This is a genomic window from Escherichia sp. E1V33 (assembly GCF_004211955.1).
GTDB lineage: Bacteria > Pseudomonadota > Gammaproteobacteria > Enterobacterales > Enterobacteriaceae > Escherichia.
This window is the reverse complement of record NZ_RHJI01000010.1, coordinates 339238-454580: the sequence shown is the minus strand read 5'-3', so window position 1 is coordinate 454580 and position 115343 is coordinate 339238. Positions and strand designations below refer to the sequence as shown.

Sequence of the window (115343 nt, the reverse complement as noted above, 5' to 3'; positions counted from 1 at the left end):
ATTGGCGCGGCGCTGATGCGAAGCGGCTGGCTGAAAGGGCAGTATAGCTTGCGACACTATCGGCGTACCGGTTTTGTGCTGGTGGCAATTGGTGTGCTGATTAATCTTCCTGCTATCGCATTGCAATGGCGGCTGGACTGGGCGTATCGCTGGTGTGCCTTCTTACTGCAAATGCCGCGTGAACTTAGCGCGCCGTTTCAGGCAATTGGCTATGCGTCGCTGTTTTATGGCTTTTGGCCGCAATTAAGCCGCTTCAGGATGGTGCTGGCGATCGCCTGCGTCGGACGGATGGCGCTAACCAATTATCTACTGCAAACTCTGATTTGTACCACGCTGTTTTACCACCTCGGTTTGTTTATGCAGTTCGACCGCCTGGAGTTGCTGGCGTTTGTGGTACCGGTATGGCTGGCGAACCTGCTTTTCTCTGTTATCTGGCTGCGTTACTTCCGTCAGGGGCCGGTGGAATGGCTCTGGCGTCAGTTAACCCTGCGCGCTGCTGGTCCTGCATTATCTAAAACATCCAGATAACGATCTGGATCACATTCATTAACAAAACAGCTGTAACCGTTTCCATTGCTGTGACTCGATTCACGAAGTCCTGTATTCAGTGCTGACAAAATAGCCGCCAGCAAGCAGTAATCTACTGCAATCTCATAACAGGTAGTGAATATGATCACCATTCGTGATGTAGCGCGTCAGGCTGGCGTCTCTGTGGCAACGGTTTCCCGGGTGCTGAATAACAGCACGCTGGTCAGTGCCGACACGCGTGAAGCAGTTATGAAAGCGGTGAGTGAGTTGGATTATCGGCCAAACGCCAATGCACAGGCGTTGGCCACACAGGTGAGCGATACCATCGGTGTGGTGGTAATGGATGTTTCAGATGCATTTTTCGGCGCATTGGTTAAAGCTGTCGATCTCGTTGCCCAGCAACATCAGAAGTATGTGTTGATTGGCAACAGCTATCATGAAGCGGAAAAAGAGCGTCATGCCATTGAAGTGCTAATCCGCCAGCGTTGTAACGCGTTGATCGTTCATTCAAAAGCGTTAAGTGACGACGAGCTGGCGCAATTTATGGACAACATTCCCGGTATGGTGCTCATCAATCGGGTTGTGCCGGGCTATGCCCATCGCTGTGTTTGTCTGGATAATATTAGCGGCGCCAGAATGGCGACGCGCATGTTGCTGAACAACGGCCATCAACGTATCGGCTATCTCTCTTCCAGCCACAGCATTGAAGATGACGCAATGCGTAAAGCTGGCTGGATAAGCGCGCTGAAAGAGCAGGATATTGTTCCGTCGGAAAGCTGGATTGGTACGGGAACGCCGGATATGCCTGGCGGCGAGACGGCGATGGTTGAACTACTCGGGCGCAATCTACAACTTACCGCTGTATTTGCCTATAACGACAATATGGCCGCTGGCGCTCTGACGGCATTAAAAGATAATGGCATTGCTATTCCGTTACATCTCTCAATCATCGGTTTCGATGATATCCCCATTGCTCGTTACACCGACCCGCAATTAACGACCGTGCGTTATCCCATTGCGTCGATGGCAAAATTAGCCACGGAACTGGCCTTGCAGGGGGCAGCAGGCAACATTGATCCGCGTTCCAGCCACTGTTTTATGCCAACGTTGGTGCGTCGCCATTCTGTCGCAATACGCCAGAATGCGGCGGCGATCACTAACTGAACAAATCAGAGGATGTAACCGCTTTCAATTTGTGAGTGATTTCACAGTATGTTAACAATGTGGTAGCTATGATTGCACCGTTTTAACGTTGTAACTTGTATGTAACAGTGAATGATCGCTTTTATCGAAGTTATGGCGTCATAACAACAATTAGAGCCGTTTTATGGAGCGTTACCGGGCATGGACGAACGGATTTTTAAAAATGAGCTTCGGCGTTCAGTAACACTTCATTAACCATACTGGCCCGCCGAGCATTTATCTCAAGCACTACCCTGCATAAGAAAAACCGGAGATACCATGAATAAGAAGGTGTTAACCCTGTCTGCTGTGATGGCCAGCATGTTATTCGGCGCCGCTGCACACGCTGCTGATACCCGTATTGGTGTGACGATTTATAAATATGACGATAACTTTATGTCTGTCGTGCGTAAGGCTATCGAACAGGATGCGAAAGCAGCACCAGACGTCCAGTTGCTGATGAATGATTCACAGAATGACCAATCCAAGCAGAACGATCAGATTGACGTGCTGTTGGCGAAAGGGGTGAAGGCGCTGGCAATCAACCTGGTTGACCCGGCAGCTGCGGGTACGGTGATTGAGAAAGCGCGCGGACAAAACGTGCCGGTGGTTTTCTTCAACAAAGAACCTTCCCGTAAGGCGCTGGATAGCTACGACAAAGCCTACTACGTTGGTACTGACTCCAAAGAGTCCGGCATTATCCAGGGCGATCTGATTGCTAAACACTGGGCGGCGAATCAGGGTTGGGATCTGAACAAAGACGGTCAGATTCAGTTCGTACTGCTGAAAGGCGAGCCGGGCCATCCGGACGCAGAAGCACGCACCACTTACGTGATTAAAGAACTGAATGACAAAGGCATCAAAACTGAACAGTTACAGCTAGATACCGCTATGTGGGACACCGCTCAGGCGAAAGATAAGATGGACGCCTGGCTGTCTGGCCCGAACGCCAACAAAATCGAGGTGGTTATTGCTAACAACGATGCGATGGCAATGGGCGCGGTTGAAGCGCTGAAAGCACACAACAAGTCTAGCATTCCGGTATTTGGCGTCGATGCGCTGCCAGAAGCACTGGCACTGGTGAAATCTGGTGCGCTGGCGGGCACCGTACTGAACGATGCTAACAACCAGGCGAAAGCGACTTTTGATCTGGCGAAAAACCTGGCCGATGGCAAGGGCGCCGCTGACGGTACTAACTGGAAAATCGACAACAAAGTGGTCCGTGTACCTTATGTTGGCGTAGACAAAGATAACCTGGCTGAATTCAGCAAGAAATAAGACTGAACGGGCGCAATAGTTTATTGCGCCCTTATTGTATGGCCAACAAGGTAAAATTATATGGTCAGCTCAACGACTCCGTCATCAGGTGAATACTTGTTGGAAATGAGCGGTATCAACAAGTCCTTTCCCGGTGTGAAGGCTCTTGATAATGTCAATTTAAAAGTTCGGCCACATTCCATCCATGCATTAATGGGTGAGAACGGCGCGGGAAAATCGACATTATTAAAATGCCTGTTCGGTATCTATCAAAAAGATTCCGGCACCATTTTATTTCAGGGTAAAGAAATCGATTTTCACTCTGCCAAAGAAGCGCTGGAAAACGGTATTTCGATGGTACATCAGGAATTAAACCTGGTATTGCAACGTTCAGTCATGGACAACATGTGGCTGGGGCGATATCCCACCAAAGGCATGTTTGTCGATCAGGACAAAATGTACCGCGAAACCAAAGCGATTTTTGATGAACTGGATATTGATATCGATCCGCGTGCGCGCGTTGGCACATTATCCGTTTCGCAAATGCAGATGATCGAAATCGCTAAAGCGTTTTCCTATAACGCGAAAATTGTGATTATGGATGAACCGACTTCTTCGTTAACCGAAAAAGAAGTTAATCATCTGTTCACTATTATTCGTAAATTAAAAGAACGCGGCTGCGGTATTGTTTATATCTCGCATAAAATGGAAGAGATTTTCCAGTTATGTGATGAAGTCACCGTATTGCGCGACGGTCAGTGGATCGCCACCGAACCGCTGGCAGGGCTGACGATGGACAAAATTATCGCCATGATGGTTGGTCGTTCTCTTAACCAGCGTTTCCCGGATAAAGAAAACAAGCCAGGCGAAGTCATCCTTGAGGTGCGTAACCTGACGTCATTGCGCCAGCCGTCGATTCGCGATGTCTCGTTTGACCTGCATAAAGGGGAGATCCTCGGTATTGCCGGATTGGTGGGGGCGAAACGTACCGATATTGTTGAGACGTTATTTGGTATTCGCGAGAAATCTGCTGGCACCATTACGTTGCACGGCAAAAAGATCAATAACCATAATGCCAACGAAGCCATAAACCACGGATTTGCACTGGTAACTGAAGAGCGCCGCTCAACGGGAATTTATGCCTATCTGGATATTGGCTTTAACTCGTTAATTTCCAATATTCGCAATTACAAAAACAAAGTTGGTTTGCTGGATAATTCGCGGATGAAAAGTGATACCCAGTGGGTCATTGATTCGATGCGGGTAAAAACACCAGGTCATCGGACGCAAATTGGTTCGCTCTCCGGCGGTAATCAGCAAAAGGTGATTATTGGTCGCTGGTTACTAACGCAACCGGAAATATTAATGCTCGACGAACCAACGCGCGGTATTGATGTTGGGGCGAAGTTTGAAATTTATCAGTTAATTGCCGAACTGGCGAAGAAAGGCAAGGGAATTATTATTATTTCTTCTGAAATGCCAGAGTTGTTAGGGATAACAGACCGTATTCTGGTTATGAGCAATGGCCTCGTTTCCGGAATTGTCGATACAAAAACAACAACGCAAAACGAAATTCTACGTCTTGCGTCTTTGCACCTTTAAGATTAGGGGCTTCCCATGAGTGCGTTAAATAAGAAAAGTTTTCTTACTTACCTGAAAGAGGGCGGAATTTACGTCGTTCTTTTAGTTTTGCTGGCCATTATTATTTTCCAGGATCCTACTTTTTTAAGTTTGTTGAACTTAAGTAATATTCTCACCCAGTCATCGGTGCGTATTATTATCGCGCTCGGCGTGGCAGGGTTAATTGTCACCCAGGGGACTGACCTTTCCGCAGGTCGTCAGGTGGGGCTGGCTGCAGTAGTAGCGGCGACGTTATTGCAGTCGATGGATAACGCCAACAAAGTGTTCCCGGAAATGGCGACGATGCCGATTGCGCTGGTTATTCTGATTGTCTGTGCTATTGGCGCGGTTATCGGTTTGATCAACGGCCTGATTATCGCCTATCTCAACGTGACGCCGTTCATAACCACTCTCGGCACGATGATCATCGTTTACGGCATTAACTCGCTCTATTACGACTTTGTTGGGGCGTCGCCGATTTCTGGTTTCGACAGTGGTTTCTCCACTTTTGCCCAGGGCTTTATTGCGCTGGGGAGCTTCCGTCTCTCTTACATCACCTTCTACGCCCTGATTGCGGTGGCGTTCGTCTGGGTGTTATGGAACAAAACCCGCTTCGGCAAGAACATTTTTGCCATTGGCGGTAACCCGGAAGCGGCGAAAGTTTCTGGTGTCAACGTCGGACTGAACCTGCTGATGATCTATGCGTTGTCTGGCGTGTTCTATGCCTTCGGCGGGATGTTAGAAGCCGGACGTATCGGCTCTGCCACCAACAACCTCGGCTTTATGTATGAGCTGGATGCTATCGCGGCGTGCGTGGTGGGCGGCGTATCGTTCAGCGGCGGTGTAGGAACGGTAATTGGTGTGGTGACCGGTGTAATTATTTTTACGGTCATTAACTATGGTCTGACGTACATCGGCGTAAACCCGTACTGGCAGTACATCATCAAAGGGGCGATTATTATCTTTGCCGTGGCGCTGGATTCACTGAAATACGCACGTAAGAAGTGATGTGAATGTGGACCTTGCCGGATGCAACGCTGGCGCGTTTTATCCGGCCTGGAATGGGGTTTGGTAGGCCGGATAAGGCGTTCACGCCGCATCCGGCGACAGGAACCAAATGCCGGATGCGTCGCTGTTTTTACAACGTTACCGGGTGTTCTTTCTCTCCCTTCTTAAACTTCACTTCCCCAAGATCAATACAACCCACCGGGCAGACGTGGCCACAAAGCAGACAACCAACGCACTTCTCGGTATTACAATGCGGCGTGCGTGTTTTCTCGCTCCATTCCATCGCCTGGTGACCGCCGTCGTAACAGGAAATATAACAGCGTCCACAGCCAACACATTTATCGAGATTGATGTTGGGATAGACAATATAACTGCGGTCTAAATCTTCCGCCGGAACAATATTGTGATTCGCCAGACCTACCATCTCCTGCAACGAATCAAATCCCTGATCGGCAAGGTAATGCGACAGCCCGCTCGTCATATCTTCCACAATGCGATAACCGTACTGCATAATGCCGGTGGTCACCTGTAACGTTGCCGCGCCGAGCAATAAAAACTCCGCCGCATCTTCCCAGGTTTCAATACCGCCGATACCGCTGATCGGGAAATCGCGCAATTCTGGATGGGTGCGCATTTGCTGAATAAAGCGCAGGGCGATCGGTTTCACCGCTTTACCGGAATAACCGGAAATACTCGATTTACCGTTGACAATCGGCATACCGATTTTCTGATTAAGATCGATGTTGGTGATGGATTTGACGGTGTTAATCGCCGCAATGCCGTCTGCGCCGCCGCGTTTTGCCGCCAGCGCCACTTCGCACATATCACCGATATTCGGCGTCATCTTCGCCAGCATTGGCAGTGAAGAACCACGTTTCACCGCCCGACAATATTTTTCTACCAGTTCCGGGCTTTGCCCGACATCGCTACCCATCGCATGGGAGGTCATCTGCGGGCAGGAGAAGTTACACTCGATCATATCCGCGCCAGCTTTTTGCACCAGACGCGCCAGATCTTCCCACTGCTGCTCATTTTCCCCCATGATTGAGGCGATCAGCACTTTGTCCGGATAATCTTCTTTCAGCCGACGCAGGGCAGCCAGATTCTCTTCCAACGGATGCTCGGCAATCTGCTCCATATTTTTGAAGCCAATAAAGCCGGTGTCTTCTTTCACCAGATGATCAAAACGCGGAGAGACTTCATTAGCGATAAAAAAGCCAATCGTTTTGAACACCACGCCGCCCCAGCCAGTGTCGTAGGCTTTGGCGCACATCTCGTAGCAATTGCCAACCGGTGAAGAAGAGAGGCAGAACGGGTTGGGAAACTTCACGCCGCAAAAGGTAATAGAAAGATCTTTCGTTAACATGAGCAAGCTCCCTCTAAATTATGATGAATCGCCTCGGCGGCTTCTTTCCCGGTTTTCACTGCATAAACCACGGTTTTGTCACCCTCAACAATATCGCCAGCGGCAAACAGTTGCGGGTCGCGAGTCTGGTAATTTTGCGTTTCGATGGTGTTATGCTGTGGTTTCAGTGCGGAAAAAGCGGCAAATTCGGCATGTTGACCTACGGCGAGGATAATTTTGTCCGCCGCCATCGTTAGTTCACCCGGTAAACGAACATGCTTAAAGGTGACTTTATTGCCATCTACTGCCACTGGCGTAAAGCCATCAATAATCGATACACCCAATTTCTGAGCGCTGGTGAACTCTTTCTTGCTTGCCGGAAACTCATCTAACTCTTCACGCGCAACGCACGTTACCGCCTGGCAACCGAGAACTTTCAGCGTGCTGGCAACGTCCATCGCGACATCGCCGCCGCCAATAATTAATGCGCTCTGTGGGATGCTGATATCGCCTTGCGCCTGGCGCGCACGTTGCAAGAAATTGACGGCGATCTCAACGTCGCTATGTTCAAACAGCGGCAGGCCAGAACCGCTCGATAACCCCACGGTGACCAGTACCGCTCGGTTTTCCGCTTTCAATTGTTCCAGCGTGAGCGTTTTACCTATCTCGCAATCGCACTTAATGGTCACACCCATTTTTTCGATACGGGCGATTTCTGCATCCAGCACCGATTGCGGCAAACGAAATTGTGGGATGCCATTACGCAGCCAACCACCTGGCTGTGCTTCTTTTTCATAAATCGTGACGTCGTATCCCCGGTTGGTCAGTGTCACACTAGCTTGTAGCCCGGCAGGGCCTGCGCCAATAATCGCCACTTTGCCGAGCGTTTTACTGCCGGGCTGAAAAATCTCCATTCCGGTTTGCTGTTCGAAATCAGTAACAAATCGCTGTAAGCGACCAATATCAATCGGGTCGTCGACACCGGCTCGTGTACAACCGCGCTGGCATAATTTTTCTGTCGGGCATACTCTGGCGCAAACGGCACCGAGTGCGTTATTTTCGCGAATTGTCTCGGCAGCACCTTTAAAATTACGAAAATAAATTGAGCGAATAAATTTTCCCGGGTCGGTTTGCGCTGGGCAAGCCTGACTACAGGGCGCGTCGTGACATAATAAACAGCGAGAGGCTTCTTTAATCGCCAGCAAAGGCGTAAAAGCCGGAGTGAGTTCATCCAGATAATTTTGTTGCGGCATGTGATCTTCCTTAATGCTATAGGTAATTAAGGCGAGCGTTTAGTAAATAATAATGTACTGATATTAAGGCTAAGCGTGCGGGGAAATTTAAACTGTGAAAAGATTCACAAATAGCTGCGGTTAGGAATGTGATATCCGCAGCTTATCAGGTGAAGTAATAATTATTCTCAATAATTAACTGAAGAAGGGAATATTAACGATAGAAAATAAGATAAATAATCATGCCAATAGATAAAATTCCGAAACCGCAATACGCCACCATATAAGCAAAGAAGAGCCCCGGATTTTTTTCGCGCCAGACATACACCGGTTCCGGCGTATTTTTAACCCGTTTATCAATCGCGCCAGCACGCCAGCCTTTCCACGCTTCGCGAAAACAAAATACAGGGATTAGGAAAAAAACGGCAACGACAAAAAACTGCTGTACATCCATAACTACTTTCCTTGTTTCTTTTGTAATTCAAGTAACTGCTCGGGCGTGACGGCAGGATAGCCCTGCGCATCTTCCGGCACTTGATGCATTGCCGGAATAGGGACCAATGGACCTAAAAAGCGCGGCTCACGTTTAAAAATATAAAGGTCAGCCAGCGCGCCGAAACGGGCGGCAAATTCGCGAATACGTACCGACCACATATCTTTTGGCGATGGTACGGCATAACACTGGGCCTGAATCCCCATATGCAAAGCGATAAATAATGCTCGCTCACAGTGAAAACGCTGAGTAATAATAATGAAATCGTTAGTATCGAACACTTTGCGCGTGCGTACGATGGAATCCAGCGTTCGGAAGCCCGCGTAATCGAGAACAATATCAGAGGGGTCCACGCCAGCGGCTATTAAATCTTTGCGCATGGTCATCGGCTCGTTATAACTTTGCAACGCGTTATCGCCGCTAAGTAATAGATAGTTCACCTTGCCGCTGTTATAGGCATTAATTGCCCCCTGAATACGGTAGCGGTAATACTGATTAATGACACCGGTGCGATAATACTTTGCCGTACCAAGCACCACGCCGACCTGACGGTAGGGGAGATCCTGCAACTCGTCGTAGATATAAGGCGCGGTTTTCCAGCTCATCCAGCGATCGAGGCCGAGCACAGTCAACAGCAGTAAGCCGATCATGACTAACAGGCTGTAGAACAGACGCTTTAACATGCAGAAGACTCGATCTCGGGAAATTTTTATCAGGCTACTTTACCCGTTGCTTTTGCGCAAGAAACGGCAAACTGTTTGCCGGGATTTTCGACACCAGCAGAGAGTTGGCAAGCCTGATGCAACGCATAGCTCATCTTATCAGGCCTATAAAACGTGGCTGGATAAGGCGTTTGCGCCTCATCCAGCATCTGGCTTAAGCGAGGAGAACGCGGTCGATGTTGTTACAACCGAGGGCTTTCAGCGTTGCTGAGGTTGCATCCCATTGAATCAACGGCGCGTCGGCTTTTTCTGCCAGAATTGCGCGCTGAATATCCGGGTAATCATAACCTTTGAGATTCAACAGAATTAACGCGGCCTGTAACGGTGGCAGAGTAGGGTTGAACGCCGCGTTTTCCGCATAACTACCACTGAAAATACGACCATCCTTACATTCCAGCGCCACTCCGCTGGGAGACTTGCTATAAGGCATGTGTGAACGGTTCGCTGCGGCAATCGCTGCCTGAGAAAGTGCATCGCCACTTAGCGCAAAGCCGTGATCCTGCTCGTCCATCAGCAGCGTTTTAATCTCCAGATCTTTTGGTCCAAAGGCATCCGGCAGATAGTCACGCAGTGCGTGCGCCTCGCGACCCGGCAGATGAATACGCAGATCCAGACCGCTGTTCAGTTCATTCATAAACTGACGGCAGTGACCACAAGGGGTGTAGTTAACGGTAATTGCCGCGAGAGCTTTCTCACCGCTTAACCAGGCGTGGCTGATAGCACTTTGTTCGGCATGGACGGTTTGCTGCATTGTTGCACCAATAAATTCCATATTGGCACCGAAATACCATGTACCACTCACGCCGCGTGCAATAGCCCCAACGTTAAAATTCGACAATGGCGTACGCGCACAGGCCGCGGCCAGCGGCAGCAGTGCGAAAGCCAGCGCGTCTTCGTCCAGCCCGGTTGCGCTCTTAAGCGAAGAGACTTGCTCCCCGGTCAACAAAGCGGGGAAGTACTTGTCTGCCAGAATAGGTTCCAGCGCAGATTGCAAGTTATCCGCAAGTTGGGCAAAAGCAGTTTGAAAACGTGGATGCATGGCGTTGCCTCATAATCATGTAATGGGATAACAGTTTACGAACCTGGTATGGCTTTATATGTGATCTGAATCTCATTAATTATGCAACGCGTGAAACTTACATCGAAAATGCGCCACGCATCGCAAATTTTAGCTCATTACTGCCAGGATAATCGGGAAAAGAAACGGTGCGATCAGCGAGGTAATAATCCCGCATAACACCAACGCCAGCGAACTAAATGCGCCTTCCTGATAATCCAGTTCGGCACAGCGCGCTGTACCGAGGGCGTGAGAAGCCGTCCCCATCGCCAGGCCACGCGCCGCTTTGGTACGAATACGCATCGCATTAAGCAATGTATGGCCAAACACAGCGCCGAGGATCCCGACGAAAATGACACAAACTGCGCTGATTGCCGGAATACCGCCAATACTACCGCCGACAGCCATCGCAATTGGCGTAGTGACCGATTTCGGTAAGATTGACGCAGCAATTTCCGGTGACGCCCCCATTAACAATGCCACGGAAGTCCCCGTCACCATCGCTACCACGCTGCCGATAAAACAGATGGTGATTATTGATTTCCAGCGGGCGCGGATCTGATGCAACTGTTCATATAAAGGATAGGCCAGCGCGACGACCGCCGGTTGCAGCAGATCGTTTAGCACTTCGCTACCTTTAAAGTAGCTGTCGTAAGAGATGCCGGTCAGCATTAAAAAAGGAATGATCACCACCATTGCTACCAGCAACGGGTTAAGCAAGGGAAACTTATACCGTGCCGCCAGTTTGCGGGCGGCAAAAAAGACAATCAATGTCAGCGGTAATGACCACCAGATATTCGCCATCATTCTTCTGATCCTTTCTGACCTACGACTTTACGTTCACCGTGCACCAGTTGCGAGCTCCAGCTCACCACCAGAAAAACCACCAGCGTACTGACTGCACAGGAAACCACTACCGGGCCAAACTGTGCGCGGAGTAAATCAAAATATTGCATGACGCCTACGCCAATCGGCACAAACAATAGCGCCATATAGCGAATCAGTACGTAGCACCCCGGATTGACCCATTTCGCCGGAAGAATTTGCAAGGCTAGCAGGACAAACAGGATCAGCATCCCGATGATGCTGCCCGGAATGGTTACCGGTAGAAGGGAAGCAATGAAAATGCCTGCATACAGGCAGGCATAAATCAGGACGAAAGCGCGTAAATATTGCCAGATAATGTTCAGTGTCTTACTCATAATCAACACCCCAGATGAGATGGATTCATCATACAATTAATTCGTAAAACGTGCTACCGATCACATTAAGAATTCATCGCTTATTTTTCACGCCTGGGTATGACGATGTGAGTAGCGAACTCAGGCAGATCTGCTTTTTTGCAACAGAAAGCGTGCCTGCCATAGATCAAGCATAGAGAGGGATTGCAGCTTTGCAGCAATCTCACTCGGCAGACCTTTAATCCGCTGACCGGAGGCGCTAACATAGCGCCTCATTTTTTTGCGGGTGATGATATGCGTGTGTTACTGGCGCCAATGGAGGGGGTACTTGACTCTCTGGTGCGCGAATTGCTGACCGAAGTTAACGACTACGATCTGTGCATCACTGAGTTTGTTCGCGTGGTGGATCAACTGCTGCCGGTAAAAGTTTTTCATCGCATTTGCCCTGAGCTACAAAACGCCAGCCGTACTCCTTCAGGTACGTTGGTGCGCGTACAGTTGCTGGGGCAGTTCCCGCAGTGGCTGGCAGAGAACGCCGCCCGTGCGGTGGAGTTAGGTTCCTGGGGCGTGGATCTTAACTGCGGCTGCCCGTCGAAAACGGTCAACGGCAGCGGCGGTGGGGCAACGTTACTGAAAGATCCCGAGCTCATTTACCAGGGCGCGAAAGCGATGCGTGAAGCCGTACCTGCGCATTTGCCCGTCAGCGTGAAAGTGCGTCTGGGCTGGGACAATGGCGAGAAGAAATTTGAAATTGCCGATGCTGTTCAGCAAGCCGGAGCGACGGAACTGGTAGTGCATGGGCGGACAAAAGAACAGGGTTACCGTGCAGAGCATATCGACTGGCGGGCGATTGGCGAGATACGCCAGCGGCTGAATATTCCGGTGATTGCCAACGGTGAAATCTGGGACTGGCAGAGTGCGCAACAGTGCATGGCGATCAGCGGCTGCGACGCAGTGATGATTGGTCGCGGGGCGCTCAATATTCCCAACCTGAGCCGGGTGGTGAAATATAACGAACCGCGAATGCCGTGGCCGGAGGTCGTTGCATTGCTGCAAAAGTATACCCGTCTGGAAAAGCAGGATGATACCGGGTTATATCATGTTGCGCGGATTAAGCAGTGGTTGAGTTATTTGCGTAAAGAATACGATGAAGCAACGAAATTATTTCAGCATGTTCGGGTGTTGAATAATTCCCCTGATATTGCAAGGGCTATTCAGGCAATTGATATCGATAAGCTGCGATAATAGTGGAATCGCAGCTTATCAGAGACAATGAATCGCTTATTCAGCTTCATCGTCTTGTTGCGCTCCTTTCATGAGCTAAGCCACATATTGCTACTGGCGCAAGGAGCGCGCAGGGGGAGGACAATCGCCTCCTCCCCCTGCACCCCCGGGCTCTGGCGAACAAAATCGCCGCTGCGCGGTACCTTCAGCTTATCCCCTTCGGCTACCGGGTCGGGCGCGAGGTAACGTCCCTGTAAGACGCGCCCTCAGCCCACATCCATGTGGGCTGCCCCGGCCTTCGGGGAACGCTTCAGCGATTTTGACGCCACCAACACCAGAGCTGTTTGCAAATCAAGTACACAAAACATCTAATTACTAGCCTGACGACTTATATGCCATATCTGATTTTTAAAATATCATCTTAAATACGCCAGTCACCACCAGTAGCCCAATCAGGAAAATAATCAATACGGCCCAGAGTATAATTTTCATTGGCGTTCCTTTATTTGTGAGTGCTGAGTAAGTATAGGAAAAAATGAAACTCTTTGCCGTCATCCATAAACGATTAAGATAAATCAGAGGATATCATTCACTTACTGTATATTTTTCTGGATATGTCGTTTTATTTCCGCTGATGTATTGCCACGCGAAACTAAAAAATATATCGCCACACACGGTAATCTCCGCGCACCGTTTCTTACCTGATTATTCCCCATGAATCGTGATTCATTTAATGCAGCAAGCGTTTGTTTTCCATTTTTAATTTTGTTGGCTGGATGTGCGCCTGAGCACGAAACTCGCCAGGCGTTAAGCCTGCAAACGCCTGCCACACAAGTGGACACGGCGTTACCTGCGGCATTGAAAAACGGTTGGCCAGACAGCCAGTGGTGGCTGGAATATCAGGATAATCAACTCACTTCCTTAATTAATAATGCAATACAGAACGCGCCGGATATGCAGGTGGCTGAACAGCGCATTCAACTGGCTGAAGCGCAGGCGAAAGCCGTAGCGACCCATGATGGCCCGCAGGTAGATTTTTCTGCTGATATGGAGCGGCAAAAAATGTCGGCTGAAGGGTTAATGGGGCCGTTTGCCCTGAACGATCCTGCTGCCGGTACCACGGGGCCGTGGTACACCAACGGTACATTTGGTTTAACGGCGGGCTGGCATCTTGATATCTGGGGAAAGAATCGGGCGGAAGTTACTGCTCGCCTGGGGACGGTTAAAGCGCGGGCGGCTGAACGTGAGCAGACCCGGCAATTGCTGGCTGGCAGCGTGGCACGCCTGTACTGGGAGTGGCAAACCCAGGCGGCTTTGAACACTGTCTTGCAGCAAATCGATAAAGAACAGAACACCATTATTGCGACCGATCGTCAGCTCTATCAGCGTGGAATTACCTCTTCGGTTGAAGGTGTGGAAACCGATATTAATGCCAGTAAGACCCAGCAACAGCTCAACGATGTTGCGGGTAAGATGAAAATTATTGAGGCGCGATTAAGTGCGCTCACCAACCATCAGAAAAGCGCATTGAAGCTGCATCCGGTCACGTTGCCGAAAGTGGCAAGCCAGCTTCCTGATGAACTGGGATATTCCTTGCTGGCCCGGCGGGCAGATTTGCAGGCGGCACATTGGTATGTCGAGTCGTCGTTAAGTACCATCGACGCAGCAAAAGCGGCATTTTATCCCGACATCAATCTGATGGCCTTCCTGCAACAGGATGCTTTGCATCTAAGCGATCTTTTTCGTAGTTCCGCCCAACAGATGGGCGTCACGGCGGGGCTGACATTGCCAATATTCGACAGTGGCAGACTTAACGCCAATCTTGACATTACGAAAGCCGAAAGCAACTTGTCGATTGCCAACTACAATAAAGCAGTGGTCGAAGCGGTGAATGATGTGGCGCGGGCGGCGAGTCAGGTTCAGACACTGGCAGAGAAAAACCAGCATCAGGCTCAAATTGAGCGCGATGCCTTGCGTGTGGTGGGGCTGGAGCAGGCGCGATTTAACGCGGGCATCATCGCTGGTTCCCGTGTCAGTGAAGCCAGAATTCCGGCGCTTCGCGAACGAGCCAACGGCCTGCTTTTGCAAGGGCAATGGCTGGATGCCTCCATTCAACTCACTAGTGCGCTGGGTGGGGGCTACAAACGCTGATGATAAGCGCCTTCTATACTTAACGTTTAGTCAGCGTCAGGTGGAGAAATCAATGGCACAGGTCGCGATTATTACCGCTTCTGATTCAGGGATAGGTAAAGAGTGCGCGTTATTACTGGCGCAGCAAGGTTTTGATATTGGCATTACCTGGCACTCAGATGAAGCCGGGGCAAAAGATACCGCCCGTGAGGTGGTTAGCCACGGTGTACGTGCGGAGATTGTGCAACTTGATCTCGGCAATTTGCCCGACGGTGCCAGGGCGCTGGAGAAACTCATTCAACGGCTGGGGCGTATTGATGTGTTGGTGAATAACGCGGGCGCGATGGCCAAAGCGCCGTTTCTTGAAATGGCTTTTGATGAGTGGCGAAAGATTTTTACCGTTGATGTCGATGGTGCATTTTTATGCTCGCAAATTGCTGCCCGCCAGATGGTGAAACAAGGGCAGGGCGGTCGAATCATCAACATTACTTCGGTGCATGAACATACGCCGTTGCCGGATGCCAGCGCCTACACCGCCGCTAAACATGCGCTCGGCGGGCTAACTAAAGCGATGGCGCTGGAGCTGGTGCGACACAAGATTCTGGTAAATGCGGTCGCGCCTGGCGCGATTGCTACACCAATGAACGGAATGGATGACGGCGATGTGAAGCCCGATGCGGAGCCTTCGATTCCCCTGCGACGTTTCGGCGCAACGCATGAGATTGCCAGCCTGGTGGCATGGTTATGTTCCGAAGGCGCCAATTACACCACTGGGCAGTCGTTGATTGTCGATGGCGGCTTTATGTTGGCAAATCCGCAGTTTAAGCCGGAGTAGCGGAATGGGGCGTGGCTATTTCAATGGGGAATATTTATGTAGGCATGATAAGACGCGCAAGCGTCGCATCAGGCATGGTGCCCCGGATGTCGGATGCGGCGCGAACGCCTTATCCGACCTACAGGCCGGTCACGTTTGGTAGGCTTGATAAGACGCGCCAGCGTCGCATCAGGCATGGAACACCCGGTGCCGGATGTGGCGTGAATGCTTATCTGTGGCAACTGCTTTACGCCAGATGATCCGGCTTTTTCTTCCCGCGCCGTTTCAGCCACCAGGGAACACCAACCACCAGAGCCACAACCAGAATCAACCAAACCCAGTGCTTCAAATGTTGGTCAAGATCGTGCAACCACGGCGCAATCACCTGGCCACCTGCGTAGCCAATGGTGGTAAAAATCAGCGCCCAGGCAAATGCGCCGAGAATATTCAGCGGTAGAAATATTTTCGGCGGTAGCTGACTGGCGCCAATCAGCGTCGGGCCAATCACCCGAAAGCCATACATAAAACGTGTACCAATAACAAACAGATACGGATGGCGTTGGATCAGCTTTTGTGCATGCTCGATTTTGTCCTGATGTTTTGAGAAACGGTGTAACAGCTTGCCGCCAAACCGCCGTCCGCACAGATAAAGCGCCTGGTCGCCAATCATGCCGCCGAGTGCTACGGAAAGTACCACCAGCGGGAATTTCAGCAGCCCCTGATGCGCCGCGACACCACCGAGCAAGGTGACGGTTTCACCCTCTGCCAGACTGCCGAGTATCAGCGCCGCATAACCATATTGTGAAATAAGTGTATTAATATCCATAGGCCAGTCTGTCTCCCTTTGGTTGCCTGTAAGCATACACCCAGTAAATCATTCACGCAGGAAAAGCCCCGCTGGGTAGTGCACTAATTTAGTGGGTGTGCAAAAAATAATCACAAGCTGGCTTATACTTGAACTGTCAGGTTCATGAACTCACAACAAGGGGGCGGTATGAGCCATGTCTGGGGATTGTTTTCCCATCCCGATCGTGAAATGCAGGTGATTAATCGTGAAAACGAAACGATTTCTCATCACTACACCCACCACGTTTTGCTGATGGCGGCGATTCCGGTGATTTGCGCCTTCATTGGCACCACGCAAATCGGCTGGAATTTTGGCGATGGCACTATCCTGAAGTTATCCTGGTTTACCGGACTGGCGTTGGCTGTCTTGTTTTATGGCGTTATGCTGGCTGGGGTCGCGGTGATGGGGCGGGTCATCTGGTGGATGGCGCGCAATTACCCCCAGCGCCCGTCGCTTGCGCATTGTATGGTCTTCGCGGGATACGTCGCGACGCCGCTGTTTTTGAGCGGTCTGGTAGCGCTTTACCCGCTGGTCTGGCTGTGTGCTCTGGTCGGCACGGTGGCGCTGTTTTACACGGGGTATCTACTTTATCTCGGTATTCCAAGCTTCCTGAATATCAACAAAGAGGAAGGTCTTAGCTTCTCCAGTTCGACACTGGCGATTGGTGTGCTGGTACTGGAAGTCCTGCTCGCCCTTACCGTCATACTTTGGGGTTACGGTTATCGTCTGTTCTAGAAAGTTCATTTGCGTTGCATTGCTGGCGTAAATGTCAGCAATGCAGCATTTCCTCACGATTCTCCTTTGACGACCGCACTTTTTGCTCGTTATGATGGCTTCGCTAGCCTCAGTAAATCCTTACTCCGGCGGTGCGCAACCCGTGCGCGTGAACCACTATTTGAATGCTCATCATGCCGAAATTTCGAGTTTCTTTATTTAGCCTGGCCCTGATGCTGGCTGTGCCTTTTGCACCGCAGGCCGCTGCGAAAACGGCAGCCGCTACCACCGCTTCGCAGCCGGAAATTGCTTCCGGAAGCGCGATGATTGTTGATCTTAATACCAACAAAGTGATCTATTCGAACCACCCGGATCTGGTGCGTCCGATTGCCTCAATCACTAAATTAATGACAGCGATGGTTGTGCTGGATGCGCGACTGCCGCTGGATGAAAAACTAAAAGTAGACATCAGCCAGACGCCAGAGATGAAAGGGGTCTATTCGCGCGTACGACTGAACAGCGAAATCAGCCGTAAAGATATGCTGCTGCTGGCCCTGATGTCCTCTGAAAACCGCGCGGCGGCGAGCCTGGCACATCATTATCCTGGCGGTTATAACGCATTTATTAAAGCAATGAATGCGAAAGCAAAAGCTCTCGGGATGAACAACACGCGCTTTGTCGAACCGACCGGGCTATCAGTGCATAACGTTTCAACTGCCCGTGATCTGACCAAATTGTTGATTGCCACCAAACAATATCCGTTGATCGGTCAGTTAAGTACCACCCGTGAAGATATGGCGACCTTCTCTAACCCGTCGTATACGCTGCCGTTCCGCAATACTAACCATCTGGTGTATCGCGATAACTGGAATATCCAGCTAACCAAAACCGGCTTTACTAATGCCGCAGGGCATTGCCTGGTGATGCGCACGGTTTTCAATAATAAACCAGTGGCACTGGTGGTGATGGATGCGTTTGGCAAATATACCCATTTTGCCGATGCCAGCCGCCTGCGTACATGGATTGAAACCGGCAAAGTGATGCCCGTTCCGGCAGCGGCGTTGAGCTATAAAAAACAAAAAGCCGCCCAGATGGCGGCGGCGGGGCAGACAGCACAGAACGATTAAGTTTGCTTGCCCGTAGCACCATGCCTGATGCGATGCTTGCGCATCAGGCATCCAGCCGTATTTACTCCACTTCCTGCCAGTTTTTCCGTTTACTGGTTTTACCGATCCCCGGATTCATACTGTTGGTCGGATCGTTTTCACGATAAAACTTCTGCAGCGTCTCCGGTGCTTTATACAAATGACCGACGTTATGCTCGGCAGGATATTGCGCGCCGCGCTGGCGTAACAATTCCAGCATCTGTTCCTTCAACGCATGCACATCCACACCTTTCTTAACGATGTAATCCTGGTGAAAGACATAGCACATAAAATGCCCGTAATAGAGCTTATGCACTAACTGGCTGTCGATTTCCGGCGGCAGATGTTCATACCACTCGGTGTCATTACGCCGCAGAGCAATATCCAGTGCCAGAATGTCTTCGACTTCATCGGAATGTACCGCCTGATAACGTATCGCTGCGCCCGCTGCCGCGAAACGGTGTAAAAACGCTTTACTCCCTTCCTCCGGCGTACAGACAAAGAAATCGCCTTCGGCCTGTTTGAAAAAATCTACCAGCCACGATTTGGCTTCGCCCACACCATCGCCCGCCATTTTTAACAGAAGGTGGTGTTCATATTTATCGCGCCAGCTTTTCATGCGCGGTGGCAAATGACTGGGGAACAAATGACTGAATTTCTGCATTGCGAGATCGGTAAAGTGTGGGCGGAAGAACTTCACCTTCTCCAGCATCGCATCGGTACGTCCCTTGATGTTAAAGAATAACGGCATCTTGTCAGTGCCTAGCTTGTCGATCATCAGGAAGGTATCTTTGCCGTATTTTTCCGCAATATCGTAGATATCCCGGTGCATGTATTCCCCGGCAACCGGCAGATTTTCAAAATTGGCCAGAATATGGCGGCGGATCTCGGTCAGTACTTCCGGCTGATTGGTGCCGATATAAAACACCTGCTGGTTTTTTTCCGCTTCAAAGGTATCCAGACGCACTGCGAAAACCGCCAGTTTGCCAGCGCAACCGGAGGATTCAAACAGGCGATCCGGGTCAGCGTTATAACGTGCTGGCGTGTCGGCCTCAATATCTCGTACGCGGTGAACATAGTCATAATCATGGGCGTGACGGCCATCGTGGCGCACATCATCTTCTTTGATGCGATCATCATCCAGCTTGCTGAGGATCTGCTCCGGCGTTTCGCCCAGATCAATCCCCAGGTGGTTAACCAGCGTCAGCTTGCCGTTTTCATCTATGCGTGCGAATAACGACATTTCGGTATACGCCGGGCCACGCTGCACCAGCGAGCCGCCAGAGTTATTACAGATACCGCCGATAACCGATGCGCCAATGCACGACGAACCAATCACCGAGTGCGGTTCGCGACCTAATGGTTTGAGGGCTTTCTCCAGCGAATAGAGGGTGGTGCCAGGATACGCCAGCACCTGTTCGCCCTTACCGAGAACATGCAGCTTGTCGAGGCGCAGGGTGCTGATGATAACGATATCGCGATCATAATCGTTACCATTTGGCGTGGAGCCTTCGGTCAGACCGGTATTCGCGGCCTGCATCAGAATAATTTTGTCGGCGGTGACGCAGGTTTTTAGTACTCGCCATAATTCCAATAGCGAGCCAGGAAGAACAACGGCCAGCGCGTCACCCTGACCGGAGCGGAAGCCCTTGCGATAGCGGGCCGTTTTCGCGGGATCGGTGAGCAGGTGTGAATGACCGACCAGACGGGCAAGTTCATTCAAAAAGGTTTTATTATCAGTTGTTGTCATGGAAGACATTTTCCACTCCTTGTGGTGGCGAAAAAATATCAGAAACTAGAATAGCGCCTTGTATGACAATTCAGCGAGTGAATATTTTGAAAATTCAGACAATAAACTGAGCTTTCTTTTTCTCTCTCCATCAGGGTTATGGCAAACTACCGCTTTTGCACCATTTTCGCTGCCACGTCGGGCAACAGAGGAAGAATAATCCACATGAAATGGCTATGTTCAGTAGGTATCGCGGTGAGTCTGGCCCTACAGCCAGCACTGGCGGATGATTTATTCGGCAACCATCCATTAACGCCCGAAGCGCGGGATGCGTTCGTCACCGAACTGCTCAAAAAAATGACGGTTGATGAGAAAATTGGTCAGCTGCGTTTAATCAGCGTCGGCCCGGATAACCCGAAAGAGGCGATCCGCGAGATGATCAAAGACGGGCAGGTTGGAGCGATTTTTAATACCGTCACACGTCAGGATATCCGTGCCATGCAGGATCAGGTGATGGAACTGAGCCGCCTGAAAATTCCTCTTTTCTTTGCTTACGACGTGCTGCACGGTCAACGAACTGTTTTCCCGATTAGCCTCGGTCTGGCGTCATCTTTTAACCTTGATGCGGTGAAAACCGTAGGCAGCGTTTCTGCTTATGAAGCGGCGGACGATGGCCTGAACATGACCTGGGCGCCGATGGTCGATGTCTCGCGCGATCCGCGCTGGGGTCGCGCTTCTGAAGGTTTTGGTGAAGATACGTACCTCACCTCAATTATGGGTAAAACCATGGTTGAAGCGATGCAGGGCAAAAGTCCGGCGGATCGCTACTCGGTGATGACCAGTGTCAAACACTTCGCGGCTTACGGCGCGGTAGAAGGCGGTAAAGAGTACAACACCGTCGATATGAGTCCGCAGCGCCTGTTTAATGATTATATGCCGCCGTACAAAGCGGGGCTGGATGCAGGTAGCGGCGCGGTGATGGTGGCGCTGAACTCACTCAACGGCACGCCTGCCACTTCTGATTCCTGGCTGCTGAAAGATGTGCTGCGCGACCAGTGGGGCTTTAAAGGCATCACCGTTTCCGATCACGGTGCAATCAAAGAGCTGATTAAACATGGCACGGCGGCAGACCCGGAAGATGCGGTGCGCGTGGCGCTTAAGTCCGGGATCAACATGAGCATGAGTGACGAGTATTACTCGAAGTATCTGCCCGGTTTGATCAAGTCCGGCAAAGTGACGATGGAAGAGCTGGACGACGCCGCCCGCCACGTACTGAACGTCAAATATGATATGGGGCTGTTTAACGATCCGTACAGCCATCTCGGTCCGAAAGAGTCCGACCCGGTGGATACCAATGCCGAAAGCCGCCTGCATCGCAAAGAAGCACGTGAAGTGGCGCGAGAAAGCCTGGTGTTGCTGAAAAACCGTCTCGAAACCCTGCCGCTAAAAAAATCTGCCACCATCGCGGTGGTTGGGCCACTGGCGGACAGCAAACGTGACGTGATGGGCAGCTGGTCCGCGGCCGGTGTTGCCGATCAATCCGTGACCGTGCTGACCGGGATTAAAAATGCCGTCGGTGAAAACGGTAAAGTGCTGTATGCCAAAGGGGCGAACGTTACCAATGACAAAGGCATTATCGACTTCCTGAATCAGTATGAAGAAGCAGTAAAAGTCGATCCTCGTTCTGCCCAAGAGATGATTGATGAAGCGGTGCAGACGGCGAAACAATCTGATGTGGTGGTGGCTGTGGTCGGTGAAGCCCAGGGGATGGCGCACGAAGCCTCCAGCCGTACCGATATCACTATTCCGCAAAGCCAACGTGACTTGATTGCGGCGCTGAAAGCTACCGGTAAACCGCTGGTGCTGGTGCTGATGAACGGGCGTCCGCTGGCGCTGGTGAAAGAAGATCAGCAGACTGATGCGATTCTGGAAACCTGGTTTGCCGGGACTGAAGGCGGTAATGCAATTGCCGATGTGTTGTTTGGCGATTACAACCCGTCCGGTAAGCTGCCGATGTCCTTCCCGCGTTCTGTCGGGCAGATCCCGGTTTACTACAGCCATCTGAATACCGGTCGTCCGTATAATGCCGACAAGCCGAACAAATACACTTCGCGTTATTTTGATGAAGCTAACGGGGCGCTTTATCCGTTCGGCTATGGTCTGAGCTATACCACTTTCACCGTCTCTGATGTGAAACTTTCTGCGCCGACCATGAAGCGTGACGGTAAAGTAACGGCCAGTGTGCAGGTGACTAACACCGGAAAACGCGAAGGGGCGACGGTGATTCAGATGTACTTGCAGGATGTGACGGCTTCCATGAGCCGCCCGGTGAAACAGCTGAAAGGCTTTGAGAAAATCACCCTGAAACCGGGCGAAACTCAGACCGTCAGCTTCCCAATCGACATTGATGCGCTGAAGTTCTGGAATCAGCAGATGAAATATGACGCCGAGCCTGGCAAGTTCAATGTCTTTATCGGCACCGATTCCGCGCGCGTTAAGAAAGGCGAGTTTGAGTTGCTGTAATGCTTTCGTGAGGGCGCGATGTTTGCGCCCTTTGCCTGATGCGCTGCGCTTATCAGGCCTACAGGTAGTTGCAACCTGTTGAATTTTCACTGTTTGTAGGCTGGATAAGGCGTTTACGCCGCATCCGGCGAGAAACGCCGGGTAAAATATGCCCTTTAAGTATTTATCTGATTCTGCAACTGAATCCGCCCTGTCAGGCTAACCCTGCCATTATCAACTATGCTTTTCTCTTAATTCGCTGAAAACAACAGTAAAAGAATGAGGAAAGCATCATGCCACTCTCAAAGCTCTTGGCTGGTTCACTGGTTTTGTTGGCAGCCGTGAGCCTGCCGCTACAGGCGGCTTCCCCCGTTAAAGTCGGTTCGAAAATCGATACCGAAGGTGCGCTGCTCGGCAACATTATTTTGCAAGTGCTGGAAAGCCACGGCGTACCGACGGTCAATAAAGTCCAGTTGGGAACGACACCCGTGGTGCGCGGGGCGATCACTTCTGGCGAGCTGGATATCTATCCGGAATATACCGGCAATGGCGCTTTCTTCTTTAAAGATGAAAACGATGCAGCGTGGAAAAACGCGCAGCAAGGTTACGAGAAAGTCAAAAAGCTCGATGCGGAGCAAAACAAGTTAATCTGGCTGACGCCTGCACCGGCGAATAACACCTGGACCATCGCCGTGCGTCAGGATGTGGCAGAGAAAAACAAACTCACTTCGCTTGCTGACCTGAGTCGTTATCTGAAAGAGGGCGGCACCTTCAAACTGGCAGCCTCGGCAGAGTTTATCGAACGCGCCGATGCCTTACCCGCGTTTGAAAAAGCCTATGACTTTAAACTCGATCAGGATCAGTTGCTGTCACTGGCAGGCGGCGACACGGCGGTAACGATTAAAGCCGCTGCCCAACAAACATCCGGCGTTAATGCGGCGATGGCTTACGGTACCGACGGCCCGGTCGCGGCACTGGGGCTGCAAACCTTAAGCGATCCGCAAGGCGTGCAACCTATCTACGCGCCTGCGCCAGTGGTGCGTGAATCGGTGTTGAAGGAGTATCCGCAAATGGCACAGTGGCTACAGCCAGTCTTCGCCAGCCTCGATGAAAAGACGTTACAGCAACTGAATGCCAGTATTGCCGTTGAAGGACTTGATGCCAAAAAAGTGGCTGCCGACTACCTGAAACAAAAAGGGTGGACGAAGTAATTACCCGTGGCTTATTTCCGTATTAATCCTGTTCTGGCGCTGCTGCTGTTGCTGACGGCAATCGCAGCGGCGCTGCCGTTTATCAGTTACGCGCCTAATCGTTTAGTCTCGGGTGAGGGGCGTCATCTCTGGCAGCTGTGGCCGCAAACGATCTGGATGCTGGTGGGCATCGGTTGCGCCTGGCTGACAGCCTGTTTTATTCCCGCTAAAAAAGGCAGCATTTTTGCACTCATTCTGGCGCAATTCGTCTTCGTATTGCTGGTGTGGGGAGCTGGAAAGGCGGCGACCCAACTGGCGCAAAATGGCAGTGCGCTGGCGCGTACCAGCCTCGGCAGTGGTTTCTGGCTGGCTGCGGCGCTGGCATTGCTGGCCTGTAGCGATGCCATCCGCCGAATCTCCACGCATCCGCTGTGGCGCTGGTTGTTGCATATGCAGATTGCCATTATTCCGCTGTGGTTGCTGTACTCCGGTACGCTTAACGATCTCTCGCTAATGAAAGAATACGCTAACCGTCAGGATGTGTTTGACGACGCGCTGGCACAACATCTGACGTTACTATTTGGTGCGGTGCTGCCTGCGTTAGTGATTGGTGTGCCGTTGGGCATCTGGTGCTACTTTTCCACCGCGCGGCAGGGGGCGATTTTTTCTCTGCTCAATGTCATTCAGACCGTGCCTTCGGTGGCGCTATTTGGCCTGTTGATTGCGCCACTTGCCGCGCTGGTTACGGCCTTTCCGTGGCTCGGGAAGCTCGGCATAGCAGGAACCGGAATGACACCCGCACTGATTGCGCTGGTGCTCTATGCCTTGCTGCCGCTGGTGCGCGGCGTGGTAGTCGGCTTGAACCAGATCCCGCGCGATGTGCTGGAGAGCGCCAGAGCGATGGGCATGAGCGGGGCGCAGCGATTCCTGCATGTTCAGTTACCACTGGCGTTACCGGTATTTCTGCGCAGCCTGCGGGTGGTGATGGTGCAAACCGTCGGTATGGCGGTGATTGCGGCGTTAATCGGCGCAGGCGGGTTTGGTGCGCTGGTTTTCCAGGGGCTGCTAAGCAGTGCCATTGATTTAGTGTTGCTGGGGGTGATCCCGGTAATTGTTCTGGCGGTGCTGATCGACGCGCTGTTCGATTTGCTTATCGCACTGCTGAAGGTGAAACGTAATGATTGAATTTAGCCATGTCAGCAAACTGTTCGGCGCACAAAAAGCCGTTAACGATCTCAATCTCAATTTTCAGGAGGGGAGTTTCTCGGTGCTGATTGGCACATCTGGCTCTGGCAAATCCACCACCCTGAAAATGATTAACCGCCTGGTGGAGCATGACAGCGGCGTGATCCGCTTTGCCGGAGAAGAGATTCGTTCGCTGCCAGTGCTGGAGTTGCGCCGCCGGATGGGCTATGCCATTCAATCTATTGGTCTGTTCCCCCACTGGCGCGTGGCGCAAAACATCGCCACCGTGCCGCAATTACAAAAATGGTCGCGGGCGCGGATTGACGATCGTATCGACGAATTAATGGCGCTACTGGGGCTGGAGGCGAATTTGCGTGAGCGTTATCCGCATCAGCTTTCCGGCGGTCAGCAGCAACGTGTGGGAGTGGCACGCGCACTGGCTGCCGATCCGCAAGTCTTACTGATGGATGAACCCTTTGGCGCGCTGGACCCGGTAACGCGTGGCGCGTTGCAACAAGAGATGACGCGAATTCACCGTTTGCTGGGGCGCACTATTGTACTGGTGACCCATGATATTGACGAAGCACTACGGCTGGCAGAACATCTGGTATTGATGGATCACGGTGAAGTGGTGCAGCAGGGCAATCCGCTGACGATGCTGACTCGTCCGGCGAATGATTTTGTCCGCCAGTTTTTTGGACGTAGTGAACTGGGTGTGCGCCTGCTTTCGTTACGTAGTGTGGCGGATTATGTGCGTCGCGAAGAACGGGCAGAAGGTGAGGCACTGGTAGAAGAGATGACGCTACGCGATGCGCTCTCCCTGTTTGTTGCGCGGGGATGTGAAGTGCTGCCGGTGGTGAACACGCAGGGCCAGCCTAGCGGCACGCTGCATTTTCGGGATCTGCTGGTGGAGGCGTAAGCGTATGAAGATGTTGCGCGATCCGCTGTTCTGGCTCATTGCTCTGTTTGTGGCGCTGATTTTCTGGCTACCCTATAGCCAGTCGCTGTTCGGTGCTTTATTTCCGCAACTGCCGCGGCCTGTTTATCAGCAAGAAAGTTTTGCGGCCCTGGCGCTGGCCCATTTCTGGCTGGTGGGGATCTCAAGTTTGTTTGCTGTAATTATCGGCGTTGGTGCCGGAATTGCCGTTACTCGCCCGTGGGGGGCTGAGTTTCGCCCGCTGGTGGAAACCATTGCCGCCGTTGGGCAGACTTTTCCGCCCGTCGCGGTGCTGGCGATTGCCGTTCCGGTGATTGGGTTTGGTCTGCAACCGGCGATTATCGCCTTGATCCTTTACGGCGTGCTACCCATCCTGCAGGCGACACTTGCCGGGCTGGGAGCGATTGATGCCAGCGTGACCGAAGTTGCCAAAGGCATGGGAATGAGCCGTAGTCAGCGACTGCGCAAAGTCGAGTTACCGCTGGCAGCGCCGGTGATTCTGGCGGGCGTGCGGACTTCCGTGATTATCAACATTGGCACGGCGACGATCGCCTCAACGGTAGGAGCCAGCACGCTGGGTACGCCGATAATCATCGGACTTAGCGGATTTAACACTGCTTATGTGATTCAGGGGGCGTTGCTGGTGGCACTGGCGGCGATCATCGTAGACCGCCTGTTTGAACGGCTGGTGCAGGCGCTTAGCCAGCACGCAAAATAAATGTATAACCTGCGAGCATGACGCCACCGATACCGCCTAACGCCATAAACAGGAACAGGGCGATGACCCCAATTTTAGCTATGCGCATAATGCACTCCTTATGTTAACAAAAGGATTGTACAGTAAAGCGCATTTGTTAACGAATCATTAAATGCCAAGCGGGAAAATATCATGGCCTTGTTCCTGCCAACTGGTGAGTTGTTGCTGTTGGGCGGGAGTCTGATTTTCACCGCACCACACCAATAACGTGCGGCCTTCAAACAGTTCCGGACGGAGCTGGTTGAGGGAATGGGCGAGTACATCAATGCGCCACCCTTGTTGACTGGCGATCCAGCCTTCCAGCCATAGACGGGTGGTATCGTGAATATTCCAGCCAACCACCAGCGCATCTTTGCCCTGTTTTTTACGTGCCGAAGCCAGGCAAATGGCGATGTAGTTGATCAGTACGCCGTCCAGAATCGCCAGCAATGCCTGGAGAGTCGGTTGTTGGCATTGAAGCCGTCGACGCAGAGGAATAAACAGGTGCGTGGTGAGTGTCTGGGCGGGATAATCCTGGCCGCGTTCTTTGATCCACATTCGTAAACTCTGGAGATTACCGCTTTGCAGGTAATTAAGCAGCGTTTCTTGCTGATCGCGCCAGCCGTTCTGTACATCAATATTCTCATTACTGAGCAGCATTTTAACTTTGCTGACCTGCACGCCGTTGTCGATCCAGCGCTTGATCTCTCGGATCCTGTCGATATCCGCATCGTTAAACAGGCGATGTCCGCCGTCTGTCCGCTGCGGTTTCAATAACCCGTAACGCCTCTGCCACGCGCGTAACGTGACAGGATTGATATCACAAAGCAACGCCACTTCACCAATTGTGTAAAGCGCCATCGTTTCACCCTTGCTTGCGAGGTCCCAGCATAACTGTAGACGTTCTTTTATGAACCAGGTAGTTTTGGCCGTTTTTTGATCTCGATTAGGATGATTTTGTTTTTGCCAGGTTGTTTTGAGTGATCGTACTCACGATTTTTCATTTTTCTGCAACAGTTCAAAGAAAGTTAAACGCGAGCAATGTATGTTACGCGTTTTAAAGGGAAGTGTGGTTTGCGGGTATGTACGATTTTAATCTGGTGTTGCTGCTGCTTCAGCAGATGTGCGTTTTTTTAGTCATTGCGTGGTTAATGAGTAAAACGCCATTATTCATACCATTAATGCAGGTCACAGTTCGTCTGCCGCACAAATTTCTCTGCTATATCGTCTTTTCCATCTTCTGCATCATGGGCACCTGGTTCGGGCTGCACATTGACGATTCTATTGCCAATACCCGTGCCATAGGCGCGGTAATGGGCGGTTTACTCGGTGGTCCGGTAGTGGGAGGACTGGTTGGTCTGACCGGCGGGCTACATCGATATTCGATGGGGGGCATGACTGCGCTGAGTTGTATGATCTCGACGATCGTCGAAGGATTGCTCGGCGGGCTGGTCCATAGCATCCTGATCCGTCGCGGGCGTACCGATAAAGTCTTTAACCCCATTACCGCGGGTGCCGTCACGTTCGTCGCGGAAATGGTGCAAATGCTGATAATCCTGGCGATTGCCCGACCTTATGAAGATGCGGTACGTCTGGTGAGTAATATCGCCGCGCCGATGATGGTAACCAACACCGTGGGCGCGGCGCTGTTTATGCGCATTTTGCTTGATAAGCGCGCGATGTTCGAAAAATACACTTCGGCTTTTTCCGCCACCGCGCTGAAAGTTGCGGCCTCGACGGAAGGCATTTTGCGCCAGGGCTTTAACGAAGTGAACAGCATGAAGGTGGCGCAGGTGCTGTATCAGGAGCTGGATATTGGCGCGGTAGCGATTACCGATCGCGAGAAACTGCTGGCTTTTACTGGTATTGGCGACGACCATCATTTACCAGGCAAACCGATTTCTTCGGCTTATACCTTAAAAGCTATTGAAACCGGAGAAGTGGTCTACGCCGATGGCAACGAAGTGCCTTATCGTTGCTCTTTGCATCCGCAGTGCAAGTTAGGCTCAACGCTGGTGATCCCTCTGCGTGGTGAAAATCAGCGGGTGATGGGTACCATCAAATTGTATGAAGCTAAAAATCGGCTGTTCAGCTCGATCAACCGCACGCTGGGTGAGGGGATAGCACAACTACTTTCGGCGCAGATCCTCGCGGGGCAGTATGAGCGGCAAAAAGCAATGCTCACGCAGTCGGAAATTAAACTGCTTCATGCTCAGGTGAACCCACATTTCCTGTTTAACGCGCTTAACACCATTAAAGCGGTGATCCGCCGCGACAGTGAACAGGCCAGCCAACTGGTACAGTATCTTTCCACTTTTTTCCGCAAAAACTTAAAGCGACCTTCGGAGTTTGTTACTCTCGCCGACGAAATTGAACATGTGAATGCTTATCTGCAAATTGAAAAGGCGCGTTTTCAGTCGCGGTTGCAGGTCAACATTTCTATTCCGGAGGCGTTATCTCAGCAGCAGTTACCCGCATTTACCTTGCAACCGATAGTGGAAAACGCCATCAAACATGGGACATCACAACTGCTGGAAACAGGGAGAGTGGCAATTAGCGCCCGACGTGACGGGCAACATTTAATGCTGGAGATCGAAGACAATGCCGGTTTGTATCAACCGGCAACCAATGCCAGCGGGCTGGGGATGAATCTGGTGGATAAGCGTTTACGTGAACGGTTTGGCGATGACTATGGGATAAGCGTCGCCTGTGAGCCTGATAGTTACACCCGAATAACTTTACGACTGCCATGGAGGGACGAGGCATGATTAAAGTCTTAATTGTCGATGATGAACCGTTAGCACGAGAAAACCTGCGTGTGTTTCTGCAGGAGCAGAGTGATATTGAAATTGTCGGTGAGTGTTCAAACGCTGTAGAAGGGATCGGCGCGGTGCATAAACTGCGCCCTGATGTGCTGTTTCTCGATATCCAGATGCCGCGTATCAGCGGTCTGGAAATGGTTGGTATGCTTGACCCGGAACATCGCCCGTATATTGTTTTTCTCACCGCGTTTGACGAATACGCTATAAAAGCCTTTGAAGAACATGCTTTTGATTATTTGCTGAAGCCGATTGATGAAGCGCGGCTGGAGAAAACACTGGTGCGTTTGCGACAGGAGCGCAGCAAGCAGGATGTTTCGCTGTTACCGGAAAATCAGCAGGCGCTGAAATTTATCCCTTGTACAGGTCATAGTCGTATTTATTTGCTGCAAATGAAAGACGTGGCGTTTGTTAGTAGTCGAATGAGCGGTGTTTACGTTATCAGCCAGGAAGGGAAAGAGGGCTTCACGGAATTAACTTTACGCACGCTGGAGAGTCGCACACCGCTACTGCGCTGCCATCGGCAGTATCTGGTTAACCTCGCGCATTTACAGGAGATTCGCCTGGAAGATAACGGTCAGGCTGAGTTGATTTTGCGTAATGGCTTAACCGTCCCTGTAAGCCGCCGTTATCTGAAAAGTTTAAAAGAGGCGATTGGCCTTTAAAAGACTGCTAAAATGGCTTTTTGCCTCATTAACACCCGAAGGCCTCATGCTAAGTAACGATATTCTGCGCAGCGTGCGCTACATTTTGAAAGCCAATAATAATGACCTGGTGCGTATTCTGGCGCTAGGTAATGTCGAAGCCACCGCGGAACAGATTGCCGTCTGGCTACGTAAAGAAGACGAAGAAGGTTTTCAGCGTTGTCCGGACATTGTTTTGTCTTCATTCCTGAATGGCCTTATTTACGAAAAACGCGGCAGGGATGAGTCCGCACCGGCGCTGGAGCCGGAACGTCGCATTAATAACAATATCGTACTGAAGAAATTGCGCATCGCGTTTTCACTGAAAACCGATGACATTCTGGCGATCCTTACCGAACAGCAGTTCCGTGTTTCGATGCCGGAAATTACTGCGATGATGCGCGCACCGGAACATAAAAACTTCCGCGAATGCGGCGATCAATTCTTGCGTTATTTTCTGCGTGGGCTGGCAGCGCGCCAGCATGTGAAGAAAAGCTAAGACGGGTATGGCGGCCATGCGAAGAACATGGCCGCCGACAGATTATTTCACTTCTTTAAAACCAGCCGCAGCCATGACCAGTTCAATCTGCTTCATGCTGACACCTTTGCTGGTATCTTCATCACCAATCTTGATACCGGAAATGCCCTGCAGGGCTTTCAGATCAACTTTTTCCATATCGATATTTACATTTTCCTGCGCGTAAGTATCGGTATAGGTTAATTTTTCTTCAACGCCCGGAATGTTTTTGTATTTGGCGCTTAACGGCTCAAGTGTCTTAGCTGCATCTTCTTTGGTGGCTGCACCAATGGTTGCAAACTGAATTTTGGTTTCTGAAGATTGCTTAATCACTTTGTCGCCTTTGTAGACATAAGTAATGGCAATTTCAGTACCGTTCAGATTAGCGCTAAATTTCTTAGATTCTTCTTTGTCACCGCAGCCTGCGAGAGAGAAAACCAGAACAGATGCAACAACGAGGGAAAACAGCTTGTTGAAAGCCTTCATGTAAAACTCCATTTTATCAAAATCAGGAAACTGGTGACTCTCACCAGGGCGCTATAGGATATGCCTAATATAGCGGCTTGAGCAGTCCGGAAATGGAGTAGCACTCTTAATAAAAAGCATTTCCTCCTCCTTGTTGCTCCAGCATCGGTAATAATTGTTCGCAAAGTAAAACGCAACTATTCAATGTTTCTACCAGTGTCTCGCCTTCCGTATGACGCCATTGATTCAACACATGCGCCAGTCGATAAAACCCCGTCGCGGTTAAATCTATTGCCAGCAACTCAGCCTGGCTAATGATGCTCTGTTCCTGATAACGCCAGCCGTTGTGTAGCAATTGAACGAGCAACGCCTGGCAGCGCATCAGCAACCGATGAGCGGTGGATAGCGCAGGAAGAACGCAGGCTGAAGGCAGCGGTGCCACAGGCGCAGTTTCTGCATCCAGCGCCCAGGCTCTGGTTTGCGTCATCATCACTCGAGGTTCCAGCGTTAACTGTCCTTCAACAAAACTGACGAATCCAGAAACCAGACACACAGGATCATCCTGCTGTTGTAAAAGTGCCGCCATGCGTTCAGTGGCAAAGGGCGCGCAGGCAGAGGCTGGCAGCGATAACGTCAGCACATTATTTTCACCTTCGCCGCTAATCACCTGCGCATCCAGCGTCTGGCGACTGCTGTCCCACCCGAGCGAAATACACTCTGCCACCGGCAGAATAAATAAATTATCCACCTGATTAAGCGGTCGGACGCAGACTGGCGGACGCTGGCGTAAGAATTCCCGCAAAGCCTCAATACCGGGCTGGCGCAACGGCGCACTCAGCATTTGCCAGGCATCGGGCGACAGTGGAACAACGCTGCTCAAGCGATTGCGAGTAGCGAGGAGCAGTTCACCTTCGGCACTGCGACGCGCGGCTTGTGAAACAATTTGTCCACCCGCCAGGGCGCCTGCCTGAAAACTAAATAGCCGACGCGTCGCTGCCGGTGAGTTTTCCTGTTCACTTCGCGGCCAACTGCGCGAAAGGTGCAAAATACTGCCGGTGTCGGGATCGGTGAACCAGATGCGTAAACCATACTGCTCAATATCCTGCCAGCAACGCATACCTAGCGACACAAGCCGCAAATGATCAAGCTTTGCTTCGCCAGCAATGCCTGCGCCAACCACCGTGCGCCACGGCATGGGAGGAACTTCATTGATACTGTCGCGGCGCGCCATCTCTTGTGCGCAATTTAATCGACTGCTTAATACCGCAAGCTGACGTAAGCATTCTCCGGCATGATAGTGACTGGCGCGTGCGTGGAAGGCATCAACGCTTGCCCGTAGCTGTCGTAGTGATTCACTCACCCAGCGCCAGTTGCAGATTTCTGCTGCCTGAAATGCACGACTGAATGCCGCTTCGTAATAGATTAACGGCTGGCTGATGCCGCCCAGCCATAATGCCTGGCTTAATTGCTGAACATATTGACGACACGCGTTGCCTTCATCGCTGGCAAACGGATCGTCGTTAGATGTGACGTGTTCGCTGCGCATCTGCCAGATTAAATGAGTAAATTCCGCCTGCTGAGTTTTGGCCTGGATAAAAGCCTGTACCGCCAGTACGACATGTTCGCACAGCGTTCCTTCAATGCAATCACAGCGTGCGAAGCGAATACTGCTGCGGGAATAAAAACGGACGTCACTCATCGGTAAGCGGGCAGAGGGAATTTCGCCAGGCGCACAGAACAACTCAATGGTGATGCCTTTAGCGACCAGCGCCTGTGCACGTTTGCGGGTGGCATCGGGCAGGGTAGCCAGTTCTTCCAGCCAGATTGCCGGATCCCACTCTTCTTCTTTTTCCGTGGGCTGGGTGGTGGCACAAAGTCGCTGATAACTTAACACCAGCATCACGCGATGGCGGCACATGCCGCTGGCCCCGCAACTGCATTGGGCCTCTTTCAGTGCCTGACCGCTCGCCAGTTGGGTTCGTGTACCGTCGCTGAACGTGGCGATTAAAGCGCCGTTCTCATGGCTGATTTCCGGGACGTTGCCATTTTCCAGTTCCTTAAGACTGCGCTTCACAAAACCGGCATTGCTTAACGCCGTCAGTGCCTGCGGCGTGAGTTCTAATAATTCCGGACGTAGTGAATTCATGACTGCAAATTCTCCGCCAGCCAGGAAGCCAGTTCGCCCGGTGTCATTGCGGCTATTTGTGCGCCGACATTAACCAACGCCTGGGCCATGTCGCGGTCATAGCATGGCGTTGCGGTACTATCGAGCGCCGCCAGCCCCAGCACTTTGATGCCGCTCTGGACACACTTTTTCACCTGATGCGTCAGCATGGATGATGAACCCCCTTCATAGAAATCGCTCACGAGGATAATGACGCTTTTCGCTGGTTGTTCAATAAGTTGCCGACCATACTCTACTGCACTGGCGATATTGGTCCCGCCGCCCAATTGTACTTTCATTAATAGCTCTACCGGATCGGCAATGTCTGCCGTGAGATCGACGACGCTTGTGTCAAACGCCACCAGATGGGTACGAATGCCGGGTAACTGCCATAAACAGGCCGCCATCACCGCTGAGTGGATCACCGAATCGACCATCGATCCGCTTTGATCAACCAGTAAGACCAGTTGCCATTGTTCGCTGTGGCGCTTAATGCGGCTGTTAAAGCGGGGGGATTCGATATACAACTTGCCATGTTGCGGATGCCAGTGTTGCAGGTTGGCGCGCAGAGTACTTTTGAAATCAAAGTTTCTCGCCAGTGGAATATACGAGCGGCGACGGCGATCGCGGACACCAGAAAAAGCCTGGCGAACTTCCTTTGCCAGTCGCGCCATAATCTCTTCCACTACCTGGCGCACTATCCGGCGGGCGGCAGCCAGCACTTCGGGATTCATCAGATGCTTGGTGTGCAAAACAGCACGTAACAGGCCTTCAGAAGGCTGCATGCGTTCCAGCACGTCGAGATTTGTCACTACATCTTCCATTCCGTAGCGCAGTACGGCATCGCTTTCCAGTCGCTCGATCACCCGTTGCGGAAACAGTGTGTGAATACTGTTGATCCACTCAGGTGTGGTGAGATTTGAGCTACCTAATCCACCGGTTCTTTCACCACGCTGTGTCCGTTCAGGATCGCGCCCGTACAGCCACTCCAGCGCGTGGTCTATCTGCCGGGCATTGTCATCCAGCCCACAAAGCGTCGTTTCTGCCGCTTCGCCAAGAATTAATCGCCAGCGTTGAAGCTCACGGGTAGTCAGAAGATCGTTCAGTTCAGACATGGAAAACTCCCCAGTGTTGCAGCGATACCAGTGCCTGCTGTTCGAGTTGTTGATGATGTGCAATGGCTTGCGGTGGACAATGCAACGGCATTTGCAGCGCCGAAAGGGGAAGTTGCGCGAGCTGGTAATGCTCAAGCACCTGATGCGCCAGTGTCCCTCGTTCTCGTGGTGGTAGCCAGGCCATCGCTGCGCGCAAATCGGGCAGGGCGTTGATAAAATCGGCGTCACTCAGTTGATTCAAATGGCTGCTGAAACCGGCGATGAATGCGGGCTGACAGGCCAGTTGATGGCGGGCCAGCGCCAGCAAACCGTGCAGAGCCTCGCCGGATTGTGCCGGGGATAACTGCGCCAGCATCGTCAGCGCCGCTTCGGCACTGGCGTTGGGATGTTCCAGACGCATCAGTGCGCCAAGAGCCGCGCCGCGATCCAGCGCCGGGGCATGAATCGCCTGACTGCGGCGCTCCAGTAAGGCCACCGCCGCAGAAAGAGAAATGCCGGGTAAATTAACGCCGCTATGTAGATCGCGCAGGATATGGCAAAGCGCTTGCCAGCTATGCAGGTGAGCGTGAAACTCCTTCTCATCTGGTCTGCCGTTGGATTCACACAGCCATAGCGTGCGATCGATAGCCGCGCATAACGTCGTTTGTAATATCTGCGCGCCTTGCATACCGCTGATTTCATCCAACTGCCATAAGGCATATAGCACTTCCAGCGCCTGGCCCATTTCGGCAAACTGATTTTCCTGGGCGATTAATAATGTGAGTTGTTCCAGTAATTGCTCACTAAAGCTCGCCAGGCCCGCTAACGCCGCCAGGCAAAGACATGTGGTGATGTTGCCGATTCTTCCTGCGTCCAGCATATCGGCTTCTAATTTATTGCGTGCGGCTTCCTGGAGCGTGGCACCAAAGCAGGCGGCTTCGATTAATGCCGCATGCTGGCTAAGTGGCTGGGTTAATTTCCACTGTTCTTCACCGTTACCCGCCAGCGTCAGTGTACTTCCCTGCTGGCGCACAATGCCGGGAATCTCCAGTATTGCCAACCGATGCAGCACCTGGCTTTGCGCCAGCCCATCGGGGGCAAAACGATTCAACGTCAGGTCGGATGGCAGTGTGATTTTGCTACGTTCTAGTTCGCAAATAACATCTTTTGGTAGAGGCGGTTGCGGCGTGGAGGGGGCAAGTTTACCGAATCCGTCACCCGCTAATGTGTCTATCAACGTTAGCAGAATCGGATCGGTATCGGAATGAATAACTCCGCGATAGCTCCACGGCAACGGCGCGTTCAGGGCTTCTTTAATCAGCGAGCCTGCAATGGCATCCAGCCAGTCAGTGCGTAACGGTAGTGTATGACCGCGCAACTGTGCCAGTGCCATCGCATGCAGATGAGCGGCAGCCATATCAGCGGTAGAAGCGGGCAATTTGTGCTGGCGCAAACGGGTAAGGATAGTTTTTAGCAGTTGTTCACCTGCCTTCTGCAAGCCCCACTGCCAGCACCAGTTTTGCCAGACCGGGGCAGGCATTCCTGAAAGGTATCCTGCCAGCACATCAAGGCGCTTTTCACTGTAGGGTGTGAGATAACAACCTGTAACGGCATCTGCCAGCGAGGGCAATTCTGGCTTGTTAATTTCCTGAGGGCATTCGCGCCACATCTTTGCCAGTGCCGGAGCGTGCCAGCCGCCGCAGACGACTAACACGTCGCCATTGTTTTGCTGCATTGCCCATGCAATCCAGCGAGCCATAAAGGCTTCGCGCTGACGATTGAGCGCATCTCCGGGGGAATCGCCGCGCAGTTGGGCAAAATAGTGCGCCAGCGCAGAGGGTAATGCAGTTTGCTGGCTTTCATCTTCGAATAAATGATCCCACAGGGTATCGCTGTTATCCATGCGGGTGGCACGTAGCAGTAAGGCCTGGCTTTCATCTTGCGTATCGGGCGAATCGTCCTCTTCTTCACTCTGCGCCCAGCAAGGCAAATCGATAAAGTAAGTTTGTGCCTGAATATGACGTGCGGCTTGTAGCGCCTGCCACTCCGGCGAAAATTCGGCAAATGGCGTCCAGGCGCCGCGCCCAGGAGCAGCACCGTCCTGATACTGGCAATAACTGTAAACAGCCACCGGAAGCTGGTGGGCTAAAAACAGTTCGTCTACCCGGTCATTAAAATCAGCCGGGCCTTCAATCAACACGTATCGTGGTCGCTGGCTTTCGATTAACGATTTCACCAGTCGGGCGCAGGCCGGACTATGATGCCGGATGCCGACAATTAACGGCTCGCTCATGCATCTTTCCTCACGGCAGGCGATGGCGAGCTTGATAATAAGCCTGCCAGTGAGCTTCTTTATGTGTGGCGACGCGCTGTTCGAAGTAACGACGCAGACCCGCGCGATCTTCTTCGTTATCTTTGACGATGGTTCCGGCAATACAGTCCACCAGGTCGGCAGGATCCCCCGCGCGATTCGCTAAAAACCAGGCGCGGACGCCCACAGCATGAGCCACGTTCACGGCTTCAGCGGTGGACATAATCGCTGTCAGTGTATCCATTGACGTTTTCTTTTCACCGTTGGCACGCAGATCGCGGAAGGTGCGCACCAGTAACTCCAGTACCGCGTCAGGCACTTTATGCGGAATACCGCTATGGGCCAGCAAACGCGCCGAAGCACTGGCGACAAGCTCCAGCTCCTGGGCGAAATCCATAATCGGAAAGACGGTTTCAAAATCGAATCGACGCTTGAGTGCGGCACTCATTTCATTAACGCCGCGGTCGCGGGTATTGGCAGTGGCAATAATATTAAAGCCTTCCCGCGCATAGAGCTGACTGGCTTCACCAGTGAGTTCCGGCACCGTCATTACCCTGTCAGAAAGCATACCTAACAGACAGTCCTGCACTTCCAGCGGTGTACGCGTTATCTCTTCAAAACGGACGATTTTACCGTCGCGCATTCCCTGATAAAGCGGGGCAGGGACCAGCGCTTCCGTTGACGGACCATGATTGATAAGCAGAGCGTAGTTCCAGCCGTACTTGATTTGATCTTCGGTGGTAGATGCGCCGCCCTGGATGGTTAACCCGGCATCGCCGCTAATAGCGGTTGCCAGTAATTCAGACAGGAGAGATTTTGCGGTGCCAGGTTCCCCTACCAACATCAAACCGCGCCCGGTAGCAAGAGTGACTAACATACGTTCGACAGCGGAGGGACTAATCACGACTTTACGGCTGATATTTTGCGCGTTATCGCCAAGGATAAAAGCACGTGCCGTAGGTAAACTTAACTGCCAACCGGGCGGGCAAGGTGCGTTATCATTTTGCTTTAATTTTGCCAGTTCATCGGCGTATAACACAGCGGCAGGCGGACGCTGCAGATGATTATTCTGCGGTGACATATATTCATCCCTGAAATGTATTAATAAAATAAACGATATTTTACGCGCAATAAATGTTTGGCGCATTAGTTGTTTGAGCGAAAAATATCTGGAAAGCAGATCGCAGAAAATAAAAAAACCTGCTGGTGAGGCAGGTTCTTTTATTTGCTACTTTGACGATAACTTGCTGATTGTGCAACATTTCGTACCAACGAGTAAATTATAACCATATCCACACTCCATTGCAATTCAGTGAGTGAGATTTATAATCTTGCCCGTTGGGAGGTTGTGCCGGATCGGACCAATTTTAAGTCCTGGCTGTCGGACGGGTGGTGCCGCAGGCGGTGCCCTGATCCGGAGAGCAACGTTTCGTACCAACATACGTAAACCAGTATCGACAGGCTGTGTAAGGGTAAGGTGCTGGTGTTGCGCTCCTTAATAAGGAGAGCGGATGGACACGCTGACACAAAAGTTAACCGTGCTCATTGCCGTACTGGAGCTATTAGTGGCTTTATTACGGTTGATTGATTTGTTGAAGTAATGGGCAAATTGAAACGCATCTAAGGGGGAATACCGTTTCCCCCTTTAATAAAGCTATACTCGTCATACTTCAATTTGCATGTGCTGCGACTGCGTTCGTTCACCCCAGTCACTTACTTTAGTAAGCTCCTGGGGATTCACTCGCTTATCGCCTTCCTGCAACTTGAATTATTTAGAGTATATTATTCTATTTCTTGGTTGAATATATTCTGTAGTTCACGATTAAAAATGGCGATTACAGTTTCTGGTGATTCACCTCGTAATTTTCGCGCATCAATAAATTCATCTCTTATATAAATCAACGCATCATTTATTAGCGGGTCGACATCTTCTCGATTACGTTGATGAAATGTTGGACGTAACCGGAATCGCTCCAACCGATAGACGGAACCTGTAAATAATTCAGAGCGTTTATGGATCTCAAGTCTGAAACAAAACGGATCTTCAGGTACAGGGACCTCATAATCATAAGTAGCGACCAGCTCTTTTTGCACGATCATCTCTTTTCCCAGTGGTAAATAGTGTCGATAACGGGCAGTCGAATCACTGCCCGTTATGTGTTAATGGAAAATAACGTCGGGTGCGCTTAATGCTTCGCTGAGATCAAATGCATCGAGTTCGGCAAAAGTGACAGATTTATTATCACGGTACACTCGAAGAGAACGGAAGCCCATTAGCGCTTTGCTATCAACATTGTAGTGGTTAAAACCGGGTGAAAACTTAAGGACCAGCCGGTACTCGCCCAAGTCATAGACAAATGCGTCCTCATAGCCTGACTCCCAGCCTTTGTATCGCATTCCCATAAGTTGCCCTACGGTAGCAGATTTACCTTCCCAGCGAGTCAGGCTGTTACTGGTTGCCTCGTCAGGTGTGAGCAGTACCGTGCGCCGCGCCAACTGGCGAAAAGGCGGCATAATTTCGTAATCGGCAAAAAGCTGTGCAAATTCACTGCGCATTTCTGCTGTCATTTCTAACGGGTGGGCAATGCCAATCAGAGCGTCCGCAGGCAGATCAATGGGCTCATCTTGTGCATTGCAGAATTCCCCCTCCGCGGCCACACGAAAGGCGTTGAGTAAACGTCGCGGCTCATTTGCCAGATAAACGCCCCATATCAGTCGCTGGGTAACCAGGCGAGTAAATGGATGATTAACAAAGAGAGAATGGAAATCTGCCAGCGACCAGCGTCGGGTAGTACGTAGTGCTGTTTCAAGACGTGGGAGCAGGTTTTTGCTCACCTGAGTAGCATCTTTTTTTAGTCCTTTTAGTCGGGCCAGTGCATTGGGTGCTTTAAGTGGGTCGTCATCGGATCGCAACCGGGGAACACTTTTCTGGCGCACGTTTTGCTGGTCATAGATAACCAGGTTGAGGTTTTCATCGAAGCGAACGCTAAACTGCCGTGGACCAAAATCAAAAATCAACGCCTGCAGACCGTCGAGGCCTAGTGTTGGGACTAATCTGTCTGCTAACTCTTCCTGGCTTAGGCCGCGATTTTCCGCAACCAACTGAAGATATTCCGCCGCATTGTCACGTAAAGGGCGGGATTTCGCCCGTAGCGATATATGATGCAGTTGTATCAGCGCCATATCATTATTCATCAGGGTAAGTATGTTCAGACCACTGACAGCACGGGCGGATTTGCCTTCTTGTGGCCAGGCGAGGATCTGTGTCGTCAGATCCCGTGCCGTACTTTCGTTGCCAAAGATACTTAACGCCAGAAAGGCCCAGTTGTCTTTTGCAGGGGCACCAGCTTGTTGCCAGGCGGTGAAGAGATCCCAGGCGAAAGCTGCCAGCGTTTGCGGCTGGCAGAACATTTTTAGTTGTTCCAGCCCGCTATAAAAACGTCCGCCCTGGGTAAAGCGCAGCATTTCGCCGATAATTTCCAGAGCGTCATCGGTAATCGGCTGATTATTAGTGATAAGTCGCGGCCTGGACCACATTTGCGGATGCCAGAAATCAGGGGCTTTTGGCATGCGTGCCGGGTAAATTTCCAGCGAGTTCTGGGTAAGCAATTGTTCCAGGGCTGGCCACACATCAGCGCGATCCCAGCGGTTTGCCACGGTTTGCAGTAATTCACTATGTCCCTGTTCATACAGTAAACGAAGGGCAAGTAATGCCGCTTCGCTGTTGTCGCTGGGTTTAGCAAAGACGTGTGGAATAAGGGCGGTTGCCGTATGTTCCGGCCAATGTAAAATCCACTGGCGAGCGAGATCTCGCTGTGCTGCGAAACGTCGCCAGACGCGAGCAACAGGCAGCGCCAGTTCGGTTGTGCCGAAATTTAAAATTAACGGAAATGTTTCTTTTGGACGATGTGAAAAAGCCAATAACAGGCCGGGTAGCGCATCCAATCCGAGGACACTGAGAAAATAGTCTTCGCCAGCGAACAGGTATTTTTTCTCATTAATACGTAACCAGATCGTCAGTGCCATCTCTCGTGGCAGTTGTGCCAGCAAATATAGATTCCAGACACTCTTTTCCCGACGATAACGCGAGTAGCTGTCATTTTCCCAGGCGTTAATTAATGCTTCAACGTCGCCGCTACGAAGCGCCTGTTCTGCGGATTGTGCTTCCGGAGAATTCCAGCCGTGCAGGATCTCTTCAACCCGCCCCTGATAGTAATGCCACTGAACAATGAGTGAATTGCGTGCGGCATCCAGTTTTCCGGGCAGTATATAATTCAGGAACAGCCATACATCATCCCCAAAACCTAATTCCTGTAATACGACACGACCACTTTTTCGCTCTAAGCGCTCGATAACAGAATCTGTGCTGAAGTAATGAGCAGATTCTGTTGAGTTAATCCTCTCGCGTTCGCCTGGTTGCCAGTGAGCTTGTGGCGTTAATTCGAGTTGCGTTAAATCAAGGCGCGGAAGGGGCATTTTTTTCTTACGACGCCACGGTGGTGAAACAAGGATTTCAGGCTGGTTATTGCTTTCACTACTTTCCATAGCAAGCGTTGTCGGTGCGGATATATAGCTGTTCAACACAGCTTGTGCATTTGTGCTTAACCATGGCCTCACTTCGTCTGGCAATTGTGGCTGCGATGTAATTAACGTTTGTAACAGCATACGCCAGTATTCATCACGTGCTTTTTGCTGTGCAGGCAGCTTTTTGTCTTCGATGATTGGATAACCAGGGCGAGCAGGCGGTTCTTTTAACGCCAGCAGTTCTGCCAGTGCGGCGAGCGTTGCATGGGGGTAATTTTTACTAAATTTAGCAACACGTTGCAGGCTGGGTTTATTTTTATCGGCAACTAACAGCAAAGTGCGGATGACCTGTGGATGGTTAATTTGTACCAGCAGGCTGCCGCAATCCTCTTTATGCGCATACATCGCGAGGCGAGTGATGGCTGCCAGCCCCTGTTCGCGCAAAAGGGCGGCGCAGGCCGCGTAGCCGAAGTGGTTTTCCTGCGACATATAACTTGCTTCGCGATCACTAAATATGTCCAGGACCCAGAAATGCTCAAGTTTCTTTAAGGCTTTAGAGTCAGTCGCTACGGCTTTTAACCATTCCTTAGAGTAAAAATTAGACCACTGGCTTTCAACGCTTATGAGTTCATTAGCAATTTCTGGTTTTTCCGGCAGCACCAGCGCGATAAAAGGACGGCGAACTTTGGGTATTTCTGGCAGTGCGGCAATGAGTTTATCCGCGCAACGTTGCCAGCAGCTTTCTTCCGCCAGGGAAAGGTGTTTACGCAGTCGCAGATCGAAATCGTTGTAGGTTTCTGAGCGATAGCCATAACTGCGGTCATCAGTCACTGTCATTAAATGCACTATTGATGGATCAGTACAATATCCCTGCGCAATACTCTGACGGGCTATCACCACATCCGTCGCATATTCCAGCCCTTCTTTTTGGACGATTTCATCCAGCAACTGCTCACTGTCATTGTTTGCGATACAGATCAGTGCCGCCATTGTAAGGGGAGATATTGATGGCTTATGCTCGCCGAGGAGTGCGATCGCTTGTCTGATGGGGGCGAGCCACTCTGCTGAACAGTGTTCATATTGCCAGCTAATATTTTCTTTGCTGCTTTCACGTAGCAGAAGTTCATCACCCAGAGTCTGAATGATGCTTTCAGTGATAACAGGCACCGGTTCGCCCGGCCAGTTGCGATGGCTGAGTGGTGTTTTGCCTTTTTTATATTTCAGTTCCACTTGGGCGTTATCCGCCAGCCACGGTAATTCCTTGTCCATGCTCTTTCCTTATTCAAACAGAGCTTCAATATCGTTAATCAGCTCGCTGGCGGTGATGTCATCGAGTACGGAGAGTTGCGCTTCCTGTGTTGAATTACTCCCCCAGCCATAGCTTTCCGCTTTGCCTTCCCATAGCCACAGCTTGCTTAAGAGTTGCTCGGCACTCAGTTCGGCGGGCGACATGCCTACCGCAAAACCTTCATCGATTTCCATGATTAACGACCAGCGGCCCAGAGGCTTGATCATCCAGCCGATCCAGCCACCATCCTGCGGTACACCACGCACCCAACCTTTATTCGCCAGTCCCATGACCCGACCGCTCGGGCATTTTCTGCCTGCCCAGCGGGTCAATTCGCTGGTATTGCGCTCGGTTTCTGTCAGGGCGTAACTGTTACGGTCGAGCTGGCGGAACGGCGGTAACAGTTCATAGTCGGCAAAAAGCTGCCCAAAGGCGGCGGCATCCGTCGGTGATATCTCCAGAACGTGAGGAATACCAATAGAGATATCGCCTTCCGGCAAGGTGAAAAGGTCATCGTCAGCGGTGCTGTAGCTGTTATCTTCCGCCACACGGAAGCACGCCAGTAACTTGTTGTCGGCGCTATAAACGCCCCAAATCAGACGGCGGGTTAAGTGGCGAACCAGCGGATGCTCAACCAGGAAGAGCTGGAAGTTTTCCGGCGACCAGCGGCGGCGCAGGCACATGGCGGATTCCAGCCTTGCTACCTGCTGGGCGGCGACGGTACGCGCATCTTTTTTCAGCAATTTGTAGCGGTTAACCGCGTCGTTCGCCTGTGATTCATCATCGCTTTTGTTTGGTTTGGGTAAATCTTTCAGGCGGCTGCCGGAAGCATCTCGCACAAACGGTTTTAGGGTTTCATCAAAGCTGACGGTGAACTGACGTGGCCCGAAATCCAGCAGCAGCGAGCCGTTATCATTCAGCCCCAGATCCGGTGCTAAGCGATCTTCAAGCTCCGCCACAGTGAGATCGCGGCTCTCTGCAATATCGGCAATTTTCTCTTTTGCCCGCTCCTGTAATGCTTTGAATTTCAGTTTCTGAGCAATGCCGTTAAGCTGCATCAGGGCGATATCACTACCGATAGCGGCGAGGATATCAAGCCCAATGGTGGCGCGTTTATGCTGGGACTCGCCAGGCCAGGCGCGGATTAATGGCGTCAGTTTGCGGGCGGTGTCGTCGTTACCGAGAACGCCTAACGCACTGAACGCCCAACTCTCTTTCGACGGCGCGCCAGCGGTCTGCCAGGCGGTAAACAGATCCCAGGCAAATCCAGCCAGTGAGTCGGCGGTACAGGCGTCTTTCACCTGCAATATTCCCGGATACAGAGCCTCTTCCTGAGGGAAGCGGAGCATTTCACCGAGGTGGCGGAGGGCACTATCGGGTAGTACCTTGCTGCTATTTTTGAGTTTCGGGCGTGTCCATAATGAGGGTTGATAAAACAACGGTAAAGTGGGTATTTTTGTCGGGTATTTACCCATAGGACTGTTGTCGTTATTTTTATTTGTCGTTGCCCAGGGCGGCGAGACTAATATCATTGGTAGCATTTCTGAGTTTGCAAAATCTTCATTGCGGCTATTCAGCAATGGCTGGCATTGTTGCACTAAGTCCGCGGCGTGTGGCGATAACCTCATGACTAATTTTTCGTCCAATAAAGGATTTGCATTGAGTAATAAAACCAGCAATGTATGTTTGCGTTTATCATCTTTTTTTACTAATGCTTCGGCTAATGCCGCTATTGTGGCAGAAGGAAAATTTTCGGCACTTTTTATTAGTCGTTCATAACAGCGTTTATTATTATCGGCGGCTTCTATTAGGGCAGAAACAGCCTGGGGATGGTTGACCCATGTAAGTACATCGCCGCAACTGTCATGTTGAGCATAGGGAACCAGGCGAGCTAGTGCCGCTATGCCTTGCTCCCGTAATACTGTAGCTGACCAACTGGTACCATAGGTGTTAAACACATCAATGTGTTGATAGTTTTCAAGTATTTCAAGCGTGATAGGATCTGTCGCTACCAGTTTTAACATTTCCAGTTGTGGAACATCTGCGACCTGGTGCAATCGGTGTACGATCTCATGGGCCACTTCGGGTATTTCTGGCATTAAAATGGCAATTAACGGTTGGCGATAGACTGATATATTTGGTAACGCAACGAGTAATTTTGCAATACAGTTATTCCAGACTTCCTTTTCAGCCAGCGATAAATGTTTGCGTAGACGGAAACTAAATTTGTCTCTATTCCTTCTATAACTGTCCCTGCTGTAATCTGCATGATTAATAAAGAAAGTCAAATGTTCATTTTTATAGTCAAAGTCGAAATCAATTTGCCACCAGAAGATGACAGTTTCAGTTGCGTATTCAATACCGAAGGTGCTTACAATTTCATCCAGCAACTCGGATGAGGTTTCATCATTCCAGCTCTGACAAAAACAAATTTCCAGTAAGGTAAGTACCGCCATAGTACGTGCGGGTATCTCAGTCTTTTGGGCCTTAATTAAGCTGATTGCCTGGCTAATCGCATCAGCCCATTCATCAGAGCATGATCTGTAATCGAAAGTCAGATTTTTATAATAATGATAAGTACGATTCGCCAGCCGGGAAATTAAATTTTGTTTCTCGGGTTTGGTGGTTTTTTTTACTGTCTCTCCCGGCCAAAGGCGGTGGCTGAGGGCATAGCGGGCAATATTTGGCGGAAGAATAATGGGATCGTTGTCTGCCAGCCAGGGGAAACCATTATTTGCTGCCTGATGATTTATTGAGGCTTTTTCCGCTGTGACAATGACTTTCTTTGCTGATGCGTCATGAGAGTTAGCGTTAGAGTCTACTTGCCCCACATACCCCTTCTTCACCTTCTCCGCAATCAGCTTCAGTTCCGCTTTTTCCGCCGCCGCAGTATCTGAAAAGCTTTTTACCTGACTTTGCCCGTTGGTGCCGACTTTACCCCAACTAATATGCAGTTCGTTTCCCTGCTGCTCCACCGCCCAGAATTTATGTGATTTTTCGTCCTGATAAATATAGGTTTTCATTGCTAATTCCTTTTAATCAAACAGTGATTCAATGTCGTTAATCAGCTCGCTGGCGGTGATGTCGTCGAGTACGGAGAAAGTGGATGAAGATTGTTTACCGTAGCGATCATAAGAGGCGGTGATTTTTACGCTTTCGACAGGCAGTAGGTCGCTATACCCTGTTTCGCCATAAATTAATGAAAAAGGTTCTGTTTCAAGTTCGAGAGCGCCATAAGGGGTAGATTTGCGCATCGCATAGACGCTGCCGCTTTCTTCCAGACGTTGCCAGCCTCTGCGTTCCAGACCGACAATGCGTCCGGCCTGGCAGAGACGTCCGTCCCAGCGTGACAATTCATGGACATTACGCTCGTTATCAGCAAGGTGGTAACTACCACGATCGAGCTGTTGGAAAGGGGGAAGTAGTTCGTAATCAACGTAAATTTGCCTGAATGCAGCGGCGGATTCAGGGGGGATTTCCAGCACATGCGGAATACCGATGTTTCCTGCTGGCAGCGTGAATAGCTCATCCTGCGCATCGCTGTAAGTGCTGTCTTCTGCGACTCGGAAGCAGGCAATCAGCGTGTTTTCCTCAGTATATACCCCCCATAACAGCCGTCGGGTTAAGTGACGTACCAGCGGATGCTCCACCAGGAACAGGCGGAACTGCTCTGCCGTCCAGCGTCTGCGCTGGCACATAGCCTGCTCCAGACGCTCAATCTGCTGGCTGGCAATGGCGCGCACATCTTTCTTCAATTGTTTAAAGAGGGTAACGGCGTCAGTTGCCAGTGTTTTATCATCGCAATGGTTTGGTTTGGGTAAATCTTTCAGGACTTTGCCGTTTGCGTCGCGAACCACGGGTTTTAAGGTTTCGTCAAAACCAATGGTGAATTGACGTGGGCCGAAATCAAGTGTCAGAGAGCCGTTGATATCAAGCCCTAAATCTGGAGCCAGGCGGTCTTCCAGTTCAGCCATAGTTAGCCCACGGTTTTCAGCAACTATGTTGATTTTCTCGCGGGCATGTTCCTGTAATGCTTTGAATTTAATTTTTCGCGCGATGCCATTAAGCAACATTAGCGCAATATCGCTGCCAATATCAGCCAATACATCCAGCCCGGAAACCGCCCGTTTATGCTGGGATTCCCCTGGCCAGGCACGGATAAGCGGGGTTAATTTACGCGCGGTGTCGTCATTGCCTAAAATCCCAAGCGAAGTAAATGCCCAGTTTTCTTTTGCGGGCGCGCCAGCTTCTGTCCAGGCGGTATACAGATCCCAGCCAAATTCAGCCAGTGATTCGCGGGGGAAGGTCTCTTTAATGATATCCAGCCCAGCGTAGGGGGTTATGTCGCGTGGAAAGCTCAACATTGTGCCCAGGTGGCGCATAGCGTCATCTGGCAGAGGCAGGTTGGTACTTTTAAGCCGTGGTCTGCGCCATAAGGTGAACTGATAAAAGCCAGGCAGTGGGGCGATTTTTGCGGGATATTCTTCCAGTGGGTCGCTATCGAACAATATTGCCAGCGCAGCTAAAACATCAGGTTGGTTATACCCCCGGGCGATTTCCTCAATCGTTTCTCGCTGGTTTAAATTCACCAGCAGACGAAGCGCCTGGCGGGCACAATCACGATCTTTTCCCTGTTTGCCCAGGGCCACAGGAAGTAACCCGGCGGCAGCATGGCGCGGGTAGTCAGTTAGCCAGTTTCGCGCATCTTCATAAGACATTTTTTTCTGTAGCTGTTGCGCCATCGGTAAGGCCAGTTCACTGACACCGAGGAAGAAGGTGAAGAAGCACAGGCGTCGTGGATCACGTTGCAGACAGGTCATAAATGCAGGTATGGCGGCGCTACCAAAAATTGCCAGAATATTTCCCTCACCAGAGTAGTTATCTTCTTTGACTATCTGGTTAAGAAAAGAAATGGCCTGTTGACCAGGCAGGTAACAGAGGGCCATGAGATCCCAGCTTTTGTATGCATTGTTATGGTATTGCGCAAATTCAGCATTGAGTGCTGGAAAATCGAAGCGTAGCAGGGCATCAACGGCGCTTTGTGGCGCCGGAATTTTTTCGTATATTTTTTCTCCGCTTTCCCGCCATTTTTCAAAACCAAGATACCACAGTATTTGTTGCTCCGGTGTAAGCGGTATTAAGTGTTTCTCCCAGCTTGCTTTTTTCATCGGCGGCAGGTCGGTAAACAATGTTTGTTTTGTCGCCTGCTGTTGGGCTATTTGCTGGAAGCGGGTGACAAGGTAAGTACGGGTTAGTCTTTTGGCAATCTCGGGAGTGACATCAGAAACAGAAGGAACTGGAAGCACAGGAAGATCAAACACTGGCGTATTTTTCTTTTTCTCTTTGGTTATCCAGGGCGGCGAAACAAACAGTTGTGGCAACATATCCGCAGTGGCGTATTCACTTTCTTCAGTGACTGGATGCAGGCGACATTCAGATAAGATGCCAGCGGCTTTGGCGTTAACCCAGGGAATAACGTCAGTGACTAACTCTGGCGTAGCGGTAATCAGTTTGACAAGCGCTTTACGCCACTCTTTATCTTCATGTATTGCCAGCAAAGTAGCATAAGCCGCAATAGCCGCAGCGGGATGCTTTTGACTGGCTTTGCTTAAGTATTCCAGACGTTTTTTCTTGCCATCAACACCGAGGATCAGAATTTGAATCGCATCCGGGTGATTCGTTTTCCATAGCCATTTGACAAGATTTTCAGTCTCGCTGATGCAACTGAAAAGATAAGTGGGATTATCGTAATAGTCCTCTGTTAACTCATGCAGGATCCTGCTTACGCCGCGCATCCCGTGGTTAATGACTAACATTGTAAGATAAGCGTAAAAATTACCGTGGAGCGGAGGAAAACCATATTTGTTCAGAGCGGCATACGCGGCATCATCTGTTACTGCTAATTTTAACCACACCATTGCCGGGATATTTTCATCTGCATAACGCAGCGCCATCGCATTGGCGATATCCGGGCGTTCAGGGATCAATAGCGCTGCAACAGGTTGTCTTGCCAGGGAGAGAGTGGGAATGGCAGTGAGCACTTTATCTACACAACGTTCCCACTCTTCTTGCGGAGCAAGTGAAAGATGGTGGCATAAATGTCGATGCCAATATGGTAGTGATTCTGCTTCAAAATCAGGAGGAATATGAGCAGTAATTACAGAGGCATTGCCAATCTTCGAAGCCAGTTGCAGAGAGAGTAAAGCTATCTCTACCGTCGTTTCCAGACCACGGCGAATAACTAAATCGTCAACAAATTCATCAGCGTGGTAGATTTGCCACAATAATGCGGCGTCGGACTGTAGGCTGCCGTTTTTCTCATTGTGCTCAATTCGCCATTCCAGCTCGCTAAACGCCTGTTGCCAGCTTTCAGGATAAGAACTGTAATTAATGGAGGGTGCATATGCCCTGGGCGTTTTCGCAATGCGCTTCCATATTTCACCATCTTTGTGCAGATAATTGATCTCTCTGGGGCGAGAGCGATGTGGAAAAGCAAATCGATTAATATCGTCAGTTAGCGGAATGACCGCATCATCAGCCAGCCAGGGGCGTTTATTCTTACTTACAGGGGAAGTTTCAACTTCAGGGGGGAGGCTAACTTTGGTGACCGCCGGGAGATTCACATTCGCCGAACCGCCTTCCACATAGCCTTTTTTCGTTTTCTCTGCGATCAGCTTCTGTTCCGCTTTTTCCGCCGCCGCAACATCCGCAAAGTTTTTTACCTGGCTTTGCCCGGTGGTGCCGACTTTACCCCAGCTGATATGCAGCTCGTTTCCCTGTAGCTCAATCGCCCAGAATTTATGTGACTTGTCGTCCTGATAGATAAAGTTCTTCATTATGCATCCCTGTAATTTTATCCAGTTTTCAGAGGATGCTAGCAGCTAATGCCGTAAATAAAGAGCACAGAAAATGCAGGTAAACAACTTTAGGAATTTATAAAGAAAAGGCGCTGTCGATGCAGCGCCTTGAAGGGGGATTATTTCACCTGATGGCCTGGTTTAGCACCAGCATCCGGGCTTAACAGGAAGATATCTTTCCCGCCAGGACCTGCAGCCATTACCATGCCTTCGGAGATACCAAAGCGCATTTTGCGCGGAGCCAGGTTAGCCACCATAATGGTGTGACGACCAATCAGTGCCTGCGGATCAGGGTAAGCAGAACGAATGCCGGAGAAGACATTGCGTTTTTCACCTCCGAGATCCAGCGTCAGGCGCAGCAGTTTGTCAGAACCTTCAACAAACTCTGCGTTTTCAATCAGCGCCACGCGCAGGTCAACTTTAGCGAAGTCGTCAAAGGTGATGGTTTCCTGAATCGGATCGTCTGCCAGCGGGCCAGTAACTGGTGCTGCCGTGGCTTTTACTTCCTCTTTGGATGCTTCCACCAGTGCTTCAACCTGCTTCATATCGATGCGGTTATACAGCGCCTTGAACGGATTCACTTTGTGGCCCAGCAGCGGTTGCTGGATACCATCCCAGGTCAGTTCCGTATTCAGGAATGCTTCAGCACGCTCGGTCAGTTTCGGCAGTACCGGCTTCAGGTAAGTCATCAGCACGCGGAACAGGTTGATGCCCATTGAGCAAATCGCCTGCAGGTCAGCATCGCGGCCTTCCTGTTTTGCGACTACCCACGGAGCCTGTTCATCGACATAGCGGTTAGCCAGGTCAGCCAGCGCCATAATTTCGCGCACTGCTTTACCAAATTCACGGCTTTCCCAAGCTTCGCCAATCACTTCAGCGGCATCGGTAAAGGTCTTGTACAGCTCAGAATCAGCCAGTTCGTTTGCCAGCACGCCGTCAAAACGCTTATTGATAAAGCCTGCGTTGCGGGAGGCCAGGTTAACCACTTTGTTAACGATATCGGCATTCACGCGCTGAACGAAATCTTCCAGGTTCAGGTCAATATCATCAATACGCGAAGACAGTTTTGCGGTGTAGTAGTAGCGCAGGCTGTCGGCGTCAAAGTGATTCAGCCAGGTGCTGGCCTTAATAAAGGTGCCACGAGACTTGGACATCTTCGCGCCGTTCACCGTCACATAGCCGTGAACAAACAGGTTGGTCGGCTTGCGGAAGTTGCTGCCTTCCAACATGGCAGGCCAGAACAGGCTGTGGAAGTAAACGATATCTTTACCGATGAAGTGATACAGCTCGGCGGTGGAATCTTTCTTCCAGTATTCATCGAAGCTTACAGTGTCGCCGCGCTTGTCGCACAGATTCTTGAAAGAACCCATGTAGCCAATCGGTGCGTCCAGCCAGACGTAGAAGTATTTGCCCGGCGCGTTCGGAATTTCGAAACCGAAGTACGGTGCATCTCGGGAGATATCCCACTGTTGCAGGCCGGATTCAAACCATTCCTGCATTTTGTTGGCCACCTGCTCCTGCAACGCGCCGCTGCGGGTCCATGCCTGCAACATTTCGCTGAAAGAGGGCAGATCAAAGAAGAAGTGTTCGGAATCACGCATTACCGGCGTAGCGCCAGAAACCACCGATTTTGGTTCGATCAATTCAGTCGGGCTATATGTTGCGCCGCAGACTTCACAGTTATCGCCGTATTGATCTGGCGATTTACATTTCGGGCAGGTGCCTTTCACAAAACGGTCCGGCAGGAACATGCCTTTTTCCGGATCGTACAGTTGAGAGATGGTGCGGTTTTTAATAAATCCGTTCTCTTTCAGGCGGCTGTATATAAGCTCCGACAGCTGACGGTTCTCTTCGCTGTGCGTAGAGTGGTAATTGTCGTAGCTGATGTTAAAGCCTGCGAAATCAGTCTGATGTTCCTGACTCATTTCGCCAATCATCTGCTCCGGGGTGATACCAAGCTGCTGAGCTTTCAGCATGATTGGCGTACCGTGGGCATCGTCGGCGCAGATGAAGTTGACTTCGTGGCCGCGCATTCGCTGGTAACGGACCCAGACATCAGCCTGGATGTGCTCCAGCATATGGCCGAGGTGGATTGAGCCGTTGGCGTACGGCAGTGCGCACGTTACCAGAATTTTCTTCGCGACTTGAGTCATAGTAGGCATTACTTCTTTGTAGTGAAAAGGGCTTAGATAGTACCAAATGGGGCATGGTTACGTAAGTCCTGTGCAAGCATCTTATGATGCATTATTAGGTAAGTACTTAGCTGTTAACTTCAGGTAAACTAATAGCGATAAGTTATCTTTATAAATAAGGAGTCGGGATGAACGAACAATCCCAGGCCAAATCACCAGAAGCCCTGCGCGCAATGGTCGCCGGGACACTGGCCAATTTTCAGCACCCAACCCTCAAGCATAACCTCACTACGCTAAAAGCGTTGCATCATGTCGCCTGGATGGACGACACGTTGCATGTGGAATTGGTTATGCCGTTTGTCTGGCATAGCGCGTTTGAAGAGTTAAAAGAGCAGTGTAGTGCCGAATTGCTGCGTATCACCGGGGCGAAAGCTATCGACTGGAAACTGTCGCATAACATTGCCACCCTGAAACGCGTGAAGAATCAGCCGGGTATTAACGGCGTGAAGAACATCATTGCGGTCAGTTCCGGCAAAGGCGGAGTGGGTAAATCCTCCACAGCAGTAAACCTGGCGCTGGCGTTGGCGGCGGAAGGGGCGAAAGTGGGTATTCTGGATGCCGATATCTACGGCCCGTCAATTCCCACCATGCTGGGGGCAGAAAATCAGCGTCCGACTTCGCCTGATGGCACTCACATGGCGCCAATTATGTCTCATGGCCTGGCAACCAATTCAATTGGTTATCTGGTCACTGATGACAACGCGATGGTATGGCGTGGTCCGATGGCCAGCAAGGCGCTAATGCAGATGTTGCAAGAAACCTTATGGCCAGATCTCGACTATCTGGTGCTCGACATGCCGCCAGGAACCGGTGACATTCAGCTGACGCTGGCGCAGAACATTCCGGTAACTGGCGCGGTAGTGGTTACTACGCCGCAGGATATCGCGCTGATTGATGCCAAAAAAGGCATCGTGATGTTTGAAAAGGTCGAAGTTCCGGTGCTCGGTATTGTCGAGAACATGAGCGTGCATATTTGCAGTAATTGTGGCCATCACGAACCGATTTTCGGTACTGGTGGCGCGGAGAAACTGGCAGAGAAGTATCATACGCAACTGCTGGGGCAAATGCCGTTACACATCAGCCTGCGTGAAGATCTTGATAAAGGCACCCCAACGGTTATCAGCCGTCCGGAGAGCGAATTTACTGCTATCTACCGCCAGCTGGCGGACCGTGTTGCAGCCCAGCTCTACTGGCAGGGCGAAGTCATTCCTGGCGAAATTGCCTTTCGCGCCGTATAACGTGTATTAACCTTTCTGGTTATTCTTCATTCACCACATCAATGTTAAATTGATGTGGTGAATTTTTACAGCCTTAATAATCACTTTTTTAATGCTGCGAATATTCAGTGGATCTTAGTCCGAAACTGTACAAAGGCGATTGATTGTGCAACCACTGTCTCTTTATCATCCCTCGTGGCTGTGTAGCGGATGTACAGCTATAGTGTGTTATGCACTCAATCTACCCGGCATAACCTTTACTACAGGGATAACGTTCAATGAATAAGTATTGGTTGTCAGGAGTTGTTTTTCTTGCTTATGGACTAGCATCACCCGCGTTCTCTTCTGATACTGCAACATTAACCATCAATGGCAGAATTAGTTCCCCTACATGCAGTATGGATGTTGTTAATAATCATCTTCAGCAACGTTGTGGGCAGTTGTTACAACGAGTTGAAACCAACTATCGTGCTTCTTCTACTGCAAAAGGCGTTACGACAGAAGTGGTAGCTGTGGGTAATAACGACAAACGCAAAATCGTGTTAAATCGCTACGATTAATTTGCCAACACCGTTTTAAGCATATTTAAAAAGCCAAAATCATTCCTATGAATGATTTTGGCTTTTTTATTCACCCCATAAATATTATTTACGGTAATTTACGGTAATTAATCAGTTTCAAAAATGTTTGTTATAGCGAATTATTTGTTGTATTTATATCGCGTTAGTTAATTTGTTTTAAATCAACAAAACAATATGTTTACATTGCGGCAACCTTTTTGATGTGAGAAATTTGTTTCCAAGAGATACAGACTCTTAACAAAACAAAATAAACTTATTAAGGAATGCATCATGAAACATTCAATTATTGCTGTCGCTGTCTTATCTTCTGTATTTATGAGTGCTGGTATTTTCGCTGCTGAAGTAGATACCGGAACTTTAACCATTAAAGGTAATATTGCTGAATCACCATGTACATTTGTCGCTGGCGGTGATTCAGTCAGTATTAATATGCCGACTGTACCCACCACTGTATTTGATGGTAAAGCGAAATATTCAACTTATGATGGCGCGGTTGGTGTAACCAGCAGTATGCTGAAAATTACTTGTCCGAAGACTATTGATGGCGTAAAACTTTCGTTGATCACCAACGAGAAAATTCTTGGTAATGATAAGGCAATATCCAGTAGTAATGACACAGTTGGATACTATCTCTATTTGGGAGATAGCAGTGACGTACTGGATATTTCCGCACCATTTAATATTGAAAGTTATAAAACTGCTGATGGACAATATGCAATACCGTTTAAGGCAAAATATCTGAAGTTGACTGACAGTGGTGTTGCATCTGGTACTGTTAACTCTTCATTGGTTATGCGTGTTGCCCAGGATTAAATATTTAAAATAATCATCTTGTTTTTTCAGTAAGTTAAAATGGCCGCCATATTCATGGCGGCCAGCATAAATATAAGAGGCATTAAGATGAAAGGGTTATTATCTTTACTCATCTCTTCTATGATATTCCCCGTGCATGCCGGAATGGTTATTTTAGGGACCCGTATCATTTACCCGGCAGAGCAGAAAGAGGTCATGGTACAACTGATGAATCAGGGAAACCGCTCTTCGCTGATGCAGGCGTGGATTGATGATGGCGACACGTCTCTGCCGCCAGAAAAGATTCAGGTTCCTTTTATGTTAACGCCACCAGTAGTGAAAGTAGCGGCCAATTCTGGGCAACAAATAAAAATTAAAATCATGCCTAATAAATTACCCAGTAATAAGGAAAGTATTTTTTATCTTAACGTTCTGGATATTCCACCGAATAGCCCAGAAGATGAAGGAAAGAATGCGTTAAAATTTGCCATGCAAAACAGAATCAAGTTGTTTTACCGACCTGCTGGTATTGCTCCGGTAAATAAAACGACTTTTAAAAAATTACGAGTGAGTCGTAGCGGTAATAACGTAGTCATAAAAAATGACTCGCCAAATTGGGTAACGATTTCTGATGTTAAGGCTAATAACGTCAAAGTGAATTATGAAACTATCATGATTGCACCACAAGAAAGTCAGAATGTCAGTGTAAAAAATAATAATGCGAATGGCTGGCAACTGACCATTATCGATGATCACGGCAACTATATTAGTGACAAAATTTAATTGCAGGAGCTGCCTATGTTGAGAATGACCCCGCTTGCATCAGCAATAGTCGCGTTATTGCTCGGCATTGAAGCACATGCAGCAGAAGAAACCTTTGACACCCATTTTATGATGGGAGGAATGAAAGGTGAGCAAGTAACAAATTTGCGTCTTGATGATAATCAGCCTTTACCTGGGCAGTACGACATTGATATTTATGTCAATAAACAATGGCGTGGAAAATATGAGATTATCGTCAAAGATAACCCACATGAAACTTGCCTGACGCGTGAAATTGTAAAGCGGTTAGGTATAAATAGCGATAATTTTGCACGCGAAAATCAGTGTTTAACATTTGAGCAACTTGTTCAGGGCGGAAGCTACTCCTGGGATATTGGGATTTTTCGTTTGGATCTCGCTGTTCCGCAAGCCTGGGTCGAAGAGCTGGAAAATGGTTACGTTCCGCCAGAAAACTGGGAGCGGGGAATCAATGCGTTTTATACGTCTTATTACGTAAGTCAGTATTACAGTGACTATAAAGCCTCGGGCAATAGTAAGAGCACTTATGTGCGTTTTAACAGTGGGCTAAATTTGCTGGGATGGCAGCTGCATTCAGATGCCAGTTTTAGCAAAACGGATAATAATCCTGGTGAGTGGAAAAGCAACACGCTGTATCTGGAGCATGGATTTTCTCAAATTCTCGGTACGCTGCGTATTGGTGATATGTACACCTCAGCCGATATATTTGATTCCGTTCGCTTCACCGGGGTTCGGTTATTTCGTGATATGCAGATGTTGCCAAACTCGAAGCAAAATTTTACCCCACGGGTACAGGGGATTGCCCAGAGTAACGCGTTGGTAACTATTGAACAGAACGGTTTTGTCGTTTATCAGAAAGAGGTTCCACCAGGTCCGTTTTCGATTAGTGATTTGCAGTTAGCGGGCGGAGGGGCGGATCTTGATGTTAGTGTTAAGGAAGCCGATGGTTCTGTGACTACGTATCTGGTGCCTTATGCGGCAGTACCTAATATGCTGCAACCAGGTGTATCAAAATATGATTTTGCGGCAGGCCGTAGTCATATTGAAGGTGCGAGCAAGCAAAGTGATTTTGTCCAGGCCGGTTATCAGTATGGTTTTAATAATTTATTGACGCTGTATGGCGGCACGATGGTTGCTAATAATTACTATGCCTTTACCCTCGGAACAGGTTGGAACACGCGTATTGGCGCAATTTCAGTCGATGCAACTAAATCGCACAGTAAGCAAGACAATGGTGATGTGTTTGACGGACAAAGTTATCAAATTGCCTATAACAAATTTTTGAGCCAAACATCAACACGTTTTGGTCTGGCGGCCTGGCGTTATTCGTCGCGTGATTACCGCACATTTAACGATTATGTGTGGGCAAATAATAAAGATAATTATCGTCGTGATAAAAACGATGTCTATGATATTGCCGATTATTACCAGAATGATTTTGGTCGCAAAAATAGCTTTTCCGCCAATATGAGTCAGTCATTGCCAGAAGGCTGGGGATCTGTGTCATTAAGTACTTTATGGCGTGATTACTGGGGGCGAAGCGGCAGTAGTAAAGATTATCAACTGAGTTATTCCAATAACTGGCGGCGGATAAGCTATACCCTCGCGGCAAGCCAGGCGTATGATGAGAACCACGCCGAAGAGAAACGCTTTAATATTTTTATATCGATTCCCTTTGACTGGGGCGATGACGTTACGACGCCGCGGCGGCAAATATATATGTCTAACTCAACGACCTTTGATGATCAGGGTTTTGCCTCAAACAATACCGGATTATCGGGAACCGTTGGGAACCGCGATCAGTTTAACTATGGTATCAACTTGAGCCATCAACATCAGGGAAATGAAACGACAGCTGGGGCCAATTTGACCTGGACCGCACCGGCCGCAACAGTGAATGGCAGCTATAGTCAGTCGAGTACTTATCGACAGGTCGGAGCCAGTGTTTCAGGGGGACTGGTTGCCTGGTCTGGTGGCGTTAATCTGACGAACCGTCTTTCCGAAACGTTTGCTGTGATGCATGCGCCGGGAATCAAAGATGCTTATGTCAATGGGCAAAAATATCGTACAACAAACCGTAATGGTGTGGTGGTGTACGACGGACTGACACCTTATCGGGAAAATCACCTGATGATCGATGTGTCGCAAAGCGATAGCGAAACAGAATTACGCGGGAACCGTAAAATGACCGCCCCTTATCGCGGCGCGGTCGTTCTGGTTGATTTTGATACCGATCAGCGTAAGCCCTGGTTTATAAAAGCATTAAGATCCGATGGACAGCCATTAACGTTTGGTTATGAAGTCAATGATATGCATGGTCATAACATTGGTGTTGTCGGCCAGGGCAGTCAGATATTTATTCGCACCAATGAAATACCGCCAGCGGTTAATGTGGCAATTGATAAGCAACAAGGGCTTTCATGCACAATCACCTTCGGTAAAGAGATTGATGAAAGTAAAAATTATATCTGTCGGTGAGAGGTGAAATATGATGTTCAGAAATGGAATATTATTAATATTTATATTGTGGGCTAACTTTACCTGGGCTGGATGTCGTACTACTGCATCATTAAATATTACTGATGGTATTAATGTTGGGGAGATTTTAGCGAATGAAACTTCCTTTAGTAAAAGTGTCGTGTTTACTGGGATATCTTGTGATACGAGCACGGATAAAATAGTTTATAAAAATATCCAAAGTGATTGGGTTGAAGTTGGGCCTTTTGGTAATGGCGAAAAATTAAAGGTTAAAATAGAGTCTTTAGGTAAAACCAGCGACACGATTGGGAAATCCAGCAATGCGCAGGCAGTATTACCCTATGTGGTTAAAATAGCCAGAGGTACACCTGATTTTACTGGAGAAAGAAAATCTACCTGGTTTATTTCAGATACCGTGATTGCAAATATTGGCGGTGAGTCATCGTCATCCATCGACTTTTGGTTGGGTATTTGTAAGGCATTGAAGTTTAACTGGTGTGTGAATTATCTCACCAGCAAACTGGCGGGGGATACTTTTACGCTTGGGTTAAGTATTTCCTATTATCCTAAAAATACGACCTGTAAGCCTGAAAACACAGTTATAAAAGTAGATGATATCGCCTTGTCCCAGCTCAGAAATCAGGGAAAGATTGCGGCGAACAGTAAGGAAGGAACAATTACGTTGAAATGTGATAATCTTTTCGGCGACAAAAAACAAGCATCGCGGAATATGGTTGTATATCTTTCTAGCAGTGACTTAGTTAAAGGAAGTAATACTATTTTGCGTGGTAAAACAGATAATGGTGTAGGGTTTGTGTTGGATCTAACAGAACCACCAAAAGGGACTGAGGCTGCCATTAAAATTTCGGCCAACGGCGATCAGGGCGCGGCGACATCATTATGGAAAACAGATAAACCAGGAGTTTCATTAAATAGCAACATTATTAATATACCTGTCATGGCCAGTTACTATGTATATGATGAAAAAAAAGTTAAATCTGGCGCACTGGAGGCAACCGCATTAATCAACGTGAAATACGACTAATAACAAGCAAGACGAGCAAGTGGCTAATAATAAAAAATAACAAGGTGTCTGCATTTCCCCCTCATGATGAGGGGGCTTTTTTTAGCGATGATAAAAAATCTCACCGTCGTAGGCTTTAATGATTTTTCCGTCGGTATTATTGATCAGCACATATGCACCGCCCATATAGGTCCAGTGGGTTCCGGCGTCAGGTGCGGGCAGGTTACGCAACTGCCACTGCTTAATGTTGTACTCATCGGTACGGTACATTTCTGGTACGGTGTCACCTGGTTTGAAATGCTTGAAGTCAGCAATGAAGCTGCTTAACTCATACTTTGAAATTCCCGAGGCATTGGTCGAACCCGCGGTGGCTGGTGCGGCCCATGCTGCGCTGGTTACCAGCAAAAGCGCACCCAGCAACATCTTATTTTTTATGGTCATATACTCTCCACTTTGGGGATCAGTAAAATCAGTCGCATATCTTTCCCGCCATACAATATAACCGACAAGAGATATTTTGTTAGTGATCCCGTGATTTCGTAAAAAGTGTAAATGAAAGGACGCAGCAAAAGCATCCTCATTGAGCGAGAAGTGAGCGGAATAAGCTGATTTAAGAATCATCCTGGGCTAAAAGGATAGCGAAGCCCAGGTGATTGTTTTATCTCATAATACCCATAAAGCCATGCACTCCCATATACAACCCGACTAAACCAATCAACAGACTGGAAAAATAGGGGGCGCGTTTAGCGAGAGTGTTAAATCCGCTCCAGCGTTTTGCAACTTGTTGAACACTGATTGCCGCTCCAACGCCTACTGTAACCAGCGTTAATGCCAGGCCGATGCTGAAACTGACCACCAGCGTTGCTCCCAGCGTGAGGGCTTTCAGTTGAATACAAATCAACAGCACGGTAATTGCTGCCGGGCAGGGGATAAGGCCACCTGTTAAGCCAAATAACAAAATTTGCCAGTTGGTGACCTCTCTACCATCAAAGCGTCGTTTAATGTCATTGGCATGGGCCCGTGCATGGGCATCTTGATACTCGCCATGTTCGTGATGGTGATGATGTCCATGGTCGTGGTGATCTTCGTGATCGTGGTGATGATGCTCATGATCATGCCCGTGCATATTCTCAAGCCAGCTTCGTTCGCCGCGCCAGGTACGCCAGAACATCCAGAACGCGGTGCCAATAATGATCACCGCGGAAATCAACTGGAGCCACGGTTCTGCAGATTGAGCAGTAAAGCGTTTGCTGATCACCATCCCGCCAAAGGCAATCAACCAGACCACCGCGGTATGTGAAATGGTTGCTGCCAGTCCGAGCATCACCGCCTGTTTAATGGTGCCTTTGATGGCGATGATAAACGCCGCCATCATCGTTTTTGAGTGCCCTGGTTCCAGGCCATGAAGCGCACCAAGTAAGATGGCGCTGGGGATGAAGAACCAGGCGTTTCCTTGCTGAAGAAGAGTGGTAAATTCGGTCATGATAATAATTCTTAGTATTAATTCGGCAATCTGATTCTACTCCCCCCCAGTACCTGATACTACCCCCCAGTAGATTAATAGTGCTATGATTTTTCATGTTCTTGTTAACCAGGTGTTGCCATGTCTCATACAATCCGTGATAAACAGAAACTGAAAGCGCGTGCCAGTAAGATTCAGGGCCAGGTCGTGGCGCTCAAGAAAATGCTCGACGAGCCGCACGAATGCGCTGCAGTTTTACAACAGATTGCTGCTATCCGTGGCGCGGTAAACGGCCTGATGCGGGAAGTGATTAAAGGTCATCTGACAGAACACATTGTTCACCAGGGCGATGAACTAAAGCGTGAAGAAGATCTGGATGTCGTTCTGAAGGTGCTGGATTCTTATATCAAATAATTTATTAACGCGATTGTAAAACTGCGGTTTTTCCTCGTTTACAACGCGTGCGCTGGACATTACCATCTTCCTCTGCGATTTATCATCGCAACCAAACGACTCGGGGTGCCCTTCTGCGTGAAGGCTGAGAAATACCCGTACCACCTGATCTGGATAATGCCAGCGTAGGGAAGTCACAGACCATCAGGTCATTGCTTCTTCACGTTATGGCAGGAGCAAACTATGCAAGTCGACCTGCTGAGTTCCGCGCAGTCTGCGTACGCATTACACCTTTTTCACCAACATTCCCCTCTTGTGCACTGTATGACCAATGATGTGGTGCAAACCTTTACTGCCAATACATTGCTGGCGCTCGGTGCATCGCCAGCGATGGTTATCGAAACCGAAGAGGCAAGTCAGTTTGCGGCTATCGCCAGTGCCTTGTTGATTAACGTTGGCACACTGACGCAGCCACGCGCACAGGCGATGCGTGCTGCCGTTGAGCAAACAAAAAGCTCTCAAACACCCTGGACGCTTGATCCAGTAGCGGTTGGTGCGCTCGATTATCGCCGCCATTTTTGTCATGAACTTTTATCTTTTAAACCGGCAGCGATACGTGGTAATGCTTCGGAAATCATGGCATTAGCTGGCATTGCCAATGGTGGTCGTGGTGTGGACTCCACCGACGCCACAGCTAACGCGTTACCCGCCGCACAAACTTTGGCACGGGAAACTGGCGCAATCGTCGTGGTCACTGGCGAGGTGGATTATGTTACCGATGGACATCGTATCATTGGCATTCACGGTGGCGATCCGTTAATGACCAAAGTGGTAGGAACTGGCTGTGCATTATCGGCGGTTGTCGCTGCCTGTTGTGCGTTACCAGGCGATACGCTGGGAAATGTCGCATCTGCCTGTCACTGGATGAAACAAGCCGGAGAACGCGCAGTCGCCAGAAGCGAGGGGCCAGGCAGTTTTGTTCCACATTTTCTTGATGCACTCTGGCAATTGACGCAGGAGGTGCAGGCATGAAACGAATTAACGCTCTGACGATTGCCGGTACTGATCCGAGCGGTGGTGCGGGGATTCAGGCCGATCTTAAAACCTTCTCGGCGCTAGGTGCGTACGGTTGCTCGGTAATCACTGCACTGGTGGCGCAAAATACCCGTGGCGTACAGTCGGTGTATCGCATTGAGCCTGATTTTGTCGCTGCCCAGCTCGATTCGGTGTTCAGCGATGTGCGAATCGACACCACTAAAATCGGTATGTTGGCGGAAACCGATATTGTTGAAGCGGTGGCAGAACGGTTGCAACGTTATCAGATCCAAAACGTGGTACTCGACACCGTTATGCTGGCAAAAAGCGGCGACCCGCTGCTTTCACCTTCGGCGGTTGCTACGTTGCGCAGTCGATTATTGCCACAGGTTTCATTAATAACGCCAAACTTGCCCGAAGCTGCTGCCTTGCTCGACGCGCCACACGCGCGCACCGAACAGGAAATGCTGGAACAAGGGCGATCGCTGTTGGCGATGGGCTGTGGCGCAGTGCTAATGAAAGGTGGTCATCTGGATGATGAGCAAAGCCCGGACTGGCTGTTTACTCGTGAGGGAGAACAACGATTTACTGCACCGCGCATTATGACCAAAAACACCCACGGCACCGGTTGTACGCTCTCTGCGGCGTTGGCTGCACTGCGCCCGCGCCATACAAACTGGGCTGACACTGTTCAGGAGGCTAAAAGCTGGCTTTCTGCGGCGTTAGCGCAGGCAGACACGCTGGAAGTTGGTCACGGTATTGGTCCGGTTCACCACTTCCACGCCTGGTGGTGAGCACCGTACTATAGCTGCTTTGGTTATTGTCAGTCTTTGGCACTGACATTCAGGGATGAAACCAATGCAGCTAAGAATCGCCAGTCGAAAAAAATTCACCGCTTTGATATGCGCTCTGGGACTAATTTCCATTGTTGCGATTCATCCCCGCCAGACGGTGAATTTTTTCTATTCGACAGCAATTCAGATTAAAGACTACATCCACTTCTACGGTTATCGCCCGGTTAAATCTTTCGCTATTAGCATTCCTGCCAGTTACACCATTCACGGAATAGATGTTTCGCGCTGGCAGGAGCGGATCGACTGGCAGCGGGTGGCAAAAATGCGCGATAACGGTATCCGCTTACAATTTGCCTTTATTAAGGCGACGGAAGGTGAAAAGCTGGTGGACCCCTATTTTTCGCGTAACTGGCAACTAAGCCGCGAAAATGGCCTGCTGCGCGGGGCGTATCATTATTTTTCCCCGTCGGTAGCAGCGCCGGTTCAGGCGCGATTATTTCTGCAAACGGTGGATTTTACCCACGGCGATTTCCCTGCCGTGCTGGACGTAGAAGAACGGGGAAAATTATCGGCAAAAGAATTACGCAAGCGGGTAAGTCAGTGGCTAAAAATGGTCGAAAAAAGTACGGGAAAAAAGCCGATTATTTACTCCGGAGCCGTGTTTTATCACACGAATCTGGCGGGGTATTTCAATGAGTATCCATGGTGGGTTGCTCACTACTATCAACGTCGCCCGGACAATGACGGCATGGCATGGCGTTTCTGGCAGCATTCTGACCGTGGGCAGGTGGATGGCATTAACGGCCCGGTGGATTTTAATGTGTTTAATGGCACGGCTGAGGAGTTGCAGGCATTCGTTGATGGGATTAAAGAAACGCCTTAAATAAGAAGCAGTGATATACTCCTACCAGACTCCCGGCAGGAAAAAGACAAATGGAACAAGCGCATACCCAGCTTATCGCCCAACTGAACGAACGTATTTTAGCGGCGGACAACACGCCGCTATATATTAAGTTTGCCGAAACGGTAAAAAATGCCGTGCGTAGCGGGGTGCTGGAGCATGGCAATATTTTACCCGGCGAGCGCGATTTAAGTCAGTTAACTGGCGTTTCGCGTATTACGGTGCGCAAGGCGATGCAGGCGCTGGAAGAAGAGGGCGTAGTGACGCGTTCGCGCGGCTACGGCACGCAGATCAACAACATTTTCGAATACTCGCTGAAAGAAGCGCGAGGTTTTTCTCAGCAGGTGGTATTGCGCGGGAAAAAGCCCGATACGCTGTGGGTTAACAAGCGAGTGGTTAAATGCCCTGAAGAAGTCGCGCAGCAGCTGGCGGTCGAAGTGGGCAGTGATGTCTTTTTGTTGAAGCGTATTCGTTATGTGGATGAAGAAGCGGTATCGATTGAGGAATCATGGGTTCCGGCGCATTTAATTCATGATGTTGATGCCATCGGTATTTCACTTTATGACTACTTCCGCAGCCAGCACATCTACCCACAACGCACCCGTTCCCGCGTTAGCGCCCGGATGCCGGATGCCGAGTTTCAGTCACATATTCAGTTAGATAGCAAAATACCGGTGCTGGTGATCAAGCAAGTGGCGCTTGACCAACAGCAACGGCCTATTGAGTACAGCATTAGCCACTGTCGCAGCGATCTATACGTTTTTGTGTGCGAGGAGTAGTTCCTCGCGCGTTGGCGCACAATCACCGCCCCGATGCCCGACAACCCACGACGCCACTGCATTGCCCAGTAATACGGCATCCGCCAGTGGCAGACCAGAAGCCAGCCCGGCAAGTACGCCACCGGCATGACTGTCGCCCGCCCCAATGGTGTCGACAACTTGCGTTGGAAATGCCGGAATGCAGCCAGAAGCGTCGTTGCTGAAATACCATGCGCCCTCTTTATCGAGACGAATGATCAACGGCGCGGCAAATTTCTCCTGCCATTGCTTGCCAAGTGTTGTTATCTCTGCGGATAAAGCAAAACGTTCGGCGGCAATCTCAGCCTCTTGACGATTGAGTGACACTAAAGGTCGACAGGCCATGATCCGCGCCAGTAATGCATCCGGGATATCGCCAATACGTGGGCCAAAATCGATAAACGGCGTCACGTCTTGCTGCTCTTCCAGCCATTCCACTAACAATTCGCCGCAGGGCGAGGCCAGTTGATAACCGGAAAAATAGAGCAGGCTGCCAGGCGCAACGGTTAATCGCGCCAGCCAATGGCGATTCCACTGATTTTCCACACCGCTGAATGACATAAAAGTACGTTCGCCATCCGGCTCAACCAGCGCCAGACACCAGCCGTTATCACCTTCGGCGTTATCGATCAGGCTGATTAAGCCCTCTTTTGCCATCCGGTTGCGAATAATCTCCGCCCACACCCCCTGGCCGAGCGGCAGGGCATTGCCAGCTTCGATGCCGAGGCGCTTTAACGCCACGGCAATATTCAGTGCGCAGCCGCCAACGTTAACGCTCTGCTGTTTCAGTTCGATATCACACCCGCGCCAGGGCAGGGCGTAGGCGTCGGCGATCACATCAATGACCGCCGCGCCAATCACCATAACCGGCTGACGCGTAGTTAATTCAGGCAGCAGCGTGTGTAATCGAGCGCCGCTCATACCGCCTCCCGTTGTTGACGATATTTCGCCAGCGCTGTGGCATAGCGGTTGAAATCAAGCTGATTTACCGCATCCAGTTCCGCCTTTAACGCAGGATCGATAGCGTTAACGCCATGCAACGCGCCACAAATTGCCGTCGCCATGGCACCGATTGTGTCTGTGTCACCGCCAAGATTGGCGCACAGGACGGCGCAACGGTTCGGATCGGTTTGTGCCAGTTCAACCAGCGCAATGGCGCACGGAACGGACTCAATAGTGCTGGTACCTGCGCCAACGACCTGGTAAAGCTGTTCGCTGGCGGATTCGGTGCCGTCGGCATTGCGCACAATTTTCAGCGCAATCTCCAGACGCGCCGCCAGTGAAGCGCTGAAGGTGGTGATGCGTTTTTGCTGGGCATGTCGCGCAATTGAAGGCAGTGAATCTACAATCGCTGACCAGCTTTCTCCGTCAATGGCACGAGAAATCGCCCATGCGATGACTACCGCGCCCGCAACCGCCAGATCGGATTTATGGGTCGGGCTGGACGCCAGCGCCACATCATCAATAAAGGAATCAACATCACGCGCCGGAAGCAAACAACCTAATGGCGAGACGCGCATTGCCGCGCCGTTGGTCACGCCATTGTTTTCCAGTTCAGCAACAGGTTTACCGTCGCGAATGGCGTTGAGAGCAATCTTCGAGGTCGGACCTAGTACGTTTTTGTTAAAGGCGTCGAAACGCAGCGCCCAGTCGAGAATATTACGCCCAATCAGATCCGGGTCGATCTTGCCTTCACGTTCCAGTAACGCATCCGCCAGACACAGCGCCATCGAGGTGTCGTCGGTAAATTCGCCGCGGTTAAAATAACAGGCCGCGTTATTCTCCTTTGGTCCAGGCAGAAAACGGTCAATCCAGCCAAAGTGTGCTTTAACGCGGCTGCGTGGCCAAAGCTCGGAGGGCATCCCCATCGCATCCCCTAACGCCTGCCCATAAAGAGCACCGAGAATACGTTCTGTTTTCATTTAACTTCCCCTTGTGTCAACGCAATATCGCGATCATCGACCTTGATAGCCGTAATTTCGTTGTCGGATTCGCGGAAAAAAATCATGAACAGCACGGCGATAATGGCAATTATCACCGCGCCGAAAGTCCACATCCCGGCCCAGTTGAAGGTCAGCCCGTTTACCGGTTCCTGATAAGCGAACATCTTCTCCATCATCACGCCACCAAGCCGATAGCCGAGCAAACTGCCGAAGCCCTGGCAGCAGAGCGTGATCAGCCCCTGCGCGGCGGTACGCATATGCACCGGTGCTTTTTTATCGACATAGATGTAGGCGGTAACGTAGTAAAAATCGTAACTTACACCATGCAGCAAAATGCCGAGGAACAGTAACGCGTAGGTAAAATATTCATCCGCGCTGCCATAAATAAAGAAGCCATAGCGGATCGCGGCGGTGACCAGACCAAGCAATAATACCTTTTTGATACCAAAGCGTTTGGTGAAAAACGGCAATGCCAGCATAAAGAAGATTTCAGAGAACTGGCCTAGCGTCATCCAGCCGGTGGCATTTTTCATGCCTACTTCGGTCAGATAACCGTTGGCAAAGATGTAATAGAACGCCAGCGGCATCGCAAACAGGAATGAACAGAAGAAAAAGACGAGGAAGTTTTTATCGCGCAGCAGTATCAGCGCATCCAGGCCGAGCATGACTTTAATGTCCATTTTGCCGGTGCTTTTTGGCGGCGTGTCTGGCAGGAACAAGGCAAACGCACCGAGCAATGCGGAGCTTCCGGCGGTAATTAACAGCGGAATATTGGTCGGTGAGATATCGTCATATCCCAGCATCTGAGGCAGGAATCCGCAAACCAGACCAGAGGCAATCCAGCCTATAGTCCCCAGTACGCGAATGCGTGGAAAATCACGCTCCACATCCGGAACGTTAGCAAACGCGATGCTGTTAGTCAGCGCAATGGTCGGCATATAGGTCAGTGAGTAGGCTAGCAGTAACGGGAAGAACCCGGCAAAGGTGGTTTGTTGCGCGGCGAAATACATCAGCACCGCACCGGCGAACATCAATACAGCCAGTACTTTCTGCGCCGAGAAAAAGCGGTCAGTGATGGAGCCAACCAGAATAGGCGACAGGATCGCCGCAATGGCGGTACAGGCATAGGACCAGCCAATTTCTCCGGCACTGAAACCGCTTTTACTTAGCCACAACCACAATGGCACAAACCACGCGCCCCAGATAAACCATTCAACAAACATCATGAACGACAGCTTTGCTGTTGTTTTCATCTTTTAATTCCTTCATGACAGGTAATGTAAGGTACGAGATGACAATACCACTTAATAATACCTTTTAAATACCTTTGCGGTGAAAGCTTGACCGCTGTAACACTTTTTCTGATGAATCGTGCCAACAGAAAACGCTGAAAAAATATCCACAAGATGGAAAAACCAGCCCGTAAGGACCAGGATTATCATTGCCCGCACAAAAGGTGGGCCAGGACAATCCATAGCCGATATCCAATCGGAATTTACGGGAGCATAGTAATGACAGATATTGCGCAGTTGCTTGGCAAAGACGCCGACAACCTTTTACAGCACCGTTGTATGACTATTCCTTCTGACCAGCTTTATCTCCCCGGACATGATTACGTAGACCGCGTGATGATTGACAATAATCGTCCGCCAGCGGTGTTACGTAATATGCAGACGCTCTACAACACCGGGCGTCTGGCCGGCACAGGATACCTTTCTATTCTGCCGGTTGACCAGGGCGTCGAGCATTCTGCCGGGGCTTCATTTGCAGCTAACCCGCTCTACTTTGACCCGAAAAACATTGTGGAACTGGCGATCGAAGCGGGCTGCAACTGTGTGGCGTCAACTTACGGCGTGCTGGCATCGGTATCGCGGCGTTACGCGCACCGCATTCCATTCCTCGTCAAACTCAATCACAACGAGACGCTAAGTTACCCGAATACCTATGATCAAACGTTGTATGCCAGCGTGGAGCAGGCGTTCAATATGGGGGCGGTGGCGGTTGGTGCGACCATCTATTTTGGCTCGGAAGAGTCACGTCGTCAGATTGAAGAAATTTCTGCGGCCTTTGAACGCGCGCACGAGCTGGGCATGGTGACTGTGCTGTGGGCCTATTTGCGTAACTCAGCCTTTAAGAAAGATGGCGTTGATTACCATGTTTCCGCCGACCTGACCGGTCAGGCGAACCATCTGGCGGCAACCATAGGTGCAGATATCGTCAAACAAAAAATGGCGGAAAATAACGGCGGCTATAAAGCGATTAATTACGGTTATACCGACGATCGCGTTTACAGCAAGTTAACAAGCGAAAACCCGATTGATCTGGTGCGTTATCAGTTAGCTAACTGCTATATGGGCCGGGCCGGGTTGATAAACTCTGGCGGTGCTGCAGGCGGTGAAACTGACCTCAGCGATGCAGTGCGTACTGCGGTTATCAACAAACGCGCAGGCGGAATGGGGCTGATTCTTGGACGTAAGGCGTTCAAGAAATCGATGGCTGACGGTGTAAGACTGATTAACGCCGTGCAGGACGTTTATCTCGATAGCAAAATTACTATCGCCTGATACGAACGGCACTACCCCGTAGGACGGATAAGGCGTTTACGCCGCATCCGGCAACCTATGCCTGATGCGACGCTGAAGCGTCTTATCATGCCTACACAGCGCTGCCACATATGTTTACGCCGCATCCTGCATAAAACCACGCGCACTTTGTTGCGGCTTCCCTCCGGGAGGCCGTTTTTTTTTGCCTTTCATTCCTCGATTAATTTTCATATTGTTGTTTTTGTGATCGTTATCTCGACATTTAAAAACAAATCATTTCATTATATTTTGAAATCGAAAACAAACGACAGGATATGAAAATGTACGTGGTATCGACAAAGCAGATGCTGAACAACGCGCAGCGCGGCGGTTACGCGGTTCCGGCATTCAATATTCACAATCTCGAAACGATGCAAGTGGTGGTGGAAACCGCTGCCAACCTGCAGGCACCGGTCATCATCGCCGGAACGCCTGGCACTTTTACTCATGCTGGAACAGAAAACCTACTGGCGCTGGTCAGCGCAATGGCGAAGCAATACAACCATCCACTGGCGATTCATCTCGACCATCACACGAAATTTGACGATATAGCTCAGAAAGTCCGCTCCGGCGTGCGTTCGGTGATGATTGACGCTTCGCATCTGCCTTATGCGCAAAACATTGCTCAAGTCAAAGAGGTGGTGGATTTTTGCCATCGCTTTGATGTCAGCGTTGAAGCGGAGCTGGGGCAACTTGGCGGCCAGGAAGATGATGTGCAAGTCAATGAAGCCGATGCGTTGTACACCAACCCCGTTCAGGCGCGTGAATTTGCCGAGGCAACCGGAATTGATTCCCTGGCGGTCGCCATCGGCACGGCTCATGGGATGTATGCCAGCGCACCGGCGCTTGATTTTTCTCGACTGGAGAATATTCGCCAGTGGGTGAACTTACCGCTGGTGCTGCATGGCGCGTCAGGATTATCGACTAAGGATATTCAGCAAACCATCAAACTGGGGATATGCAAAATCAACGTTGCAACGGAGCTGAAAAATGCCTTCTCGCAGGCGTTAAAAAATTACCTGACCGAGCACCCCGAAGCAACCGACCCCCGGGATTATTTGCAACCAGCCAAATTAGCGATGCGCGATGTCGTGAGCAAAGTTATCGCCGATTGTGGCTGTGAGGGCAGGGCATAACGCACCTGCCATTTAACAAGGAAAAACAATGAAAACGTTAATTGCCCGGCATAAAGCCGGTGAACATATCGGCATATGTTCAGTCTGTTCTGCCCATCCGTTGGTTATCGAAGCGGCGCTGGCATTTGATCGCAACAGCACGCGCAAAGTGCTGATTGAAGCAACGTCAAACCAGGTCAATCAATTTGGCGGTTATACCGGAATGACACCGGCAGACTTTCGCGAATTTGTTTTGGCGATTGCCGATAAAGTCGGATTTGCACGTGAGCGCATTATTCTCGGTGGCGACCATCTGGGGCCGAATTGCTGGCAGCAGGAAAGCGCGGATGCGGCGATGGAAAAATCCGTCGAGCTGGTAAAGGCATATGTTCGCGCAGGTTTCAGTAAAATTCATCTTGATGCGTCAATGTCCTGCGCTGGCGACCCCGTGCCGTTAGCCCCAGAAACGGTTGCTGAACGTGCCGCTGTACTCTGCCACGCGGCGGAAAGCGTGGCGACAGATTGTCAGCGTGAGCAATTGACCTATGTTATTGGCACCGAAGTTCCAGTTCCGGGCGGTGAGGCCAGCGCCATTCAGTCTGTACACATCACTCGGGTAGAAGATGCCGCGAATACGTTACGCACGCATCAAAAAGCGTTTATTGCCCATGGCCTGGCAGAGGCGTTAACGCGCGTGATTGCCATCGTGGTGCAACCTGGAGTGGAGTTTGACCATAGCAATATTATCCATTATCAGGCGCAAGAAGCGCAGGCATTGGCCGAATGGATAATCAACAGCAAAATGGTTTATGAAGCACATTCTACCGATTACCAGACCCGGACGGCTTATTGGGAATTAGTCCGCGATCACTTTGCAATATTGAAAGTCGGTCCCGCATTAACCTTTGCTTTACGTGAGGCGATATTTGCGCTGGCACAAATTGAAAAGGAACTTATTGCCCCGGAAAATCGCAGCGGCTGTCTGGACGTGATTGAAGAAGTGATGCTTGACGAACCACAATACTGGAAAAAATATTATCGTACGGGTTTTAACGATTCATTATTGGATATTCGTTACAGTCTTTCGGATCGTATTCGTTATTACTGGCCGCATAACCGGATTAAAAATAGCGTCGAAACGATGATGGCGAATCTGGAAGGCGTGGAAATCCCGCTGGGAATAGTTAGTCAGTATCTTCCGAAACAATTTGAGCGCATTCAGGCCGGGGAATTATCTGCAATACCGCATCAGCTGATAATGGATAAAATTTATGATGTTTTACGCGCCTATCGTTATGGTTGTGCAGAATAATAAGGACGGTATATGACAAAGCTCTTTGTTCGCAGCGGGATTTCTTTTGCCGATCGCAGTGAAGCACTGACCCATATCGGCAATGAAATGGTCGCGCAAGGCGTAGTTCATGACTCCTGGCCGCAGGCATTAATTGCCAGAGAGGCGGAATTTCCCACCGGGATATTGCTTGAGCAGCACGCTATCGCCATACCGCACTGTGAGGCAATTCACGCCAAATCATCAGCTATTTATCTATTAAGACCGGCGAATAAAATTAAGTTTCAGCAAGCCGATGATGATAACGACGTGGCGGTGTCGTTGATTATCGCGCTGATTGTCGAAAATCCGCAGCAGCAACTGAGGCTTTTGCGGTGCTTATTTGGCAAGTTGCAGCAACCTGATATCGTTGAAACGCTAATCACTATTTCTGACGCACAATTAAAGGAATATTTTACACAGTATATTTTAGATTCCGAATAACCAAATACCTCTGTACCAATAAAAAGGATTGATTATGAAACGCAAGATAATTGTCGCTTGCGGAGGCGCGGTTGCGACCTCTACGATGGCGGCGGAAGAAATTAAAGAGTTGTGTCATAGCCATAATATCTCCATTGAATTAATCCAGTGTCGGGTTAATGAAATAGAAACCTATATGGATGGTGTACATCTTATTTGTACTACCGCCAGAGTTGATCGCAATTTTGGCGATATTCCGTTAGTTCACGGTATGCCTTTTGTTTCTGGTGTAGGTATCGAAGCATTACAAAACAAGATTCTGACAATTTTACAGGGGTGACCTATGTTTTCAGAAGTCATGCGTTATATCCTCGACCTTGGCCCCACGGTCATGTTGCCGATTGTTATTATCATATTTTCCAAAATATTAGGTATGAAAGCAGGCGATTGCTTTAAAGCGGGTCTGCACATCGGGATTGGCTTTGTTGGCATCGGCCTGGTGATTGGCTTAATGCTGGATTCCATTGGCCCAGCGGCGAAAGCGATGGCGGAAAATTTCGACTTAAATCTCCATGTGGTCGATGTCGGCTGGCCGGGGTCTTCACCCATGACCTGGGCATCGCAAATTGCGCTTGTGGCGATTCCGATTGCGATTCTGGTTAACGTGGCGATGCTGCTCACGCGTATGACGCGTGTGGTGAATGTCGATATCTGGAATATCTGGCATATGACCTTCACCGGTGCGTTGCTGCATCTTGCGACCGGTTCATGGATGATTGGGATCGCGGGCGTGGTGATTCACGCAGCATTTGTTTATAAACTCGGCGACTGGTTTGCCCGTGATACCCGTGATTTCTTTGAACTGGAAGGTATTGCCATTCCGCATGGTACGTCGGCGTATATGGGGCCGATAGCGGTGGTGGTCGATGCCATCATTGAAAAAATCCCTGGTGTTAACCAGATTAAATTTAGTGCTGATGATATCCAGCGCAAATTTGGACCCTTTGGTGAACCGGTCACCGTGGGATTTGTGATGGGGCTGATCATCGGTATTCTCGCGGGTTACGACGTCAAAGGCGTATTGCAACTGGCAGTAAAAACGGCGGCCGTTATGCTGCTGATGCCTCGAGTGATCAAGCCTATTATGGATGGCTTAACACCTATTGCGAAGCAGGCTCGCAGCCGTTTGCAGGCGAAATTTGGCGGCCAGGAGTTTCTGATTGGTCTGGATCCGGCATTGCTGCTGGGGCATACGGCGGTGGTGTCGGCCAGCCTGATTTTTATCCCGCTCACCATTCTGATTGCGGTATGTGTTCCGGGTAATCAGGTGCTGCCGTTTGGCGACCTTGCAACCATTGGCTTCTTTGTGGCAATGGCAGTAGCGGTGCATCGTGGAAACCTGTTCCGCACCTTAATTTCTGGTGTGATCATTATGAGCATCACCCTGTGGATTGCGACGCAAACTATTGGTCTGCACACCCAACTGGCTGCCAATGCTGGCGCATTAAAAGCCGGAGGCATGGTAGCTTCGATGGATCAGGGCGGTTCACCCATTACCTGGTTATTGATTCAGTTTTTCTCCCCGCAAAATATTCCCGGTTTCATTATTATCGGCGCCATTTATCTCACCGGTATTTTCATGACCTGGCGTAGAGCGCGTGGTTTTATTAAACAAGAGAAAGCCGTTCTCGCAGAATAATTTTTACCTGAGGGGGAGAATATCCCCCTTAACCAATCTGGAGCTTTTATGAAATCAGTTGTTAATGATACTGATGGTATCGTGCGAGTTGAAGAACGAGTCATGCCCGAAATCAACCATCAGGACGAGGTACGGGTAAAAATTGCCAGCTCAGGGATATGTGGTTCCGACTTGCCCAGAATATTTAAAAATGGTGCCCATTATTATCCAATAACGTTAGGCCATGAATTTAGCGGATATATCGATGCGGTGGGGGCCGATGTTAATGATTTACAACCTGGCGATGCGGTTGCCTGTGTGCCGTTATTACCTTGTTTTCATTGCCCGGAGTGCCTGAAAGGCTATTATTCTCAGTGTGCGAAATATGATTTTATTGGTTCGCGACGTGATGGCGGATTTTCCGAATATATTGTGGTTAAGCGAAACAATGTCTTTGCACTACCTGAGGATATGCCTATTGAGGATGGTGCTTTTATTGAACCGATTACCGTTGGCCTGCATGCTTTCCATTTAGCACAAGGGTGTGAGAATAAAAACGTTATTATTATTGGTGCCGGAACCATTGGCCTGCTGGCGATCCAGTGCGCTGTTGCGCTTGGAGCAAAGAGTGTGACGGCTATCGACATTAGCCCAGAAAAACTGGCACTGGCAAAATCCTTCGGCGCTACGCAAACATTTAACAGTAGCGAAATGAGCGCGCCGCAAATACAGGCCGTTTTACGCGAACTGCGCTTCAACCAGCTGATCCTTGAGACAGCGGGCGTGCCACAAACCGTCGAACTGGGGGTGGAAATCGCCGGGCCTCACGCACAACTGGCCCTGGTGGGAACGTTACATCAGGATCTGCATTTAACATCGGCAACGTTTGGCAAAATATTGCGTAAAGAGCTGACGGTTATCGGTAGCTGGATGAACTACTCAAGCCCGTGGCCTGGGCAGGAGTGGGAAACGGCAAGCCGGTTGCTGACAGAACGAAAGTTAAGTCTGGAGCCGTTAATCGCTCACCGTGGCGGCTTTGAAAGCTTCGCCCAGGCGGTGCGTGACATCGCCCGCAATACCATGCCGGGTAAAGTGTTACTCATTCCCTGAAACCGCGGGCCAGCGTGATGCTGGCCCGGTATTGTGCAAAACAGATCATTCACCAATGGTCCCCCTTCGTTTACACTAGTCACAATTGAATATGGGTAAATGACGATGAATTCATTCGAGCGAAGGAATAAGATCATCCAATTAGTGAATGAACAAGGAACCGCGCTTGTTCAGGATCTGGCGGGAATATTTGCTGCATCGGAAGCGACAATTCGAGCCGATTTGCGCTTTCTCGAACAAAAAGGCGTGGTAACGCGCTTTCATGGCGGTGCAGCGAAAATAATGTCCGGTAATAGTGAAACCGAGACCCAGGAAGTCGGGTTTAAAGAGCGATTTCAGTTAGCCAGCGCACCGAAAAACAGAATTGCGCAGGCGGCAGTAAAAATGATCCATGAAGGAATGACGGTTATCCTCGATAGCGGAAGCACGACAATGCTTATCGCTGAAGGGTTAATGACAGCTAAAAATATCACGGTGATCACCAATAGTCTTCCTGCTGCATTTACCCTTTCTGAAAATAAAGACATCACTTTGGTGGTTTGTGGTGGTACGGTGCGCCATAAAACGCGATCTATGCATGGCTCTATTGCTGAACGTTCCCTGCAGGATATTAATGCGGATTTAATGTTTGTGGGGGCTGATGGGATTGATGCAGTTAATGGTATTACAACATTTAATGAAGGTTATTCCATTAGCGGTGCTATGGTGACAGCAGCGAATAAAGTTATCGCAGTTCTCGACTCAACAAAATTTAACCGTCGTGGATTTAATCAGGTACTGCCGATCGAAAAAATCGATATTATTATTACCGATGATGCGGTATCAGAAGTCGATAAAATGGCATTGCAGAAGACGCGGGTGAAATTAATTACGGTGTAGCACTCATCTGTTCAGTTTGTATGCCGGATACGGTGTTTACACCGCATCCGGCATAACTGACTCTCCCTAATTCAAGAGAGAATAATTTGATTAACGCAATAATGGACAATCCGGTGGTAATCGGCAACGCAGCGCCGCTGGAAGTATTTCAATATGAAAGTTTTGTCCACTCAACGGTTCACCATCAAGATTAAAGGTGATTTCATGGGGGGCCTGGATATCGAACCACGCCGAAGCGCCTTCGATGATATTCGGGTTTTCTTCATCAGGTTTTAATGTAGAAACAAGGGCAGGTAGAATTTCATCTCCGGTGAAGATACGCAGCTGCAACAAGCCATCATTAATCAGCGCAGTAGGGCACAACTGCTGTCCGCCACCGGCCTGACGTCCGTTGCCAATGCCAATAACCAGGGCATCTCCTTGCCAGTGAAAATTTTCACCATGGATCTCACAACGATCTGGTTGTAACGTGTCCATGCGCATTAATCCGTGAATGATGTAAGAGACGCCCCCTAGTGCGGCTTTTAACTTCTCAGGTGTTTCGGTGGTGATGCGCGTTCCAAAGCCGCCCGTTGCCATATTGATAAAACAGGTTTGCCTGTTAACCTGCGCAATATCAATCGCAATAGCGTTACCGGCAATCGCCAGTTTCAACGCTTTATCCAGCGCCTCAGGGACCCCCACGCTGGTGGCGAAATCATTCGCTGTACCTAGCGGCAAAATCCCCAAAGCAGGAATGTCATCGCCTTCACAATGTATCAACGCCGTGGAGACTTCATTAATGGTGCCATCGCCACCGCCTGCTATCACCGTTGCGACGCCAAGTTGGCGCGCTTCAGTCACAAAACGCGCGGCATCACCTTTCTCCCAGGTGACTCGTACATGGATCGTTATTCCTTCTTCACGCAACAGCATAATCGCTTCGCGCAATGTTTCATTGTCAGCACTTTTGCCGTTAAGAATCAGCAAACTGGCGGGAAAATCGGCCATCGTCGTATGCCTTTATTATTGATCTTAAGAAAGTGTAGAGCAGAAAAGAGAAGGTGGTGTCAGAACAGGATGAAAGTCGTGAGGCAAAAAATAAGCCTGCGTAAGGGAGATTACACAGGCTAAGGAGGTGGTTCCTGGTACAGCTAGCATTTTATGGGTTATGTTTTTCAGCGAAACGGATGATAACCTTAATAAATGCAGCTGTATGTGATCGGTTTCTAAGAATTTTCTATCTGGGAAAAATAGTCGAAATTAATCACTTACCGTGCGGGTTACGCGTGGTTTCCCCAGAGAAATTACGCATCAGCAGCGCGTAATTCAGTTCGAGATCCTGCAGGACCGGGATCCACACAGTATAACCATCGCCCGGCGCAACCGGCATCGCTTCGCCTTTGGCGTTTTCCATATGCTCAAGGGTAAAGTTGATATTGCCCTGTGGAGTCATCAGCTCAAGGCTGTCGCCAACGGAGAATTTGTTTTTAACTGCTACCGCCGCGAGGTCGCCTTTACGCTCACCGGTAAACTCACCAACAAACTGCTGGCGGTCAGAAACGGAATAACCGTATTCGTAGTTCTGATAATCATCATGCGTATGGCGGCGCAGGAAACCTTCGGTATAGCCGCGATGTGCCAGGCCTTCCAGCGTTTCCAGCAGGCTGGTGTCGAACGGTTTGCCTGCAGCTGCGTCATCGATAGCCTTACGATAAACTTGCGCGGTGCGTGCACAATAGTAGAAAGATTTGGTACGGCCTTCGATTTTCAGCGAATGCACGCCCATTTTGGTCAGGCGCTCAACGTGGGCGATGGCACGCAGATCTTTCGAGTTCATGATGTAAGTGCCGTGTTCGTCTTCAAACGCGGTCATATACTCGCCCGGACGCTGGGCCTCTTCGATCATAAACACTTTGTCTGTTGGCGCACCAATACCCAGCGTAGGCTCAACGTTTTGCACAGGAATCGGCTCGTACTTGTGAACGATGTTGCCAACGTCATCTTCTTTACCTTCCTGTACGTTGTACTCCCAGCGGCAGGCATTGGTGCAGGTTCCCTGGTTCGGGTCGCGTTTGTTAATGTAGCCCGAGAGCAGGCAGCGGCCGGAGTAGGCCATGCACAGTGCGCCGTGAACGAAGATTTCGAGTTCCATATCCGGCACCTGATTGCGGATCTCTTCAATCTCTTCCAGCGACAGTTCGCGGGAGAGGATCACGCGGGTCAGGCCCATCTGCTGCCAGAATTTTACCGTCGCCCAGTTTACGGCATTAGCCTGCACTGAGAGGTGGATTGGCATTTCAGGGAAGTGCTCACGCACCAGCATAATTAGCCCTGGATCGGACATAATTAGCGCATCCGGCCCCATTTCCACCACCGGTTTCAGGTCACGGATAAAGGTTTTCAGCTTAGCGTTGTGCGGCGCAATGTTGACCACGACATAAAACTTTTTCCCCAGCGCATGGGCTTCGTTAATGCCGAGCTGGAGATTTTCGTGGTTGAATTCATTGTTGCGCACACGAAGGGAGTAACGCGGTTGGCCCGCATAAACAGCATCTGCGCCATAAGCAAAAGCGTAACGCATATTTTTCAGCGTTCCCGCCGGGGAAAGGAGTTCCGGTTTAAACATAATTCTCTCGTTCTGATGACAGGTCAGATCCGCTTCACCTGATGAAGCGGTTAGGGGAGTGTCCCCACTTTAAGGGCGGGCATTGTAGCGCAATCGGTGGGGGTGGCTCCAGTGTAAATGTCTGGTAGCATCCTGGTTTTGGTTAAGGATACGAATGACGATAATTTCTTCGGCACTTGCAGGAAATAAATAACGTGGCGTTCAAAAAGAAGAACAAAAATTCCTTCACCTAATATGAAGCTTATCCTCCCATTATTTTAATGGCGCGGATTAATCCTTAACATCAATAAGTCAGTGTTTATTAGAAATAAAGCCGGACGCGTCATCCGCGTCCGGCACAATGATTAAGTCTTATCTTTCACCGTCTGGCTTACGCCATTGGTTTTTACAGAGGCAATTCCGACTTCGCGTGATTGAGCGGTAGCATACATCTGGCTGGAGCCAATTATCTGATGATTGGCCGCTTTCAGATTGAAATAAAACTTGCCGTTGCTCGCTGTTTTTTTCTCATAGCGTTCATCCTGCGGACTGTTGCTTTGTACCGAGGCGATGCCCTTTTCCGCAGAGGCTTTTGAGGCATACAATTCGCTTGTGAGAATGGTTTCTCCGTTCCCCGCTTTTAACACAAAACGGAACTGATTATCACTGCTCTTATTAAGTTCAAACCAACCAGCCATATTGACTCCTTGCTTGAAATTGCGTATCGAAAACAGTATGTAACGATTTAAGTATGGGTGATATTCAGGTGGTTGCCAATCAGGGGAATACCCTCTAAAGCATGGGGAAGATTACTGATAAATATGCTGAAATCTGAATACAAGCGCGGCTTTATCCCTCTCTTTTTCAGAGAGGGTAATAATACTCAGTGGGCGAGGAAACGGTCCGCGTCGTAATTTGAGACTGCCATCATAAGGAACAGATTAAACAATACGGCAGGCGTCAGCCTCCCAACGGTAACCGACACCGTAAACGGCACGGATAAATGACTGTTCGGCGTCGAGAGATTCTAGTTTGCGACGCAGGTTTTTAATGTGGCTGTCGATAGTTCGGTCGGTTACCACGCGGTAGTCGTCGTAAAGATGATTGAGCAATTGCTCGCGCGAGAATACTTTACCAGGTTCATGGGAGAGCGTTTTCAACAGGCGAAATTCCGCGGGTGTCAGATCGAGCATTTTGCCACGCCATGAAGCCTGAAAACGGCCTTCGTCGATAATCAACGGACTTTCGTCATCCTGTTGTTGTAACTCGCGCTGCGGTTTGCAGCGGCGCAAAATGGTTTTAACGCGCGCTACTACTTCTCGCGGACTGTAAGGCTTGCAGATATAGTCATCAGCACCAATTTCCAGCCCCAGCAGGCGATCGATCTCTTCGATTTTCGCCGTCACCATCACAATTGGGACATCAGAAAAACGACGAATTTCCCGGCACAGCGTCAGACCATCGGTGCCTGGTAACATCAGATCCAGCAGGATCAGATCCGGCGGCGTCTGGCGCACGTACGACAGTACCTGATCGCCGTGGCTGATAAGCGTCGGCGCATAGCTCGCAGCACGCAGATAATCAATGAGCAACTGCCCCAGCTTGGGTTCATCTTCCACGATTAAAATGCGTGGCGTGTTTTCGTCGATGGGTAACTCGGTCATGCTTCTCCCTGTAAATCTCGTTCCAGCGGTAACTCTACTGTAATGCTTACCCCGCCAAAAGGCGAATGGGCGGCAAGAATGCGGCCATTATGTGCTTCAACGATGTTAACGCAAATCGCCAGCCCCAGCCCGGAACCGCCGCTGGCACGGTTGCGGGAACCTTCGGTGCGATAAAAACGCTCAAACAATTTTTGTAGTTGATCGTCACTGACACCAGGCGCACTGTCGGCAAAGGTCAGGCGCACCGTTTTGTCGTGCTGCTCGGCAGAGATTTTCAGGCTGCCGCCGCTGTCAGTGTAGCGCAGGCTGTTTTCCAGTAAGTTATTGAACAACTGCATTAAACGGTCGCGATCGCCAAAAACGGTAATACTGTCTGGCAGGGAAAATTGCAGTTTCAGGCCACGGCTGGCGAATCGTTCGCGAAATGCGCCTCCCGCCACTTCCAGCAGTGGGATCAAATCTACCGGTGCTTTTTGATAGGCGAGAGCGCCTTCATCAGACATCGACAACTGATGGAGATCGTCAACCAGTTTGGTCAGTGTACCGACCTCCGCCTGTAAAGACGCCACCGTCTCCGGCGTGAATTTGCGCACGCCATCCTGAATGGCTTCCAGTTCACCGCGCAGCACCGCTAATGGCGTACGCAGTTCGTGAGAAATATCGGCCATAAAATCGCGCCGCATTTGCTGGTTTTTCTCTAGAGTGCTGGCGAGCTGGTTGAAGTCTTGCGCCAGTTTGCCCAGTTCATCTTCACTGGTGGGCGTCACGCGGGTTGTGAAATCGCCCGCCGCCAGTTTGTGCGTGCCGTCCACCAGCCGTTTGACCGGGGCCAAAAGACCACGCGCCAGCAGAAAGGTGGCGAGCGCCGCGAGTAACGTTGCCAGGGCGACAATCAGCCAGCTGGTTTGCCGCTGTTGTTTATCGAAATTGATATCAGTATTGCGGGTCAGCCGTTCAACGGGTGAGGCGATCACCGCGCCAACCTCCGTACCATTTACCAAAATTGGCCGTCGCGAGCCGTCCAGCGGAATGGGGGCGCGCGGACCAACCAGAACTTTGTTGTTTTGATCAACTACCCAGAACTGGGTGCGCCAGCCGTGCGGCGGCATCCCAGGGCCGGGTTTGTCTTCCGAATTATCATGCTCAAATGAACGCAGGATCTGAAACACAAAGCGATCGTTGTTGCGCAGGAAGCGCCAGTTACCATGCTGCGCATACTGTTCGCCCAGAGCATCGCCAAGCATTTGCAGTCGCTGCTCATTGCCATGTTTGATGTAATCAATAAATCCACGCTCAAAACTAATACGCACAGCCCAGTGCATACTGATCAGCAAGACGATGCAGGTGGCGAAAATCGCCAGAAACAGTTTGCCGGTAATACCGGGCCGCCAGAACTTCATTGAGTGCTCCTTTTGCGCCGCGAAATAGCCACGTTTTGATGCGTATCGTTCGGAACTCTGGCAAAGATGAACGCCGGAAGGGCGATGATAAACGCCATGCAAAGCCAGGTGTACATAAAGACGGTTTGTGTGGTGCCGCTGTCGACGCTGACATGCTGCGAACCAAAAAGCCCCAGCAACAGCCCGGCGATAGTGACGCCGATACTCATCGACAATTGCATAATCATCGACAGCAGGCTGTTGCCGCTGCTCGCCAGATTATCCGGCAGATCTTTCAGCATCAGGGTGTTCATGGAGGAGAAACGCGTCGAGTTGACCATCCCTTGTAAAAACAGGACGAACGGCAAAACGTAGTACCAGCCCAGCAGCGCGGTGGTCATAAATAGCAGGGTGACCAGCGAGAGGCCAAGCGTGGTTGCCACCAGCACCCGACGGTAACCAAAACGGTTAACCACCTGCACTACAATTCGCTTCATCCCCATGCTGCCGAGCACCATCGGGATCATCATCAATCCGGCATGAAACGGCGAGAAACCGAGGCCAATCTGTAAGAAAACCGGCGTCATAAAGGGCAACATGCCGCTGCCGACACGTCCGGCGAAACTCCCCGCCAGGCCCAGCGAAAAGGTGCGGGTGCGAAACAGTTTCAGGCTGAACAGGGCGCGGTGATTGTTTCTGGCATGCAGTAGATAAAGCGCAATGGCTACCACGCCCACAGCTACCAGCACGGCGATGGTTAGCGGCGATAAACCTGTACCTTTACTGCCGTCCAGCGCCAGGGTTAAGACCGCCATGCCAACCGCCAGCAATAAAAATCCGGAGAGATCGAAGCGCCGCGTTTGCATGGTGTAGTTCGGCATTAACATCAGCGTGGCGATAGCACCGATAATCCCTACCGGAATGTTGATCAAAAAGATCCAGTGCCAGGAGGCGTACTCCACCAGCAGGCCGCCGAGCGCCGGACCAAGCAGTGGGCCGACCTGACCAGGTAACGTGACAAAGGTCATCGCCGCCATATATTGCTCGCGCGGTACGATTTTCATCACCGTAAGCCTTCCGACCGGCACCATCATCGCGCCGCCCACGCCCTGTAACGCGCGTGCCAGCAACAGTTCGTTCAGCGTGCCGGAAAGCGCGCAGAACAGTGAACCGAGGGTAAACAGCACTATGGCAGTAAAGAAAATATTGCGCACGCCGACTTTGTCCGCCAGCCAGCCGCTGGCGGGCAGCATCACCGCCACGGTCAGCACATAAGAGACGATGACCATGTGCATATGCAGCGGGCTTTCCCCCAGGCTTTGCGCCATTGAGGGAAGGGCGGTGTTAACGATGGTAGTGTCCAGCGACTGCATAAAGAAGCCGAAAGCCACAATCCACAATTGCCAGCGGGTGCTGTCGGGAAGTTCTGTCATTTACTCGGTTACCGTTTGTTTAGGTTTACGCGAAAAACGCAGCCGCAGACGGTCGAAAAAGAGATACACCACCGGCGTGGTATACAGCGTCAGGAGCTGGCTCATTACCAGACCGCCGACAATGGTGATCCCCAGGGGGTGCCGCAGTTCCGAGCCGTCACCGCCCGACAACACCAGCGGCAGCGCGCCAAACAGCGCCGCCAGGGTAGTCATCATAATCGGGCGAAAACGCAGCAGACAGGCCTGGAAAATAGCTTCCTGCGGCGTCAGGTTACCGTGCCGTTGGGCTTCAAGCGCAAAATCGACCATCATAATGGCGTTTTTCTTCACGATGCCGATTAATAACATAATCCCTATCAGGGCGATTAGGCTGAACGGGGCATTGAACAGCTCCAGCGCCAGCAGCGCTCCAACGCCCGCAGAAGGCAGGGTGGAGAGAATCGTCAGCGGATGTACGTAACTCTCGTAAAGGATACCCAGCACGATATACACCGTGGCGATCGCTGCGATAATCAGGATCACCTGTGAGTTCATCGTCTCCTGGAACACCTGTGCCGTGCCGGCAAAACTGCCGCGCACGGTAGAAGGTACACCTAGCTGGGTCATTGCGCGGTCGATTGCCGCACTGGCGTCCGAGAGCGATTTCCCGGTCGGCAGGTTGAAAGAGATGGTCGAGGCTGCCGATAATCCCTGATGATTCACCGACAGCGGGGCATTCGCCGGTTGCCATTTAGCGAAATACGACAGCGGGATCGCTTTGCCTTCGTTATTGATAACGAACATTTTTTCCAGCGCGCTGATGTCCTGGGTATAGCGCGGATCCACTTCCATCACCACTTTGTACTGGTTCATCGGCTGGTAAATGGTCGAGATTTGCCGCTGACCGAAGGCGTTATTTAACAGGCTGTTGGCGGCCTGCACGTCGATTCCCAGCCGTGCCATGGTGTCGCGGTCGTAAACCAGATTCATCTCCGCGCCGTTATCCTGCTGATCGGAGTTCACGTCCGCCAGTTCCGGCAACGTCGCCAGTTTTTTGCGGATTTTCGGCTCCCATTCGCGCAGTGCCGCCAGGTCGTCGGATAACAACGTGTACTGGTAACTGGCGTTCGACTGACGTCCGCCAACGCGAATATCCTGTACCGCCATCAGGAACAGATTCGCCCCCGGTTCTTTCGCCAGTTTCACCCGCAGACGGTCGATAATTTGCTGCGCCGTTTCGCTGCGTTCGCCGCGTGGCTTGAGGGTGATAAACATCATCCCGCTGTTCACCCGCGAACCGCCGGTAAAGCCGGTGACATTATCCACTGCCGGATCGTCACGGATAATTTTCATGAAATCCTGCAATTTGCCGCGCATTGCCTGAAACGAAATACTCTGATCCGCCTGTATCCCGCCCATCAACACGCCGGTGTCCTGCTCCGGGAAGAAGGTTTTCGGGATCGAGATATACAGCCAGATATTCAGTGCAATGGTGCCAAGCAGCACCACGCCCACCAGACGGGTATGATTCAGCACCCATTTCAGCGACTTGCCGTAGCCTTGTTGCAGGGCTACCAACATGCGACCAAAACCACGCAGTCGCTTTTGCTCACGCGGCTTGCTGGCTTTCAGCATCCAGCCGCACATCATCGGCGTTAATGTCAGAGAAACCAGCAACGAAATACCAATGGCGACAGAAAGCGTCACGGCAAACTCGCGTAACAGGCGGCCCGGCAAACCGCCCATCAGCAGCAACGGCAGGAACACCGCCACCAGTGACAGACTCATCGACAGCACCGTAAAACCGACTTCGCGAGTACCTTGCAGCGCGGCCTGTAGCGGTTTCATCCCCGCTTCCAGATGACGGGCAATGTTTTCCAGCACCACGATGGCGTCATCCACCACGAAACCAGTAGCGATGGTGAGCGCCATTAACGACAGGTTATTGAGACTGAAACCACACAGGTACATCGCCGCAAACGTACCAATCAGCGAAACCGGCACCGCAACGGCGGGAATAATAGTGGCGCGACCCGAGCGCAGGAATAAAAAGACCACCAGAATCACCAGCGCCACCGAGATAATCAGCGTTTGCTCGACTTCTTCCAGCGAGGCGCGAATGGTGGGGGAGCGATCCTGGGCAATTTGCAGATCAATCGCCGCCGGAATGGTCTCCTGCAACTCCGGTAATTTTGCCCGGATGCTGTCTACCGTCTGGATAATATTGGCTTCCGGCAGCTTGCGGATCATCAGCAAAATAGCCGGTTTGGCGTTGGTCATCCCGGCGTTACGTACATCCTGCACTGAGTCGGTCACCGTCGCCACATCGCCCAGACGAACCGCGCCGCCGTTGTTGTAATGAATAATCAGCGGCTGATATTCAGCGGCGGTTTTTAGCTCATCGTTAGTCTGGATCTGCCAGCGGTGGGTATCATCTTCCAGCGCCCCCTGTGGTTTACGCACGTTGGCATTGCTGATGGCAGTGCGCACGTCGTCCAGCGAGACGCCCTGATTAAACAGCGCCTGCGGGTTCAGCCCGACGCGCACGGCGGGCAGCGAGCTGCCGCCGACATCGACATCACCGACGCCGTCGATTTGCGAAATCGTCGGAGCCAGTTGCGTTGAGGCGAAATCGTACAATTCACCCTGCGAATAAGTATCGGAGGTTAGCGTGAGGATCATAATTGGCGCATCCGACGGGTTCGCTTTGCGATAGGTCGGACGGCTGGGCATCCCGCTGGGTAGCAGACTTTGCGCGGCGTTAATCGCCGCCTGCACATCGCGCGCCGCGCCGTTGATATCCCGGTCAAAATCAAATTGCAAAATAATGCGCGTGCTGCCGAGCGAACTGCTGGAGGTCATTTCACTGACCCCGGCAATGCGCCCAAGTGAGCGCTCCAGCGGCGTGGCAACGGAAGACGCCATTGTTTCTGGCGATGCACCGGGCAGCGAGGCGCTGACCATAATCACCGGAAAATCGACCTGTGGTAGCGGGGCGACCGGCAGCATACGGAAGCCCAGTATGCCGCACAGGGTAATGGCGACCGACAGTAAAATCGTCGCCACCGGGCGGTAAATGAAGAGGGCAAAAAACTTCACTTACGCCTCCTCTTCATGACGGGCAAAGCGGCTTTTGGTCCACAATGCCAGGCGGTCGAACAGCAGATAAATCACTGGCGTGGTAAACAGCGTCAGTACCTGGCTGACAACCAGACCACCGACCATGCCGATACCTAACGGACGACGCAGTTCCGCGCCGACCCCGGTACTCAACATCAGCGGCAGCGCGCCAAGCAGAGCCGCCAGAGTGGTCATCAGGATAGGACGAAAACGCAACAGACAAGCCTGGTAGATGGCATCGCGCGGCGACATGCCTTGCTCGCGCTCGGCAGCCAGCGCGAAGTCGATCATCATGATGGCGTTCTTCTTCACGATACCGATCAGCAAAATAATGCCGATAATCGCAATCACATCCAGTTCGCTACCGGCAATCATTAATGCCAGCAGCGCGCCGACCCCTGCGGTGGGTAGCGTCGAGAGAATGGTGATCGGATGAATAAAGCTTTCGTAAAGAATGCCGAGCACGATATACATCGCCACCACCGCCGCGACAATCAGCCAGACAGTGCTGCCCAGCGCCGACTGGAAGGCGAGGGTGCTACCCTGGAACTGCGTGGTGATATCCACCGGCAGATTCAGCGTCTTCTCGGTGTCCATAATCGCCTGCACCGCATCGCCCAGCGAATAGTTATCCGGCACGTTAAAGGAGATTGTCGTTACCGGGAACTGATCCAGATGGTTGATGGAAAGCGGCGCAAAACGCTGTTCAACTTTGGCAATTGAGCTTAACGGCACCACGCCACCGTCGCTGCTGGTCAGGCGAATGGTATCCAGTGCCGCGAGGCCTGGGGTATTTTCGGTGTTGTGCTCCAGCACCACGCGATACTGGTTGGCCTGAGTATAAATGGTGGAAATCAGCCGCTGACCAAACGCGTTGTACAGGGCGTTATCGACGTCCGCCATGCTGATCCCCAGACGGCTGGCGCTGTCGCGATCAACATTGACATACGCCACCAGCCCTTTGTCCTGCCAGTCGCTGGAGACATCAGAAAGCTGTGGTAGCTGCTGGAGTTTTTCCATCAACTGTGGCACCCAGGTACTGAGCGCATCCAGTGAGGTTGCCTGCAAGGTAAACTGGTACTGGGTGCGACTGACCTGGGTATCAATAGTCAGATCCTGCGTTGGTTGCAGGAAGAGATCGACGCCCGGCACTTTATCCACCGCCGTTTGCAGACGGGCGATGACTTTTTGCACCCGATCATCACGTTCATCCAGCGGTTTGAGGTTGATCTGTAAACGCGCACTGTTCAGCGACGGGTTAGTGCCATCAACGCCCACAAATGAGGTCAGGCTTTGCACCGCAGGATCCTGCAGAATCACATCCGCGACCTGGCGTTGCCGCTGGGCCATATTGGCAAAGGAGCTGGATTGCGGTGCCTGCAGGGTGCCCTGAATAATGCCGTTATCCTGTACCGGGAAGAAACCTTTCGGAATGAACACCCACAGCAGTACGCTAAGCAGCAGCGTGCTGAGCGCCACGCTTAAGGTCAGCCACGGATGATTCAGCACTTTCGTTAGTCCACGACCATAGGCGGCGATTATCCTGTCGAACATTTTCTCCGAGGCACGGGAGAAGCGGTTCTGTTTACGCAGCGACTCCTGGTTGAGCATCCGCGCGCACATCATCGGGGTCAGGGTCAGCGACACCACGGCTGAGATCAAAATCGCGACTGCCAAAGTAATAGCAAATTCGCGGAACAGTCGCCCGACGATATCGCCCATAAACAGCAGTGGGATCAACACCGCAATCAGTGAGAAGGTCAGCGAGATAATGGTAAAGCCGATTTCGCCTGCGCCCTTGAGCGCCGCCGCCAACGGTTTTTCGCCTTTTTCGATATAGCGGGAAATATTTTCGATCACCACGATGGCGTCATCGACCACGAATCCGGTGGCGATAGTTAACGCCATCAGCGTCAGGTTATTGATTGAAAAATCGAGAAACACCATAACCGCGAAAGTGCCGATTAACGACAGCGGTACAGCAACACCGGGAATGATGGTCGCCGGAATATTGCGCAAAAACAGGTAGATAATCATGACGACCAGCGCGATAGCCATCATCAGTTCAAACTGGGTATCATCGACTGATGCGCGGATATTGGTGGTACGGTCAGAAAGTACCGTCACCTTCACCGATTTCGGCAAACTCTCGGTAAGCTGTGGCAGCATCTGCCGGATGCTGTCGGCGGTAGAGATAATGTTAGCACCGGGCTGGCGCTGAACATTCATCACAATGGCCTGTTCTTTGTTCGCCCATGCGCCGAGCCAGCTGTTTTCAGCACCTTGCTCTACGGTTGCGACATCGCCCAGACGAATCGGCGCGCCGTTCTGGTAGGCGATGATTAGCTGGCGATACTCTTCGGCGGATTGCATCTGGTCATTCGCGGAAAGCGTGACCGCGCGGGAAGGGCCGTCGAGGCTACCTTTTGCCGAGTTAACGTTAGCGCCGGTAATAGCGGTACGCACGGTTTCGCTGGTCAGGCCGAGGGCGGCAATTGCCTGAGCGTTAAGTTTGACGCGAACAGCCGGACGCTGGCCGCCGGAAAGCGTCACCAGCCCGACGCCGGAAATCTGCGAGATCTTCTGCGCGACGCGGGTTTCCACCATATCTTCCACCTGGGTCATCGGCATGGCGGTTGAGGTGACAGCGAGCGTCATGATCGGCGGATCTGCCGGGTTCACTTTGCTGTAAACCGGCGGGTTAGGCAGATCGCTCGGCAACAAGTTGGTCGCAGCGTTAATCGCGGCCTGTACTTCCTGCTCGGCGACATCCAGCGGTAATGTTAGCTGGAACTGCAAAGTGATAACTGACGCACCGCCGGAACTTTGCGACGACATCTGTTTCAGACCAGACATCTGCCCGAACTGGCGTTCGAGCGGCGCGGTAACGGCAGAGGTCATGACATCCGGGCTGGCTCCAGGGTAGAGGGTGACCACTTGAATGGTCGGATAGTCCACTTCCGGCAGCGCCGAAACGGGCAGGGCGCGATAACCGATAATCCCGGCGAGTAAGATCGCCACCATCAGCAGCGTGGTGGCGACAGGACGCATAATAAACAGGCGCGACGGGCCGCCTGTGCTGCTTGGGGGTAACACCTGCATCAGGAGCGCGCTCCTTTTTTCGCGTATTCGCGGCTGGTGGCTTTCTCTTCCGGAGCGGTGGCACTCTGGGCTTCTACCACTTCCACTTTCGCCCCTTCGGTCAGGCGATCAATTCCATCCGTAACCACGCGATCGCCCGCAGAAATACCTGCGCGGATCACCACTTTCTGGCTGTCCTGAATGCCAGGCGTCACCAGGTGTTTGCTGACTTTGTTTTCGCTATTCAGTACCCAGACAAAATGGCCTTCGTTGCCCATTTGCAGGGCGGCGGTGGGGATCACCACGGCGTTTTGTTCGGTGTCGACTAACATGCGCGCGTTAACAAACTGATTGGGAAACAGCGCATCATCCTGATTATTAAAGCGTGCTTTCACTTTAATCGTACCGGTAGTGGCATCGATTTGGTTATCCAGACTTAACAGCGTGCCTTCGCTTAATTTCTTCGAGTTGGTGCGATCCCAGGCTTCTACCACCAGCGGTTTTCCGGCTTTTTGCGCCTGCACTACGGTAGCGATATCGCTTTCCGGCAGAGTAAAGAGCAAATCGATAGGATGCGTCTGGGTGATCACAACAATCCCGGTCGTGTCGCCACTGGAGATTTGGTTACCAACATCAACCTGCTTCAGGCCAACACGACCATCGACTGGCGCAGTAATCCGGCTCCAGTCGAGTTGCAGTTGTGCGCTGGCGACGCTCGCTTCATCGGCTTTAATGGTGCCTTCGGTTTCACTGACCAGCGCCTGTTGGGCATCCAGTTCCTGACGAGAGACGAGATTGGTTTTTGCCAGTTGCTGATAACGCGCCAGATCACGGCGGGCATTGGCAAGCGTGGCTTTATCTTTTGCCAGTTGCCCCTGGGCTTGTGCTAATGCAACTTTAAACTGGCTGGGGTCAATTTCTGCCAGTAAATCGCCTGCTTTTACCTGCTGGCCTTCCTGGAAATGTAACGCCATCAGTTGACCATCTACGCGACTGCGCACCGTAACGGTGTTAGCCGCGGTAATAGTGCCAAGCCCGGTGAGATAACGCGGAACCGCCTGTTCCACGGCAGTCGCTGCCTGAACAGGCGCTAAAGGGCCAGAACGCATACCACGGCGCCCCCCCGCAGGTGGGTGCTGCGCTTGTTTCGTTGCACCTGGTGCTGCGCTCTGGGGTTCATTGCGGCCTTGCCAGAACCAGAATGCGGCGATGGCGGCGATAACCACCACGATTACGATTACCCAACGGGATTTATAACTGCCTTTCATCGTTAAGAGTTTCTCTTCCTGAAACGTTTCGCGGAATGATACTAGTGTAGCCAGCCAATAAGGGAGAAAAATGGAGGAATTATGAAACAGTTTCGGGAATCGTCTGAATGACGGTGCGCTTTGCGAGCATGCATCCAGTAATGACACAGGAAACTATTTTATTCGCAGGTTAGCGATAGACTGAGTACATGGCAATAAGGAGGTAACCCGAAGATTTCAGCGGGATGCTGAAACGGGAAAGCCCCTCCCGAGGAAGGGGCCTTAAATAAGGAAAGGGTCATGATGAAGCTACTCATCATCGTGGTGCTCTTAGTCATTAGCTACCCAGCATACTAAGACTACCAGGGCGGGGGAAACCCCGCTCTACCCTCACTCCTGAAAATATGCTTTCACGTTCAGAATGTCAATCCGCAGGCTTTGTAGTCTGCGATCCTGCCAGCAAATATTCTTTGCGAGACGTTACGCAATAATCACAGGTGAAACTTTTTTACCGTCAAGACAGGGTTAGACTGCGTGCAGGGCGAAAGGAGGTAAGCCGAAGATTTCAGCGGGATGCTGAAACGGGATACCCTCTCCCGAAGAAGAGGGTTTAAAAAAGGAAAGGGTCATGATGAAGATACTCATCATCGTGGTGCTCTTAGTCATTAGCTGGCCAGCTTACTAAGACTACCAGGGCGGGGGAAACTCCGCTCTACCCTCACTCCTGAAATTATGCCACTCAACCCTTGTTGTCAATCTGTAAGCCCACGTTCTTGCGAGGCGAATGGCAAAATTATCTGCGTCGCTGGGCCTAATTCTGAAAATGTCTTCGTTTGCTCTTATTTCATTATTGCAGTCGGTATGATACCGGACCTCAATAATTCTCTAAGAAAGAATTTCTTATGAGCGAACAAATCACGTTTGCCACCAGCGATTTTGCCAGTAACCCGGAACCACGTTGCCCCTGCATTTTGCTGCTGGATGTTTCTGGTTCGATGAACGGTAGACCCATTAATGAACTTAACGCCGGATTGGTTACCTTTCGTGATGAGCTGCTTGCCGATTCGCTGGCTTTAAAAAGAGTGGAACTCGGTATTGTGACTTTCGGCCCGGTGCATGTGGAACAACCCTTTACCAGCGCCGCTAATTTTTTTCCGCCAATCCTGTTTGCCCAGGGCGATACGCCGATGGGCGCTGCCATTACCAAAGCCCTGGATATGGTTGAAGAGCGGAAACGTGAGTACCGCGCCAATGGTATTTCCTATTATCGTCCGTGGATTTTCCTGATCACCGATGGTGCACCAACCGATGAGTGGCAGGCTGCCGCCAACAAAGTGTTTCAGGGGGAAGAAGATAAGAAGTTTGCCTTCTTTTCCATCGGTGTTCAGGGGGCGGATATGAAGACTCTGGCCCAAATCAGCGTCCGTCAGCCTTTGTCTCTGCAAGGATTACAATTCCGCGAACTGTTTAGCTGGTTATCCAGTTCATTACGTTCGGTTTCCCGCTCCACGCCGGGAGCGGAAGTTGTACTGGAAGCGCCAAAAGGCTGGACGTCAGTGTGACCTGGCGTCTGGTTTATGCATCCGTTGTTGGAACGTCGCACATCAGCGCTGATTTGCCTTGTCAGGATGCCTGCCAGATGCAGGTTGCCTGGATAAATGACCAGCAGCCATTATTGTCGGTATTTGTCGCTGATGGCGCAGGCAGCGTCTCGCAGGGTGGCGAAGGCGCGATGCTCGCCGTCAATGAAGCGATGGCTTTTATATCGCAAAAAGTGCAGAACGGTGAATTTGGACTCAATGATGCCCTCGCCACGGATATTGTACTGACCATTCGTCAGCGACTTTTTGCCGAGGCGGAAGCTAAAGAATTAGCGGTTCGCGTTTTTGCCTGCACGTTTTTGGGATTGATTTCATCGCCTAACGGCACATTGATTATGCAGATTGGGGATGGCGGCGTGGTGGTAGATATGGGGCACGGTCTGCAACTGCCGCTCACGCCGATGGTGGGTGAATATGCCAATATGACGCACTTCATTACCGATGAAGATGCTGTTTCCAGACTGGAAACTTTCACCAGCACTGAGCGTGCGCATAAAGTTGCAGCATTTACGGATGGTATCCAGCGGCTGGCGTTAAATATGCTGGATAATTCTCCGCATGTGCCTTTCTTTACTCCTTTTTTCAATGGACTGGCGTCAGCAACGCATGAACAACTCGATTTATTACCTGAATTGTTAAAGCAGTTTTTGTCCAGCCCGGCGGTAAATGAGCGTACCGATGATGATAAAACGTTAGCACTGGCTATGTGGTTACTATGAAACCCACTTTATATACTGCTACTGGTGAGTGCGTTACGCCAGGCCGTGAATTGGGCAAAGGCGGCGAAGGCGCGGTTTATGATATCGAGGAGTTTGTCGATAGCGTTGCCAAGATTTATCACACGCCGCCACCCGCCTTAAAACAGGACAAACTTGCCTTTATGGCTGCGACAGCTGACGCACAGTTGCTGAATTATGTCGCCTGGCCGCAGGCAACGCTTCATTGCGGACGAGGCGGGAAGGTTATCGGTTTTATGATGCCGAAGGTTTCAGGTAAAGAACCGATTCATATGATCTATAGCCCGGCACATCGTCGCCAGAGTTACCCTCATTGTGCGTGGGATTTTCTACTCTATGTTGCGCGCAATATTGCTTCATCTTTTGCTACGGTTCACGAGCACGGGCACGTCGTGGGTGACGTAAACCAGAACAGCTTTATGGTAGGTCGCGACAGCAAAGTGGTGTTGATCGATAGCGACTCCTTTCAGATTAACGCCAATGGCACTCTGCATTTATGCGAAGTCGGCGTGTCGCATTTTACACCGCCAGAGCTACAAACCTTGTCGTCATTTGTTGGCTTTGAACGCACAGAAAATCACGATAATTTTGGCCTTGCGTTGCTGATTTTTCACGTCTTGTTTGGTGGGCGGCATCCTTATTCTGGTGTACCGCTTATCTCTGAAGCGGGTAATGCGCTGGAGACGGATATTGCCCATTTTCGTTATGCCTACGCGTCAGACAATCAGCGACGTGGCTTAAAACCGCCGCCGCGATCTATTCCGCTATCGATGTTACCGGGTGATGTTGAAACCATGTTTCAGCAGGCGTTCACGGAAAGTGGCGTGGCAACCGGGCGTCCGACGGCTAAAGCGTGGGTAGCGGCACTTGATTCTCTACGCCAACAGTTAAAGAAATGTCCCGTTTCGGCAATGCATGTTTACCCCGGTCATTTAACCGACTGCCCGTGGTGTGCACTGGATAATCAAGGCGTTATCTATTTTATTGATCTCGGCGAAGAGGTCATTACCACCGGTGGGGATTTTGTGCTGGCGAAAGTCTGGGCGATGGTGATGGCGTCAGTGCCACCGCCAGCACTAGAGTTACCATTACCCGCTCATTTCCAACCTGGGGGCAGACCGCTTCCTTCAGGCCTGTTACGGCGCGAATACATCATTCTGATTGAGATCGCGCTGTCAGCGTTATCGCTACTGCTTTGCGGCCTTCAGGCAGAACCGCGTTATATCATTTTGGTACCCGTGCTGGCGGCTATCTGGATTATTGGCAGTCTGACAAGCAAAGCGTACAAAGCAGAAGTACAGCAACGCCGTGAGGCATTTAATCGAGCGAAAATGGACTATGACCATTTAGTCAGCCAGATCCAACAGTTGGGCGGCCTGGAAGGTTTTATCGCCAAACGGATGATGCTCGAAAAAATGAAGGACGAAATTCTCGGGTTACCGGAAGAAGAAAAACGCGTATTGGCAGCACTTCATGACACCGCAAGGGAACGGCAGAAGCAGAAGTTTCTGGAGGGATTTGTTTATTGATGTTGCCTCTATTCCCGGCGTTGGCCCTGCGCGTAAAGCGGCGTTACGGTCTTTTGGTATTGAAACAGCAGCAGATGTTACCCGTCGCGGCGTTAAGCAAGTGAAAGGGTTTGGTGATCATCTGACCCAGGCGGTTATCGACTGGAAAGCGAGTTGCGAACGCCGTTTTGTGTTCAGGCCGAACGAAGCGGTAACGCCAGCAGACAGACAGGCGGTAATGGCGAAAATGGCCGCCAAACGACATCGGCTGGAAGCCGCATTGACAGAGGGCGCGGCAGAGTTGCAGCGATTCCGCCTTCATGCTCCAGCACGGACCATGCCATTGATGGAACCGTTACGTCAGGCGGCAGAAAAACTGGCTCAGGCGCAGGCTGATTTAAGCCGTTGCTGAGCCATTTTTCAATTAACGAAATACCACTTCCGCCCAGCGTGCCAGCCCGGCGGTGACGGAGCCAAAGTCGTCGCCACCTGCAATCGGAATGCCCGGCAACTGTTCTGCCAGCGCTTTTTTAATCAGCGGTGAGCGGGCGCTACCGCCGGTCAGGTAGATAACGTCCGGTTTTTCCTGGGCGTTATCCAGCGCCAGTTGCACCTGTTCCAGAATCCGCGCCAGTGGCTGGCTGAGGGCGTTTTCCAGACCCTGCTGGCTAATCAGCGTAGCCAGTTCATCGCTGATAAACGGCAGTGAGGCACGGGTTTCCGCTACGCTTGAAAGGGCGATTTTGCTCTCTTCTGCACTGCGTACCAGGCGATAGCTTAAACGCTGACGCCAGACTTTCTGTAACAGGGCCACTTTTTCCGGTTCGCGGGCATCGCGTACCAGATCGTTAAGCAGACGACCGTTGGCACTACTGTAGAAATCACTCTGTGCAGGAACGTCGTTGATGGCAACCGCGTTCCACCACGGCAGGATCGGCAGGGCGATGCCTTTTTCGGTTTCGCCACCCATGCCAAGCAGCGGCATCAGGTTTTTAAACGCCAGTGCGATATCCAGATCGTTACCGCCAATACGGCAACCACTGTGACCCAGCAGGCTGGCTTCACGATCGAGACGTGAACGCCACTGTGGCCCCATTAGCAGCAATGAACAGTCAGTCGTACCGCCGCCGATATCCACCACCAGGACGCGTTTTTCTTCCTGCAAGGTGGCTTCGTAATCCAGCCCAGCCGCCACCGGTTCGTACTGGAATACCACATCCTTAAACCCGGCACGCTTCGCCGCGCGTTCCAGAATCCCTTGCGCCTGGGTATTTGCTTCATCGCCGCCCAGACCCTGGAAGTTGATCGGGCGACCGATCACCGCCTGAGTAATCGCTTCTGGCAGCTGCGCCTGCGCCTGCTGGCGAATGTGCAACATCATTGCGCAGACCAGATCCTCAAACAGCGCTACCTGCTGCGGTTTTAAGCCGCTGGCACCGAGGAACGATTTTGGTGATTTCACAAACCACACTTCTTCCGGATCATCAATGTACTGTGCCAGTGAGGAAAGACCGAACTGCACGCTTTTCGCCGTAACATCGATATCTTCTTCGCGGTTATAACGAATCGCCCGGCGTAACAGCGCCTGGGTTTCATCGTCGTCTGCCGGAACATCATGATGGCGGTACAGCCATTCGCTTACCGCTTCACGCGTTGGCGCGCAAAGCATTGAAGGCAGCAGCGTGCTGTCGTTTTCCATTTTCAGTAATTGCGGTTTACCGTCGCGCATGACCGCCACTGAACAGTTTGCTGTACCGTAATCAAAACCAATAAACACGAAATAATCCCCATGCCGGTGAAGAAGGGGCGTGACTTTAGCGAAATGTTGCCGTCGCGACAACCGGAATATGAAAGCAAAGCGCAGCGTCTGAATAACGTTTATGCTGAAAGCGGATAAACAAGGAGATGCGATGTATACCCTGAACTGGCAGCCGCCGTATGACTGGTCGTGGATGTTGGGATTTCTCGCCGCCCGTGCGGTGAGCGGTGTGGAAACGGTCGCTGACGATTATTATGCCCGTAGTCTGGCGGTGGGCGAATATCGCGGCGTGGTGACTGCTATTCCGGATATAGCCCGCCATACTCTGCACATAAATTTAAGTGCAGGTTTAGAACCTGTTGCCGCAGAGTGTCTGGCGAAAATGAGCCGCCTGTTTGATCTGCAATGTAACCCGCAGATTGTTAACGGTGCGTTGGGCAAGTTAGGCGCGGGGCGGCCCGGATTGCGTTTACCCGGCAGTGTTGATGCTTTTGAACAGGGCGTGCGTGCCATTTTAGGCCAACTGGTGAGCGTGGCGATGGCGGCAAAATTGACCGCCAAAGTGGTACAGCTTTATGGCGAACGGCTGGATGATTTTCCGGAGTATATCTGCTTCCCGACGCCTCAGCGGCTGGCAGCTGCCGACCCGCAGGCATTAAAAGCGTTAGGTATGCCGTTGAAACGGGCAGAGGCGCTGATTCATCTGGCAAATGCGGCGCTGGAGGGCACCTTACCAATGACAATACCGAGCGACGTAGAACAAGCGATGAAAACGCTGCAAACTTTTCCGGGTATCGGGCGCTGGACGGCGAATTATTTTGCTTTGCGCGGCTGGCAGGCGAAAGATGTTTTTCTGCCGGATGATTATCTGATTAAACAGCGATTTCCGGGGATGACACCGGCACAAATCCGCCGTTATGCCGAGCGCTGGAAGCCCTGGCGTTCTTATGCGCTGTTGCATATCTGGTATACGGAAGGCTGGCAACCAGACGAAGCATGACGCTGGTCGCCGGATACGGTGCGAGCGCCTTATCCGGCCTGGGGAATGAGCGATTTGTAGGCCTGATAAGACGCGTTAGCGTCGCATCAGGCAATGGGCAAACGCTCCCTCAGTTAATCGCGAAATAACTGCTATTCACCAGCAAATTCAGCGGTTGGGCATCGGCAATCACATCACCATAAATCAGATCGACGCCGATGCCCGAAAGCGTATCCATCACTAAGGGTAGAACTACTGGCCCGACGATAGTTTTCATCCCGAGTCGCTGAGCATGCCCCTGAATAATCGTAATCAGCATCTCATCCATCAAATTACCCTGCACGTTGGCGCATAACTCATCATCGAGTAGCAGGTAATCTGCCATATTCGCTTTCAGCGAGTTGAAGATTTGCAGATCGTGGCCCACCTGACTGAATACGATCCGACATCCCCCCAGCCGCAGTTTTTGCACGCTTTCTGCGTGATCGAAAATCGCTTCTGCCGGAATAATCAGATGTAATAACCGTGGTGGTAGAGGGTTGTTTTCCAGCTGCTCAAGCAGTTCACTTACCAGCGTGGCGCTACTCAAACCGGCAACGGAAATGGGCAGGGCGATGCTTATGCCTTTACTGGCAACCGCTTTTGCGGCCTGCTGGAAAAATTCGTGGAATACCCGTCGGTCAAGAGCATGGCTAAGTGCCGGATCGCTGAAGCTACGACGAAATTTTTGTTCATCAATAATCTCGCCTTCGCAACTCCAGAGCTTAAGTGAAATCAGCCACAAATTACGCGCTTCCGGGATCCGTGGCGAAGCGACACCGTGGGCGATCATCATCAACTGATTCTCTTTAATCATCCGCCACTGTTCATCAAGCGACATCGCCGCCCGTTCGCTATGTGCGGCAGCTTGCTGCGGTTCGTAAATCGTCACCCGGCCCCGTCCACCATTTTTGGAGGCATAACAGGCGATATCAGCCTGCGACATCACTTCTGCCGCCTGATGATTGTTGTCATCGATCAAGGTAATCCCGGCGCTGGCACCTACCCGATGTACCCGGCCTTCCCATATAAAGTGATAGTCATTCACGGCACTGATAATGCGTGTAGAGATAAAACGCGCGCTTTCAACATTGCAATCTGGCAGTAGCAGACCAAATTCATCACCACCGAGCCGCGCCAGCACGTCGCTGGAGCGCAGCATACTCAGCATCAACGACGCCAGTTCGCGCAGCAAAGCGTCGCCCGCCGCATGCCCGGCGCTGTCATTCACCGCTTTAAAGCGATCAAGATCGATAAACACCAGGGCATGTCGCTGATGTGTACTGTTTACCGTTTGCAGCAGGATACGCAGTTGCTTCTCAAAACTGGCGCGATTGGCGAGATGCGTCAGTGCATCATGGGAGGCGCTGTAGCTCAGCTGGCGCAGCATTTTGCGTGATTCGGTGACGTCCTGAATCACCAGCACCGAGCCTATATTGCTGCCGTCCAGAGTACTTAGTGGCGTAATGCTGTAATGCACGTCGTAGCTGCCGCCGCTCCGGCAGTGCAACACTACATCTTGTTCAATCGCGGAACGTGAGGTGTCGGCACTGTAAATGTTCTCCATTAATGGTCCGTTGTCGCCAAAAGTAATATGCAACACCGTCAGGAGCGGAACACCCAGCGCTTCCTCCTGCGTCCAGCCGCTCATTTTCTCCGCCACCGGATTCATAAAGGTAATTTTCATCGCCATATCAATACAGACCACGGCTTCGCCGATGGAATCCAGCGTAATGTGCAGGCGCTCTTTTTCCTGAAACAATGCCTCGTTAAGCTGTTTAACCTCAGTCATATCCATATTAATGCCGAGCAGGCGTTCGACTTCGCCTTCTTTATTCAGTACCCGGTTGGCGAGGGCGCGGATATGGCGAATACCGTCTTTTACGGTAATGCGAAATTCCAGTTTAAAGGGCGAGCGTGATTGCAACGAATCACGAATCACTTTTTCGGCATGCTGGCGATCTTCCGGCAGCACACACTCGTACCACACCTGCCAGTTCGGTTTGATATGCGGAGGAATTTCATACAGCTCGAACATCCGCTTATCCCAGCTAAAAATATTCGGCTTCAGCTCCCACTCCCAGATGCCAATCCCGCCCGCTTCGTTAGCCAGCGTGATGCGCTCCATCAGTTGCTGATTCACCTGTTCGGTGCGTTTTAGCTCGTTAATGTCTTCAATCTGAGCGATAAAATAGAGTGGCGTGCCATCCGTGTGACGCACCAGTGAGACGGCAAGCAACGCCCAGACAACATCGCCATTGCGGTTGTAGTAACGTTTTTCCATTGAATAGGTGTTTATTTCACCGCTTATCAGCTTTTCAACCTGTTGGAGATCTTTATTGAGATCCTCCGGCCAGGTCAGTTGCTGAAAGGTGAGTTCGCGCAACTCTTCCTGACTGTAACCGAGAAACTGGCAGAGTGCTTTGTTGGATTGCAGCCATTGTCCTTCCGTTCCCACAAGGGCCATGCCGATGGCGGAATATTCCATGGCGTTCCGAAAGCGGGTTTCGCTTTCGGAAATGTGTTTGCGTTCCGCACGAAAGGCATACATCACCATGGTCATGATGTTTGCGGGCAGTAGGATCAGCAAAAACGGTAGCCACGGCATATGGCTCATCAGGTATGTACGCGGCGTAGCAAGCAGGGAAGGATCCGCGGCCATCATCAGCGACACCATCATCACCGTGGTAAGGAAGATCAAAAAGGCTTCCATTCGCGGCAGGCGCACGGCGCTCCACATCAACAGCACAATAATGAAAGTAAAAGGCCACGGCAGATATAGCATCGAAAGCCAGCTTAACGTCAGTGTGATGGCTAACGTGAGCAGTGACTCAAAAAGCAACCGTGGGTTGCGATGGCGCAGCAGATAGTGTGGTTTAAATAACAATCCCAGTGGCACCAGTGCCAGTGCTCCGATGGATTCTGACAGTACCCATATCAAAAATGCCCTGAGAGGATCGTCTCCGGGCGTCAGCAGGACAACCAGAACACCCCCTAACAGAGGCGGAACAATGGCGCTGCCGAGTGCCAGACGCAGCCAGTCAGCCAGATTTTGCAAGGGGTTATACCACGGCAGCAATTTACGTAGCAGCACTGCCCCGACCACGGCTTCAATAATATTGATGGTCGTCCAGGTCATGTTCAGCGAGCTGGTGGAAAAAAGCAGCACGGATGCGGCTATGTTTCCCAGCGAGCAGGCTAACGCGATGCCTGGCCACATGCGTCCGGCATGGCGGTAAAACGCCACCATCATAATGGAAGTGGGGAACCATAGCGGCGCAAGCTGAGTGCCAAATTGCGAAAGCTCAAGCGAGAAAAGGGTAAAGATAAACGAGACTAAACCTAAACTGACGAGGTGAAGCAGAGGATGAGGCAAGGTAATTAAAACACGTTGTGATGGTTTACTCATTACCGCTCTATCCGTATGGTCAGGCCGTCAGTATTAGTATCTGTGTTTATGCTAGTACAAAAGTTTTACATTTTATATGCAAATTGCTCATAAAGTGACGTAATGGAGGATAATTTGCGCAACTATGCATAACATTTTTCACCTTGCGTCATAACTGAACAATTAAATTTGCATCAGGGAATTGATCGTCAACAATTAACTCTGAGAGCAAGGCAACGCTATTCGACTGGTATCACGCGGATGAAATCCCTATAATTGCCGCGTTTGGCGCTTCGGCGCCCCCTTCCTAACATCCAGGTTAATCAGGTCGCTAAATTTATGACTGATCAGTCTCATCAGTGCGTCATTATCGGTATTGCAGGCGCATCGGCTTCCGGCAAGAGTCTCATTGCCAGTACCCTTTATCGTGAATTACGTGAACAAGTCGGTGATGAACACATCGGCGTAATTCCCGAAGACTGCTATTACAAAGATCAAAGCCATCTGTCGATGGAAGAACGGGTTAAGACTAATTATGACCATCCCAGCGCGATGGATCACAGCCTGCTGCTGCAACATTTGCAGGCGCTGAAACGCGGCTCGGCTATTGACCTGCCGGTTTACAGCTACGTTGAACATACGCGTATGAAAGAAACGGTGAAGGTTGAACCGAAGAAAGTCATTATTCTCGAAGGCATTTTGCTGCTGACGGATGCGCGTCTGCGCGACGAGCTGAACTTCTCGATTTTTGTGGATACCCCACTGGATATCTGCCTGATGCGTCGCATTAAGCGCGATGTTAATGAGCGTGGTCGTTCGATGGATTCTGTAATGGCGCAATATCAAAAAACCGTGCGTCCGATGTTCCTGCAATTCATTGAACCTTCTAAACAGTATGCAGATATCATCGTGCCGCGCGGCGGGAAAAACCGCATCGCGATCGATATATTGAAAGCGAAAATAAGTCAGTTCTTTGAATAAGCTTGATAAATTGTGTACCGTTCAGTGATAACCTGGTATGCCCTTGACGTAACTGGCGTTAAGGGAGTAATGCGCGAAAGGAGAAAATGCCATGCGTCTGTGTGACCGAGATATTGAAGCCTGGCTTGATGAAGGCCGTTTGTCGATCAACCCACGTCCGCCAGTGGAGCGTATTAACGGCGCGACGGTGGATGTACGCCTGGGCAATAAATTTCGTACCTTCCGTGGCCACACGGCAGCGTTTATCGACTTGAGCGGTCCCAAAGATGAAGTGAGCGCCGCGCTTGACCGCGTGATGAGCGATGAGATCGTTCTCGATGAAAGCGAGGCGTTCTATCTTCACCCAGGAGAGCTGGCACTGGCGGTGACGCTGGAGTCGGTGACGCTGCCAGCCGATCTGGTGGGCTGGCTGGACGGGCGTTCCTCACTGGCGCGTCTGGGGCTGATGGTGCACGTCACCGCGCACCGTATCGATCCGGGCTGGTCTGGTTGCATTGTGCTGGAGTTCTACAACTCCGGTAAGCTGCCCCTGGCCCTGCGTCCGGGCATGCTTATTGGCGCGCTGAGTTTTGAGCCGCTTTCAGGTCCGGCAGCGCGTCCGTATAACCGCCGTGAAGATGCGAAATATCGCAACCAGCAGGGCGCGGTCGCCAGTCGTATCGATAAAGACTAATTCAGGCCCATTGAGGATACCATGAGACGATTTCTGACGACGCTGATGATACTCCTGGTCGTGCTGGTGGCTGGGTTATCTGCGTTAGTGTTGCTGGTGAATCCGAATGATTTCCGTGACTATATGGTTAAGCAGGTTGCTGCACGTAGCGGTTATCAATTGCAGCTCGACGGGCCACTGCGTTGGCACGTCTGGCCGCAGCTCAGTATCCTTTCTGGTCGCATGATATTAACGGCCAACGGGGCCAGCCAACCGCTGGTACGTGCCGATAACATGCGCCTTGATGTGGCTTTGTGGCCTTTATTAAGCCATCAACTCAGCGTTAAGCAAGTCATGCTCAAAGGGGCAGTTATTCAACTGACGCCGGAAACAGAAGCGGTGCGCAATGAAGATGCCCCAATAGCCCCGAAAGACAATACATTACCCGATGACGCGGAAGATCGTGGCTGGTCGTTCGATATCGCCAGTCTGCGGGTCAGTGACAGCGTGTTGGTGTTCCAGCATGAAAATGACGAACAGGTTACGGTACGTGATATCCGCCTGCAAATGGAGCAGGACCCACTACATCGCGGATCGTTTGAATTCTCTGGTCGGGTAAATCGCGACCAACGCGATCTCACGTTAGCGCTCAAGGGGACTGTTGATGCTTCTGATTATCCGCATGATTTAACGGCGGATATTCAACAGATTGACTGGCAATTGCAGGGCGCTGATCTCCCGAAACAAGGGATTCAGGGTCATGGTCAGTTCAAGGCACAGTGGCAGGAAGCGCAAAAACGTCTCGCCTTTGAACAAATCAATTTAACCGCTAATGACAGCAATCTGACAGGCCAGGCGCAGGTAGCGCTGCTTGAGAAGCCAGAATGGCTGCTCAGGCTGCAATTTGCCCAGTTAAATCTGGATAATTTGCTGCCAATGAATGAGGTGATGACTAAGCAAAATGGCGTTGCTCAACAGGGGCAAAGCCAACCGACGCTGCCACGCCCGGTAATTTCCTCACGCATTGATGAACCTGCGTATCAGGGGCTGAAAGGCTTTGCGGCAGATATTTTGTTGCAGGCCAATAACGTGCGCTGGCGTGGTATGGATTTTGCCGATGTCACTGCGCAAATGACCAACAAGGCGGGGCTACTGGAGATTATCCAGTTGCAGGGCAACCTTAACGACGGTGTCGTGTCGTTACCGGGTACGCTGGATGCAACGGCCTCACATCCGCGTATAGTCTTCTATCCTCGGCTGGAAAATGTCGAGATTGGCACCATCCTGAATGCCTTTAACTATCCCATCTCACTAACGGGGAAAATGTCGCTGGCGGGGGATTTCTCTGGTGCTGACATTGATGCTAACGCATTCCGCCACACCTGGCAGGGGAAGGCGCATGTCGAAATGGCCGATACGCGCATGGAAGGCATGAACTTCCAGCAGATGATCCAACAAGCGGTAGAACGTAATGGCGGTGATGTGAAGGCCGCTGAAAACTTCGATAACGTGACGCGGCTTGATAGCTTTACCACCGATCTGACGTTGAAAGATGGTGTCGTGACGTTAAACGACATGCAAGGTCAATCGCCAGTGCTGGCGCTGACAGGGGAAGGCATGTTGAATCTGGCGGAGCAAACCTGCGACACCCAGTTTGATATTCGCGTCGTGGGTGGCTGGAACGGGGAAAGCAAACTGATTGATTTCCTCAAAGAAACCCCGGTTCCGCTGCGGGTTTATGGCAACTGGCAGCAACTCAATTACAGCCTGCAAGTGGACCAGCTGCTGCGCAAACATCTACAGGACGAAGCGAAACGTCGCCTGAATGACTGGGCCGAGCGGAATAAAGATTCCCGCAATGGCAAAGATGTGAAGAAGTTGCTGGAGAAGATGTAGGTTACCAGGTGACCTGTCCTGTAGGCCTGATAAGACGCGTAAAGCGTCGCATCAGGCAATCACGTAGGTTACTTTCACCAAAGATGAATCATCAGTAAAAGCAAGATATTTCAGCGAGGGGGTTGGTCCGGCTGTAAATCGCCGATTCGTTTCCTGTAGGCCGGGGCAGCCCACATGGATGTGGGCTGAGGGCGCGTCTTACAGGGATGTTACCTCGCGCCCGTACCCGATAGCCGAAAGGAATAAGATGAGGGGACCGCGCTAGCGGCGATTTACCGCCGGGAGCCCGGGTTGCCAGGGTGGTGGCGATTGAGCCACCCTGGCACGTTCACCGGCTTGGGCGTTCCAAAGTAGCGAGGAACATAAAGTGAACGGAACAGCTTCCAATGTCACATACTCTCCCGGTTGAATGAAACGCCTGATGAGACGCTTTACGCGTTTTATCAGGCCTACATGCCATCACACCTCGTACTCCATCTCGCCATCCTTACGCAGCGGTATGATCTGCACCTTCTGCACGCGATGGCTTTCCACCTGCAACGTTTTCAGCAAATAATCCCCCACCTGAACTTCTTCGCCAGGTTTTGGAATACGCTGCAAATATTCCATCAACAGCCCGGCAATGGTGTGATATTCACGTTTCTCGTCCAGCGGCAGCGGCACATATTGCACCAGATCTTCCAGCGGCATATGACCATTCGCCGTCCAGGAACCGTCCGTATTTTTCTGAATATCATGGCGGGCGTCGATCTCTTCCACTTCGTTCGGTAAGTTACCGGCAATGGTTTCAGTGACGTCACTTAATGTCACAATCCCTTCCACTGAACCAAACTCATCCACCACAAAAGCAAAGTGTGTGCGGGCATTACGGAACTGCTCCAGAGCAGGTAACAACGGTAAGGTTTCCGGGAACACCAGCGGCTGGCGAACCAGTACCCGCAGGTTGAGCGGTTCGCCACGCAGTGACTGTTGTAGCAGGTCGATAACGTGAACGACACCGAGCAAATCTTCCGCGTCGTCACCGTCAGTAACCACCAGTCGCGTGTGCTGATTTCGCTCCAGCAACTGCCGGATTTCTTCTTCCGGCGCGTTGAGATCGATATGCTCAATATCGTGGCGCGAGGTCATGATGCTGCTGACAGTGCGCTGGTTAAGATTAAGTACCCGCTCAATCATTCGTCGTTCCTGCGGATTAAAGATCTGCTGGTTACCATGATCCACCAGCATGGACGCGGTTTCGGCGTCCAGTTCCGCATCTTCTTTTTGCCCGCTAAGCAGGCGCATTACCGCTTCGGTAGTCCGCTGGCGCAGCGTCTGGTTAGCGGAAAGAAAACGTCGCCGGTTAAAGATAGCCAACTGATTGAGCGCCTCGATCATCACCGAGAAACCAATGGCAGCGTACAGGTAGCCTTTCGGAATGACGAAGCCGAAACCTTCCGCCACCAGGCTAAAGCCAATCATCAACAGGAAGCTTAAGCAGAGAATAACGATCGTCGGGTGACTGTTAACAAATTGCGTTAACGGCTTGCTTGCCATCAACATCAGGCTGATAGCGATAACAACGGCGGCCATCATGACCAGTAAATGGTCGACCATCCCGACGGCGGTAATCACCGAGTCGAGTGAGAAGATGGCGTCCAGTACCACAATTTGTGTCACCACCCCCCAGAACTTCGCACCTTTGCGTTGTGTGGGGTTATTGCTGTCTTTCCCCTCCAGACGTTCGTTCAACTCCATCGTGGCTTTGAACAACAGGAAGAAACCACCAAACAGCATGATTAAGTCGCGGGCGCTAAAGGTAAACGAGCGGAAGCTGAACAGCGGTTGCGTCAGGGTGACCAGCCAGGAGATAGACGCCAGCAATAACAGGCGCATTAACATCGCCAGCAACAGCCCGGTAACCCGTGCGCGGTCGCGCTGCTTCGGCGGTAGTTTTTCGGCGAGGATGGCAATAAAGACCAGGTTATCAATGCCGAGGACCAGTTCGATCACAATCAGCGTGATTAACCCGGCCCAGATAGACGGATCGGCAATCCATTCCATAGTAAGTACAAAACCTATTCGTTGTATGACAAATGTCACAATTCGATCATGGATAAATCAGGGCAAAAATGCAATGTCACAGCACTATTTATCTCACATTATTTGAGGATTATAACCTTACATTATCCCTGAATTAAAAGTGGCAATAATAAAATATTATTTAAGAAATATCGCATATGGAGGCGCTATATTAAATATTGTCAACCTAAAGAAACTCCTAAAAACCATATTGAATGACACTTAATATAATTCTTAAAAATAGCCAATTGCCGATTTGTTACCTTGCCTGCTATTCCGTTAGCTGTAACACTTCCTCCTGCATTATTGGAGAGCCAATATTTAAATACCATAATGCCACCTTATATCTGGAAAATTAATCTACGGAATAACGCTTTTTCATAAACGGTTGCATGATGAAAGAGTTATAAAATCTAAACTAAATCAGTGTATTGGTAGCTAAAAAGCCAGGGGCGGTAGCGTGTCTGGATGCCTGAAAGACCAGTCCGAATTATTCTGTCAATAGCCTGCGGATGAAATCAATTTTTTTAGGACTGATGCCAGTTAAATTTTTATTCAATTAACTGCAAGGTAAATGTGCATGGCGACATTGCTATTAATAGTGCACAGGATAATTACTCTGCCAAAGTGATAAATAAACAATGATGAAATCCAAAATGAAATTGATGCCATTATTGGTGTCAGTAACCTTGATAAGCGGTTGCACAGTACTTCCGGGCAGCAATATGTCGACGATGGGCAAAGACGTCATCAAACAGCAGGACGCTGATTTCGATCTCGACAAAATGGTGAATGTTTATCCGCTGACCCCGCGCCTGATTGACCAATTACGCCCACGCCCGAATGTAGCGCGCCCCAATATGACGCTGGAAAGCGAGATCGCGAATTACCAGTATCGCGTCGGGCCGGGGGACGTTCTTAATGTCACCGTCTGGGATCACCCGGAACTCACCACGCCAGCTGGTCAGTACCGCAGCTCCAGCGACACCGGCAACTGGGTACAGCCTGACGGCACTATGTTTTACCCGTATATCGGCAAGGTTCACGTAGTCGGGAAAACGCTCGCTGAAATCCGCAGTGATATTACCGGGCGCTTAGCGACGTACATCGCTGACCCGCAGGTGGACGTTAATATCGCCGCCTTCCGCTCACAAAAGGCCTATATCTCCGGTCAGGTGAATAAATCCGGTCAACAGGCGATCACCAACGTGCCACTGACTATTCTCGACGCCATCAACGCCGCAGGTGGCCTGACCGACACCGCTGACTGGCGCAACGTGGTACTAACACACAATGGTCGTGAAGAGCGCATTTCTTTGCAGGCGCTGATGCAAAACGGCGACCTCAACCAGAATCGACTGCTTTACCCCGGCGATATTCTCTACGTGCCGCGTAATGATGATCTGAAAGTGTTTGTGATGGGTGAAGTGAAGAAACAGAGCACCCTGAAAATGGACTTTAGCGGCATGACCCTGACCGAAGCCCTGGGCAATGCTGAAGGCATCGACATGACCACCTCCAACGCCAGCGGCATCTTTGTCATTCGTCCGCTGAAAGGCGAGGGCGGGCGTAACGGCAAGATTGCCAATATCTACCAGCTGGATATGTCCGATGCCACGTCGCTGGTGATGGCGACAGAATTCCGCCTGCAACCTTATGACGTGGTGTATGTCACCACCGCACCGGTTTCCCGCTGGAACCGTCTGATCAATCAGTTGCTGCCAACTATTAGCGGTGTCCGTTACATGACGGATACAGCCAGCGACATTCATAACTGGTAATCGTCATGTTTAACAACATCTTAGTTGTCTGTGTCGGCAATATTTGCCGTTCCCCGACGGCGGAACGCTTACTGCAACGTTATCACCCGGAGCTGAAAGTGGAGTCCGCTGGACTCGGCGCGCTGGTCGGTAAGGGCGCTGATCCTACCGCCATCAGCGTTGCCGCAGAGCATCAACTGTCTCTGGAAGGTCACTGTGCACGGCAACTCAGCCGCCGCCTGTGTCGCAACTATGACCTGATTTTGACCATGGAAAAGCGCCATATCGAACGCTTATGCGAGATGGCACCGGAGATGCGCGGCAAAGTGATGCTGTTTGGTCACTGGGATAACGAATGTGAAATCCCCGATCCGTATCGCAAAAGCCGGGAAACGTTTGCAGCGGTGTACACATTACTTGAACGGTCTGCCCGCCAGTGGGCGCAGGCATTGAACGCAGAGCAGGTATAAGAATGACAGAAAAAGTAAAACAACATGCCGCTCCGGTAACGGGCAGTGATGAAATCGATATTGGTCGCCTGGTCGGCACCGTCATTGAAGCGCGCTGGTGGGTGATTGGCATCACCACCGTATTCGCCCTCTGTGCCGTGGTTTACACCTTCTTCGCCACGCCGATTTATAGTGCCGACGCACTGGTACAAATCGAGCAAAGCAGCGGCAATTCGTTAGTGCAGGACATTGGTTCGGCATTAGCCAACAAACCGCCAGCATCGGATGCTGAGATCCAGTTGATTCGTTCGCGCCTGGTGCTTGGTAAAACGGTGGACGATCTCGACCTCGATATTGCGGTGAGCAAAAACACGTTCCCGATTTTCGGTGCGGGCTGGGATCGCCTGATGGGACGTCAGAACGAGACGGTGAAAGTGACCACCTTTAACCGCCCGAAAGAGATGGCGGATCAGGTGTTTACGCTTAATGTGCTGGACAACAAAAACTACACCCTGAGCAGCGACGGCGGCTTTAGCGCCCGTGGGCAAGCGGGCCAGATGCTGAAAAAAGAAGGCGTCACGCTGATGGTTGAAGCCATTCACGCCAGCCCGGGCAGTGAGTTTACCGTCACCAAATACTCCACGCTGGGGATGATCAACCAACTGCAAAACAGCCTGACGGTAACGGAGAACGGCAAAGACGCTGGCGTTTTGAGCCTGACTTATACCGGTGAAGATCGCGAACAGATCCGCGATATTCTTAACAGCATCGCCCGTAACTATCAGGAACAAAATATTGAGCGCAAATCGGCGGAAGCGTCGAAAAGCCTCGCCTTCCTCGCGCAACAGTTACCGGAAGTACGTAGCCGCCTGGATGTTGCCGAAAACAAACTGAATGCCTTCCGTCAGGATAAAGATTCTGTTGATCTGCCGCTGGAAGCAAAAGCGGTGCTCGATTCGATGGTGAACATCGACGCGCAGCTGAACGAACTGACCTTTAAAGAGGCGGAAATCTCCAAGCTGTTCACCAAAGTTCATCCGGCGTACCGCACGCTGCTGGAGAAACGTCAGGCGCTGGAAGACGAAAAAGCCAAACTTAACGGTCGCGTAACGGCGATGCCGAAAACCCAGCAGGAAATTGTGCGCCTGACCCGCGATGTCGAGTCTGGTCAGCAGGTCTATATGCAACTGCTTAATAAAGAGCAGGAGCTGAAAATCACCGAGGCCAGCACCGTCGGCGATGTGCGCATTGTTGACCCGGCAATCACCCAGCCTGGTGTGCTGAAACCGAAGAAAGGGTTGATTATCCTCGGCGCAATTATCCTCGGCCTGATGCTCTCTATCGTGGGTGTACTGCTGCGCTCGTTGTTTAATCGCGGCATCGAAAGCCCGCAAGTGCTGGAAGAACACGGAATCAGCGTCTATGCCAGCATCCCGCTGTCGGAGTGGCAGAAAGCGCGCGATAGCGTCAAAACCATCAAAGGGGTTAAACGCTATAAACAGAGTCAGCTACTGGCGGTGGGGAATCCAACCGACCTGGCGATTGAAGCCATCCGCAGTCTGCGTACCAGTCTGCACTTCGCGATGATGCAGGCGCACAACAATGTGTTGATGATGACAGGGGTTAGCCCGTCAATCGGTAAAACCTTTGTCTGCGCTAACCTGGCGGCGGTCATTAGCCAGACTAATAAACGCGTATTGTTGATCGACTGCGATATGCGCAAAGGCTACACCCACGAGCTGTTGGGCACCAATAACGTTAATGGCCTGTCGGAAATTTTGATTGGACAGGGCGATATTGCCGCCAGCGCCAAACCTACTTCGATTGCCAAATTTGACCTGATCCCGCGCGGTCAGGTACCGCCAAATCCTTCTGAACTGTTAATGAGCGAACGCTTTGCCGAACTGGTGAGCTGGGCGAGTAAAAACTACGACCTGGTGTTGATTGATACGCCGCCGATTCTGGCAGTGACCGATGCGGCAATTGTTGGTCGTCATGCCGGAACCACGTTGATGGTGGCGCGTTATGCGGTCAACACATTGAAAGAAGTGGAAACCAGTCTGAGCCGCTTTGAGCAAAACGGTATTCCGGTGAAAGGGGTGATTCTGAACTCCATCTTCCGCCGCGCCAGCGCGTATCAGGATTATGGCTATTACGAATACGAATATAAGTCGGATGCGAAATAACGACGCCTGCATTCGCACCGCCCCGTAGGCCGGATAAGGCGTTCACGCCGCATCCGGCAAGCAAACCAGCTCATAAGCCGGGAGAACAACCTATGATAGACAATCCGCTGATTTCAATCTATATGCCGACCTGGAACCGCCAACAACTGGCGATTCGGGCGATAAAATCGGTCCTGCGCCAGGACTACAGCAACTGGGAGATGATCATCGTGGATGATTGCTCCACCTCCTGGGAACAACTGCAACAGTACGTCACCGCCCTCAACGATCCGCGTATTACCTACATTCACAACGACATTAACAGCGGAGCGTGCGCGGTACGTAACCAGGCGATTATGCTGGCGCAAGGGGAATACATCACCGGGATCGATGATGATGATGAATGGACGCCCAACCGCCTGAGCGTCTTCCTCGCCCATAAACAGCAACTGGTCACACACGCCTTTTTGTACGCTAACGACTACGTTTGTCAGGGCGAAGTCTATTCCCAACCGGCAAGTTTGCCGCTGTATCCCAAATCGCCGTATTCACGCCGCCTGTTCTACAAACGCAATATCATTGGCAATCAGGTCTTTACCTGGGCATGGCGTTTCAAAGAGTGTTTGTTCGATACCGAACTGAAAGCGGCACAGGATTACGACATCTTCCTGCGGATGGTGGTGGAGTACGGCGAACCGTGGAAAGTGGAAGAGGCGACGCAGATCCTGCATATCAATCACGGTGAAATGCAGATCACCTCGTCACCGAAAAAATTCTCCGGATACTTCCACTTTTATCGCAAGCACAAAGACAAATTTGACCGCGCCAGCAAAAAATATCAGTTGTTTACCCTCTACCAGATCCGCAATAAACGCATGACCTGGCGCACCTTGTTGACGCTGCTGTCGGTGCGTAACGGCAAACGTCTGGCTGATGGTATTCGGGGGCGCTAAAGATGCTGGAAGATCTGCGTGCCAACAGCTGGAGTTTACGCCCGTGCGGCATGGTTCTTGCCTATCGCGTTGCTCATTTTTGTTCGGTGTGGCGCAAAAAGAACGTCCTCAACAATCTGTGGGCGGCCCCGCTGCTGGTGCTGTATCGCATTATCACCGAATGCTTTTTCGGTTATGAAATCCAGGCCGCCGCGACCATTGGCCGCCGTTTCACTATCCATCACGGTTACGCCGTAGTGATCAATAAAAACGTGGTTGCCGGGGATGATTTCACCATTCGCCACGGCGTCACTATCGGCAATCGGGGTGCCGATAACATGGCATGTCCACACATTGGCAACGGCGTCGAACTCGGTGCCAACGTCATTATTCTTGGTGATATCACGCTTGGTAACAACGTCACCGTGGGCGCGGGCAGCGTGGTGCTCGACTCTGTCCCGGACAACGCGCTGGTGGTGGGAGAAAAAGCGCGAGTGAAGGTAATTAAATGAATATTCTGCAATTTAATGTGCGACTGGCGGAAGGCGGGGCGGCAGGTGTGGCGTTAGATCTCCACCAGCGTGCGCTGCAACAGGGGCTGGCGTCACATTTTGTCTACGGCTACGGCAAAGGCGGCAAAGAGAGCGTCAGCCATCAGAACTATCCGCAGGTAATCAAACATACGCCGCGGATGACCGCAATGGCGAATATTGCCCTGTTTCGTCTGTTTAATCGCGATCTGTTTGGCAATTTCAATGAGTTATATCGCACCATTACTCGCACACCGGGTCCGGTGGTCCTGCATTTTCATGTGCTGCACAGCTACTGGCTAAATCTTAAGAGCGTGGTGCGCTTTTGCGAAAAGGTGAAAAACCACAAACCGGATGTCACTCTGGTCTGGACGCTGCACGACCACTGGAGCGTTACCGGGCGCTGCGCCTTTACTGACGGTTGTGAAGGCTGGAAAACGGGCTGCCAGAAATGCCCGACCTTAAATAACTATCCGCCGGTGAAGATTGATCGCGCGCACCAGCTGGTGGCGGGCAAACGCCAGTTATTCCGTGAGATGCTGGCGCTGGGCTGTCAGTTTATTTCCCCCAGCCAGCATGTGGCTGACGCTTTCAATAGCCTGTACGGTCCAGGGCGTTGCCGGATTATCAATAACGGTATTGATATGGCAACCGAGGCGATTCTGGCGGATTTGCCTCCGGTGCGCGAAACTCAGGGTAAGCCGAAAATCGCGGTGGTAGCGCATGACCTGCGTTACGACGGCAAAACTAACCAGCAACTGGTACGCGAGATGATGGCGCTGGGCGACAAAATCGAACTGCATACCTTTGGTAAGTTCTCGCCGTTCACCGCTGGCAACGTGGTTAATCACGGCTTTGAAACTGACAAGCGCAAGTTGATGAGCGCGCTCAATCAGATGGATGCGCTGGTATTCAGTTCTCGCGTCGATAACTACCCGCTGATTTTGTGTGAGGCGCTATCGATTGGTGTGCCGGTGATTGCCACCCATAGCGACGCGGCGCGGGAAGTGCTGCAAAAATCCGGCGGTAAAACCGTCAGCGAAGAAGACGTGCTGCAACTGGTGCAGTTAAGCAAACCGGAAATCGCGCAGGCGATATTTGGTACCACGCTGGCTGAGTTCAGCCAACGCAGCCGCGCCGCCTACAGTGGACAACAGATGCTGGAGGAGTATGTCAACTTCTATCAGAATCTGTAGCTACCTGCTGCTGCCGCTGATCTACCTGCTGGTTAACGTCAAAATCGCCCAGCTTGGCGAAAGTTTCCCCATCACCATCGTCACTTTTTTACCTGTCTTGTTACTGCTGTTTTTAGAGCGCATCAGCGTTAAAAAATTGATGATTGCCTTAGGGATTGGCGCGGGACTCACGGCGTTTAACTACCTGTTTGGTCAGTCGTTGGATGCCGGTAAATACGTCACTTCAACTATGCTGTTTGTCTATATTGTGATCATTATTGGCATGGTGTGGAGTATTCGTTTTAAAACAATTTCGCCACACAACCATCGCAAGATATTACGTCTCTTTTATCTGGTGGTCGGGCTGGTGGTGGCGCTGGCGGCGGTGGAGATGGCGCAAATTATCCTCACCGGTGGCAGCAGTATTATGGAGTCGATTTCGAAATATCTGATTTACAGCAACAGCTATGTGCTGAATTTCATTAAATTCGGCGGCAAGCGCACGACAGCACTTTATTTCGAACCGGCATTTTTCGCTCTGGCATTAATCTCAATTTGGCTCAGCATCAAACAGTTTGGTATCAAAACGCCTAAAACCGATGCTATGATTCTCGCAGGGATAATATTATCCGGATCGTTTTCAGGGGTTATGACCTTTATCCTGTTTTATTTGCTGGAGTGGGCATTTCAATATCTGAATAAAGAGGCGATTAAGAAAAAGTTACCGTTAGCATTGATTTCTCTGGCTGTATTCCTGGTTGGTGTGGTAATCGCGTTTCCTTATATTTCCACCCGTCTGGGCGATTTGGGTACAGAAGGATCGTCATCATATTATCGTATTGTCGGTCCACTAGTGATGGTCGGTTATTCTTTGACCCATATTGACGGTGTAGTCAGATTTGGCTCACTTTATGAATATGTCGCATCATTCGGAATATTTAACGGTGCGGATGTCGGAAAAACCATAGACAATGGTCTGTATCTGCTGATTATTTATTTTTCCTGGTTCGCAGTGTTTTTATCGCTGTGGTACATGGGGAAAGTGATAAAAATGATGATCAACGCTTTTGGTGATAACCGCAATTTTCGCGTGCAATTATATCTTTTCACTCCGGTATCGCTTTTTTTTACCGGTTCGATATTTAGCCCGGAATATGCATTTTTAATCGTCTGTCCGTTTATTTTGCGAAAAGCGTTAAATATACACCCTAAATAATTCGAGTTGCAGGAAGTTGGTGAGCGAGAAAAACCAACGCACATGCAGCTTGAAATATGACGGGGATAACGAGGTAAAACATGTTGCTTAGCATAATCACTGTCGCGTTTCGTAACCTCGAAGGGATAGTCAAAACACACGCCTCTCTGGCGCATCTGGCGCAGGCGGACGATATCAGCTTCGAATGGATTGTTGTCGATGGCGGTTCCAACGACGGCACCCGTGAGTATCTGGAAAATCTCAATGGTATCTATAATCTACGCTTTGTTAGCGAGCCAGATAACGGTATCTACGACGCCATGAACAAAGGCATTGCGATGGCACAAGGCAAGTTCGCGTTGTTTCTTAACTCGGGCGATATTTTTCATCAGGATGCCGCAAATTTTGTCCGTAGGTTAAAAGTGCAAAAAGATAACGTGATGATCACCGGCGATGCGCTACTGGATTTTGGCGACGGGCATAAAATTAAACGTAGCGCCAAACCGGGCTGGTATATTTATCACAGCCTGCCCGCCAGTCATCAGGCGATATTTTTCCCGGTATCCGGCTTGAAGAAATGGCGTTATGACCTGGAATATAAAGTTTCTTCCGACTACGCGCTGGCAGCCAAAATGTATAAAGCCGGTTATGCATTTAAAAAACTCAATGGTCTGGTGTCTGAATTTTCTATGGGTGGGGTATCAACCACCAATAATATGGAATTGTGTGCTGACGCGAAAAAAGTCCAACGGCAAATATTACATGTGCCTGGCTTCTGGGCAGAATTATCCTGGCATTTACGCCAGCGTACTACCTCAAAGACGAAAGCCTTATATAACAAAAGCTGAATATAAGGGAAAACGATGCAGGATTTAAGTGGGTTCTCGGTGCCGAAAGGGTTCCGGGGCAGCAATGCTATTAAAGTGCAATTATGGTGGGCGGTACAGGCAACAATATTTGCCTGGTCGCCACAAGTATTGTATCGCTGGCGGGCTTTTTTATTACGTTTATTCGGCGCAAAAATAGGAAAAAACGTAGTTATTCGTCCGTCAGTAAAAATTACCTATCCGTGGAAATTAACCTTAGGTGATTACGCGTGGGTCGGCGATGACGTCAATTTATATACCCTCGGTGAAATAACCATTGGCGCACATTCGGTGATATCGCAAAAAAGTTATTTATGCACCGGTAGCCACGACCATGCAAGTCAACATTTCACCATTAACGCCACGCCTATTGTGATTGGCGAGAAATGCTGGCTGGCAACCGATGTCTTTGTTGCCCCAGGCGTCACGATCGGCGACGGCACCGTCGTGGGTGCGCGAAGCAGTGTTTTTAAATCGCTTCCGGCAAATGTGGTTTGCCGGGGGAATCCCGCAGTGGTGATACGCAAACGCGTTGAAACTGAATAAATTCAAAAAAATACAGAGGAATAAGACATGTCAAAAGTCGCTCTCATCACCGGTGTAACCGGACAAGACGGTTCTTACCTGGCAGAGTTTCTGCTGGAAAAAGGTTACGAGGTGCATGGTATTAAGCGTCGCGCATCGTCATTCAACACCGAGCGCGTGGATCACATTTATCAGGATCCGCACACCTGCAACCCGAAATTCCATCTGCATTATGGCGACCTGAGTGATACCTCCAACCTGACGCGCATTTTGCGTGAAGTACAGCCGGATGAAGTTTACAACCTGGGCGCAATGAGCCACGTTGCGGTTTCTTTTGAGTCACCGGAATATACCGCTGACGTCGACGCGATGGGTACGCTGCGCCTGCTGGAGGCGATCCGCTTCCTCGGTCTGGAAAAGAAAACCCGTTTCTATCAGGCTTCCACCTCTGAACTGTATGGTCTGGTGCAGGAAATTCCGCAGAAAGAAACCACGCCGTTCTACCCACGCTCTCCGTATGCGGTCGCCAAACTGTATGCCTACTGGATCACCGTTAACTACCGCGAATCCTACGGCATGTACGCCTGTAACGGTATTCTCTTCAACCATGAATCCCCGCGCCGCGGCG

At 50.9% G+C, this 115343-nt stretch carries 94 protein-coding genes, 1 pseudogene and 1 riboswitch (2 of these 96 only partly in view); of the genes and pseudogenes, 56 read left to right on the top strand and 39 right to left on the bottom strand.

What is annotated here, in order from left to right; all coding sequences use genetic code 11:
- The 5 genes from yeiB to mglC all read left to right on the top strand — a co-directional run.
- Positions 1-528, top strand: the 3' end of a protein-coding gene (yeiB, locus tag D9742_RS10320) for a DUF418 domain-containing protein YeiB (protein WP_130236845.1). 630 nt of this gene lie to the left of the window's left edge; 528 of the gene's 1158 nt are visible here — the last part of the coding sequence; the start codon falls outside the window, past its left edge; its stop codon occupies positions 526-528.
- Between the two features lie 141 nt (positions 529-669).
- On the top strand, positions 670-1692 hold the full coding sequence (gene galS / locus D9742_RS10315; protein ID WP_130236844.1) for an HTH-type transcriptional regulator GalS: 1023 nt from the start codon (positions 670-672) through the stop codon (positions 1690-1692).
- A 297-nt stretch (positions 1693-1989) separates the two neighbouring features.
- Positions 1990-2988 (top strand): galactose/glucose ABC transporter substrate-binding protein MglB, encoded by a 999-nt coding sequence (gene mglB / locus D9742_RS10310; protein WP_001036964.1) that lies wholly within the window; start codon positions 1990-1992, stop codon positions 2986-2988.
- A gap of 60 nt (positions 2989-3048) precedes the next feature.
- Positions 3049-4569 (top strand): galactose/methyl galactoside ABC transporter ATP-binding protein MglA, encoded by a 1521-nt coding sequence (gene mglA / locus D9742_RS10305; RefSeq protein WP_000255032.1) that lies wholly within the window; start codon positions 3049-3051, stop codon positions 4567-4569.
- Between the two features lie 15 nt (positions 4570-4584).
- Positions 4585-5595, top strand: coding sequence for a galactose/methyl galactoside ABC transporter permease MglC (gene mglC / locus D9742_RS10300; RefSeq protein WP_001275110.1), 1011 nt, complete (start codon positions 4585-4587; stop codon positions 5593-5595).
- 130 nt (positions 5596-5725) lie between these two features.
- Here the strand turns inward: mglC and preA are convergent, their stop codons facing one another.
- The 7 genes from preA to D9742_RS10265 all read right to left on the bottom strand — a co-directional run bounded on the left by preA (position 5726) and on the right by D9742_RS10265 (position 11646).
- Positions 5726-6961 carry an NAD-dependent dihydropyrimidine dehydrogenase subunit PreA gene (gene preA / locus D9742_RS10295; RefSeq protein WP_130236843.1) on the bottom strand — a complete coding sequence of 412 codons (1236 nt, stop codon included), beginning with the start codon at positions 6959-6961 and terminating at the stop codon, positions 5726-5728.
- Positions 6955-8193, bottom strand: a complete 1239-nt coding sequence (locus tag D9742_RS10290; protein WP_130236842.1) for an NAD(P)-dependent oxidoreductase — start codon at positions 8191-8193, stop codon at positions 6955-6957. The genes preA and D9742_RS10290 overlap by 7 nt, the downstream gene beginning before the upstream one ends.
- 193 nt (positions 8194-8386) lie before the next feature.
- Entirely contained in the window at positions 8387-8626 is a 240-nt protein-coding gene (locus D9742_RS10285; RefSeq protein ID WP_130236841.1) for a DUF2542 family protein, read from the bottom strand.
- A gap of 2 nt (positions 8627-8628) precedes the next feature.
- Positions 8629-9348 (bottom strand): outer membrane permeability protein SanA, encoded by a 720-nt coding sequence (sanA, locus tag D9742_RS10280; protein ID WP_130207054.1) that lies wholly within the window; start codon positions 9346-9348, stop codon positions 8629-8631.
- A gap of 193 nt (positions 9349-9541) precedes the next feature.
- Positions 9542-10426 (bottom strand): cytidine deaminase, encoded by an 885-nt coding sequence (gene cdd / locus D9742_RS10275; RefSeq protein WP_130236840.1) that lies wholly within the window; start codon positions 10424-10426, stop codon positions 9542-9544.
- A 129-nt stretch (positions 10427-10555) separates the two neighbouring features.
- Complete coding sequence (locus tag D9742_RS10270; protein WP_130236839.1) at positions 10556-11251, bottom strand: CidB/LrgB family autolysis modulator; 696 nt, start codon at positions 11249-11251, stop codon at positions 10556-10558.
- Positions 11248-11646, bottom strand: coding sequence for a CidA/LrgA family protein (locus D9742_RS10265; protein ID WP_001295452.1), 399 nt, complete (start codon positions 11644-11646; stop codon positions 11248-11250). Before D9742_RS10265 ends, D9742_RS10270 begins: the two co-directional genes overlap by 4 nt.
- A 273-nt stretch (positions 11647-11919) precedes the next feature.
- Here D9742_RS10265 and dusC point away from each other — a divergent pair, with 273 nt between their 5' ends.
- Entirely contained in the window at positions 11920-12870 is a 951-nt protein-coding gene (gene dusC, locus D9742_RS10260; RefSeq protein WP_130236838.1) for a tRNA dihydrouridine(16) synthase DusC, read from the top strand.
- A 387-nt stretch (positions 12871-13257) separates the two neighbouring features.
- Here the strand turns inward: dusC and yohP are convergent, their stop codons facing one another.
- A complete protein-coding gene (yohP, locus tag D9742_RS23430) occupies positions 13258-13341 on the bottom strand; it encodes a small membrane protein YohP (RefSeq protein WP_000691708.1) in 84 nt (27 codons plus the stop codon).
- Between the two features lie 222 nt (positions 13342-13563).
- Between yohP and mdtQ the strand changes: the two genes are divergently transcribed.
- Together mdtQ and D9742_RS10245 are read left to right on the top strand one after the other, a co-directional pair.
- Positions 13564-15000 (top strand): multidrug resistance outer membrane protein MdtQ, encoded by a 1437-nt coding sequence (mdtQ, locus tag D9742_RS10250; RefSeq protein ID WP_130236837.1) that lies wholly within the window; start codon positions 13564-13566, stop codon positions 14998-15000.
- A gap of 52 nt (positions 15001-15052) precedes the next feature.
- Positions 15053-15814 (top strand): SDR family oxidoreductase, encoded by a 762-nt coding sequence (locus D9742_RS10245; RefSeq protein WP_130236836.1) that lies wholly within the window; start codon positions 15053-15055, stop codon positions 15812-15814.
- Between the two features lie 226 nt (positions 15815-16040).
- Here the strand turns inward: D9742_RS10245 and D9742_RS10235 are convergent, their stop codons facing one another.
- Complete coding sequence (locus tag D9742_RS10235) at positions 16041-16619, bottom strand: DedA family protein (RefSeq protein ID WP_130236834.1); 579 nt, start codon at positions 16617-16619, stop codon at positions 16041-16043.
- A 168-nt stretch (positions 16620-16787) separates the two neighbouring features.
- Here D9742_RS10235 and D9742_RS10230 point away from each other — a divergent pair, with 168 nt between their 5' ends.
- Both D9742_RS10230 and pbpG read left to right on the top strand, forming a co-directional pair.
- Positions 16788-17375, top strand: a complete 588-nt coding sequence (locus tag D9742_RS10230; protein ID WP_001295454.1) for a Yip1 family protein — start codon at positions 16788-16790, stop codon at positions 17373-17375.
- 173 nt (positions 17376-17548) lie between these two features.
- On the top strand, positions 17549-18481 hold the full coding sequence (gene pbpG, locus D9742_RS10225) for a D-alanyl-D-alanine endopeptidase (protein WP_130207042.1): 933 nt from the start codon (positions 17549-17551) through the stop codon (positions 18479-18481).
- Between the two features lie 61 nt (positions 18482-18542).
- On the opposite strand, the gene dld is transcribed toward pbpG, so the two are convergent.
- Positions 18543-20258, bottom strand: coding sequence for a D-lactate dehydrogenase (gene dld / locus D9742_RS10220; RefSeq protein ID WP_130236833.1), 1716 nt, complete (start codon positions 20256-20258; stop codon positions 18543-18545).
- 195 nt (positions 20259-20453) lie between these two features.
- Here dld and bglX point away from each other — a divergent pair, with 195 nt between their 5' ends.
- The 5 genes from bglX to yehW all read left to right on the top strand — a co-directional run bounded on the left by bglX (position 20454) and on the right by yehW (position 26760).
- Positions 20454-22751 (top strand): beta-glucosidase BglX, encoded by a 2298-nt coding sequence (bglX, locus tag D9742_RS10215; RefSeq protein WP_130236832.1) that lies wholly within the window; start codon positions 20454-20456, stop codon positions 22749-22751.
- Positions 22752-23023: 272 nt separating this feature from the next.
- Positions 23024-23941: a glycine betaine ABC transporter substrate-binding protein OsmF gene (osmF, locus tag D9742_RS10210; RefSeq protein WP_130236831.1), complete on the top strand. Its 918-nt coding sequence runs from the start codon at positions 23024-23026 to the stop codon at positions 23939-23941.
- Between the two features lie 6 nt (positions 23942-23947).
- A complete protein-coding gene (gene yehY, locus D9742_RS10205; protein ID WP_130236830.1) occupies positions 23948-25105 on the top strand; it encodes a glycine betaine ABC transporter permease YehY in 1158 nt (385 codons plus the stop codon).
- Positions 25098-26024 carry a glycine betaine ABC transporter ATP binding protein YehX gene (gene yehX, locus D9742_RS10200; RefSeq protein WP_130236829.1) on the top strand — a complete coding sequence of 309 codons (927 nt, stop codon included), beginning with the start codon at positions 25098-25100 and terminating at the stop codon, positions 26022-26024. The genes yehY and yehX overlap by 8 nt, the downstream gene beginning before the upstream one ends.
- Before the next feature lie 4 nt (positions 26025-26028).
- A complete protein-coding gene (gene yehW / locus D9742_RS10195) occupies positions 26029-26760 on the top strand; it encodes a glycine betaine ABC transporter permease YehW (protein WP_130236828.1) in 732 nt (243 codons plus the stop codon).
- Here the strand turns inward: yehW and D9742_RS10190 are convergent.
- Positions 26741-26848 (bottom strand): protein YohO, encoded by a 108-nt coding sequence (locus D9742_RS10190; RefSeq protein ID WP_001216963.1) that lies wholly within the window; start codon positions 26846-26848, stop codon positions 26741-26743. The genes yehW and D9742_RS10190 overlap by 20 nt on opposite strands.
- Positions 26849-26907: 59 nt before the next feature.
- Positions 26908-27639 (bottom strand): HTH-type transcriptional regulator MlrA, encoded by a 732-nt coding sequence (gene mlrA / locus D9742_RS10185; RefSeq protein WP_130236827.1) that lies wholly within the window; start codon positions 27637-27639, stop codon positions 26908-26910.
- A gap of 221 nt (positions 27640-27860) precedes the next feature.
- Here mlrA and btsS point away from each other — a divergent pair, with 221 nt between their 5' ends.
- From btsS to D9742_RS10170, 3 genes are read left to right on the top strand one after another with little or no spacing between them, the layout of a single operon-like run.
- On the top strand, positions 27861-29546 hold the full coding sequence (gene btsS / locus D9742_RS10180) for a two-component regulatory system sensor histidine kinase BtsS (RefSeq protein WP_130217160.1): 1686 nt from the start codon (positions 27861-27863) through the stop codon (positions 29544-29546).
- The gene (gene btsR, locus D9742_RS10175) at positions 29543-30262 is read left to right on the top strand and encodes a two-component system response regulator BtsR (protein ID WP_130207024.1); all 720 of its coding nucleotides are present in this window, start codon (positions 29543-29545) and stop codon (positions 30260-30262) included. Before btsS ends, btsR begins: the two co-directional genes overlap by 4 nt.
- 46 nt (positions 30263-30308) lie before the next feature.
- Positions 30309-30779, top strand: a complete 471-nt coding sequence (locus D9742_RS10170; protein WP_064526882.1) for a DUF1456 family protein — start codon at positions 30309-30311, stop codon at positions 30777-30779.
- Positions 30780-30821: 42 nt separating this feature from the next.
- On the opposite strand, the gene D9742_RS10165 is transcribed toward D9742_RS10170, so the two are convergent.
- The 10 genes from D9742_RS10165 to metG form a co-directional block, all read right to left on the bottom strand.
- A complete protein-coding gene (locus D9742_RS10165) occupies positions 30822-31283 on the bottom strand; it encodes a YehR family lipoprotein (RefSeq protein WP_130236826.1) in 462 nt (153 codons plus the stop codon).
- 106 nt (positions 31284-31389) lie between these two features.
- Positions 31390-33408: an SWIM zinc finger family protein gene (locus D9742_RS10160; protein WP_130236825.1), complete on the bottom strand. Its 2019-nt coding sequence runs from the start codon at positions 33406-33408 to the stop codon at positions 31390-31392.
- Positions 33405-34541: a VWA domain-containing protein gene (locus D9742_RS10155; protein WP_130236824.1), complete on the bottom strand. Its 1137-nt coding sequence runs from the start codon at positions 34539-34541 to the stop codon at positions 33405-33407. The genes D9742_RS10160 and D9742_RS10155 overlap by 4 nt, the downstream gene beginning before the upstream one ends.
- A complete protein-coding gene (locus D9742_RS10150) occupies positions 34534-36813 on the bottom strand; it encodes a DUF5682 family protein (protein ID WP_130236823.1) in 2280 nt (759 codons plus the stop codon). The genes D9742_RS10155 and D9742_RS10150 overlap by 8 nt, the downstream gene beginning before the upstream one ends.
- A 10-nt stretch (positions 36814-36823) precedes the next feature.
- Positions 36824-37912 (bottom strand): MoxR family ATPase, encoded by a 1089-nt coding sequence (locus D9742_RS10145; protein ID WP_130236822.1) that lies wholly within the window; start codon positions 37910-37912, stop codon positions 36824-36826.
- 701 nt (positions 37913-38613) lie between these two features.
- Positions 38614-38931, bottom strand: coding sequence for a protein YehK (gene yehK, locus D9742_RS10140; RefSeq protein ID WP_130236821.1), 318 nt, complete (start codon positions 38929-38931; stop codon positions 38614-38616).
- Positions 38932-38991: 60 nt separating this feature from the next.
- Positions 38992-42624, bottom strand: a complete 3633-nt coding sequence (gene yehI / locus D9742_RS10135) for a DUF4132 domain-containing protein YehI (protein WP_130236820.1) — start codon at positions 42622-42624, stop codon at positions 38992-38994.
- A 9-nt stretch (positions 42625-42633) separates the two neighbouring features.
- Positions 42634-45666: a WGR and DUF4132 domain-containing protein gene (locus tag D9742_RS23160; protein WP_165382778.1), complete on the bottom strand. Its 3033-nt coding sequence runs from the start codon at positions 45664-45666 to the stop codon at positions 42634-42636.
- Between the two features lie 12 nt (positions 45667-45678).
- Positions 45679-49479: a WGR and DUF4132 domain-containing protein gene (locus tag D9742_RS10120; RefSeq protein ID WP_130236818.1), complete on the bottom strand. Its 3801-nt coding sequence runs from the start codon at positions 49477-49479 to the stop codon at positions 45679-45681.
- 140 nt (positions 49480-49619) lie between these two features.
- Positions 49620-51653, bottom strand: a complete 2034-nt coding sequence (gene metG / locus D9742_RS10115; protein ID WP_130236817.1) for a methionine--tRNA ligase — start codon at positions 51651-51653, stop codon at positions 49620-49622.
- A 167-nt stretch (positions 51654-51820) separates the two neighbouring features.
- On the opposite strand from metG, the gene apbC reads away from it, so the two are divergent.
- From apbC to D9742_RS10085, 6 genes are all read left to right on the top strand, one after another.
- A complete protein-coding gene (gene apbC, locus D9742_RS10110; RefSeq protein ID WP_130207002.1) occupies positions 51821-52930 on the top strand; it encodes an iron-sulfur cluster carrier protein ApbC in 1110 nt (369 codons plus the stop codon).
- A gap of 257 nt (positions 52931-53187) precedes the next feature.
- Complete coding sequence (locus D9742_RS10105) at positions 53188-53469, top strand: DUF2574 family protein (RefSeq protein WP_130236816.1); 282 nt, start codon at positions 53188-53190, stop codon at positions 53467-53469.
- 291 nt (positions 53470-53760) lie between these two features.
- Positions 53761-54303, top strand: coding sequence for a fimbrial protein (locus tag D9742_RS10100; RefSeq protein WP_000682830.1), 543 nt, complete (start codon positions 53761-53763; stop codon positions 54301-54303).
- Between the two features lie 87 nt (positions 54304-54390).
- Positions 54391-55065, top strand: a complete 675-nt coding sequence (locus D9742_RS10095; RefSeq protein WP_130236815.1) for a fimbria/pilus periplasmic chaperone — start codon at positions 54391-54393, stop codon at positions 55063-55065.
- A 15-nt stretch (positions 55066-55080) separates the two neighbouring features.
- The gene (locus tag D9742_RS10090) at positions 55081-57561 is read left to right on the top strand and encodes a fimbrial biogenesis outer membrane usher protein (protein ID WP_130236814.1); all 2481 of its coding nucleotides are present in this window, start codon (positions 55081-55083) and stop codon (positions 57559-57561) included.
- Between the two features lie 10 nt (positions 57562-57571).
- A complete protein-coding gene (locus D9742_RS10085) occupies positions 57572-58606 on the top strand; it encodes a fimbrial protein (RefSeq protein ID WP_096179611.1) in 1035 nt (344 codons plus the stop codon).
- A gap of 81 nt (positions 58607-58687) precedes the next feature.
- Here the strand turns inward: D9742_RS10085 and rcnB are convergent, their stop codons facing one another.
- Both rcnB and rcnA read right to left on the bottom strand, forming a co-directional pair.
- A complete protein-coding gene (rcnB, locus tag D9742_RS10080) occupies positions 58688-59026 on the bottom strand; it encodes a Ni(II)/Co(II) efflux transporter accessory subunit RcnB (protein WP_001618714.1) in 339 nt (112 codons plus the stop codon).
- A gap of 217 nt (positions 59027-59243) precedes the next feature.
- Positions 59244-60068: a nickel/cobalt efflux protein RcnA gene (gene rcnA / locus D9742_RS10075; protein WP_130236813.1), complete on the bottom strand. Its 825-nt coding sequence runs from the start codon at positions 60066-60068 to the stop codon at positions 59244-59246.
- 120 nt (positions 60069-60188) lie between these two features.
- Between rcnA and rcnR the strand changes: the two genes are divergently transcribed.
- The 5 genes from rcnR to D9742_RS10050 all read left to right on the top strand — a co-directional run bounded on the left by rcnR (position 60189) and on the right by D9742_RS10050 (position 63949).
- The gene (gene rcnR, locus D9742_RS10070; RefSeq protein ID WP_000019944.1) at positions 60189-60461 is read left to right on the top strand and encodes a Ni(II)/Co(II)-binding transcriptional repressor RcnR; all 273 of its coding nucleotides are present in this window, start codon (positions 60189-60191) and stop codon (positions 60459-60461) included.
- A gap of 91 nt (positions 60462-60552) precedes the next feature.
- Positions 60553-60649: riboswitch (TPP riboswitch) on the top strand.
- A gap of 34 nt (positions 60650-60683) precedes the next feature.
- On the top strand, positions 60684-61472 hold the full coding sequence (thiM, locus tag D9742_RS10065; RefSeq protein ID WP_130236812.1) for a hydroxyethylthiazole kinase: 789 nt from the start codon (positions 60684-60686) through the stop codon (positions 61470-61472).
- Positions 61469-62269 carry a bifunctional hydroxymethylpyrimidine kinase/phosphomethylpyrimidine kinase gene (thiD, locus tag D9742_RS10060; protein ID WP_130236811.1) on the top strand — a complete coding sequence of 267 codons (801 nt, stop codon included), beginning with the start codon at positions 61469-61471 and terminating at the stop codon, positions 62267-62269. The genes thiM and thiD overlap by 4 nt, the downstream gene beginning before the upstream one ends.
- 64 nt (positions 62270-62333) lie before the next feature.
- Positions 62334-63152, top strand: coding sequence for a glycoside hydrolase family 25 protein (locus D9742_RS10055; protein ID WP_130236810.1), 819 nt, complete (start codon positions 62334-62336; stop codon positions 63150-63152).
- A 50-nt stretch (positions 63153-63202) separates the two neighbouring features.
- Positions 63203-63949 carry a GntR family transcriptional regulator gene (locus D9742_RS10050; protein WP_130236809.1) on the top strand — a complete coding sequence of 249 codons (747 nt, stop codon included), beginning with the start codon at positions 63203-63205 and terminating at the stop codon, positions 63947-63949.
- Here the strand turns inward: D9742_RS10050 and D9742_RS10045 are convergent.
- The 3 genes from D9742_RS10045 to D9742_RS10035 are packed head-to-tail and all read right to left on the bottom strand — an operon-like array spanning position 63923 to position 67163.
- Positions 63923-64888: a carbohydrate kinase family protein gene (locus D9742_RS10045; protein WP_130236808.1), complete on the bottom strand. Its 966-nt coding sequence runs from the start codon at positions 64886-64888 to the stop codon at positions 63923-63925. The two genes, D9742_RS10050 and D9742_RS10045, sit on opposite strands and share 27 nt — an antisense overlap.
- On the bottom strand, positions 64885-65889 hold the full coding sequence (locus tag D9742_RS10040; protein ID WP_072686638.1) for an ADP-ribosylglycohydrolase family protein: 1005 nt from the start codon (positions 65887-65889) through the stop codon (positions 64885-64887). The genes D9742_RS10045 and D9742_RS10040 overlap by 4 nt, the downstream gene beginning before the upstream one ends.
- Complete coding sequence (locus D9742_RS10035; RefSeq protein ID WP_130236807.1) at positions 65886-67163, bottom strand: nucleoside permease; 1278 nt, start codon at positions 67161-67163, stop codon at positions 65886-65888. The genes D9742_RS10040 and D9742_RS10035 overlap by 4 nt, the downstream gene beginning before the upstream one ends.
- 258 nt (positions 67164-67421) lie before the next feature.
- Here D9742_RS10035 and fbaB point away from each other — a divergent pair, with 258 nt between their 5' ends.
- From fbaB to D9742_RS09990, 8 genes are all read left to right on the top strand, one after another.
- Positions 67422-68474 (top strand): class I fructose-bisphosphate aldolase, encoded by a 1053-nt coding sequence (fbaB, locus tag D9742_RS10030; RefSeq protein WP_130236806.1) that lies wholly within the window; start codon positions 67422-67424, stop codon positions 68472-68474.
- 299 nt (positions 68475-68773) lie between these two features.
- Positions 68774-69628: a tagatose-bisphosphate aldolase subunit GatY gene (gene gatY / locus D9742_RS10020; RefSeq protein WP_130236805.1), complete on the top strand. Its 855-nt coding sequence runs from the start codon at positions 68774-68776 to the stop codon at positions 69626-69628.
- 28 nt (positions 69629-69656) lie between these two features.
- Positions 69657-70919: a tagatose-bisphosphate aldolase subunit GatZ gene (gatZ, locus tag D9742_RS10015; protein WP_130236804.1), complete on the top strand. Its 1263-nt coding sequence runs from the start codon at positions 69657-69659 to the stop codon at positions 70917-70919.
- A gap of 12 nt (positions 70920-70931) precedes the next feature.
- Positions 70932-71381 (top strand): PTS galactitol transporter subunit IIA, encoded by a 450-nt coding sequence (gene gatA, locus D9742_RS10010; RefSeq protein WP_130236803.1) that lies wholly within the window; start codon positions 70932-70934, stop codon positions 71379-71381.
- A gap of 34 nt (positions 71382-71415) precedes the next feature.
- A complete protein-coding gene (gene gatB, locus D9742_RS10005) occupies positions 71416-71700 on the top strand; it encodes a PTS galactitol transporter subunit IIB (RefSeq protein WP_130236802.1) in 285 nt (94 codons plus the stop codon).
- Between the two features lie 3 nt (positions 71701-71703).
- Positions 71704-73059: a PTS galactitol transporter subunit IIC gene (locus D9742_RS10000; RefSeq protein ID WP_130236801.1), complete on the top strand. Its 1356-nt coding sequence runs from the start codon at positions 71704-71706 to the stop codon at positions 73057-73059.
- Between the two features lie 48 nt (positions 73060-73107).
- Complete coding sequence (gatD, locus tag D9742_RS09995; RefSeq protein ID WP_130236800.1) at positions 73108-74148, top strand: galactitol-1-phosphate 5-dehydrogenase; 1041 nt, start codon at positions 73108-73110, stop codon at positions 74146-74148.
- 105 nt (positions 74149-74253) lie between these two features.
- Positions 74254-75027 carry a DeoR/GlpR family DNA-binding transcription regulator gene (locus tag D9742_RS09990; protein WP_205712871.1) on the top strand — a complete coding sequence of 258 codons (774 nt, stop codon included), beginning with the start codon at positions 74254-74256 and terminating at the stop codon, positions 75025-75027.
- A gap of 90 nt (positions 75028-75117) precedes the next feature.
- Here the strand turns inward: D9742_RS09990 and yegS are convergent, their stop codons facing one another.
- From yegS to mdtA, 9 genes are all read right to left on the bottom strand, one after another.
- Positions 75118-76017, bottom strand: coding sequence for a lipid kinase YegS (gene yegS / locus D9742_RS09985; RefSeq protein ID WP_130236798.1), 900 nt, complete (start codon positions 76015-76017; stop codon positions 75118-75120).
- A gap of 256 nt (positions 76018-76273) precedes the next feature.
- Positions 76274-77635: a tRNA 5-hydroxyuridine modification protein YegQ gene (gene yegQ / locus D9742_RS09980; protein ID WP_130236797.1), complete on the bottom strand. Its 1362-nt coding sequence runs from the start codon at positions 77633-77635 to the stop codon at positions 76274-76276.
- Positions 77636-77979: 344 nt separating this feature from the next.
- Entirely contained in the window at positions 77980-78312 is a 333-nt protein-coding gene (locus D9742_RS09970) for a YegP family protein (RefSeq protein ID WP_064526966.1), read from the bottom strand.
- Positions 78313-78555: 243 nt separating this feature from the next.
- Positions 78556-79278: a two-component system response regulator BaeR gene (gene baeR, locus D9742_RS09965; protein ID WP_130236796.1), complete on the bottom strand. Its 723-nt coding sequence runs from the start codon at positions 79276-79278 to the stop codon at positions 78556-78558.
- Positions 79275-80678: a two-component system sensor histidine kinase BaeS gene (gene baeS / locus D9742_RS09960; protein WP_130236795.1), complete on the bottom strand. Its 1404-nt coding sequence runs from the start codon at positions 80676-80678 to the stop codon at positions 79275-79277. Before baeS ends, baeR begins: the two co-directional genes overlap by 4 nt.
- Positions 80675-82090, bottom strand: coding sequence for an MFS transporter (locus D9742_RS09955; RefSeq protein ID WP_130236794.1), 1416 nt, complete (start codon positions 82088-82090; stop codon positions 80675-80677). Before D9742_RS09955 ends, baeS begins: the two co-directional genes overlap by 4 nt.
- The gene (gene mdtC, locus D9742_RS09950; RefSeq protein WP_130236793.1) at positions 82091-85168 is read right to left on the bottom strand and encodes a multidrug efflux RND transporter permease subunit MdtC; all 3078 of its coding nucleotides are present in this window, start codon (positions 85166-85168) and stop codon (positions 82091-82093) included.
- Complete coding sequence (gene mdtB / locus D9742_RS09945) at positions 85169-88291, bottom strand: multidrug efflux RND transporter permease subunit MdtB (protein WP_130236792.1); 3123 nt, start codon at positions 88289-88291, stop codon at positions 85169-85171.
- Positions 88291-89538, bottom strand: a complete 1248-nt coding sequence (gene mdtA, locus D9742_RS09940; RefSeq protein WP_001537267.1) for a multidrug efflux RND transporter subunit MdtA — start codon at positions 89536-89538, stop codon at positions 88291-88293. Before mdtA ends, mdtB begins: the two co-directional genes overlap by 1 nt.
- Positions 89539-89817: 279 nt before the next feature.
- Between mdtA and D9742_RS09935 the strand changes: the two genes are divergently transcribed.
- The 5 genes and pseudogenes from D9742_RS09935 (at position 89818) to yegI (ending at position 93775) form a co-directional block, all read left to right on the top strand.
- A complete protein-coding gene (locus D9742_RS09935) occupies positions 89818-89874 on the top strand; it encodes a type I toxin-antitoxin system Ibs family toxin (protein WP_001386901.1) in 57 nt (18 codons plus the stop codon).
- Between the two features lie 271 nt (positions 89875-90145).
- Positions 90146-90202, top strand: a complete 57-nt coding sequence (locus D9742_RS09930; RefSeq protein WP_100692412.1) for a type I toxin-antitoxin system Ibs family toxin — start codon at positions 90146-90148, stop codon at positions 90200-90202.
- Positions 90203-90419: 217 nt separating this feature from the next.
- Complete coding sequence (locus tag D9742_RS09925; RefSeq protein ID WP_130236791.1) at positions 90420-91079, top strand: VWA domain-containing protein; 660 nt, start codon at positions 90420-90422, stop codon at positions 91077-91079.
- A complete protein-coding gene (locus D9742_RS09920) occupies positions 91076-91837 on the top strand; it encodes a PP2C family serine/threonine-protein phosphatase (RefSeq protein ID WP_130236790.1) in 762 nt (253 codons plus the stop codon). Before D9742_RS09925 ends, D9742_RS09920 begins: the two co-directional genes overlap by 4 nt.
- Positions 91834-93775 (top strand): annotated as a pseudogene (yegI, locus tag D9742_RS09915) (protein kinase YegI). The gene D9742_RS09920 and the pseudogene yegI overlap by 4 nt, the downstream one beginning before the upstream one ends.
- Before the next feature lie 12 nt (positions 93776-93787).
- Here yegI and yegD read toward each other — a convergent pair.
- Positions 93788-95140, bottom strand: coding sequence for a molecular chaperone (gene yegD, locus D9742_RS09910; protein ID WP_130236789.1), 1353 nt, complete (start codon positions 95138-95140; stop codon positions 93788-93790).
- A 133-nt stretch (positions 95141-95273) separates the two neighbouring features.
- Here yegD and alkA point away from each other — a divergent pair, with 133 nt between their 5' ends.
- Entirely contained in the window at positions 95274-96122 is an 849-nt protein-coding gene (alkA, locus tag D9742_RS09905) for a DNA-3-methyladenine glycosylase 2 (RefSeq protein WP_130236788.1), read from the top strand.
- Between the two features lie 109 nt (positions 96123-96231).
- Here alkA and D9742_RS09900 read toward each other — a convergent pair whose 3' ends face one another.
- The gene (locus tag D9742_RS09900; protein WP_130236787.1) at positions 96232-99549 is read right to left on the bottom strand and encodes a diguanylate cyclase; all 3318 of its coding nucleotides are present in this window, start codon (positions 99547-99549) and stop codon (positions 96232-96234) included.
- Positions 99550-99867: 318 nt separating this feature from the next.
- Between D9742_RS09900 and udk the strand changes: the two genes are divergently transcribed.
- From udk to asmA, 3 genes are all read left to right on the top strand, one after another.
- The gene (udk, locus tag D9742_RS09895) at positions 99868-100509 is read left to right on the top strand and encodes a uridine kinase (protein WP_064529458.1); all 642 of its coding nucleotides are present in this window, start codon (positions 99868-99870) and stop codon (positions 100507-100509) included.
- 91 nt (positions 100510-100600) lie between these two features.
- Positions 100601-101182, top strand: a complete 582-nt coding sequence (gene dcd / locus D9742_RS09890) for a dCTP deaminase (RefSeq protein WP_001234777.1) — start codon at positions 100601-100603, stop codon at positions 101180-101182.
- A 21-nt stretch (positions 101183-101203) separates the two neighbouring features.
- Positions 101204-103057, top strand: a complete 1854-nt coding sequence (gene asmA, locus D9742_RS09885; protein ID WP_130236786.1) for an outer membrane assembly protein AsmA — start codon at positions 101204-101206, stop codon at positions 103055-103057.
- Positions 103058-103516: 459 nt separating this feature from the next.
- Here asmA and D9742_RS09880 read toward each other — a convergent pair whose 3' ends face one another.
- On the bottom strand, positions 103517-105100 hold the full coding sequence (locus tag D9742_RS09880) for a TerC family protein (protein ID WP_130236991.1): 1584 nt from the start codon (positions 105098-105100) through the stop codon (positions 103517-103519).
- A 659-nt stretch (positions 105101-105759) separates the two neighbouring features.
- Between D9742_RS09880 and wza the strand changes: the two genes are divergently transcribed.
- The 10 genes from wza to gmd form a co-directional block, all read left to right on the top strand.
- On the top strand, positions 105760-106899 hold the full coding sequence (gene wza, locus D9742_RS09875) for a polysaccharide export protein Wza (RefSeq protein WP_000978094.1): 1140 nt from the start codon (positions 105760-105762) through the stop codon (positions 106897-106899).
- A 5-nt stretch (positions 106900-106904) separates the two neighbouring features.
- Positions 106905-107348 carry a low molecular weight protein-tyrosine-phosphatase Wzb gene (wzb, locus tag D9742_RS09870; protein WP_130236785.1) on the top strand — a complete coding sequence of 148 codons (444 nt, stop codon included), beginning with the start codon at positions 106905-106907 and terminating at the stop codon, positions 107346-107348.
- A gap of 2 nt (positions 107349-107350) precedes the next feature.
- Positions 107351-109513 carry a tyrosine-protein kinase Wzc gene (gene wzc, locus D9742_RS09865; RefSeq protein WP_130236784.1) on the top strand — a complete coding sequence of 721 codons (2163 nt, stop codon included), beginning with the start codon at positions 107351-107353 and terminating at the stop codon, positions 109511-109513.
- A gap of 92 nt (positions 109514-109605) precedes the next feature.
- Positions 109606-110445, top strand: coding sequence for a colanic acid biosynthesis glycosyltransferase WcaA (gene wcaA / locus D9742_RS09860; RefSeq protein ID WP_130236783.1), 840 nt, complete (start codon positions 109606-109608; stop codon positions 110443-110445).
- A 2-nt stretch (positions 110446-110447) separates the two neighbouring features.
- Entirely contained in the window at positions 110448-110936 is a 489-nt protein-coding gene (wcaB, locus tag D9742_RS09855) for a colanic acid biosynthesis acetyltransferase WcaB (protein WP_130236782.1), read from the top strand.
- A complete protein-coding gene (wcaC, locus tag D9742_RS09850; RefSeq protein ID WP_001023911.1) occupies positions 110933-112150 on the top strand; it encodes a colanic acid biosynthesis glycosyltransferase WcaC in 1218 nt (405 codons plus the stop codon). Before wcaB ends, wcaC begins: the two co-directional genes overlap by 4 nt.
- A complete protein-coding gene (wcaD, locus tag D9742_RS09845; protein WP_130236781.1) occupies positions 112125-113345 on the top strand; it encodes a colanic acid polymerase WcaD in 1221 nt (406 codons plus the stop codon). The genes wcaC and wcaD overlap by 26 nt, the downstream gene beginning before the upstream one ends.
- A gap of 80 nt (positions 113346-113425) precedes the next feature.
- Positions 113426-114172, top strand: a complete 747-nt coding sequence (gene wcaE / locus D9742_RS09840) for a colanic acid biosynthesis glycosyltransferase WcaE (RefSeq protein WP_130236780.1) — start codon at positions 113426-113428, stop codon at positions 114170-114172.
- Between the two features lie 15 nt (positions 114173-114187).
- Positions 114188-114736: a colanic acid biosynthesis acetyltransferase WcaF gene (gene wcaF, locus D9742_RS09835; protein WP_021570876.1), complete on the top strand. Its 549-nt coding sequence runs from the start codon at positions 114188-114190 to the stop codon at positions 114734-114736.
- A 27-nt stretch (positions 114737-114763) separates the two neighbouring features.
- A protein-coding gene (gene gmd / locus D9742_RS09830; protein ID WP_000048190.1) for a GDP-mannose 4,6-dehydratase crosses the window boundary here: on the top strand, positions 114764-115343 show its 5' portion. It continues 542 nt past the right edge of the window; the window shows 580 of its 1122 coding nt (coding positions 1-580); its start codon is at positions 114764-114766; its stop codon lies beyond the right edge, outside the window.

What these genes read in the sequence shown, in the direction of transcription:
- wcaC (WP_001023911.1), top strand. Translation starts at nt 110,933, where the DNA reads ATGAATATTCTGCAATTTAATGTGCGACTGGCGGAAGGCGGGGCGGCA.
- wzc (WP_130236784.1), top strand. Translation starts at nt 107,351, where the DNA reads ATGACAGAAAAAGTAAAACAACATGCCGCTCCGGTAACGGGCAGTGAT.
- D9742_RS09880 (WP_130236991.1), bottom strand. Translation starts at nt 105,100, where the DNA reads ATGGAATGGATTGCCGATCCGTCTATCTGGGCCGGGTTAATCACGCTG.
- yehX (WP_130236829.1), top strand. Translation starts at nt 25,098, where the DNA reads ATGATTGAATTTAGCCATGTCAGCAAACTGTTCGGCGCACAAAAAGCC.
- rcnB (WP_001618714.1), bottom strand. Translation starts at nt 59,026, where the DNA reads ATGACCATAAAAAATAAGATGTTGCTGGGTGCGCTTTTGCTGGTAACC.
- yohP (WP_000691708.1), bottom strand. Translation starts at nt 13,341, where the DNA reads ATGAAAATTATACTCTGGGCCGTATTGATTATTTTCCTGATTGGGCTA.
- dcd (WP_001234777.1), top strand. Translation starts at nt 100,601, where the DNA reads ATGCGTCTGTGTGACCGAGATATTGAAGCCTGGCTTGATGAAGGCCGT.
- D9742_RS09900 (WP_130236787.1), bottom strand. Translation starts at nt 99,549, where the DNA reads ATGAGTAAACCATCACAACGTGTTTTAATTACCTTGCCTCATCCTCTG.
- rcnA (WP_130236813.1), bottom strand. Translation starts at nt 60,068, where the DNA reads ATGACCGAATTTACCACTCTTCTTCAGCAAGGAAACGCCTGGTTCTTC.
- D9742_RS10285 (WP_130236841.1), bottom strand. Translation starts at nt 8,626, where the DNA reads ATGGATGTACAGCAGTTTTTTGTCGTTGCCGTTTTTTTCCTAATCCCT.
- gatY (WP_130236805.1), top strand. Translation starts at nt 68,774, where the DNA reads ATGTACGTGGTATCGACAAAGCAGATGCTGAACAACGCGCAGCGCGGC.
- mdtQ (WP_130236837.1), top strand. Translation starts at nt 13,564, where the DNA reads ATGAATCGTGATTCATTTAATGCAGCAAGCGTTTGTTTTCCATTTTTA.
- D9742_RS10245 (WP_130236836.1), top strand. Translation starts at nt 15,053, where the DNA reads ATGGCACAGGTCGCGATTATTACCGCTTCTGATTCAGGGATAGGTAAA.
- D9742_RS10235 (WP_130236834.1), bottom strand. Translation starts at nt 16,619, where the DNA reads ATGGATATTAATACACTTATTTCACAATATGGTTATGCGGCGCTGATA.
- btsR (WP_130207024.1), top strand. Translation starts at nt 29,543, where the DNA reads ATGATTAAAGTCTTAATTGTCGATGATGAACCGTTAGCACGAGAAAAC.
- wzb (WP_130236785.1), top strand. Translation starts at nt 106,905, where the DNA reads ATGTTTAACAACATCTTAGTTGTCTGTGTCGGCAATATTTGCCGTTCC.
- mglC (WP_001275110.1), top strand. Translation starts at nt 4,585, where the DNA reads ATGAGTGCGTTAAATAAGAAAAGTTTTCTTACTTACCTGAAAGAGGGC.
- D9742_RS10150 (WP_130236823.1), bottom strand. Translation starts at nt 36,813, where the DNA reads ATGAGCGAGCCGTTAATTGTCGGCATCCGGCATCATAGTCCGGCCTGC.
- dld (WP_130236833.1), bottom strand. Translation starts at nt 20,258, where the DNA reads ATGTCTTCCATGACAACAACTGATAATAAAACCTTTTTGAATGAACTT.
- wcaA (WP_130236783.1), top strand. Translation starts at nt 109,606, where the DNA reads ATGATAGACAATCCGCTGATTTCAATCTATATGCCGACCTGGAACCGC.
- D9742_RS10190 (WP_001216963.1), bottom strand. Translation starts at nt 26,848, where the DNA reads ATGCGCATAGCTAAAATTGGGGTCATCGCCCTGTTCCTGTTTATGGCG.
- D9742_RS10090 (WP_130236814.1), top strand. Translation starts at nt 55,081, where the DNA reads ATGTTGAGAATGACCCCGCTTGCATCAGCAATAGTCGCGTTATTGCTC.
- D9742_RS10100 (WP_000682830.1), top strand. Translation starts at nt 53,761, where the DNA reads ATGAAACATTCAATTATTGCTGTCGCTGTCTTATCTTCTGTATTTATG.
- D9742_RS10230 (WP_001295454.1), top strand. Translation starts at nt 16,788, where the DNA reads ATGAGCCATGTCTGGGGATTGTTTTCCCATCCCGATCGTGAAATGCAG.
- yehW (WP_130236828.1), top strand. Translation starts at nt 26,029, where the DNA reads ATGAAGATGTTGCGCGATCCGCTGTTCTGGCTCATTGCTCTGTTTGTG.
- D9742_RS10085 (WP_096179611.1), top strand. Translation starts at nt 57,572, where the DNA reads ATGATGTTCAGAAATGGAATATTATTAATATTTATATTGTGGGCTAAC.
- wza (WP_000978094.1), top strand. Translation starts at nt 105,760, where the DNA reads ATGATGAAATCCAAAATGAAATTGATGCCATTATTGGTGTCAGTAACC.
- thiD (WP_130236811.1), top strand. Translation starts at nt 61,469, where the DNA reads ATGAAACGAATTAACGCTCTGACGATTGCCGGTACTGATCCGAGCGGT.
- D9742_RS10120 (WP_130236818.1), bottom strand. Translation starts at nt 49,479, where the DNA reads ATGAAGAACTTTATCTATCAGGACGACAAGTCACATAAATTCTGGGCG.
- gatB (WP_130236802.1), top strand. Translation starts at nt 71,416, where the DNA reads ATGAAACGCAAGATAATTGTCGCTTGCGGAGGCGCGGTTGCGACCTCT.
- wcaD (WP_130236781.1), top strand. Translation starts at nt 112,125, where the DNA reads ATGTCAACTTCTATCAGAATCTGTAGCTACCTGCTGCTGCCGCTGATC.
- btsS (WP_130217160.1), top strand. Translation starts at nt 27,861, where the DNA reads ATGTACGATTTTAATCTGGTGTTGCTGCTGCTTCAGCAGATGTGCGTT.
- galS (WP_130236844.1), top strand. Translation starts at nt 670, where the DNA reads ATGATCACCATTCGTGATGTAGCGCGTCAGGCTGGCGTCTCTGTGGCA.
- gatZ (WP_130236804.1), top strand. Translation starts at nt 69,657, where the DNA reads ATGAAAACGTTAATTGCCCGGCATAAAGCCGGTGAACATATCGGCATA.
- fbaB (WP_130236806.1), top strand. Translation starts at nt 67,422, where the DNA reads ATGACAGATATTGCGCAGTTGCTTGGCAAAGACGCCGACAACCTTTTA.
- bglX (WP_130236832.1), top strand. Translation starts at nt 20,454, where the DNA reads ATGAAATGGCTATGTTCAGTAGGTATCGCGGTGAGTCTGGCCCTACAG.
- metG (WP_130236817.1), bottom strand. Translation starts at nt 51,653, where the DNA reads ATGACTCAAGTCGCGAAGAAAATTCTGGTAACGTGCGCACTGCCGTAC.
- pbpG (WP_130207042.1), top strand. Translation starts at nt 17,549, where the DNA reads ATGCCGAAATTTCGAGTTTCTTTATTTAGCCTGGCCCTGATGCTGGCT.
- sanA (WP_130207054.1), bottom strand. Translation starts at nt 9,348, where the DNA reads ATGTTAAAGCGTCTGTTCTACAGCCTGTTAGTCATGATCGGCTTACTG.
- preA (WP_130236843.1), bottom strand. Translation starts at nt 6,961, where the DNA reads ATGTTAACGAAAGATCTTTCTATTACCTTTTGCGGCGTGAAGTTTCCC.
- wcaB (WP_130236782.1), top strand. Translation starts at nt 110,448, where the DNA reads ATGCTGGAAGATCTGCGTGCCAACAGCTGGAGTTTACGCCCGTGCGGC.
- mdtA (WP_001537267.1), bottom strand. Translation starts at nt 89,538, where the DNA reads ATGAAAGGCAGTTATAAATCCCGTTGGGTAATCGTAATCGTGGTGGTT.
- D9742_RS23160 (WP_165382778.1), bottom strand. Translation starts at nt 45,666, where the DNA reads ATGAAAACCTATATTTATCAGGACGAAAAATCACATAAATTCTGGGCG.
- yegS (WP_130236798.1), bottom strand. Translation starts at nt 76,017, where the DNA reads ATGGCCGATTTTCCCGCCAGTTTGCTGATTCTTAACGGCAAAAGTGCT.
- alkA (WP_130236788.1), top strand. Translation starts at nt 95,274, where the DNA reads ATGTATACCCTGAACTGGCAGCCGCCGTATGACTGGTCGTGGATGTTG.
- D9742_RS10040 (WP_072686638.1), bottom strand. Translation starts at nt 65,889, where the DNA reads ATGAAAACAGAACGTATTCTCGGTGCTCTTTATGGGCAGGCGTTAGGG.
- D9742_RS09925 (WP_130236791.1), top strand. Translation starts at nt 90,420, where the DNA reads ATGAGCGAACAAATCACGTTTGCCACCAGCGATTTTGCCAGTAACCCG.
- D9742_RS10265 (WP_001295452.1), bottom strand. Translation starts at nt 11,646, where the DNA reads ATGAGTAAGACACTGAACATTATCTGGCAATATTTACGCGCTTTCGTC.
- cdd (WP_130236840.1), bottom strand. Translation starts at nt 10,426, where the DNA reads ATGCATCCACGTTTTCAAACTGCTTTTGCCCAACTTGCGGATAACTTG.
- D9742_RS10145 (WP_130236822.1), bottom strand. Translation starts at nt 37,912, where the DNA reads ATGTCACCGCAGAATAATCATCTGCAGCGTCCGCCTGCCGCTGTGTTA.
- D9742_RS10160 (WP_130236825.1), bottom strand. Translation starts at nt 33,408, where the DNA reads ATGAATTCACTACGTCCGGAATTATTAGAACTCACGCCGCAGGCACTG.
- D9742_RS09990 (WP_205712871.1), top strand. Translation starts at nt 74,254, where the DNA reads ATGAATTCATTCGAGCGAAGGAATAAGATCATCCAATTAGTGAATGAA.
- D9742_RS10045 (WP_130236808.1), bottom strand. Translation starts at nt 64,888, where the DNA reads ATGAGCGGCGCTCGATTACACACGCTGCTGCCTGAATTAACTACGCGT.
- udk (WP_064529458.1), top strand. Translation starts at nt 99,868, where the DNA reads ATGACTGATCAGTCTCATCAGTGCGTCATTATCGGTATTGCAGGCGCA.
- wcaF (WP_021570876.1), top strand. Translation starts at nt 114,188, where the DNA reads ATGCAGGATTTAAGTGGGTTCTCGGTGCCGAAAGGGTTCCGGGGCAGC.
- baeS (WP_130236795.1), bottom strand. Translation starts at nt 80,678, where the DNA reads ATGAAGTTCTGGCGGCCCGGTATTACCGGCAAACTGTTTCTGGCGATT.
- yehK (WP_130236821.1), bottom strand. Translation starts at nt 38,931, where the DNA reads ATGATCGTGCAAAAAGAGCTGGTCGCTACTTATGATTATGAGGTCCCT.
- D9742_RS09955 (WP_130236794.1), bottom strand. Translation starts at nt 82,090, where the DNA reads ATGACAGAACTTCCCGACAGCACCCGCTGGCAATTGTGGATTGTGGCT.
- asmA (WP_130236786.1), top strand. Translation starts at nt 101,204, where the DNA reads ATGAGACGATTTCTGACGACGCTGATGATACTCCTGGTCGTGCTGGTG.
- D9742_RS10095 (WP_130236815.1), top strand. Translation starts at nt 54,391, where the DNA reads ATGAAAGGGTTATTATCTTTACTCATCTCTTCTATGATATTCCCCGTG.
- rcnR (WP_000019944.1), top strand. Translation starts at nt 60,189, where the DNA reads ATGTCTCATACAATCCGTGATAAACAGAAACTGAAAGCGCGTGCCAGT.
- D9742_RS10055 (WP_130236810.1), top strand. Translation starts at nt 62,334, where the DNA reads ATGCAGCTAAGAATCGCCAGTCGAAAAAAATTCACCGCTTTGATATGC.
- D9742_RS10105 (WP_130236816.1), top strand. Translation starts at nt 53,188, where the DNA reads ATGAATAAGTATTGGTTGTCAGGAGTTGTTTTTCTTGCTTATGGACTA.
- thiM (WP_130236812.1), top strand. Translation starts at nt 60,684, where the DNA reads ATGCAAGTCGACCTGCTGAGTTCCGCGCAGTCTGCGTACGCATTACAC.
- gatD (WP_130236800.1), top strand. Translation starts at nt 73,108, where the DNA reads ATGAAATCAGTTGTTAATGATACTGATGGTATCGTGCGAGTTGAAGAA.
- D9742_RS09970 (WP_064526966.1), bottom strand. Translation starts at nt 78,312, where the DNA reads ATGGCTGGTTGGTTTGAACTTAATAAGAGCAGTGATAATCAGTTCCGT.
- yegQ (WP_130236797.1), bottom strand. Translation starts at nt 77,635, where the DNA reads ATGTTTAAACCGGAACTCCTTTCCCCGGCGGGAACGCTGAAAAATATG.
- D9742_RS10050 (WP_130236809.1), top strand. Translation starts at nt 63,203, where the DNA reads ATGGAACAAGCGCATACCCAGCTTATCGCCCAACTGAACGAACGTATT.
- gatA (WP_130236803.1), top strand. Translation starts at nt 70,932, where the DNA reads ATGACAAAGCTCTTTGTTCGCAGCGGGATTTCTTTTGCCGATCGCAGT.
- D9742_RS10170 (WP_064526882.1), top strand. Translation starts at nt 30,309, where the DNA reads ATGCTAAGTAACGATATTCTGCGCAGCGTGCGCTACATTTTGAAAGCC.
- baeR (WP_130236796.1), bottom strand. Translation starts at nt 79,278, where the DNA reads ATGACCGAGTTACCCATCGACGAAAACACGCCACGCATTTTAATCGTG.
- osmF (WP_130236831.1), top strand. Translation starts at nt 23,024, where the DNA reads ATGCCACTCTCAAAGCTCTTGGCTGGTTCACTGGTTTTGTTGGCAGCC.
- yehI (WP_130236820.1), bottom strand. Translation starts at nt 42,624, where the DNA reads ATGGACAAGGAATTACCGTGGCTGGCGGATAACGCCCAAGTGGAACTG.
- dusC (WP_130236838.1), top strand. Translation starts at nt 11,920, where the DNA reads ATGCGTGTGTTACTGGCGCCAATGGAGGGGGTACTTGACTCTCTGGTG.
- D9742_RS10155 (WP_130236824.1), bottom strand. Translation starts at nt 34,541, where the DNA reads ATGTCTGAACTGAACGATCTTCTGACTACCCGTGAGCTTCAACGCTGG.
- D9742_RS10165 (WP_130236826.1), bottom strand. Translation starts at nt 31,283, where the DNA reads ATGAAGGCTTTCAACAAGCTGTTTTCCCTCGTTGTTGCATCTGTTCTG.
- D9742_RS10000 (WP_130236801.1), top strand. Translation starts at nt 71,704, where the DNA reads ATGTTTTCAGAAGTCATGCGTTATATCCTCGACCTTGGCCCCACGGTC.
- mlrA (WP_130236827.1), bottom strand. Translation starts at nt 27,639, where the DNA reads ATGGCGCTTTACACAATTGGTGAAGTGGCGTTGCTTTGTGATATCAAT.
- mglA (WP_000255032.1), top strand. Translation starts at nt 3,049, where the DNA reads ATGGTCAGCTCAACGACTCCGTCATCAGGTGAATACTTGTTGGAAATG.
- D9742_RS10290 (WP_130236842.1), bottom strand. Translation starts at nt 8,193, where the DNA reads ATGCCGCAACAAAATTATCTGGATGAACTCACTCCGGCTTTTACGCCT.
- mdtB (WP_130236792.1), bottom strand. Translation starts at nt 88,291, where the DNA reads ATGCAGGTGTTACCCCCAAGCAGCACAGGCGGCCCGTCGCGCCTGTTT.
- D9742_RS10270 (WP_130236839.1), bottom strand. Translation starts at nt 11,251, where the DNA reads ATGATGGCGAATATCTGGTGGTCATTACCGCTGACATTGATTGTCTTT.
- D9742_RS10035 (WP_130236807.1), bottom strand. Translation starts at nt 67,163, where the DNA reads ATGAAAACAACAGCAAAGCTGTCGTTCATGATGTTTGTTGAATGGTTT.
- mglB (WP_001036964.1), top strand. Translation starts at nt 1,990, where the DNA reads ATGAATAAGAAGGTGTTAACCCTGTCTGCTGTGATGGCCAGCATGTTA.
- wcaE (WP_130236780.1), top strand. Translation starts at nt 113,426, where the DNA reads ATGTTGCTTAGCATAATCACTGTCGCGTTTCGTAACCTCGAAGGGATA.
- apbC (WP_130207002.1), top strand. Translation starts at nt 51,821, where the DNA reads ATGAACGAACAATCCCAGGCCAAATCACCAGAAGCCCTGCGCGCAATG.